The sequence below is a fragment of the Ignavibacteria bacterium genome (genome assembly GCA_016707005.1).
Taxonomy (GTDB): domain Bacteria; phylum Bacteroidota; class Ignavibacteria; order Kapaibacteriales; family Kapaibacteriaceae; genus UBA10438.
On record JADJIQ010000001.1, the window covers coordinates 348,358 to 463,700 of the forward strand.

At 52.8% G+C, this 115,343-nt stretch carries 100 protein-coding genes, 5 tRNA genes and 2 pseudogenes (2 of these 107 only partly in view); 59 read left to right on the plus strand and 48 right to left on the minus strand.

Annotated elements, in window-relative coordinates; genetic code table 11:
- Together IPI29_01545 and IPI29_01550 are read right to left on the minus strand one after the other, a co-directional pair.
- Positions 1 to 1,330 carry the 5' portion of a bifunctional (p)ppGpp synthetase/guanosine-3',5'-bis(diphosphate) 3'-pyrophosphohydrolase gene (locus IPI29_01545; GenBank protein ID MBK7411224.1) on the minus strand. 863 nt of this gene lie to the left of the window's left edge, so 1,330 of the gene's 2,193 nt are visible here — the first part of the coding sequence; the start codon lies at positions 1,328 to 1,330; the stop codon falls past the left edge of the window.
- A gap of 70 nt (positions 1,331 to 1,400) precedes the next feature.
- Entirely contained in the window at positions 1,401 to 4,253 is a 2,853-nt protein-coding gene (locus IPI29_01550; protein ID MBK7411225.1) for a T9SS type A sorting domain-containing protein, read from the minus strand.
- Positions 4,254 to 4,374: 121 nt separating this feature from the next.
- Between IPI29_01550 and IPI29_01555 the strand changes: the two genes are divergently transcribed.
- Entirely contained in the window at positions 4,375 to 5,013 is a 639-nt protein-coding gene (locus tag IPI29_01555) for a hypothetical protein (GenBank protein MBK7411226.1), read from the plus strand.
- 65 nt (positions 5,014 to 5,078) lie between these two features.
- Here IPI29_01555 and IPI29_01560 read toward each other — a convergent pair.
- A tRNA-Pro gene (locus IPI29_01560) sits at positions 5,079 to 5,153 on the minus strand.
- Between the two features lie 190 nt (positions 5,154 to 5,343).
- Here IPI29_01560 and IPI29_01565 point away from each other — a divergent pair.
- Genes IPI29_01565 through pdxH form a run of 4 tightly spaced genes read left to right on the plus strand, consistent with a single transcriptional unit; the run spans position 5,344 to position 10,279 of the window.
- On the plus strand, positions 5,344 to 6,639 hold the full coding sequence (locus tag IPI29_01565) for an amidohydrolase family protein (protein MBK7411227.1): 1,296 nt from the start codon (positions 5,344 to 5,346) through the stop codon (positions 6,637 to 6,639).
- Positions 6,640 to 6,644: 5 nt separating this feature from the next.
- Positions 6,645 to 7,541 (plus strand): prolyl oligopeptidase family serine peptidase, encoded by an 897-nt coding sequence (locus IPI29_01570; GenBank protein ID MBK7411228.1) that lies wholly within the window; start codon positions 6,645 to 6,647, stop codon positions 7,539 to 7,541.
- A gap of 31 nt (positions 7,542 to 7,572) precedes the next feature.
- Positions 7,573 to 9,630: a M1 family metallopeptidase gene (locus IPI29_01575; protein MBK7411229.1), complete on the plus strand. Its 2,058-nt coding sequence runs from the start codon at positions 7,573 to 7,575 to the stop codon at positions 9,628 to 9,630.
- Between the two features lie 7 nt (positions 9,631 to 9,637).
- The gene (pdxH, locus tag IPI29_01580) at positions 9,638 to 10,279 is read left to right on the plus strand and encodes a pyridoxamine 5'-phosphate oxidase (GenBank protein ID MBK7411230.1); all 642 of its coding nucleotides are present in this window, start codon (positions 9,638 to 9,640) and stop codon (positions 10,277 to 10,279) included.
- 113 nt (positions 10,280 to 10,392) lie between these two features.
- Here pdxH and IPI29_01585 read toward each other — a convergent pair whose 3' ends face one another.
- The 3 genes from IPI29_01585 to IPI29_01595 form a co-directional block, all read right to left on the minus strand.
- Entirely contained in the window at positions 10,393 to 11,346 is a 954-nt protein-coding gene (locus tag IPI29_01585; GenBank protein MBK7411231.1) for an ABC transporter permease, read from the minus strand.
- A gap of 83 nt (positions 11,347 to 11,429) precedes the next feature.
- Positions 11,430 to 12,512, minus strand: coding sequence for an ABC transporter permease (locus tag IPI29_01590; protein ID MBK7411232.1), 1,083 nt, complete (start codon positions 12,510 to 12,512; stop codon positions 11,430 to 11,432).
- Between the two features lie 124 nt (positions 12,513 to 12,636).
- A complete protein-coding gene (locus tag IPI29_01595) occupies positions 12,637 to 12,990 on the minus strand; it encodes a YraN family protein (protein MBK7411233.1) in 354 nt (117 codons plus the stop codon).
- Positions 12,991 to 13,015: 25 nt separating this feature from the next.
- On the opposite strand from IPI29_01595, the gene ruvA reads away from it, so the two are divergent.
- A complete protein-coding gene (gene ruvA / locus IPI29_01600) occupies positions 13,016 to 13,612 on the plus strand; it encodes a Holliday junction branch migration protein RuvA (protein ID MBK7411234.1) in 597 nt (198 codons plus the stop codon).
- A gap of 22 nt (positions 13,613 to 13,634) precedes the next feature.
- Positions 13,635 to 14,450, plus strand: a complete 816-nt coding sequence (locus tag IPI29_01605) for a hypothetical protein (GenBank protein MBK7411235.1) — start codon at positions 13,635 to 13,637, stop codon at positions 14,448 to 14,450.
- Here IPI29_01605 and IPI29_01610 read toward each other — a convergent pair.
- Positions 14,427 to 15,221, minus strand: a complete 795-nt coding sequence (locus IPI29_01610; protein ID MBK7411236.1) for a hypothetical protein — start codon at positions 15,219 to 15,221, stop codon at positions 14,427 to 14,429. The two genes, IPI29_01605 and IPI29_01610, sit on opposite strands and share 24 nt — an antisense overlap.
- A complete protein-coding gene (locus IPI29_01615; GenBank protein ID MBK7411237.1) occupies positions 15,218 to 15,793 on the minus strand; it encodes an outer membrane beta-barrel protein in 576 nt (191 codons plus the stop codon). The genes IPI29_01610 and IPI29_01615 overlap by 4 nt, the downstream gene beginning before the upstream one ends.
- 133 nt (positions 15,794 to 15,926) lie before the next feature.
- On the opposite strand from IPI29_01615, the gene IPI29_01620 reads away from it, so the two are divergent.
- Genes IPI29_01620 through IPI29_01630 form a run of 3 tightly spaced genes read left to right on the plus strand, consistent with a single transcriptional unit; the run spans position 15,927 to position 19,297 of the window.
- Positions 15,927 to 17,702 carry a molybdopterin-dependent oxidoreductase gene (locus tag IPI29_01620; protein ID MBK7411238.1) on the plus strand — a complete coding sequence of 592 codons (1,776 nt, stop codon included), beginning with the start codon at positions 15,927 to 15,929 and terminating at the stop codon, positions 17,700 to 17,702.
- Positions 17,703 to 17,707: 5 nt separating this feature from the next.
- On the plus strand, positions 17,708 to 18,757 hold the full coding sequence (gene nuoH, locus IPI29_01625) for an NADH-quinone oxidoreductase subunit NuoH (GenBank protein MBK7411239.1): 1,050 nt from the start codon (positions 17,708 to 17,710) through the stop codon (positions 18,755 to 18,757).
- A 39-nt stretch (positions 18,758 to 18,796) separates the two neighbouring features.
- Complete coding sequence (locus tag IPI29_01630; GenBank protein MBK7411240.1) at positions 18,797 to 19,297, plus strand: NADH-quinone oxidoreductase subunit I; 501 nt, start codon at positions 18,797 to 18,799, stop codon at positions 19,295 to 19,297.
- 10 nt (positions 19,298 to 19,307) lie between these two features.
- Here IPI29_01630 and IPI29_01635 read toward each other — a convergent pair whose 3' ends face one another.
- The 7 genes from IPI29_01635 to IPI29_01665 form a co-directional block, all read right to left on the minus strand.
- Positions 19,308 to 19,697, minus strand: a complete 390-nt coding sequence (locus IPI29_01635; GenBank protein MBK7411241.1) for a type II toxin-antitoxin system VapC family toxin — start codon at positions 19,695 to 19,697, stop codon at positions 19,308 to 19,310.
- Complete coding sequence (locus tag IPI29_01640; protein MBK7411242.1) at positions 19,697 to 19,960, minus strand: type II toxin-antitoxin system prevent-host-death family antitoxin; 264 nt, start codon at positions 19,958 to 19,960, stop codon at positions 19,697 to 19,699. Before IPI29_01640 ends, IPI29_01635 begins: the two co-directional genes overlap by 1 nt.
- A 90-nt stretch (positions 19,961 to 20,050) precedes the next feature.
- Positions 20,051 to 21,352 (minus strand): AAA family ATPase, encoded by a 1,302-nt coding sequence (locus IPI29_01645; protein ID MBK7411243.1) that lies wholly within the window; start codon positions 21,350 to 21,352, stop codon positions 20,051 to 20,053.
- A gap of 51 nt (positions 21,353 to 21,403) precedes the next feature.
- Entirely contained in the window at positions 21,404 to 22,171 is a 768-nt protein-coding gene (locus IPI29_01650) for a DUF4239 domain-containing protein (GenBank protein ID MBK7411244.1), read from the minus strand.
- 1 nt (position 22,172) lies between these two features.
- The gene (locus tag IPI29_01655) at positions 22,173 to 27,227 is read right to left on the minus strand and encodes an AAA family ATPase (GenBank protein ID MBK7411245.1); all 5,055 of its coding nucleotides are present in this window, start codon (positions 27,225 to 27,227) and stop codon (positions 22,173 to 22,175) included.
- Between the two features lies 1 nt (position 27,228).
- On the minus strand, positions 27,229 to 27,966 hold the full coding sequence (locus tag IPI29_01660) for a hypothetical protein (GenBank protein ID MBK7411246.1): 738 nt from the start codon (positions 27,964 to 27,966) through the stop codon (positions 27,229 to 27,231).
- On the minus strand, positions 27,959 to 29,155 hold the full coding sequence (locus tag IPI29_01665) for a DUF2236 domain-containing protein (GenBank protein MBK7411247.1): 1,197 nt from the start codon (positions 29,153 to 29,155) through the stop codon (positions 27,959 to 27,961). The genes IPI29_01660 and IPI29_01665 overlap by 8 nt, the downstream gene beginning before the upstream one ends.
- Before the next feature lie 80 nt (positions 29,156 to 29,235).
- Here IPI29_01665 and IPI29_01670 point away from each other — a divergent pair, with 80 nt between their 5' ends.
- The 5 genes from IPI29_01670 (at position 29,236) to IPI29_01690 (ending at position 33,818) form a co-directional block, all read left to right on the plus strand.
- Positions 29,236 to 29,691 carry a PaaI family thioesterase gene (locus IPI29_01670; GenBank protein ID MBK7411248.1) on the plus strand — a complete coding sequence of 152 codons (456 nt, stop codon included), beginning with the start codon at positions 29,236 to 29,238 and terminating at the stop codon, positions 29,689 to 29,691.
- A 120-nt stretch (positions 29,692 to 29,811) separates the two neighbouring features.
- On the plus strand, positions 29,812 to 31,383 hold the full coding sequence (locus tag IPI29_01675; protein MBK7411249.1) for a bifunctional response regulator/alkaline phosphatase family protein: 1,572 nt from the start codon (positions 29,812 to 29,814) through the stop codon (positions 31,381 to 31,383).
- Between the two features lie 55 nt (positions 31,384 to 31,438).
- Positions 31,439 to 31,906, plus strand: a complete 468-nt coding sequence (tsaE, locus tag IPI29_01680; GenBank protein MBK7411250.1) for a tRNA (adenosine(37)-N6)-threonylcarbamoyltransferase complex ATPase subunit type 1 TsaE — start codon at positions 31,439 to 31,441, stop codon at positions 31,904 to 31,906.
- Positions 31,907 to 31,969: 63 nt separating this feature from the next.
- Entirely contained in the window at positions 31,970 to 33,145 is a 1,176-nt protein-coding gene (locus IPI29_01685) for a pyridoxal phosphate-dependent aminotransferase (GenBank protein MBK7411251.1), read from the plus strand.
- A 61-nt stretch (positions 33,146 to 33,206) separates the two neighbouring features.
- Complete coding sequence (locus IPI29_01690) at positions 33,207 to 33,818, plus strand: DNA alkylation repair protein (GenBank protein MBK7411252.1); 612 nt, start codon at positions 33,207 to 33,209, stop codon at positions 33,816 to 33,818.
- A gap of 153 nt (positions 33,819 to 33,971) precedes the next feature.
- Here the strand turns inward: IPI29_01690 and IPI29_01695 are convergent, their stop codons facing one another.
- Positions 33,972 to 34,865, minus strand: a complete 894-nt coding sequence (locus IPI29_01695) for a cation transporter (GenBank protein MBK7411253.1) — start codon at positions 34,863 to 34,865, stop codon at positions 33,972 to 33,974.
- 4 nt (positions 34,866 to 34,869) lie between these two features.
- Entirely contained in the window at positions 34,870 to 36,849 is a 1,980-nt protein-coding gene (rho, locus tag IPI29_01700; GenBank protein ID MBK7411254.1) for a transcription termination factor Rho, read from the minus strand.
- Between the two features lie 167 nt (positions 36,850 to 37,016).
- On the opposite strand from rho, the gene IPI29_01705 reads away from it, so the two are divergent.
- The 6 genes from IPI29_01705 (at position 37,017) to IPI29_01730 (ending at position 44,107) form a co-directional block, all read left to right on the plus strand.
- Positions 37,017 to 39,266: a TonB-dependent receptor gene (locus tag IPI29_01705; GenBank protein MBK7411255.1), complete on the plus strand. Its 2,250-nt coding sequence runs from the start codon at positions 37,017 to 37,019 to the stop codon at positions 39,264 to 39,266.
- 30 nt (positions 39,267 to 39,296) lie between these two features.
- Positions 39,297 to 39,372, plus strand: a tRNA-His gene (locus tag IPI29_01710).
- Positions 39,373 to 39,440: 68 nt separating this feature from the next.
- Entirely contained in the window at positions 39,441 to 41,144 is a 1,704-nt protein-coding gene (locus tag IPI29_01715; GenBank protein ID MBK7411256.1) for a DUF1957 domain-containing protein, read from the plus strand.
- Complete coding sequence (locus IPI29_01720; protein ID MBK7411257.1) at positions 41,134 to 42,030, plus strand: UbiA family prenyltransferase; 897 nt, start codon at positions 41,134 to 41,136, stop codon at positions 42,028 to 42,030. The genes IPI29_01715 and IPI29_01720 overlap by 11 nt, the downstream gene beginning before the upstream one ends.
- Positions 42,030 to 43,352, plus strand: a complete 1,323-nt coding sequence (locus tag IPI29_01725) for an FAD-binding oxidoreductase (protein MBK7411258.1) — start codon at positions 42,030 to 42,032, stop codon at positions 43,350 to 43,352. The genes IPI29_01720 and IPI29_01725 overlap by 1 nt, the downstream gene beginning before the upstream one ends.
- Before the next feature lie 8 nt (positions 43,353 to 43,360).
- Positions 43,361 to 44,107 carry an SDR family NAD(P)-dependent oxidoreductase gene (locus IPI29_01730; GenBank protein ID MBK7411259.1) on the plus strand — a complete coding sequence of 249 codons (747 nt, stop codon included), beginning with the start codon at positions 43,361 to 43,363 and terminating at the stop codon, positions 44,105 to 44,107.
- Between the two features lie 80 nt (positions 44,108 to 44,187).
- Here IPI29_01730 and IPI29_01735 read toward each other — a convergent pair whose 3' ends face one another.
- The 5 genes and pseudogenes from IPI29_01735 to dusB all read right to left on the minus strand — a co-directional run bounded on the left by IPI29_01735 (position 44,188) and on the right by dusB (position 49,865).
- Positions 44,188 to 44,781, minus strand: coding sequence for a hypothetical protein (locus IPI29_01735; protein ID MBK7411260.1), 594 nt, complete (start codon positions 44,779 to 44,781; stop codon positions 44,188 to 44,190).
- Between the two features lie 95 nt (positions 44,782 to 44,876).
- Entirely contained in the window at positions 44,877 to 46,793 is a 1,917-nt protein-coding gene (gene ftsH / locus IPI29_01740) for an ATP-dependent zinc metalloprotease FtsH (GenBank protein MBK7411261.1), read from the minus strand.
- Between the two features lie 151 nt (positions 46,794 to 46,944).
- Positions 46,945 to 47,520: a hypoxanthine phosphoribosyltransferase gene (hpt, locus tag IPI29_01745; GenBank protein ID MBK7411262.1), complete on the minus strand. Its 576-nt coding sequence runs from the start codon at positions 47,518 to 47,520 to the stop codon at positions 46,945 to 46,947.
- Positions 47,517 to 48,884 (minus strand): tRNA lysidine(34) synthetase TilS, encoded by a 1,368-nt coding sequence (gene tilS, locus IPI29_01750; GenBank protein ID MBK7411263.1) that lies wholly within the window; start codon positions 48,882 to 48,884, stop codon positions 47,517 to 47,519. Before tilS ends, hpt begins: the two co-directional genes overlap by 4 nt.
- A pseudogene (dusB, locus tag IPI29_01755) lies at positions 48,881 to 49,865 on the minus strand (tRNA dihydrouridine synthase DusB). The gene tilS and the pseudogene dusB overlap by 4 nt, the downstream one beginning before the upstream one ends.
- Positions 49,866 to 50,160: 295 nt before the next feature.
- On the opposite strand from dusB, the gene IPI29_01760 reads away from it, so the two are divergent.
- The 6 genes from IPI29_01760 (at position 50,161) to IPI29_01785 (ending at position 58,382) form a co-directional block, all read left to right on the plus strand.
- The gene (locus tag IPI29_01760) at positions 50,161 to 51,492 is read left to right on the plus strand and encodes a hypothetical protein (GenBank protein ID MBK7411264.1); all 1,332 of its coding nucleotides are present in this window, start codon (positions 50,161 to 50,163) and stop codon (positions 51,490 to 51,492) included.
- A 263-nt stretch (positions 51,493 to 51,755) separates the two neighbouring features.
- On the plus strand, positions 51,756 to 52,781 hold the full coding sequence (locus IPI29_01765; GenBank protein ID MBK7411265.1) for a rod shape-determining protein: 1,026 nt from the start codon (positions 51,756 to 51,758) through the stop codon (positions 52,779 to 52,781).
- Positions 52,781 to 53,632: a rod shape-determining protein MreC gene (mreC, locus tag IPI29_01770; protein ID MBK7411266.1), complete on the plus strand. Its 852-nt coding sequence runs from the start codon at positions 52,781 to 52,783 to the stop codon at positions 53,630 to 53,632. The genes IPI29_01765 and mreC overlap by 1 nt, the downstream gene beginning before the upstream one ends.
- A gap of 6 nt (positions 53,633 to 53,638) precedes the next feature.
- Complete coding sequence (mreD, locus tag IPI29_01775) at positions 53,639 to 54,172, plus strand: rod shape-determining protein MreD (protein MBK7411267.1); 534 nt, start codon at positions 53,639 to 53,641, stop codon at positions 54,170 to 54,172.
- 108 nt (positions 54,173 to 54,280) lie between these two features.
- Complete coding sequence (smc, locus tag IPI29_01780; GenBank protein MBK7411268.1) at positions 54,281 to 57,823, plus strand: chromosome segregation protein SMC; 3,543 nt, start codon at positions 54,281 to 54,283, stop codon at positions 57,821 to 57,823.
- A 28-nt stretch (positions 57,824 to 57,851) separates the two neighbouring features.
- A complete protein-coding gene (locus IPI29_01785) occupies positions 57,852 to 58,382 on the plus strand; it encodes a hypothetical protein (protein MBK7411269.1) in 531 nt (176 codons plus the stop codon).
- Between the two features lie 75 nt (positions 58,383 to 58,457).
- Here IPI29_01785 and IPI29_01790 read toward each other — a convergent pair whose 3' ends face one another.
- Positions 58,458 to 58,688, minus strand: coding sequence for a hypothetical protein (locus tag IPI29_01790; GenBank protein MBK7411270.1), 231 nt, complete (start codon positions 58,686 to 58,688; stop codon positions 58,458 to 58,460).
- Entirely contained in the window at positions 58,685 to 59,839 is a 1,155-nt protein-coding gene (locus tag IPI29_01795; GenBank protein ID MBK7411271.1) for a hypothetical protein, read from the minus strand. Before IPI29_01795 ends, IPI29_01790 begins: the two co-directional genes overlap by 4 nt.
- A gap of 121 nt (positions 59,840 to 59,960) precedes the next feature.
- Between IPI29_01795 and IPI29_01800 the strand changes: the two genes are divergently transcribed.
- Genes IPI29_01800 through IPI29_01810 form a run of 3 tightly spaced genes read left to right on the plus strand, consistent with a single transcriptional unit; the run spans position 59,961 to position 60,673 of the window.
- Positions 59,961 to 60,134 carry a hypothetical protein gene (locus IPI29_01800; protein ID MBK7411272.1) on the plus strand — a complete coding sequence of 58 codons (174 nt, stop codon included), beginning with the start codon at positions 59,961 to 59,963 and terminating at the stop codon, positions 60,132 to 60,134.
- A 5-nt stretch (positions 60,135 to 60,139) separates the two neighbouring features.
- Positions 60,140 to 60,382: a 50S ribosomal protein L31 gene (gene rpmE / locus IPI29_01805; protein MBK7411273.1), complete on the plus strand. Its 243-nt coding sequence runs from the start codon at positions 60,140 to 60,142 to the stop codon at positions 60,380 to 60,382.
- Positions 60,383 to 60,403: 21 nt separating this feature from the next.
- Complete coding sequence (locus IPI29_01810) at positions 60,404 to 60,673, plus strand: 30S ribosomal protein S18 (GenBank protein ID MBK7411274.1); 270 nt, start codon at positions 60,404 to 60,406, stop codon at positions 60,671 to 60,673.
- A 144-nt stretch (positions 60,674 to 60,817) separates the two neighbouring features.
- On the opposite strand, the gene IPI29_01815 is transcribed toward IPI29_01810, so the two are convergent.
- From IPI29_01815 to IPI29_01825, 3 genes are all read right to left on the minus strand, one after another.
- Positions 60,818 to 61,864: a hypothetical protein gene (locus tag IPI29_01815; protein ID MBK7411275.1), complete on the minus strand. Its 1,047-nt coding sequence runs from the start codon at positions 61,862 to 61,864 to the stop codon at positions 60,818 to 60,820.
- Positions 61,819 to 62,913, minus strand: coding sequence for a DUF3179 domain-containing protein (locus IPI29_01820; GenBank protein MBK7411276.1), 1,095 nt, complete (start codon positions 62,911 to 62,913; stop codon positions 61,819 to 61,821). Before IPI29_01820 ends, IPI29_01815 begins: the two co-directional genes overlap by 46 nt.
- A gap of 89 nt (positions 62,914 to 63,002) precedes the next feature.
- On the minus strand, positions 63,003 to 64,094 hold the full coding sequence (locus IPI29_01825; GenBank protein MBK7411277.1) for a VWA domain-containing protein: 1,092 nt from the start codon (positions 64,092 to 64,094) through the stop codon (positions 63,003 to 63,005).
- A gap of 89 nt (positions 64,095 to 64,183) precedes the next feature.
- Between IPI29_01825 and IPI29_01830 the strand changes: the two genes are divergently transcribed.
- The 6 genes from IPI29_01830 (at position 64,184) to IPI29_01855 (ending at position 68,785) form a co-directional block, all read left to right on the plus strand.
- Positions 64,184 to 64,256, plus strand: a tRNA-Gln gene (locus IPI29_01830).
- Positions 64,257 to 64,283: 27 nt separating this feature from the next.
- Entirely contained in the window at positions 64,284 to 65,231 is a 948-nt protein-coding gene (locus IPI29_01835) for a ribose-phosphate pyrophosphokinase (GenBank protein MBK7411278.1), read from the plus strand.
- 34 nt (positions 65,232 to 65,265) lie between these two features.
- Positions 65,266 to 65,850, plus strand: coding sequence for a 50S ribosomal protein L25 (locus IPI29_01840; GenBank protein MBK7411279.1), 585 nt, complete (start codon positions 65,266 to 65,268; stop codon positions 65,848 to 65,850).
- 199 nt (positions 65,851 to 66,049) lie between these two features.
- Entirely contained in the window at positions 66,050 to 66,628 is a 579-nt protein-coding gene (locus IPI29_01845) for a YceI family protein (GenBank protein ID MBK7411280.1), read from the plus strand.
- A gap of 114 nt (positions 66,629 to 66,742) precedes the next feature.
- Entirely contained in the window at positions 66,743 to 68,083 is a 1,341-nt protein-coding gene (locus tag IPI29_01850) for a hypothetical protein (protein ID MBK7411281.1), read from the plus strand.
- A 105-nt stretch (positions 68,084 to 68,188) separates the two neighbouring features.
- Complete coding sequence (locus IPI29_01855) at positions 68,189 to 68,785, plus strand: YceI family protein (GenBank protein MBK7411282.1); 597 nt, start codon at positions 68,189 to 68,191, stop codon at positions 68,783 to 68,785.
- 14 nt (positions 68,786 to 68,799) lie between these two features.
- Here IPI29_01855 and ispG read toward each other — a convergent pair.
- The 9 genes and pseudogenes from ispG to recJ all read right to left on the minus strand — a co-directional run bounded on the left by ispG (position 68,800) and on the right by recJ (position 81,207).
- Positions 68,800 to 70,712 (minus strand): annotated as a pseudogene (gene ispG, locus IPI29_01860) ((E)-4-hydroxy-3-methylbut-2-enyl-diphosphate synthase).
- Between the two features lie 2 nt (positions 70,713 to 70,714).
- Positions 70,715 to 71,644 (minus strand): rhomboid family intramembrane serine protease, encoded by a 930-nt coding sequence (locus IPI29_01865; protein ID MBK7411283.1) that lies wholly within the window; start codon positions 71,642 to 71,644, stop codon positions 70,715 to 70,717.
- Positions 71,645 to 71,647: 3 nt separating this feature from the next.
- On the minus strand, positions 71,648 to 72,895 hold the full coding sequence (locus IPI29_01870) for a phosphoglycerate kinase (protein MBK7411284.1): 1,248 nt from the start codon (positions 72,893 to 72,895) through the stop codon (positions 71,648 to 71,650).
- Positions 72,844 to 73,833, minus strand: a complete 990-nt coding sequence (gene gap / locus IPI29_01875) for a type I glyceraldehyde-3-phosphate dehydrogenase (GenBank protein ID MBK7411285.1) — start codon at positions 73,831 to 73,833, stop codon at positions 72,844 to 72,846. The genes IPI29_01870 and gap overlap by 52 nt, the downstream gene beginning before the upstream one ends.
- Before the next feature lie 79 nt (positions 73,834 to 73,912).
- A complete protein-coding gene (gene ruvC, locus IPI29_01880; GenBank protein ID MBK7411286.1) occupies positions 73,913 to 74,482 on the minus strand; it encodes a crossover junction endodeoxyribonuclease RuvC in 570 nt (189 codons plus the stop codon).
- Entirely contained in the window at positions 74,479 to 75,210 is a 732-nt protein-coding gene (locus IPI29_01885) for a YebC/PmpR family DNA-binding transcriptional regulator (protein MBK7411287.1), read from the minus strand. The genes ruvC and IPI29_01885 overlap by 4 nt, the downstream gene beginning before the upstream one ends.
- 43 nt (positions 75,211 to 75,253) lie before the next feature.
- A complete protein-coding gene (locus IPI29_01890) occupies positions 75,254 to 76,711 on the minus strand; it encodes a PQQ-dependent sugar dehydrogenase (protein MBK7411288.1) in 1,458 nt (485 codons plus the stop codon).
- Positions 76,712 to 76,777: 66 nt separating this feature from the next.
- Positions 76,778 to 79,552 carry an ATP-dependent helicase gene (locus IPI29_01895; protein ID MBK7411289.1) on the minus strand — a complete coding sequence of 925 codons (2,775 nt, stop codon included), beginning with the start codon at positions 79,550 to 79,552 and terminating at the stop codon, positions 76,778 to 76,780.
- Between the two features lie 23 nt (positions 79,553 to 79,575).
- Entirely contained in the window at positions 79,576 to 81,207 is a 1,632-nt protein-coding gene (recJ, locus tag IPI29_01900) for a single-stranded-DNA-specific exonuclease RecJ (GenBank protein ID MBK7411290.1), read from the minus strand.
- A gap of 152 nt (positions 81,208 to 81,359) precedes the next feature.
- Between recJ and rsgA the strand changes: the two genes are divergently transcribed.
- From rsgA to IPI29_01935, 7 genes are all read left to right on the plus strand, one after another.
- Positions 81,360 to 82,415: a ribosome small subunit-dependent GTPase A gene (gene rsgA / locus IPI29_01905; protein ID MBK7411291.1), complete on the plus strand. Its 1,056-nt coding sequence runs from the start codon at positions 81,360 to 81,362 to the stop codon at positions 82,413 to 82,415.
- A 45-nt stretch (positions 82,416 to 82,460) separates the two neighbouring features.
- Positions 82,461 to 82,547 (plus strand) — tRNA-Ser (locus IPI29_01910).
- Between the two features lie 9 nt (positions 82,548 to 82,556).
- Positions 82,557 to 82,640: transfer RNA gene (locus IPI29_01915), tRNA-Leu, on the plus strand.
- 104 nt (positions 82,641 to 82,744) lie between these two features.
- Positions 82,745 to 83,680, plus strand: a complete 936-nt coding sequence (locus tag IPI29_01920) for a polyphosphate kinase 2 family protein (protein MBK7411292.1) — start codon at positions 82,745 to 82,747, stop codon at positions 83,678 to 83,680.
- Positions 83,677 to 84,642: a hypothetical protein gene (locus IPI29_01925; protein ID MBK7411293.1), complete on the plus strand. Its 966-nt coding sequence runs from the start codon at positions 83,677 to 83,679 to the stop codon at positions 84,640 to 84,642. Before IPI29_01920 ends, IPI29_01925 begins: the two co-directional genes overlap by 4 nt.
- 93 nt (positions 84,643 to 84,735) lie before the next feature.
- Positions 84,736 to 86,028 (plus strand): NADH dehydrogenase (quinone) subunit D, encoded by a 1,293-nt coding sequence (gene nuoD / locus IPI29_01930; protein ID MBK7411294.1) that lies wholly within the window; start codon positions 84,736 to 84,738, stop codon positions 86,026 to 86,028.
- Between the two features lie 141 nt (positions 86,029 to 86,169).
- Positions 86,170 to 86,751, plus strand: coding sequence for an RNA methyltransferase (locus IPI29_01935; protein ID MBK7411295.1), 582 nt, complete (start codon positions 86,170 to 86,172; stop codon positions 86,749 to 86,751).
- 1 nt (position 86,752) lies between these two features.
- Here IPI29_01935 and IPI29_01940 read toward each other — a convergent pair whose 3' ends face one another.
- On the minus strand, positions 86,753 to 88,579 hold the full coding sequence (locus IPI29_01940; GenBank protein ID MBK7411296.1) for a hypothetical protein: 1,827 nt from the start codon (positions 88,577 to 88,579) through the stop codon (positions 86,753 to 86,755).
- Between the two features lie 103 nt (positions 88,580 to 88,682).
- Between IPI29_01940 and IPI29_01945 the strand changes: the two genes are divergently transcribed.
- The 3 genes from IPI29_01945 (at position 88,683) to IPI29_01955 (ending at position 95,107) form a co-directional block, all read left to right on the plus strand.
- Positions 88,683 to 90,257 carry a hypothetical protein gene (locus IPI29_01945; GenBank protein ID MBK7411297.1) on the plus strand — a complete coding sequence of 525 codons (1,575 nt, stop codon included), beginning with the start codon at positions 88,683 to 88,685 and terminating at the stop codon, positions 90,255 to 90,257.
- A 161-nt stretch (positions 90,258 to 90,418) separates the two neighbouring features.
- Positions 90,419 to 94,642 (plus strand): RHS repeat protein, encoded by a 4,224-nt coding sequence (locus IPI29_01950; protein ID MBK7411298.1) that lies wholly within the window; start codon positions 90,419 to 90,421, stop codon positions 94,640 to 94,642.
- A 9-nt stretch (positions 94,643 to 94,651) separates the two neighbouring features.
- Positions 94,652 to 95,107, plus strand: coding sequence for a T9SS type A sorting domain-containing protein (locus IPI29_01955; protein ID MBK7411299.1), 456 nt, complete (start codon positions 94,652 to 94,654; stop codon positions 95,105 to 95,107).
- Here the strand turns inward: IPI29_01955 and IPI29_01960 are convergent.
- Complete coding sequence (locus IPI29_01960) at positions 95,097 to 96,272, minus strand: SAM-dependent methyltransferase (GenBank protein ID MBK7411300.1); 1,176 nt, start codon at positions 96,270 to 96,272, stop codon at positions 95,097 to 95,099. The two genes, IPI29_01955 and IPI29_01960, sit on opposite strands and share 11 nt — an antisense overlap.
- 287 nt (positions 96,273 to 96,559) lie before the next feature.
- On the opposite strand from IPI29_01960, the gene alaS reads away from it, so the two are divergent.
- The 4 genes from alaS (at position 96,560) to IPI29_01980 (ending at position 100,253) form a co-directional block, all read left to right on the plus strand.
- The gene (alaS, locus tag IPI29_01965; GenBank protein MBK7411301.1) at positions 96,560 to 99,079 is read left to right on the plus strand and encodes an alanine--tRNA ligase; all 2,520 of its coding nucleotides are present in this window, start codon (positions 96,560 to 96,562) and stop codon (positions 99,077 to 99,079) included.
- Between the two features lie 69 nt (positions 99,080 to 99,148).
- A complete protein-coding gene (locus tag IPI29_01970) occupies positions 99,149 to 99,526 on the plus strand; it encodes a DUF3127 domain-containing protein (GenBank protein MBK7411302.1) in 378 nt (125 codons plus the stop codon).
- A gap of 164 nt (positions 99,527 to 99,690) precedes the next feature.
- A complete protein-coding gene (locus IPI29_01975) occupies positions 99,691 to 99,963 on the plus strand; it encodes a ribbon-helix-helix protein, CopG family (protein MBK7411303.1) in 273 nt (90 codons plus the stop codon).
- On the plus strand, positions 99,960 to 100,253 hold the full coding sequence (locus tag IPI29_01980) for a type II toxin-antitoxin system RelE/ParE family toxin (protein MBK7411304.1): 294 nt from the start codon (positions 99,960 to 99,962) through the stop codon (positions 100,251 to 100,253). The genes IPI29_01975 and IPI29_01980 overlap by 4 nt, the downstream gene beginning before the upstream one ends.
- Here the strand turns inward: IPI29_01980 and IPI29_01985 are convergent.
- Positions 100,250 to 100,711, minus strand: coding sequence for a GyrI-like domain-containing protein (locus IPI29_01985; protein ID MBK7411305.1), 462 nt, complete (start codon positions 100,709 to 100,711; stop codon positions 100,250 to 100,252). The two genes, IPI29_01980 and IPI29_01985, sit on opposite strands and share 4 nt — an antisense overlap.
- A gap of 20 nt (positions 100,712 to 100,731) precedes the next feature.
- Between IPI29_01985 and IPI29_01990 the strand changes: the two genes are divergently transcribed.
- Together IPI29_01990 and IPI29_01995 are read left to right on the plus strand one after the other, a co-directional pair.
- The gene (locus IPI29_01990; GenBank protein ID MBK7411306.1) at positions 100,732 to 101,091 is read left to right on the plus strand and encodes a DUF1801 domain-containing protein; all 360 of its coding nucleotides are present in this window, start codon (positions 100,732 to 100,734) and stop codon (positions 101,089 to 101,091) included.
- 67 nt (positions 101,092 to 101,158) lie between these two features.
- Positions 101,159 to 101,548, plus strand: coding sequence for a hypothetical protein (locus IPI29_01995; GenBank protein MBK7411307.1), 390 nt, complete (start codon positions 101,159 to 101,161; stop codon positions 101,546 to 101,548).
- 6 nt (positions 101,549 to 101,554) lie between these two features.
- Here IPI29_01995 and IPI29_02000 read toward each other — a convergent pair whose 3' ends face one another.
- The gene (locus IPI29_02000) at positions 101,555 to 103,396 is read right to left on the minus strand and encodes a tetratricopeptide repeat protein (GenBank protein ID MBK7411308.1); all 1,842 of its coding nucleotides are present in this window, start codon (positions 103,394 to 103,396) and stop codon (positions 101,555 to 101,557) included.
- A gap of 55 nt (positions 103,397 to 103,451) precedes the next feature.
- Between IPI29_02000 and IPI29_02005 the strand changes: the two genes are divergently transcribed.
- The 4 genes from IPI29_02005 to IPI29_02020 all read left to right on the plus strand — a co-directional run bounded on the left by IPI29_02005 (position 103,452) and on the right by IPI29_02020 (position 105,717).
- Positions 103,452 to 104,408 (plus strand): hypothetical protein, encoded by a 957-nt coding sequence (locus IPI29_02005; protein MBK7411309.1) that lies wholly within the window; start codon positions 103,452 to 103,454, stop codon positions 104,406 to 104,408.
- Positions 104,409 to 104,419: 11 nt separating this feature from the next.
- Positions 104,420 to 104,824 (plus strand): VOC family protein, encoded by a 405-nt coding sequence (locus tag IPI29_02010; GenBank protein ID MBK7411310.1) that lies wholly within the window; start codon positions 104,420 to 104,422, stop codon positions 104,822 to 104,824.
- On the plus strand, positions 104,821 to 105,204 hold the full coding sequence (locus tag IPI29_02015) for a DUF1801 domain-containing protein (GenBank protein ID MBK7411311.1): 384 nt from the start codon (positions 104,821 to 104,823) through the stop codon (positions 105,202 to 105,204). The genes IPI29_02010 and IPI29_02015 overlap by 4 nt, the downstream gene beginning before the upstream one ends.
- Positions 105,205 to 105,354: 150 nt before the next feature.
- Positions 105,355 to 105,717 (plus strand): hypothetical protein, encoded by a 363-nt coding sequence (locus tag IPI29_02020; protein MBK7411312.1) that lies wholly within the window; start codon positions 105,355 to 105,357, stop codon positions 105,715 to 105,717.
- A 22-nt stretch (positions 105,718 to 105,739) separates the two neighbouring features.
- Here the strand turns inward: IPI29_02020 and IPI29_02025 are convergent, their stop codons facing one another.
- Entirely contained in the window at positions 105,740 to 106,093 is a 354-nt protein-coding gene (locus tag IPI29_02025; GenBank protein MBK7411313.1) for a helix-turn-helix domain-containing protein, read from the minus strand.
- Positions 106,094 to 106,095: 2 nt separating this feature from the next.
- The gene (locus IPI29_02030) at positions 106,096 to 106,434 is read right to left on the minus strand and encodes a type II toxin-antitoxin system RelE/ParE family toxin (GenBank protein MBK7411314.1); all 339 of its coding nucleotides are present in this window, start codon (positions 106,432 to 106,434) and stop codon (positions 106,096 to 106,098) included.
- A gap of 489 nt (positions 106,435 to 106,923) precedes the next feature.
- Between IPI29_02030 and IPI29_02035 the strand changes: the two genes are divergently transcribed.
- The 3 genes from IPI29_02035 (at position 106,924) to IPI29_02045 (ending at position 110,077) form a co-directional block, all read left to right on the plus strand.
- Positions 106,924 to 107,406, plus strand: a complete 483-nt coding sequence (locus tag IPI29_02035; GenBank protein ID MBK7411315.1) for a hypothetical protein — start codon at positions 106,924 to 106,926, stop codon at positions 107,404 to 107,406.
- 382 nt (positions 107,407 to 107,788) lie between these two features.
- The gene (locus tag IPI29_02040; protein MBK7411316.1) at positions 107,789 to 109,078 is read left to right on the plus strand and encodes a T9SS type A sorting domain-containing protein; all 1,290 of its coding nucleotides are present in this window, start codon (positions 107,789 to 107,791) and stop codon (positions 109,076 to 109,078) included.
- 168 nt (positions 109,079 to 109,246) lie between these two features.
- Positions 109,247 to 110,077 carry a hypothetical protein gene (locus IPI29_02045; GenBank protein ID MBK7411317.1) on the plus strand — a complete coding sequence of 277 codons (831 nt, stop codon included), beginning with the start codon at positions 109,247 to 109,249 and terminating at the stop codon, positions 110,075 to 110,077.
- A gap of 191 nt (positions 110,078 to 110,268) precedes the next feature.
- On the opposite strand, the gene IPI29_02050 is transcribed toward IPI29_02045, so the two are convergent.
- From IPI29_02050 to IPI29_02075, 6 genes are all read right to left on the minus strand, one after another.
- Entirely contained in the window at positions 110,269 to 112,248 is a 1,980-nt protein-coding gene (locus IPI29_02050; protein MBK7411318.1) for a DUF2075 domain-containing protein, read from the minus strand.
- A gap of 106 nt (positions 112,249 to 112,354) precedes the next feature.
- Positions 112,355 to 113,284, minus strand: coding sequence for an alpha/beta hydrolase (locus IPI29_02055; protein ID MBK7411319.1), 930 nt, complete (start codon positions 113,282 to 113,284; stop codon positions 112,355 to 112,357).
- A gap of 100 nt (positions 113,285 to 113,384) precedes the next feature.
- Entirely contained in the window at positions 113,385 to 113,651 is a 267-nt protein-coding gene (locus IPI29_02060; GenBank protein MBK7411320.1) for a hypothetical protein, read from the minus strand.
- A 270-nt stretch (positions 113,652 to 113,921) separates the two neighbouring features.
- Positions 113,922 to 114,248 (minus strand): hypothetical protein, encoded by a 327-nt coding sequence (locus tag IPI29_02065; protein MBK7411321.1) that lies wholly within the window; start codon positions 114,246 to 114,248, stop codon positions 113,922 to 113,924.
- A 71-nt stretch (positions 114,249 to 114,319) separates the two neighbouring features.
- Positions 114,320 to 114,769, minus strand: coding sequence for a hypothetical protein (locus tag IPI29_02070; GenBank protein MBK7411322.1), 450 nt, complete (start codon positions 114,767 to 114,769; stop codon positions 114,320 to 114,322).
- A gap of 16 nt (positions 114,770 to 114,785) precedes the next feature.
- A protein-coding gene (locus IPI29_02075; protein MBK7411323.1) for a right-handed parallel beta-helix repeat-containing protein crosses the window boundary here: on the minus strand, positions 114,786 to 115,343 show its 3' end. The gene runs 888 nt beyond the window's last position; the window shows 558 of its 1,446 coding nt (coding positions 889-1,446); its start codon lies off the right edge, out of view — the gene reads right to left on this strand; its stop codon occupies positions 114,786 to 114,788.

A 115,343-nucleotide genomic window follows, 5' to 3' on the forward strand; every position in this document is an offset into this window, starting at 1 on the left:
GATCGAGCGGAACGATCCTTCCATTGACCTTTGCACCGATGCACTTTGCACCAACTTGTGAGTGGATGTCGAAGGCGAAATCGATCGGGGTAGCCCCCTTCGGAAGGATCCTGAGATCCCCCTTGGGCGTAAAGACGTAGATCTCGTCTTGATAAAGGTTGAGCTTGAAGCTTTCGAGAAGTTCCTTGGCAGCCTCCTCACCGGCATTTTCAAAGACATCACGAACCCAATTGGCCCATTCTTCGAGATCCGATGAATCTACCCACGATGCTGTTCCACCGGTCTCGGCCTTGTACCGGAAGTGAGCCGCAACACCGCGCTCAGCAAAATCGTGCATGGCGCGCGTGCGGATCTGGATCTCTACGCGTTTCCCGTCGGCACTGATAACAGTAGTGTGGAGCGACTGATAGCCGTTCTTCTTTGGCACACTGATGTAGTTCTTGAAGCGTTCAGGAACGGGGCGATAGATCTCACTCACGATCCCGTACGCGAGGAAACAATCGTTGTTCTCGTCGGTGTCCAGGATCAACCGCACGGCAAAAAGGTCATAGAGTTCGTCAAGGGACTTCCCCTGCGTTACCATCTTCTTATAGATGGAATACAGATGCTTCGGCCTTCCGTTGATCTCAAACTTCACGCTGTGTTCTGTGAGGCGCTCGGCTATCGGCTTGCTGAATCGCTCGATGAACTCTTCGCGTTCTTCGCGCGAGGTATTGAGCTGTCTCTTGATATCGTCATAAGCGTCGCGATGCAAGACCTTGAATGACAGATCCTCGAGCTCCCATTTGATATTGCCCAGACCAAATCTGTGTGCGAATGGGGCATAGATCTCCATCGTCTCTCGCGCCATTCTCTCCTGACGTTCTCGAGAGAGTGAGTCGATGGTGCGCATGTTATGGAGTCTGTCCGCGAACTTCACAAGGATCACTCGCACGTCGTTTACGAGCGACAAGAGGAGCTTCCGATAGTTCTCGGCCTGTGTGATCTCTCGGCTGTTGAACACATCGGAGATCTTCGTGGCTCCATCGACGATCTCTGCTACCTCCGCACCGAACTCCGCGCGGAGATCCTTAAGCGAGAACGTAGTGTCCTCAACAACATCATGAAGCAAGGCTGCTACCACGCTCACATCGTCGAGAGGGATCTCTCGCATCACGATGAGAGCAACATTCGCCGGATGTGTATAGTATGGCTCGCCTGAGACACGAAGATCCTTCTTGTGTGCCTCTACACAGAATCGGAATGCACGAGAGACCAAATCCACGTTAAAACGCTGGAGATGGAGTTTGCCTTCTTCAATAAGAAAGGCAAGATCCTTCTCCACGTCCAGTCCGAATACGTGTTCTGGTTCGTCCGCTGCCGACCTACGTTGTTTACTAGCTGCCTTTGCCACTGTCCCCTTACTTCACGATGATGGTCTTGTGAGCCACATTGTCATTGGCACGTACCACCAGAAAGTAACTACCAGAAGGCAAGTACGAAACATCAAGGGTTCCAGCACCATCTGCAAGTGGTCCGGTATAGACCGTGGCCATGCGTTGGCCTGACAGTGAATAGAGCTCCAGGATGGCTATTGCGTCGGGTTGACCCACCAGTCGATATGACGTGGTGGACACCACAGGATTCGCTCCAACGACGATCGCGATCTGGTTCATTTGGGACGGTACATCTTCGGATACATCGGTTGGATCAGGCGGAAGTGTATCCGGTTCAGCTGCGGCCTCGAGCCATACAAGCCCCTTATCGAGAATTGTTGTGCGTTGCACACCGTCGAGGAAACGAGATGCATTCACACCGAGAATGATGCTGCGATAGGTGGAGTGCTGGTAGCGAACACTACCGATGATGGTGGCATTTGAACGAAGCATCATTGCAACAGAACCAGGTTGGGAGAGACGGAACACGACATTCGGTACGTAGTCTCCGCCACGATGATGATCAAGACGGGGGAGCTGGAGATCGATGTCCACCATACCGGCAGTTACGGGATCTCCAACCACTCCTTGGAAGACGCGTTGGCCAAGGTCATTCGTCACCTGGTCTGCTCCGCGCAGTGAACATCCGAATGCATTGAAGAAGCCAATGCTGTTCGGCAGATCGGTTCTGAGAAGCAGGGGGTCATCGGCGATCAAGAACACTTCGATCTTTCGCATCAACAACGAGAGTGTGATGGCGTTGTCCACCATGTCGATCTCACCGAAACTTCCGCTGTTCCAGAGGACGGTCTTAAGTACATGAAGACTGTCAGCAACAACGTTGAACACATCAGACGTGAATGCTACGTAACCGGTGCGTGATGTTTGACTGATGGCTTCCGCTATGTTGTAGGTGCCCACTCGTTCGTCCTGCACGATGGCTCTGCGGACGTTGAACGGGACAAGGATCGTGGAGGCTTTGAGACCGGTTGGTTCACCAGAGATCAGCTCGGCGCACTCAATACTCCAGAGTGAGAGGCTGTCTTCGATCGAGATCGAGAATGTTGCAGGGACGGTGGTGTTCGCTGCAATGTCTTCCAGAGTGACTGGGGTTGACCAATCTGTGGTTGACCCGTCTGCATGACGTTTGATTCGATAAACGAGCTGGACATCCCTTCCACCAGCGGATCCGTTGGTGTACAAGAACGTCACACTGTCTTGCTTGCGGATGATGCGAGTTGCTGCATCGGCGGCGAGAGAATTATCGACGGAGAGGTCCAAACGACCAACCATCGCCTTTGCTTTGTCAACGAACCAAATGCGTCCATCGGGGCCAACTACAATGCCGAGAAGTTGTGAAGCTCCGGTGGTGATTGTTCCAAGCTTACGTACGGTATCGCCATCAATGGCATACATGTGGATCAGTCCGGTGGCCCGATCTCCTACGAGAAGTCGATCACCTACAACGTCGATGCCAACCGGTTCCTGAAGTCCGCTCGAGATCACTTGCTTCACATCAGCGCCAACAACGGCCGTGTACTCTGCATAATTCTCATCACTTTCCGGAGGAGCTTTGAGGGGGCGATCTACAACTCCACTTCTCGTATTGAGAGTGCTGACGGTGGCAGTGCCGGGATCGATGTAGTACAACAGTCCGGTTGCACGGTTGAGAGCAACATGCGACGGTCTGCCACGCTCCACGGGAGTGATCTTGACGTCTGAATAACGACGAATGATCCCGTCACGATGGTCCGTGCCTCCAACTTCATGCGGATCTCGGAAATCATATCGGCAAATGTCCGAGTAGCGAGCATCTAGGACCCAGAAGATGTTTGCACTATCGTGTGCGATTCCCAGGCCCCACGGGCTCTGGTGAAGCATGTCGAGATGTGACGCTAGTTTCGTGTTGTCGTCTTGATATCGAGAGGCGAATACAGCGGTGTCGCTCGACCAAAGAGTTGGCCCCATGAACATGTAATTGGCATCACCACTTCCTGGTTCACCGTTCTGGGCAGTTCCAAAAGCGCCGTTCGTGCCCATGGCAATACCCATCGTCCGCCACATGAAGTGATTGGCGCGCGAGTCCTTCTTTTGACGCACTGCTTGTTGATTTGTGCCTGCATTGTGAATGATCGTCATGGCATGGCCACGACTCTCTGCCGTTACCACCCAGAGGTCGTTCGGGTGCAATGCCGTTCTGTTGAAATCAAGATCAAGCGGATCTCTGATGCCGTCAGCTGAGGAAGCGATCACGGTAACGGTCGGAGTCGACGTCAAATACCGATCCAGCAGGTGTACTGACGCTTCCACTCGAACCGGCTCCGGTGCAGCATAGGAGACAATGCGGTCTATCTCCATAAATGGTTCAGTGGAGTAGACACTGAAGGCAACAACACTGTTCTTTACAACAAGTGCCGCATGCAGATCGCGCAGGGTATCGTCGATCATTCTGAGTGCCCCAAGGCTGCGTGCTATGCTTCCGTCCGTATCTGGTACATAACGAAAGACCTCACGATCGATCCCGGTTTTCTCGACCATTTGCGACCAACGTTCTTGCGGGTCTTCGCTCGTGGCGATAACAGTGATGCCCAGTCTCTTCAGATCTGCACGATGCTCGTTGAGATAGATAAGTTGCCGAACACAATGTGTGCACTCATACCCAAGGTATCGTATAACGATGGTCGTAGCAGAATGCCCAGTGATGGAGGCAGGGACCTGCTGACCCACGGCGATCCCACTTGGGAAAACCCTCATCCCATGATCGTTAATAGCAGCCAGAGAGGCAGCAACGGAGCCAACGAGCAGTGTCAGGGAAAGAAGAGTACGGATTAGGAGCATATTGAAACCCGGAGTAGACGATTGCCGTATGTCGCTTTTTCGTGTTGAAAGTTACCGACTTCCCGAGGAAGTCCGATATTGCATGTGATAGACGTGCGTTTCACTTTTTGAAGGTACTGTCATGAAGTTGTTGAAACCGATCATGGGGATCAGCGCTGCCGCCTTGATACTTGTTGCGTGTGGAGAGAAGGTGGACGAGGCCGCAGAAGCGATGAGTAATATGAAGTCCATCGCAGAGTCGGCTGATGATGCCCAAAAGACACAGGACGTTCTCGCAAAACGTCAAGCAGAACGTCGAGCCAAGGGAGACACCCTTGCATTAGCTCCTGACGAGATCAAAAAGTTCCTTCCCGGTGATATCGATGGGTATAAGGCTGAAGAACCCGAGACCCAGTCCATGGATATGCAGGGCATGTCGTGGAGCGTAGCTTCAAAGGAATACCGCAAGGATGATGGTTCATCGATCAAGGTGACCATCACGGACTACAACGCAACAACCGACATGTGGGCAGGAGCCACGATGATGTTCGCCATCAAGTGGAGTGTGGACAACGCAACAGAGTCGTCGAAGACGATCCAGACCGACGATCCATACGTTAACGGCCACGAGCGTTTCGGCAAGCAGGATAAGAACGCAACCATTACATATGGTCTCGGCGGACGGTTCCTTCTTCAAATCGAAGGTTCGAACCAATCGAACACGGAGTTCTTGAAGTCGATCGCATCCCGCATGGATCTCAAGAAAATGGCCGGTATGTAAGTCAACATGGCTGAACGAACAAGCCCCCTCCGATACAAGATCGAAGGGGGCTTTTACTGTCGTCGTCGGGGTGGCAGGATTCGAACCTGCGACCTTCTGCTCCCAAAGCAGACGCGATAACCGGGCTACGCTACACCCCGAGAGCGACAAATATCGGGAGAATACTTGTATTTACAAAGAGAAAAAGACCGTATATCGCATTCAGTGAAGTCATTGTGTTCAAGAAGATCACTCCCTATATTACCTCTGTGTGATAGGTGAGATGAAGAGTACCCCTAGACGAGTGGTGACGTCTGGGGGTTACTCGTTTTTAGACCGTAGATTTGTGATATGCATCGTTACCTCCTTCTCGCCAGCATCATTCTGATCTTCTCCACGTCCGCATTCTGCGGTGATGAGATCCCCGGTGCGCCGCAACGACAGACCATCGCTCTAATCAATGCTGTAGTTCATACAGCAACAGGGCCAACGATCAAGAATGCCACGGTCATCTTTGACAAAGGCATCATCACATCGGTCTCCTCCGCTGCGCCGGCTCCACCAAATGCACGTGTGGTTGATTGCAAGGGGTCTCATGTGTACCCGGGCTTTATCGCTCCCATGACCACCCTGGGATTGACAGAGATCGATGCAGTTCGCTCAACACGAGACATGAGTGAAGTAGGGTCATTCAACCCCAATGCGCGTGCAGAGACCGCCTATAACCCTGACAGTGAACTCATCCCAACTGTTCGCTCCAACGGCATCCTCCTTGTGAACTCAAGTCCGCAGGGCGGAACGATCTCGGGCCAATCCTCAATGATGCGTCTCGATGGCTGGACACGTGAGGATCTTGCTGTGAAGCGTGTGTCCGGACTTCTCCTAAACTGGCCATCAATGGAGATATCCAATGCTTGGTGGATGCGCAAGACAGCAGATGAGCAACGCAAGGATATCGAGAAGAATGTACGATCCATCTATGATCTGTTCGAAAGTGCGCGAGCCTATAGTGCAACAGCAAGGGCGGGCGTAGATACATCGCTGCGTGATATCCGTTACGAGGCCATGCGTGTTGTTTTCGAAGACACCGTACCGGTGATGGTGGAGGCAAACACGCGCAGACAGATCGAGGCCGTAATTGATTTTCAACGGGCCTTCAATGTACGTGTGATCCTTGTCGGTGCAGAAGATGCCCCTCGTATGATCCCGCAGTTGCAGCGTTCAGGCATGGGCATCATCATCCCTCGCGTTCATTCGTTGCCTCGAAGAGAAGAAGATGGATATGACAGTCCATTTGTCCTCGCAAAGACCCTTGCTGAAGCCGGCATCATGTTCGCCTTCTCAGAGAGTGGCGCATGGCAACAACGCAATCTTCCGTTCCATGCAGGCACGGCACGTGCCTTTGGACTATCAGAAGAAGATGCTGTGAAGGGGCTCACCATCTACCCTGCAAAGATGTTCGGTATCGATGCTCAGTATGGTTCGATCGAGGTTGGCAAGAGTGCGACCTTGTTCATCAGCAGGGGTGATGCGCTCGACAGCAAGAGCAATTCCGTTGTTGCCGCGTTCATTGATGGCCGTGAGATCGACCTCGACAACAGACACAAGCGACTCGCGAAGAAGTATCGCGCGCGCGGCACTCGGTAGATCGAATGGTAGACGGTACGTTACTTCATTCGGAACCGATAGCTGTTCCGCCAAGTGCTCTTTCAATGGCTCGCAGAGCCTTGCACGGTGAGGACCTCGCCCGGTATGAGGCTGTAACGCTTCATGATATCACCTATGCGAGTGATGGTCTGAAGATTCGAGGATTCCTTGCGCTTCCGCCTGGCGGCCAAAGCACGTATCCTGCCATCATCTTCAATCGAGGTGGAAGCGGACCGCGCGGAGCGCTAACCCCGGAAACAGCCATGCCCCTTATCGGACTCTACGCCTCATGGGGCTATGTGGTGGTTGCCTCCAACTACCGTGCTCTCGGTGGGTCAGAGGGACTGCAGGAAGAATGGGGAGCCGGTGATGTTCGTGATGCACTGAACCTCTTGCCGTTGCTTGATTCACTATCCTATGTGGACCGCGACCGGTTAGGTCTCATCGGTGGCAGTCGTGGTGGTATGATGGCCTACATGATGCTTGCCCAGACCGAACGATTTCGGGCGGCGGTCACGTTCGGAGCGCCGGCACGGATCAATGCCGTAGAACACTCGGCCTACATTCGTAAGACGATGCTGAAACATCTGCCGCCCGGAAGTGTCGAGCAGTATGAAGCTGAACTTCGTAGTGCAGTGGTGTGGGCAGAACGAATGTCACCTACCACTCCGTTGCTCATGATGCATGGAACGGGGGATAGGCGGGTAGACGCCGAACATTCCCTGTATCTTGCTCTCGAACTGCAAAAGCTTCATAGGCCGTATAAGCTGATCATGTACGATAATGCAGATCATGTGTTGGCAGGCAGAAGGAACGAATCAAATGCCGACATGCGTTGGTGGATAGACAGGTATGTGAGGGACAAGGCGCCCCTTCCTCGTACTGGCCCACACGGAGCATGACGGAACAACTGTTGGATCGAAAGGAAATGTGATGATCGCTCGTTTACTCAGTGCTGTATTGATACTCGTTGCTGGCGGGAGCTTGTCTCTTGTGATGGCACAGGAGAATAAGTCAAGCTTCATCGATTGGCTTATCACCGATGATGTCCTGCAGGAGACGATGCAGCCACGCCACCATATGCGTCTTATGGCTGAGTCCTTTCCACAGAAGACGATCGATACGACCATCGATGTGATCTCCTATGATCTTGTCTTGGACTGGTATTCGGCACTTCTGACACCAAAGGCACAACGTCCGGAACGCAAGGCCAACGGCCGAATGACGGCAGTTGTGCGCTCGCGAGTAAATGACCTGGCACAGATCGATTTCGATGCAGTCTCACTTATCATCGACTCCATCACCAGTGGTGGTACTTCGGTAGTATTCACCAAGAATGTGCGTTCGATCTCCATGACCTTGCCGTCTCCGTTGCAACGAGGCCAGGACGTGGAGCTCGTGATCCATTATGCTATTACTCGCGATGACCGTGCGATCTTCTTCTACAGCAAGTCCGATGCAGCAACGGAGAACTCGCCATATGCGAGCGCCTACACGATCTCTGAGCCCGAAGATTCCCGTCGGTGGTACCCATGTAATGACCAACCCGATGACAAGGCATTGTTCAGTGTACAGGTTCGTGTTCCAAAGGGTTTTACCGTTGTATCCAATGGTGTGAGAACCGACTCTGTTTTGGTTGGTGATACAGCATCTATACAAACATGGAAACACGACGTTCCGATGCCAACCTATCTCTTTGCAGTGTCAGCCTCGGAATACATCCTGTATCCGCAGGTCTACACCCGCACGGACAATTCGTCTGTTCCTATCTCGAACTATCATTTCGACGTCGATCAAGATGGACCGTTTTACAATGCCACTCGTGCGTTGCAGAACATTCCACTCATGTTCGAAGCGTTTGAAGAGAGGTTCGGTCTCTATCCGTTCCAAACGTACGGTCACGTCACGGTGAGCCCCTTCCAATATGGCGGTATGGAGCACCAGACGATGAGTACCATCAACCGTCGCTGGCTAGCCGGAGATGTTGAAGGGGGCTATGCACACGAGCTTGCCCACCACTGGTTTGGCGATCAGGTCACATGCGCTACCTGGGCCGATATCTGGCTCAATGAAGGCGGTGCATCGTGGGGCGAAGCAGTCTATCAAGAACATCGCAGTGGGTTCACGGGATACATGCAGGTGCTTTGGGAAAAACGTGCGCGATACATGCTGACGGGTCTGAACGAACCACCTGTCTACAACATTCCGATCGGGATTCTGTTCAACGAGGCAACCACATATAACAAGAGTTCGTGGATCTATCACATGATGAGACGGAACGTGGGTGACGCGATATTTTTCCCGGCCATCAGAGGATATCTGGCGAAATACAATATCGGTTCGGCTCAGACCTATCAACTGCTCGATCATATGAAGGAAGCTGCGCCCAACCCACTTGTTGCCTGGGATACGTTCTTTGACCAGTGGCTCGTGAAGGCAGGCCACCCGGTACTTGAAGTGATCGTCAGCACCACAACCCGACCGACTCCGTTCGTGTATAGAGTGACCATAGCGCAGACCCAAGAACATGAAGGGGTCCCAGATGCCTTTGTTGTACCGGTTCATCTGCGCTTCATTGGATTTGGAGAGGTCTTAGACACAACGGTGATCGTTCGTGAACGCAGCGTCACAATGGAGTTCGCTGTAGGTTTCGATGCGGATGAAGTACTCGTGGATCCTGATAACGACATTCTGTGTGTCAAAGGGGAAACACTCGTGGGAGTTGATGAGCAAGTTCAGTCTGACTCATGGTGCGGGATCCTTGGTCCTCATCCAATCACTGCCGGTTCACCGCTGCGGATCTACCTTGATGAAACATCGAAGGCATCCGTTGAGGTACGGTCGATCACAGGTTCGCTCGTTGCATCCGCTTCCGTTTCCTCAGGGGTTTCGCTCCTCGATACATCATCCCTCGCACCCGGATCGTATGCGGTTAGCATCATAAGCGGTACACGCGTGTATCATCGCACGGTCATCATCACAGCACAGTAGAAACATCATGGACATCGACGTTGCTTCAATGCGCAAGGAGTATGCTCGCGAAGAACTGACTGAAGACTCAGTGCAGCGAGATCCCCTTGGTCAATTCGCAAGTTGGTTCGATGAAGCGATCGCAGCCGCTCTGCCTGAACCAACAGCCATGGCTCTATCTACCGTAGGCGCAGACCGACGTCCATCTTCACGTATGGTCTTGCTTAAGGGCGTGGACGAACACGGACTTGTGTGGTTCACGAACTATGCGAGCCGTAAAGGCAAGGAACTCGATTCCAATCCGTTTGCGGCTATCCTTTTCTTCTGGCCTGAACTAGAACGCCAGGTCCGTATTGAGGGCAAGGTTGTTAGAGTATCGCAAGCAGAGTCGTTGAGGTACTTCCTGTCGCGTCCAGTAGATAGCAAACTCGGCGCATGGGCATCGCTTCAAAGCATCGTTGTTGCTTCCAAAGATGTCCTCCGACACCAGTTCGAGAGCGCAAAGGCTCGCTTCGCAGATGGTGAAGTTCCTCTCCCGCCCCACTGGGGTGGATACCGTCTCATCCCGGATTCCTACGAATTCTGGCAGGGTAGACCTTCACGCATGCATGATCGTATCCACTATCGTAAGGAAAACGAGACGTGGATCATTGAGCGCTTGTCGCCGTAGCTAGGACATGGTTACGAGGTTACTTGGTTACGAGGTTACTTGGTTACGTAACCCCGTAACCACGTAACCTCGTAATCCCGTAACCTCGTAATCCCGTAACTAGGCATTACTCTCTACGACCGCAGCCGCGGATCCGTAGCATCGCGCAGGGCATCGCCGATAAGGTTGAAAGCGCTCACCGTGATGAAGATCATCAGTCCGGGGAACACTGCAAGCCACCATGAGTACGTGCTTGCACGTGCCTTGTGCAACACGCTTCCCCACGTTACAACGGTAGGGGGCACACCAAATCCAAGGAATGACAATGCGCTTTCGAAGAGAATAGCGCTTACAATGCCAAAGGCAGCGTAGATAAGGACCGGTGCGATGGCATTGGGCATTACGTGACGGAAGATGATCCGTGTGGTGGAATAACCAAGTGCCGTTGCTGCACTCACGTAGTCAAGGTTGCGAACGCGCAGCACTTCGCCACGCATGAACCGCGCAATGGATGTCCAGCCTGTGAGACCGATAAGCCCCATGATCAACCAAAGAGTTCCTTGCTCAACCAGAGCGACAATGGTAATGATGAGGAAGAATCGAGGGAAGGTGATTACCACTTCGATCAGGCGCGAGATCAGCAGGTCCGTGAGACCGCCAAAGAACCCTGCTATCGCTCCGAGGATGATGCCGATGGTAAGGGCGATGGACATCGCAACAAAGCCGATACTCAGGGCGTACCGAGAGCCGTGAATGAGTCCAGATAGCACGTCGCGGCCAATATCATCTGTACCGAGCCAGTGGAGTGCGGACGGCGATCGATCCTTGAGCGTCACGAGTCGCTTATCCGTACTGCCCGGTGCATAGGGAATAGGCGGGTAGACCGCCCAATCGTACGGTAGTGCTTTCCAGTCGGCCGTTGCAAACTCTGCTCCCCATTGTGACACACCGAACGTGACGCCGATCTCTCGAGCCACGGGGAAATACACATCTCCCCGAAGAGAGCACACGATCGGTTTGTCATTAGCCAAAACGTCGGCGAAGATGGCGATCACTGCAATGATGCCAACGATCCAGACGCTGATCATTCCAAAGGCATTTTTCTTGAACTGACGTCGGACGAATTGTCCGTAGCTCTCGCCTTCGTTGGGATTGACAGTTGTACTCATGTTCACGCTGCCTTCTTACCGTACGAAATGCGAGGATCGGCAAAGCTGTAGAGGATGTCGGCTACAAGCATCCCGGCAAGGGTCAATACCGCTGAGACCGTGAACACGGCCATGATCATCGGATAATCACGAGCCACGAGCCCCCTAAACGAAAGCTCTCCCATTCCCGGGATCGAGAAGATCGATTCAATGATGACCGAACCGCCGATGAGATTGGGAATGAGTGCGGCAACGAGCGTAATGAGGGGGATAAGAGCGTTTCGCAGTGCGTGGCGATACACCACGGCACGTTCGCCTAAGCCCTTTGCACGTGCTGTGCGGACGTAGTCTTGACGGATCACCTCGAGCATGGACGAACGCATTTGACGAGAAATGAAGGCGAAGTCTGCATAGACATATACGATCATCGGAAGAGCCAGGTGCCACGAATAGTCCGCGAGCTTCTTCCATAGACTCCAATTGACGGAAAAACTCGGTGAGCGAAGTCCGCTCGACGGAAAGATCGAAATGAACTCCGGATTTGCGAGGAACGTGATGGCAAGCGTTCCGATCCAAAACACCGGTAACGAGTACAATGCGAACAGGACGAAGGTCGATATTCTGTCGGCCACAGTTCCCGGATGCGTTGCACTGTAGATACCTAGCGGCACGGCAATAAGGTAAGCCAGAATGATGGCGATCAGGTTCATCGTAAGTGTAACAGGGACTCGTTCCACCATCTTGTCAAAGACAGGTCGGTTGTCTTGGAAGGACTTACCGAAGTCCGGCTTCCCCGTAAAGGATGCGGCAGACCAATGCGTGCCTTGCGGTGTGAACACGCCCGACATATCGAAACACATCAGACCACCGGTCCAGATCGCATACTGCTGCCAGATCGGCTTATCGAGGTGCCATTGCTGTCGGATCAGCTCTATGGTCTTTTCATTGAGGGTGCTGCGTCCGCTTACGCCGCCCTCAGCCCCCTGACCAACCTTTGCGGCTGCCGGATCACCCGGTGCCAGCCTACTCACTGCGAACGAGATCACCGTTATGATGAATAACGTTGGAATGAACAGGAGTACGCGCTTAACGAGATATCGCCACATAGGGGGCGAAGTTACGGAGATACGGAGTTACGGAGATACGGAGATACGGAGATACGGAGATACGGAGATACAGAGTTACAGAGATACGGAGATACGGAGATACGGAGTTACGAGATTACGGAGTTTAGAAGGCGTTGATATAGTGGCGAATCTCTTCCTTACCTGCGATGAACTCAACGGCTACTACGTCGAAGCGGCAGGGGACTCGATGGTAGTTGTTACGAGCCATCCATGCTTCGGCGGTTCGACGTACGGTTTGGAGTTTTTTGGGAGTGAGGGACCCCTCCGGAGTGCCATAGCTCCGTGATCGACGGTAGCGCACTTCAACAAAGACCAGCGTATCGCCATCTCGGGCCACGATATCCAGTTCTCCCAGATGCTTGAACTTGAAGTTCCGCGCGAGGATGAAGTACCCCTTTTCTTGGAGGTGTTCCGAGGCTCGTTGCTCGGCATCTCGTCCAACATGAACCTTATTCACGGTATCCTCCCGATATTCGCGCCCTATGATCGCTCAGCTCACGGGCCTGGTGGCTCAAAAACATGGAATGGACATCGTGATAGACTGTCACGGTGTTGGGTATGCTGTGAGCGTTCCGTTGTCCACTGCAGACAATGTGCCTGCGATCGGTCAAAACGTGACATTGCTCACCATCATGGTAGTGCGCGAGGATGCAATGTTGCTCTTTGGATTCAGCACCGCCGCCGAGCGTGATGCGTTCAAACTCCTCACATCCATTCAAGGAATAGGGGGCAGGATAGCGCTCGGTATCCTTTCTTCATCGTCGCTCTCCGACCTACGCAAGGCACTCGTCAACGGAAACCTTGCTGCCTTGCAGCGTCTACCGGGTATCGGGAAGAAGACCGCAGAACGTCTCGTAGTTGAACTCAGGGAAAAATTCATCGGCGTGGTACCGGATGGCCAATCGTCGGCACCTTCCGATCTGTCACTTTCTGCCGATGTTGCGATCAGTGCACTACAAGCCCTCGGCTACGCTCGCCCCGCCGCCGAAAAAGCCGTCAAAGCTGCCCTCGCCTCAAATCCGGATGCCGCCTCTTCCCCTGAAAAACTCATTCGTCTCTCCCTCCAATTAGCACATTAGCACATTAGCACACTAACGAACCATGCTTCTCATCATCCCCGCCATCGACCTCTCCAAGGGTCACGCACTGCGTTGCGTGAAGGGTGTGCCCGGAACTGAGACCTTGTATTCGGAGATCAGTGAGCATCCGGTGGAGTTGGCTCAGCTATGGAGACGAGAGAACGCGAAGTGTCTACACGTAACGGATGTTGATTCGTTGTCAGGGGATACCTCTGGCGTGAACCTCGCTGCTGTGATCGAGATCCAAAAGGCCGTGGATATCCCCGTGCAGATCGTTACGTGGCAGTCAACGGTGAAGGCCTATCGTACGTTACTTGAGGCCGGCGTCTATCGTGTTGCGATCAGCAGTGTTGCGTGGACGGATCCTGAGGGCGTTCGAGACCTGATCGATGAATACGGATCGAGTCGGGTGATCTTCGGTGTTCGTGCGCATCACAGTGATGTGGATCTCGGTGAATCCGTTGGAATGGTGGCCGATGAGGAGTTCATTCGACATGTGTTTGAACTCGGCGGCAGACGTATCATCTATACTGAGGTTGACTGGGAAGGCAAGCTCACGGGAGAAGATGTAGAGACCATTATTCGCATTGCAGCGGCCGCCCCGGTGCGCATTACAATGGCAGGTGGAATCGCGTCGCCCCAACACCTTTGGGCTCTGCAAAACAGTGTTCCGCGGAATGTGGACTCTGTGGTGATCGGAAGAGCGATGTATGAGAATAGATTCCCGTGTCAGAACATCTGGCGCAGCGCTGAGGCAAAACTCGAACCCGAAATCCACGCGCATGCGAATGAGATCGCCCAGCAATCATCGATCTCAAAGCTTGATCGCGATCGGTAATGCAAGTGTTAGCTCAATGAGGAGCCGCTTGTACGGCATTGAAAGTTGAGAGCGAAGTACTAGTGGCAGCGATAGTATGCATGCAACCCATGCAAGTGACACTGGCCAGAGCATCGTAGTGCGGAGCAACCACGTGCACAAGACAAGGGTGACGATCGAAATGAAGAGGAACCATCGTGTCCCGGCTTCTCCGAGCAATCGTGCAATGCTTGGTTGATCAAGTGATTCATCGATCACCTTGTCCGGTAAACTCTCTAGAACGATCGTTGCAGCAACCATTGTGATGTGTGCAGTAATCGCGCCGATCGCTATCGTCGGGATACCATCGGCCAAGATCAAAGGCACGGACCACACTGCTACGATATAGGCGAGTGCCACGTTCACGTCTTTGATGGCGCCTAACCACCGAGATCCTATCATCCTTTGGAAGACGTGATGTAGGCCAAAGAGGATCGAGACCAGAGCCGCAACAAAGAGACTCTCCCAAGGAAGCGTAAACACCCCCACAATTGCACTAGCAGCTCCTACGGCAACCACCCCGAACGTCAACGATGTCCGATAACGGCTGTGGAATTGGTGCCGAAGTGTTGGATAGCCGTTATTGGAACGACGTGTGTCTATCAACCTGTCAGCCGTGTACAGGCACCAGGTTGCTCCGGGCACCACAAACCACCAAGAGAAGGGAAGGGGCGTACCAAGTGCCACAGAAGAGTAGATTCCTCCACCGAGGATACCAAGTAGGATGTCAAGATTAAGGAAATGGACGATCACTGAGTCAGCTGATACACCACTCCCACACTCGCACCGGCAACGGAGTAACCATTCTCGCTGAACGCATAGTTGTATCTCCCGGCCACATCTACGTCGAGCTTATCCGAAAGAGGGATCAGAACCCCAACAAGTCCGCCCGCGGATCCACGGACGGCGCTTGCACCATCAATGGCCACCGGCACATTGCCCACCATCACGTCTAGGGTGAGGAACCCTAAGCCCCCTTCAACCGTGACATACGGCGTCCAGCCGTGCTTGATAGCGCGCCAAGTGACAGTTGCGAGGATCTGGTAGTACGTAGCGGAGTATTCGGAGAAGTCGCCGTTCTCATTTTCGCTCATGGGCGACCACATCCAGGTTCCCTTTGCTCCAACCCTCCAGTTACGGTCGAGGGCGAATTGATATCCCAGATTGAACCCAAGTCCCGGCTTTATACCGAACGTATCGGCCAGATGTCCGCCCGGGGCAAGGTATGTAAGCGAGATCGGCAGATAACTCCTGGCCGACTGTGCTTCTGAGTTGGCGGAAGCTGCTAAGAAGAGCAGGAAAACGAGTGTAGTGAATCGCATCATAGTCGCTGGGGATAATATTGGTGGACGTTCCAAGATAGTCAAACCCCATCGGTGGCGTATGAAGACGTTGATTTCTCGTATGTTTGCGCGATTGACGGACGTACGCGTTCGATTGGAAACACGAAGGACGGACATGCCCCAGATCATCATCGATGGACGCATCATAGAGGCCTCGCCTGGTCAAACGATCATTGAGGCGGCTCTCGAGAACGGCATCACCATACCGCACTTCTGCTGGCACCCCGCACTGACGGTGGCCGGCAATTGCAGGATGTGCCTTGTGAATGTAGGTTCCCATAAGAAGGACACCGACGGATCGCTGATGTATGGCGACGACGGCGCTCCGGTTGTGAACTGGATCCCCAAGATGCAGATCGCTTGCTCCACGCCCGTGGCGGATGGGATGATCGTAGACACCTCAAGTGAGAAGGCCGAAACGGCTCAGAATTCTGTGATGGAATTCCTCCTCATCAACCATCCTCTCGACTGTCCTATCTGCGATGAAGCCGGACAGTGTAAGCTCCAGGAGTATGCCTTTACGCATTCGAAGGGGCAGAGCAGGTTCAGCGAAGAAAAGGTTCACAAAGAAAAGCGCATAGAGTTTGGTCCGAACGTGATGTTCGACGGAGAACGCTGTATCTCGTGTTCACGCTGCATTCGATTTGCCGATGAAGTAGCAAAGCAACCGGTGCTCACATTTGTGCAGCGTGGAGACAAGGTCACGATCCGCACATTCCCGGGAACAACATTCGACAGTCAATATTCGATGAACGTCATCGATATCTGTCCGGTTGGCGCGCTCACAAGCATCGACTTCCGCTTCAAGGCTCGTGTGTGGGAGATGTCTTTCACAGACTCTGTGTGTCCGGGCTGCGCTCGTGGTTGTAACATCAAGATCGGTGTGATGAATAACGAGGTTCTGCGAACGGAACCACGCACCAACATGCATGTGAATACCTACTGGATGTGTGACCATGGCAGGCTTGCAGCTCCGGGTCTTGTGAACGACAACCGCTTGAGCGGGCCAAAGGTCCGCCGTCAAGGCGTTCTTGTCGACGCCACATGGGACGAAGCGATCAATGCGGCTTCGGCTGCTCTGAAAGATCTCAAGGCTTCGCAAGTGGCTGTCATCGGCTCCGCTCATGCCTCAAACGAAGACAACTATGTGTTGGGTCGTCTTGCGCACGATGTCCTCAAAACAACAACGATCGATTACGTAAAGCACAACGACCACTCCTTTGGCGATGACATCCTTCGAGTGAATGACGTAAGCCCGAATGCGATCGGCGCTCACAGTGTTGGCATCGCACCAAAGGGAGACGGACATGGGATCGATTCCATGGCTGATCGTATCCGTCGTGGTGACGTGAAGGCACTCATCGTGATGAACGAGGATCTGGCGTCGCATTCACCAGCTCTTGCTGAAGCGGCAGCATCGGTGGAAACGCTCATCGTTCTCGCATCGCATAATTCCGTGACTGCTAAGCAAGCCAACATCCTGCTTCCAACAGCAACATGGGCAGAGGCCGACGGTACGTTCACGAACATGATGCACCGCGTGCAGCGCTTCCAACCAGCAGTTGTTACAACAGAGAATCAGCGGACGATGGGCCTCAAGATGAGCCGGTGGGATAAGTTCGGTGCTCCAAATGATCGTTGGTCCAATGGCGAACGTCGCGACTGCAAGCCAGCGTGGAACATCGTTAAGCAGATCGCCGCAGCACTCGGAACCAATTGGTCGTATACGTCCGGTTCGGATGTCTTTGCAGACATCACAAAACACGTAAGCCCCTTTGCAGGGATGTCCTATGAACTTCTCGATGCTCATCAAGGTCTCGTCCTTGGGAAGGCCTCGAATCCAGAGCCAGTTGGCGTTGTTTACGAATCACATGTGATGAAACCGCAATAACCGCCATGTCCCTAATACAACTCATCATCATCGTTATTCAGGCCACGATCCTGCTCACCCTTATGTTGGTGTGTGCGGCATATATGGTTCTGGCAGAACGAAAGATCGCAGCCTGGATCCAGAATCGCGTTGGACCGAACCGTGTTGGTCCGTGGGGTTTGTTCCAGTCTTTTGCAGACGTGATCAAGCTGAATCTGAAGGAAGACATCGTTCCTGCAGCAGCTGATTACAAATTCCACGCATTAGCACCGGTGATCGCCATTGGTGTTGCCATTACGGTCTATGCGATCATTCCATTTAGCGCTCCGCTAGTTGAGATCGATGGTATTCAGTACGGTCTCTCAATGGCACCGAACATGAACATCGGTATCCTTGCGATGCTGGCCATGACGTCTGTTGGCGTCTACGGGATCGCATTGGCAGGGTGGAGCTCGAATAACAAGTACTCGCTCATGGGCGGCCTCCGCTCTGCAGCACAGATGATCAGCTACGAACTCTCGATGGGACTTGCCATCATCGGTGTAGTGTTGATCGCCGGATCATTGAATCTTGTGGAGATCATTCAGGCGCAGACCAACGGGATCTGGTATGTCTTCCTCCAGCCCGTGGGTTTCATCCTGTTCTTCATCACGGCACTTGCTGAAACCAATCGTGCACCGTTTGACCTTCCTGAGGCAGAGCCGGAGCTTGTTGGCGGTTATCACACAGAATATTCCGGCATGAAATTCGGACTGTTGTACCTGGCTGAGTACGCAAATATCTTGGCCTCAAGTGCGATCATGGCAGCATTGTTCTTGGGCGGATGGGATGCGATCCCATTCCTCGATGATAGCGCCATCCTTGGTCTTGCGCCGAATTCCATTCCGCTTGTTCTCCTCGGACACATTGCGTTCTTAACCAAGGCCCTTGCCCTCGTCTTTGTCTTCATTTGGGTTCGTTGGTCGCTCCCACGCTTCCGTTACGACCAGCTGATGAACCTCGGGTGGAAGGTTCTCCTTCCGATCTCTCTAGTCAACGTCATCCTCACAGGACTTGGCGTCCTCTTCTTCGATTAACACGTACCTCCGTACCTCCGTAACTCCGTATCTTCTTCAATGGCAAACATCACCTCAAATACTGAATCACAGCGACTGACCTTCTGGGAACGCATCTACCTGCCCGAGATCGCTAAGGGGCTTGGGTTGACGTTCAAGCAGATGTTCAAGCCATCGTTCACACGTCAGTACCCTGAAGAACGCTGGATCCCCGAAGGTTCGTATCGCGGCCGTCCCGTCCTCGTTCTTGAAGAAGATGGCGAACGCTGTGTTGCATGCGGTCTTTGTTCACGCGTCTGCCCGGCATTGGCCATTGAGGTCCGCGCCGCGGAGACGGACAAGGACAAGGAACGTTATCCGGAGAAGTTCGAGATCAACATGCTTCGCTGCATCTATTGCGGCTTCTGCGAAGAAGTATGTCCGGAAGAAGCCATTGTCATGAGCAAGGACTACGAACTCGTGTTCAGCTCCCAAGAAGAAGGCATCTTCGGCAAGGACAAACTCCTCGTGGCGGTAGCACAACTGCAGGAACGGCTTGAGTTCTTACGCCAATGGCGTTAAGCTGACAAAGTCACCACATGACGTGTATTCCGGCCTGACTGAAACGTTGATCAGCGGAAACGATAGTACAGTTCTCTTCCGTGGCTTGGGCAACGAGAAGGCGATCGAATGGGTCTCGATGATCCCAGTCGAGTCGGGCAGCAACAATCGCGTGCCGTGCAGTGATAGGTAAGAATCGAAAGTCATAGTCGACCATTCGACGGTCAATGTTCTCGAGCAGCCTCGCAGCTTGAGGCAGTTTACCGATCTCGAGTTTTCGCTGTAGCTCATAGAGGCTAACAGGTGAAACAAAGATCGTAGCCGACTTCCTACAAAGTGCCTTCTTGACCCTTGGTGAGAATCGTTCCGGTTCCTGATCGAACCACAAGAGTGCGTGCGTATCCAGCAGAATGTTCTGCATTACCAGTTCAACGGATCGTTGGGATCGTGTTCATCAGCGAATTCATCAGCTACTGAGTACGTAGTGCTATTAGCGCCCGCAGGAGTATCTCCTGCAACCACCCCGAGGCCCATCGGTCGAAGATTCTCATCTGATCGATCATCTAGAGGGACTATCTGAACCGCTGGCTTCCCTCGGCGTGAAATGATGACCTCTTCTCCGGCCAGCGCGGCCTCTACCAGCTGAGAGAGTGTCGACTTTGCCTTATGCATGTTGACCATGATCATCGTAGTGCCTGTTGACGTTTGAATCGTGACAGACAACATGCGAAATAGCTAGATATTTCGCAATCTAGCTAGATAGATGCAACACGTTTAGGCTATCTCTCTCAGAAGTGCTTGTCGCTCGATCTCGAGCTGGCGGATCCTGCGCTCAAGTGAGTCCAGTTCCTCCGGCATAGAATCGATCTCGATCCGAAGCTTTGATGCGGCCTCATCAACGAGGTCGATTGCCTTATCCGGCAGGAATCGGTCGGTAATGTAGCGGTGGGAGAGTTGAGCGGCTGCTACGATTGCGCCGTCAGTGATACGCACGCCGTGGTGGACCTCATAGCGCTCCTTGAGACCTCGGAGAATGCTGATGGCATCATCAACCGTGGGTTCGGCAACGTAGACCTTTTGGAACCGATGTTCAAGTGCCGGGTCCTTTTCGATGTGTTTCTGAAACTCATCAAGCGTTGTAGCGCCGATGGCACGCAGGTCTCCGCGCGCAAGAGCAGGCTTGAGAATATTTGCAGCGTCCATAGCGCCCCCTGTGGCACCTGCGCCCACAAGGGTGTGAAGTTCGTCGATGAAGAGGATGAACTCGCCATTCGACTCGCTGACTTCTTTGACCACGGCCTTGAGACGTTCCTCAAACTGACCGCGGAATTGTGTTCCGGCAATGAGCGCACCCATGTCGAGAGAATAGATGGTCTTTGACTGCAGCGTCTCGGGCACATCCTGAGAAACGATCCGCTGGGCAAGCCCTTCAACGATGGCGGTCTTGCCAACACCGGGCTCGCCGATGAGGACTGGATTATTCTTGGTCCGGCGCGAGAGCACCTGAAGCACACGCCGGATCTCTTCTTCACGTCCGATCACTGGATCGATCTTGCCCTTACGAGCCTCTTCGTTTAGGTTCCGTGCATACTTCTGCAGCGATTGATATTTGTCTTCGGGATTCTGATCGGTGATGCGACGATTTCCGCGTAGCTCCTTCAACACCTTTAACACTGCGTCTCGAGTGAGTCCTTGGTCCTTGAGCAATTGTCCGGCGGAGTTCTTCGAGGCGATCATCGCCAACAAGAGATGTTCTGTTGAAATGTACTCATCGCTCAAACCGGAAGCCTCTTTGAAGGCATCCTGCAACACGCGTTGGGTGTCGTTCGAAAGATGGGTGCCACCAAAACCTTGAACCTTTGGCAACGCACGGACAAGATCATCGGACTTCTGACGGATGAACTCGGCGTTGACACCGACCTTTGTGAGAACGGGCACTACCACGCCATCAGAGTCCTGAAGCATTGCGACCAGAACATGGACGGGTTCGATAGCCTGGTTCTCGTTGTCTGCCCCGATCTGCTGGGCGTTTTGAACGGCCTCTTGGGCCTTGAGGGTAAGCTTATTGAAGTTCACGTTCTACCTCCTGTGCGTTAGAGCAGAGGCTAAGACGAACGAGGACCCGGCTTAGTCCGTTGGAAGTGACCGTAGGTCTTCGGCCGCCCTGAGGTAGGCATCGGGTTTCACCCCAACACCCAATTGCATTGGGTTGTCAAGCGCAAAGATCAGCACCAGTACAAGAGCCAGCATCAATGATACGAGCCATGTATACATCAAGTGGATCCTCCGGTCGAGCATACCGAAGAACCACAGAAACACCACTGTTACTCCGGCCCCAATAAGAAGCACGATCTTGAGAAAGGGGCTCATATGGTCGCCGGTAGCCGAGATACGTTGATACCGCTCTTCCGACATTGCACCGAGGATGTCGAGCATCGACAGGTAGACGGATTCTTGACGTGGTCCAACGGGTTCGATCGATCGTACGATTTCCCAGATACGACCAAAGTGATGGTGATGTGTTTTGAGTCGGTTATGTTCAAGGTCAACATTCCATTCCTGCGTGGCCACATGTTCAGTGTAACGCAGGCAAGCCATCCGAAGTGAATCTGAAATGTCAGGGCTAAAGGTTCGAGCGGCTTGAGCAACATCAACCAGCATAGCCGCTTCACGTACAGAAGACTCAGCCACCAGATCGCGTCGTGTTTGGCCATGGCTGACTAAAAGCCCCAAGATCACTGCATACAACACACCGAACGTTGCATAGACTGCAGCCGTCACTTCGTTGTGTGGTTGCAGCAAAGCCCCCTTCACTCTACGATGAATGAGGACGTGGATCAATGTTGTGATCGTTGCCGCCAGAAAGCAGAGTGCTATGATGAGGATAAGGGTCACGTCAGAACCTAACGTCGAAAATGTGAATAGGTTGGGAACGACCGCGGATGTGTTCTTCGCCCTCGTCAATAAAGGAAATGTTGTCCAACGTTACGTTCCTGCGAACATCATCGCTGATCAAGATCCCGATCCCACGTTCCTTTGTTAGAGCTTCAAGACGAGCGGCCACATTCACGGTATCGCCAATGGCCGTGGTATCCATCCGTCGGTCTGAACCAACGGTTCCAAGTACGATATCACCGGTATGGATGCCGATTCCGATCGCGAGAGGGGGCATGCCCTCACCTTCAAGCTCTGTGTTTACCGCTTTCACTGCATGGGCTATATCAATGGCCGCTCTTACAGCATCGGCCGGTTCACGTGGGAACAGACCCATCACTGCATCACCGATAAATTTGTCAATGAATCCATGATTGTTACGGATCACCGGCACAACGCCGGCAAGGTATCGGTTGAGGAGTTTGAATACGTCTTCGGCCGTGGACCGTTCTGCAATGCTGGTGAAGCCGCGGATGTCTGCAAAGAGTACGGTCATTGTTGTACGAACAGCATCGCCGAGGATTACGTCTCGAATGCTGTCCCGTCCCAGCGACTCAAGAAACTCCGTTGGTACGAAGCGAGCCGAGGCCGCCCGAAGCTTCTCTTGCACGTCGTAGAGTCGGGCATTCTCGATCGAAACGGCGATCTGACTGCTGAGCAGCTGTAGTACACGCGTGCGCGATGGTGTGAACGCATGTGTTGTGTTCGTGTTCTCGAAGTATAGCAGACCTATGAGCCTCCCTTGATGGGCGATTGGAAGTGCCATCACGGACCGTGGTCCATTGGCGACGATATAGGAATCGGTGGAAAGTTCATCGTCGATAGAAGCATCATCGATCACGATCGTATTTCCAATTCGAAGTGCTTGAAGCACGAGCGGACGGCAAAGGAGATTCGTGTTCTCAGCCCGCTCCTTCTCCTTCAGCATGGTTGTGCCCTGCAGCGTTGTGCTGGCAACAACATGGAAGTGTGTGCCGTCCTGAAGCACCAGAACGGACCTGTCTGCGCCGGCATTCTCCATCACGATACGCATCATGTCTTGGATGAGATCTTCGAACACAATGGTACCACTGATCGCACTGGAGGCCTTCAGGACTGTATCGATATCAATGGTTTCTTGTCGGAGCCCAACACTACCGGCAAGGGTCGTCTGTGTAACGGTAGGACGGTCATACCGCGCTTCCCGCTGGGAACCTGCTGCAGGAAGGGTAAGCCGGTCTGCAAGGATAGGGGAGCCCCATGCCCTCCATGCAGCAGACGCACGCTGGCGGTAGAATTTGGAGGCATCACGCATCGCAGTGCGATCGATAGCATGCACACACCACTCTGCAGCGAGGGCCGACATCAAGAGGTCGCCAAGATCGTTAGCATGAGACACAGCTGCGCTGAACAATTCCAATGCCGCCTCTGCTCGACCCATAACGAGGTGTTGTGCTCCGAGTAGGATATTGAGTCGTGACTCAAAATTCTCGGCATTGTGCTTTCGCCATTTCTTAAAGAGCCCCACACCGCGCGCGAGTTGGCGTTGATGCACTTTTGAAAGGGGCTTCTCATTCTTCAGGAGGTGTTGAGCATGTGCCAAGGCAGCATAGAACTCGCGGTCAACTTGAAGCGACTGTCCGCTGAGTGCATGTTTCCACGGATCGAACTGTGCACTTACACGAAGCGCTTTGTCGGTCTCCCACAGGAGCGTGGCTATCTGCAGATCTGTTACCAGCCACGAACACATTGCCGTTGCATCCTTACTATCTCGCATGTTCTGGAGCAGAGTCTGCTCATCGTCGATCAGCTCAGTGAGATCATCAACACGTGGCAGGTCAGGTGCAACTGCGGTGATCACCTTTTGAACAGCAGCTTCGAAATATCGCGCAGTCCATGGGAGCCCAGTTGTCCGCTGATATACACGGTGGAGTAACTGTACGGCCTCTGCATTGTATTCGGCTATCTCTAGCAGTGGATATCCGGCAAAGAGGCGTTGCTCCGATTGCACTCCCAAGCTCCACAACGTGCCATGTTGCTCACCTGTTTGAACAGAGATCTCGGCACCGCGTTGAAACTCAGCAATGCAATCCGCGATAGGTCGCGTCCACAAGAGTACATTGCCGGCACTGATATTGTGAGCTCGGATCCGCGCTCCGGCATCCATCGTTCGTGGTACGAGATCGATCGATAACTGCGCGAAAGTTGCAGCGCGTTTTGGCAAGGACATTCCGCCGAGAACCAGACCAAACATCGCGTAGGCATCGATCGATACATCGCTGTGTCCATGGTGCATAACGAGGTAGGTACGCACTAAGACAATGGAGGACAGCAAGTCGATGCTGAAGTTGAAGCCTGGGGAGGTTAGAAGGAAGAGGATCTCGGAGGCAAGCTTGAGGCGTTCGTCATTGTTGAACGGACGCTGACCAAGGACTGTTGGAGTTCTGCCCCGAACGGCACGCCATGTCTTTGCCAGCATTGTTACGATGTCGAGTTTCGATGGATCCGGCTTCACCTTGATCCCAAGTTCGGCAAGTGCTTCAATGCCTCCGCTGAGTGTTTCGTCAAAGCGTGCCTGAACCACGAGGATGGAGATATGCAGATACTTGATCTTGGCTCGCTCAAGCGGTGTTCGGGCGCGTGGCAATAATTCGGCGATGATGCTATCTGCCAAATGATATTCTCCAACCGCTCCAACGCAATCAGCAAGCTCAAGTGAGGCCTGCAGGAGTGCATCGCGGTGAGAGTTCCACAGAGATTCATGCTCAAGGCTTCGGCCCATGTCGATATGAAGCCGAGCCGTGCGTAGGACGCCTCCCGATCGGGCGCGATGTCCGGCACGGTAGAGTAACAGGCATGCCTGGTCACGTTCTTTGGAGTCTGTGAGGGCACCCAGCGCACTCTCAATGTGACTTGCAACGGTGAGGAGGTCTTCTTCCTCTACATCGCGTTCGCCGTTCAGATACGATCGGGCGATGGATGCATGAACCTGTTGCCTGTCTTCGTCGGACAGCGATTGGTGGGCGATCTGCTGGATACGATCGTGTACGAACTCAAAGACGTTCGTCATCGTGGCATCACCCCAGGTGATGAGTCCGGCAGCCATCGCCTTGTCTACGCTGGCAACGACCTCTGCAAGAGGAATGCCGGCCACATTCGAAACACGATCAACAGAGAATGACGTCCCGATGCATGCCGCAACAGCGATAAGTCGCATGGAAGCTGTATCGAGCTGTTCGAACCGCGAAGCGATGAGATCCTGAACATCGAACTGCATCGGCATCTTGCGGAGTCGTTCAATGTCCCACATCCACTGCCGACGTCCTCTGTCGTAGAGAACGATGCCTTCGTTGACCATGTAGTTCATCAACTGCACGTTGAACAGAGGATTCCCGCCCGTGCGTTGATGCATTGCCTCTACCAGCGGAACCGCTTGTGCATGCTCTAACTGAAATGTTTCGCAAACGAGCTCAGACATTGCCTCCGTGCCGAGCGGATGTACATCAACGATCTGGATCGGCAGAGGTGGCGGTGCGATCTGTTGCGTCCATAGTGAAAGGGGATGATCTGCAGCGAGTTTCTCTTCAGCTCGTATCGTGGCAACGATCAGAATGCGGGCATCAGGGATCTTATTGCCAAGCATGGCAAGGAGTTCAAATGTTGCCTGATCCGCCCATTGAAGATCATCAAGCAGTACGATCAGATCTCTGCCTTGTTCGGCTATGCAGGAGAGCATTGCGGCAAGGGCTGTATAGAGCCGCACCTGCATTTCCTGAGCTGTGGACGAGATCGCATCTTGTTCATCACGTATCAGAAAACGCATGTCAGGAACGGCCTTTACCACCACGGACATGTTATTTCCGATCGAGGCCCCAAGACGATCTCGCCAAACATCAACAACGTCCTGCGGTTCACGAAGGACCTGACGAACGAATGCCGACACTGCCTGGATGACGCTCGACATTGGAAGACCCTGAGCGAACTGATCCTGCTTACCGGAAATCACCAAGGATCCCTCGGCTCTTGCCTCCCGCTCAAACGTGCGAAGGATCGTTGTCTTTCCACTGCCCGCCATGCCTCGCACGATCACGGCCTGCAAATTTCCCGAACGGGTTTGACCAAGCGCGGTTCGCATCGTTTGCAGCTCGCGCGTCCGTCCATGGAGCTTCTGCGATATCACGAATCGTTCGCTTCGATCATTTGCCTTCAATGTGACAACAACGCCCGTGGACAGCGACCGTTGGATCTGACTCAGATCATGTCGAACCCCATACGCTGATTGATATCGTTGTTCCGGATCTTTTTGAAGCAGGATCGATACAAGATCGGATAGCGAACGCGGACAATCACTTCGGCGTTCATGCAGGGGCAGCGGTGTTCGAGCGATCTGCGCATGGATCAATTCCAACGTGTCGTCGCTCGAGAATGGAGGCACACCCGCAACCATGTCATAGATCACACAGCCCAAGGCATAAAGATCACTTCGCACATCGATCGGACGACGTACGCGCCCTGTCTGCTCAGGAGCCATATACGACAGCGTCCCCTCCATTGTCTCCGTAACGAGATAGGGGGCTGATGGCGATAACCGAACTGCAAGTCCAAGGTCTGCTATCGAGATCGAAGGTAGGTCATCTCCAACGATGATGTTCGTTGGGTTCAGATCACGGTGAATGATATGGTGGGCATGCAACGTCTCGAGAGATGAGGCAAGACCTTCAGCATACAGCAGGACGTCTGCGATCGAGATCTGTCCGGCCGTTATCACATCACGCAGATTCCTCGACCCGGCATCTTCCATCACAAGGTGCAGATGCGTGGTTGTCTGCAAGAGATCAAGCGTTCGGATCACGCCACGCATTGACAGCGTGGAGGTTAGCTCATATTGATGTCTGCACCGATAGACCGCCGTATCATCCCGTACGGATACACTCTTCACAACCACAGCACGTTGGTCGCGTTGGCGAATACCGCGCTGCACAAGCGCTTGAGGCGACTCGTGGATCTTGGCTGTGAATTCGAATCCGGATAGGGTCATATCACTTTACGGCTAAGCCATGGGCAGCTGCGAATTGCTTCGGTGATGGGGCTTTCCCGGTCATACGATCTCGCGTCATCACGATCGCATACCAGATGTCGAAGACGAAGATCACTACACCAACAAAGAAGAGGTAGGAGTTGCCTTGGAAGTGGATTACCATAAAGGCCGTGTTCATCGCCGTGCCGATCATTTTCAACCACGCCGCATTGATCGAATACAGTACTTGACCGCTGCGGCCAAGCCTCATGTAATTCACGATGTACTGGATGGAGATCGCTGCGTTGAGCGTGTATGCTGTGTAGGCCCCGATCGGTGTTTCCATACCGGAAGCACAGAACGTATACATCCCGCCGAAGAAGATCAATGTTAGAATGATCACATACTTCTTGTAGTGATCCTTCAGCCATGGAGTCTGGGTGTCCACCTTGCCGAGTGTTAGGAGCTTGTACCAAATGAAGATGTCGAGGAGGAACCAGGCCTGGTAAGCCCCCTGAGCCAAATGACCCATGTCGGATTTGAAGAACCAAGAGAAATTGGCTTCCCATGCAAAGTTGCCCGCAGCCACGAACGTAGGCATCTCTAAGGATTTGTACTTGCGAATGTCATGGATGATGAATCCATAGACGATCACCCACATCCAACATCCACCGGCGAAGAGAATAGCTTCCAACCCCGAGTACTTCGACCAATTGAAGAACTCGTCCGTTTGCATCCACGCAATAATGCTATCAACCACGTGCGTACTCCTCTAATTCGTTTTCGATCGTGATAACGGGTTTGCGACCATTTGCCCATCGCTCAATGGTAGTTTCAATAAGCCCCATACCGAGCCGGCGGATCGTACTGCGACGTGTGAATGGCAGGGACAACAGAATCTTGTGGAGTGTCTTCAGCAAGTAGGCAACGAGTCTCTCGAACGTGTGTGCATCATTGCGGGCAAATGCTCCAGTCAAGACTACCTTCTGTGCACGGGGCTCCATGAGATCCTCCATCAGGAGGGATGATACATGAAGGAACTGCACATCAGTAAAGACATGGCGCTCAATGAAGTTCTGCAACGCATTTACAAGAGTGAGTCCCGACTTCAAAGGTGTAAGACCGAACTCTAACTCTGCGATATCGTCCCAGACGTCGGAAGGCCGAGTATGGATAGCTCGCAATACTTCTTCATTGATCCCGAGGTGATGACCGATCACGATCCAATGCAGGATGAAATCCCGTTCTTGTTGCTCCGAAACATCAACTCCCAAGGCCCGAGCGCCCCTGCACGACTGTTGAGAGAACGTGAGAAGTGTGCCGGCCATATCCATTTGATTGATCGGCTGCCCCAGCTCGGCAAAATCCCACGGCTTGCTATGGGCAGCGTTGCGCTTGTCGATCATCACGCGGATACCGCAATGGAACATGCGGATCTTTTGGATCGTGCGAATGGCCACGAGGGAATTGGTCCAGTTCTCATGGATCATCACGTTGCGTACAAAGACCGCTGTTTCCATCACCCGTCGGACCATGGCATCATCCGCCCCTGGATGTCCGCGGACGGGTTCGCCTAGTTGACCGGTATAGACCAATACGTCTGACCCACGTCCGGCAGCATAACACTCCGGAAGTGACTTACATAGGAGTGCAAGAATAAACTCGGTAGCATACTCTTGAAAGAGATCGCAAGACCGTTCCATTGCGCCGGGGAGGTCGGGGATCGAGGCGATCCATTCCGGCAGGGAAGTGTCCTGTAACAACGTGACAACTGCTTCCGGCATGTCTGCCGAGGGCTCAGAGCCCGGAGTGTCCCAATCGTCGATCTTATGCAGGTACGTCCAATGCGCTGATGAGGTCATAACCTCATTGGCTGCCGACATACCCTCTCTATCTGTGGTTTGACGCAGAACGCGCCATTCTTCCCTCGAAAACGCCTTCGGTTCCATCAATTGACCCCCAAGTCAGTTACCAACCCAACGACAAATGTAGATAGTCAGTATGGATTACCGACCATTATCTTCGCCGTATGAACCCAACGACCTTTACCGTCCGCAACCCTGATTTTCGAAAGACCATCCTAGGCCATCTAGAACGTCAGGAATTCATGAAACATATCGGTTGCACCCTCACCTTGATCGAACCCGGCCATGTTGAAGCTGAGATACTCCTTACTAAGGAGCACCAGCAGCAGATAGGCTTGGTTCACGGCGGGGTAACGGCAACCATCGCCGATGTTGCTGCTGGCTTCGCCGGTTTCACCCTCGTTGGTCCCGACGAACACACAGTGACCGCCGAGATCAAGATCTCCTACCTTCGAAAGGGAAGGGGCAATCGCCTCCGGGCCGTTGGGCGGGTGCTGAAGGCGGGATCGTCGTTCCATTTCTGCGAGGCAGATGTCTTCTGCGAGGATGAGAACGGAGTGGAGGTGCTGATCGCACGGGCAACAACGACGATGGCAGTCATACAAGTTACTAGGTACTAGTTACTCAGTTACGGAGGTACTCAGTTACTCCGTTGTCAATAACAGTGTTGAGCAAAAAGACTAAAGGCTGCGTTCGGTCGTACCTAGTAACTCGTAACTCGTAACCAGTAACTTGCAACTATGAATAACATCCTCTGGGTAGACGACGAGATCGAACTTCTCCGACCGCACATCATCCTTCTCGAGCAGAGGGGGTATTCGGTCGATACTGCCACGAATGGTGAGGATGCGATCGAGTTGGCGCAGAACAAGCGATTCGACCTCATCTTCCTTGATGAATCGATGGTTGGGATCTCTGGGTTGGAGACGTTAGCCGTTCTGAAGGACATCGATCGGTCTGTACCGGTGGTGATGGTCACCAAGAACGAGCAAGAGTCGCTGATGGAAGAGGCCATTGGGCGGAAGATCAATGACTATCTCACCAAGCCGGTGAACCCCACGCAGATCCTTGCGGCTTGTAAGAAGTTCCTCGAAACACAGCGCATCACGGAGGAGAAGATCACGCAGGATTTCCATCAGGAATATTCAGTGATCTCGCGACGGCTTATGGACCGCATGGACTGGTCCGAGTGGTTGGATGTCTATCTCAAGCTCACCGAGCGGTCCGTTGAGATGGACCGTCACCCGGACGTAGGCCTGGAACAGTCACTGCGCGACCAGTGGAAGGTCTGCAATGCTGAGTTTTCCAAGTTCATTGAGAATGACTATCGCGACTGGTTGGTGGACAAGGATAAGCGTCCGGATGGAGCCCCCTTACTCTCACCACACGTTGCCGATTCGTTCCTCATCCCGAAGCTTGCGAGCGGCAGACCCACCTTCTTTATCGTAGTTGACTGCATGCGTCTCGATCAGTGGATGATGATGGAGGAGTTCATCCGTCCGCTCTTCAATATCCAGAAGGACTACTACTGCTCCATTCTCCCAACAGCCACCCCATATGCTCGGAACAGCATTTTCGGTGGACTGTTCCCAACGGATATCAACAAGCACTACCCGCAGTTCTCGATCGACGAGCGAGGGAGCGATGAGCATACCTTGAATCGTCACGAAAAGGAGCTGCTCGCTCTGTTGCTGCAGCGGCGTCGGGTGAAACTCAAGAACGACCTTCAGTACGTGAAGATCATCGATACAGATTTCGGTAAGCGTATTGAGGCCGATATCATGCGCTACGCCAAACATCATCTAACGGCCATTGTGATCAATGCCGTTGACATGATCGCCCACTCACGTTCAGACTATCCGATCCTGAAGGAGATAGCCCCGGATGAATCTGCCTATCGCTCACTTACCCGGTCTTGGTTCCTCCATAGTTCCTTTTACGGCATTCTTCGCACGCTCTCTACAGTACCAGACATCCAGATCGTGATCACCACGGATCATGGCAGCGTACGGTGTATGAGGGGGTCTAAGGTGATCGGGGATAGGGAAACGACCACCAACCTGCGGTATAAGATCGGCCGGAACGTAAAGGCTGAGTCGAGGGATGCAATGATCATCCGAGACCCGGAAGCCTATAAGATCCCTGCAGGGGGCGGTTCTGCCACCAGTGTGGTCATCGCAAAGGAAGATCACTACTTTATCTACCCTACAGATTACCACCATTACCTCCAGAAATACCGGGATTCCTTCCAGCACGGTGGGATTTCTCTCGAGGAGATGGTACTTCCGGTGGTAACTTTGGAGCCCCGGTAGACGAAGGTCGTTTTGACCCGTCCCGGGATCTGTGTTCAGTACGGGACGGAACTCCATGGAGGCATTGACCCTCCGGTCAGAAAGCGAAAGCCAGACCATTCTTCAGGGCGAACAATTCGCAGCTGATCTCCAGCATGGCGATATAGTTGCGCTCGAAGGTGAACTCGGCGCCGGGAAAACGGAATTCGTGAAAGGGATCTGCCGCTTCTTTGCGGTGGAGGATCTCGTGACGAGCCCGACCTTTACGATCATCAACCAATACGACGGCATCACACCGGACGGCACTCCGGTGAAGATCTATCACGTTGATCTGTATCGAATCGATTCTCCGGCTGATTTAGCCGAAGTAGGGTTTGATGATATGGTCTTTGCGCACGATGCGATCAAGCTCATCGAATGGCCGGAGAAAGCAGCACATCTCATGCCGCAGAAGCGCTGGACGGTTGCCATCAATACCGACGAGACCAACGATGATGTGCGATCGATCGTGATCACACCTCCGCAGATTCCTGATCGGGTCTGATATCACCGCACGTATCTTTGTGGGTTCGGAACAGAAGATTTCTCCATTTCTCTCCCTATGTCCATGCACGTTGCAGAACGCATCTCTCGCCTCGGTACCGAAACCGCATTCGAAGTCCTCGTTAAGGCCCGTGCTTTAGAAGCACAAGGCAAGAACATCGTGCATTTGGAGATAGGTGAGCCCGACTTCGATACACCGCCGAATATCATTCAGGCAGCGAAGGATGCGTTGGACAATGGATTCACGCATTATGGTCCGGCCGCAGGCCTTCCTGAAGCACGTCAGGCCATCGCCGATTACACGAACAAGACGCGAGGCTATAATATCTGGGATGCAGATCACGTTGTGATCACACCGGGCGCCAAGCCGATCATGTTCTATGGCATGATGGCTGTGATCGATCCGGGTGATGAAGTGATCTACCCGAATCCCGGATTCCCGATCTACGAATCCGTGATCAACTTCCTCGGTGCTGTGCCGGTTCCGCTTCCATTGCGCGAGGAGAAGGAGTTTCGTTTCGACGTAGCAGATCTCGAAGCTCGTATCACCCCAAAGACACGAATGGTGATCCTCAATACACCGCAGAATCCGACAGGGGGCATTCTCACTCGCGAAGATCTGGAACAGATCGCCGCGCTGGCGATCAAACATGATCTGATCGTGTTGAGTGATGAGATCTATTCGCAAGTGACCTACGGCGACTTCAAGCACACGTCGATCACAGAATTCGACGGTATGCAAGAACGAACGATCATCCTTGACGGATTCTCAAAGACCTTTGCAATGACGGGCTGGCGTCTTGGATATGGCTTGTTCCCGAAGGACATCGCCAAGGTCGTTGCCAAACTCCAAACGAACTGTACTTCGTGCACAAGCTCGTTCTCCCAAATGGCAGCCATCGAGGCACTCAATGATAGGACCTTGCCATTTGTGAACGACTTCCTCAAGGAATTCGAGCACCGTCGCAATGTGATCGTTGATGGACTGAATGAGATCCCCGGATTCCGTTGCCTCAAGCCTCATGGCGCCTTCTACGTCTTCCCCAATATCACGGGCACGGGAATGACGTCACAGCAAGCAGCGGACTATCTCCTCAATGAGGCTGGCGTAGCTTGTCTGTCCGGTACTGCCTTTGGCGCACATGGCGAAGGATTCATCCGCTTCTCGTATGCCAATAGCATTGAGAACATCAATGAAGCACTCAAGCGCATCCGTGAAGGCATCGAACGTCGCGGTTGACCCCGTACGAGAACTCGTTCGTGTCCTAAAACCCTTGGCCAACCCGGAACGGGCTGTGCCAATGAAAGCCTATCTCCGGAATCAATTTGCGTTCCTTGGTATCGGCACCGAGGAACGTCGACGATTGTGCTTTGCGGTCGACCATCCTTCAGATCCGCTCGCACTGTTCGATGAAGCTGATGCGTTGTTCGCAAAGAGAGAACGCGAATACCACTATTGTGCGTGTGATGTTCTAGCCAAACATTTTCGCAGCAAGAAGAATGTAGCTGACCTTGAGAAGATCCAACAGATCCTTCTTAAGCGATGTGAGCATCTCATCACCACCAATTCGTGGTGGGATACGGTAGACACTCTTGCACCAAAGACGGCAGGTGCCATCCTGCGAGGTCATCCTAATGAGTTGGACAAATGGACTCGCCGTTGGATATCCAGCAACAATATCTGGCTCCAACGCTCAGCCATCATCATCCAGCTACACTATAAAGCAGATACCGTGGCAGAAGTTCTCTTCGATCGCATCCTTCAACGGGCTAACAGTAAAGAGTTCTTCGTTCAAAAGGGGGCAGGTTGGGCACTCAGAGAATACGCAAAGACGGATCCGTCTGCGGTTGTATCATTTGTTGCAGCAAATCCGCAACTGAGTGCACTTACAAAACGCGAAGCCATGAAATGACTAATGACTAATGACTAATGACAAATGACTAATGACTAATGACTAATGACTAATGACTAATGACAAATGACAAATGACAAATGACAAATGACAAATGACTCTTGCAATCTAGCACTCTAACAATCTAGCACTCTAACAATCTTTATTAGCACATTAAACATGCCCCTCCGGCTGACTGAAGCTCTCTAAGTGTGTGAACACTTCAGTATCCTGACCGAGAGAGGAGCGGATGAGTTCTTCGAGATTAGTAGCGAGTTCATGTGCGTCTTGCATACGCATATCATCGGGGACAAGCAGGTGATAATCAACGTGCACGGTGTGACCAGACGTTCGGAGGCGTAGCCTGTGCGAGGTACTTCCATTCTCTCGACAATAGTCGTCGATGATCCGTTGAGTAGAGGCCAGCATAACCGGGTCTGCGGTATCCATGAGCCCCCTTACAGAGATCATCACCAGATTGCCACCTTCGCGCACGATATTCGCACCAAAGAGGATGGCGATGACGGGGTCCAGCCATAACAGTCCAGACCACTGTGCTATGAAGAGTCCTACTACTGCTCCGGCACTGGTCCACACGTCGGTCATGACGTGCCTACCGTTGGCCTCGATCACAAGAGACCGATTACGTTTCCCCGTTCGAAGGAGGTAGAGCCCAAGTACTAGGTTAACGATGGCTGCACCGGCAGTGATGCTCATGCCGATCTCAAGCTTTTGTAGCTCAACACCCACGACGAGTTTCTGCACTGCACTAATGATGATAACGATAGCGGCAATGCAGATCAATCCACCTTCTATCCCGGCAGAGAGGAAGCTTACCTTATCATGACCGTACGGATGATCTTCATCAGGGGGCTTGGCACCAACTCGCAATGCATACCACGCGAACCACACGGCAACGATATGCACAACGCTCTCTGCAGCGTCGGAGAAGATCACCGATGATCCTGTAAGACCAAAGGCGATCCACTTTGCGACGAGCATCAGGACACCCGTTGCGAGCGAGAAATTCATCGCTCGGATGTTCTGGGCGTTCATGACCGTTGCCATGATCTTAACTGTTCAGAGTCTTAAGAAACTCTTCGTTTGATCGTGTAGCACGCATACGTTCGAGGAGCGTCTCCATCGATTCGATGGGAGGATCGTCTCCGAGAACCTTCCGAAGCACCCAGATCTTTGCAAGCTCATCAGGGGTAAGGAGAAGTTCTTCTCGACGGGTTCCTGAGCGATTCACGTCGATGGCAGGGAAGATGCGGCGCTCGTACAACTTTCTGTCGAGCACAAGTTCCATGTTCCCCGTTCCTTTGAACTCTTCGAAGATCACTTCATCCATGCGCGAGTTGGTTTCCACAAGGGCTGTTGCAATGATCGTGAGGGAGCCCCCTTCTTCAACGTTGCGTGCAGCTCCGAAGAACTTCTTTGGGCGTTGCATAGCATTTGCATCCACACCGCCAGAAAGGATCTTGCCGGATTGTGGCACCACGGTGTTATGTGCGCGTGCGAGACGAGTGATGGAGTCGAGAAGGATCACAACATCTTGTTTTGCTTCTACGAGACGTTTGGCCTTTTCGATCACCATGTCGCTGACCTGAACGTGACGTTCCGGTGACTCATCGAAAGTTGAGGCGATCACTTCGGCTTTTACACTTCGCATCATATCCGTCACTTCTTCCGGACGCTCGTCGATCAATAGAACGATAAGCTTCACTTCCGGGTGATTGCGAGTGATGGCATTGGCGAGCTTTTGAAGGAGTACTGTTTTCCCGGCCTTTGGCGGAGAAACGATAAGTCCACGCTGCCCCTTACCGATCGGCGAAACAAGATCGATGATACGTGTGCTGAACTCACTCTGAAGCGTTTCGAGAATGAGTCGCTTGGTAGGGTAATACGGAGTAAGGTTTTCGAAGAGGGGGCGAGGTGTATTCTCAATGAACGGGATGTAGTTGATCGAGTCCACCTTGATCAGGGCAAAGAATCGTTCGCCTTGTTTTGGGGCACGAATGTAGGCCTTGATCGTATCGCCTGTTCGAAGACCATATCGTTTCACTTGAGAAGGGGCTACGTACACATCGTCTTGCGACGGCAGGTAGTTGAAGTCGGCAGAGCGCATGAATCCGTACCCGTCCGGAAGAAGCTCGATAACACCCGTTGTAACCGAGATGCCTTCACGATGCGACTCCTTCATCTGGCGCGCATTCTCGGCTTCAACGATACGGTTGATCAGATCCTGCTTCTTGAGATCGGCAAAATCTTCGATGCCAAGTTTCTGAGCCGTTTCTACCAGCTCGGCAACTTTTTTCGTCTTGAGTTCATTGATATCGATGACTGGGCCGGTCGGCATGAACTCACGTTCCTCGCGTTCCAGCTCCAATTCGTAGGCACGTTCTCTGTCGCGACTGGAGAATTGCTCCGGGCCACGATCACGCCCCCGATTGTTGTTATTTCTGCGACGATTTCTGTCACGTCCGCCAAAACGATCCCGTCCACCATCACGGAAATCTCCGCGGTCATTTCTACCGCCTTGAAAATCGCGCTGCTCACGAGGTTGATCATGACGTTGTTCTCGTTGATCCTGACGTGGTTCACGTGGCTGATCCTGACGTGGTTCACGCGGTTGATCCTGACGTGGTTCACGTGGCTGATCCTGACGAGGTTCGCCTCGTCTGTCTCGCTGATCTCGTGGCTGTCTATTGTCACGGTAATCACCACGACCTTCACCACGTTGCTCACGAGGCTCGCGACGTTGATCGCGCTGCTCGCGCGGTTCACGGAAATCACGTTGCTCACGTGGTTCACGTTGCTCACGTGGTTCACGTTGCTCACGCGATTCACTCTGCTCTACCGGAGATTCTTGCGGTTCATCGCGAGGATCACGACGAATGCGACGTGGAGCACGAACAGGTGCTTCTTCTGCCGGTTGTTGCGGTGCGGCTGCTTCGGCTGCCGGTTTTGTCTTTGCTGTTGTCTTGCGGGCGCGAGGGGCACGAGGTGCGCGCTCAGGTGCTCCGTCTGGGGAGGTTTGTTCGTCTGCCATTCGTAGGGGATGGGTTGCTGGTGAAAATCACACTGCTGTGTACGTGGCTATGCCAACGTTGTATCGGACAATTTCTGCGTAGGGGAGGTGTGTCCCGTATCGTTTTGGGCAAGCTGACGGAGGTCATTGCTGCGCGGGGACACCATCAATATACGCGGAAATCTGTGATGGACAACTTCCTACTTGCCGAAACGTTCAATGATCGCTTCGTAACATTGTTGACCATGGAATATGTTCGATCTCGCATGTCAAAGAGTGTCTTGGTCGCATTTTGGGCAAACTTTCTACTAGCGACGACCCTTTCAGGTCAGTCACTAACGGAACAGGATTCGCTGGTTCACTTGTATCCCGTGATCACTGTTGTTTCCAACAGGCTTACTCTTGATTCTATCCGCTCAACAATTCCTGTCGTTACACGGGCCCGTAGGGTGGATGTTGTGTTGGCAGGAGATAGACCACTCGCAGCCCCCCTGAATGTCTCCCGAGATCTCTTTCAGAATGTTGCAGGACTCACCGTTTGGGAATTCAATGGTACGGGGATTCAAGCGAACATCGCCGCGCGTGGACTGTCTCCGCACCGATCAAGCGAATTCAATGTTCGGCAGGATGGCTATGACATAGCTTCTGATCCGTACGGATATCCTGAAGCCCATTACACACCACCAACCTTGGCACTTGATCGCATTAATATCATACGGGGAGGAGGAGGGATCCAGTATGGTACACAATTCGGTGGGGTTGTGGACTACATACTTGCAACACCTTCCCCAAAGCCCCTTGAGATGTCGATCTCTCTTACAGGGGGCTCGTATGGACTTGTTGATGTTTTTACGATGGCAACAGGTACCATAGACAGTTCTGTCTCATACCGATCTTGGCTTACATACCGTAAAGCGGACGGATGGAGGCAATATGGGTCGTACCGCGTGGGTAGTGCACATGCAGCAGTCTACGTACCTCTTGGAAGAGGTGTTCTCAGCATAGAGGTCACAGGTCTATGGTTTGAAGAACGGATGCCAAATGGATCTACTCAGGCCCAATACAATGAAGATCCGTCTCGTGCATATCGTCCGCGAGATTGGTTCTCAGGTCCGCGTGTGATGCCAGCATTGCGTTATGAAACAACATTTGGGCCCACTACGAAACTGTCCACAACGTTGAGTGGACTCGTTGGTGATAGAAATAGTATCTCGCTCACAACCTCAACAGCCATAGCAGATAGTGGTACCAATCCTCGGCGCGTGAACGTTGACGAGTTTGCGAATGTGATCATGGAATCAAGACTCGAGACCACTCTAGGCCCACATCGGTTAACAGGTGGTGTGCGTGCGGGCTGGACGCAAACCCGTCGAATGCAAGGCAAGGGGCCCCAAGGAACAGACTATTCAGCCGATTTCGTTGCTCCAAAGACCATAGATCTATGTTTGCAAACGTTTGTTGCGTCTCTCTTTACTGAGTGCGACTTTGAACTCACATCCGATCTACACCTAACAGCGGGGTTCCGATTGGAAAATCTGTGGTCGCTTGCTGATGGCACATACGGTAAACAATTTCCTGCGAGCTCCCCGCAAGCGTTTGAGCAAGCAGAACCGCCCACAATGATTAATGAAACGACATTTGCGTCTATTCCGCTTTTCACTGTTGGTGTAGGATATGACCTGGAAACGGACCTTAAACTTTATGCTTCGATCGGGCAGGCATACCGACCACTTTTCTACGCACAACAGTTTCCCTACGATGGGATTCCGGTTGACTCATCAATTCGACCGTCACACGGATATGTTGCGGAACTTGGGATCGTTGGTCCGCTGATACACAGTGAATCAACGGAACGAATTCTTGTCGACGCTTCGTTCTCTGGATTTGCGATGTACTACGGCGATCGCGTAGGGATAGTCAAAACAGATAGTGTGGCGTATCCGCAGGGAATCCGCACGAATGCCGGAGCTTCGTTTCACTATGGGGCTGAACTTTCGCTTGGATTGTATCCTGTTATTCATGATCAGGTTTCGCTCTCATTCCGACTCACAGGTGCATACATCCATGCCGACTACGTTTATGGATCGGCGACCGGCAACCGTGTGGAGTTTGCGCCTCGAGTAGTTGCGCGTCCAACAATGGTGGCTACTGCTGGACCGGTTTCTGTCTCATTTGGAGTGAGTTACACCAGTGGAGTGTTTTCAAACGCGGCCAACACAGAGACTGACCCAAGTGGACAGTTTGGATGGATCCCGGAGTATACCGTCTTGGACGCAACAGTATCATATAAACTGCTTACTTCAACAACGATCACTGCTTCTGTGCTGAATATGGCCAATACAACCTATCACACTGTTCGAGCAAACGTTTACCCTGGCCCAGGGATACTTCCTGGAGATGGAAGAACCTTCATGGCAACCATTACACAAGGCCTCTGAACCTCAGATTCCGTATATTCGTGGTTCATGGCGGGCGTAGCTCAGTTGGTAGAGCCCCAGATTGTGACTCTGGTTGTCGCGGGTTCAAGCCCCGTCGCTCGCCCCATAAAAACGCCACGGTAGTACTCTATCGTGGCGTTCTCCGTTTCCGGCAGTGGTATCTTGCAGCCTTCCATGGTAACCTTCATCCTGCACACACACTTGCCCTACGTCCTGCATCATGGGACGTGGCCCCACGGCAGTGACTGGCTTTGCGAAGCGGTGTCCGAATGTTATCTGCCTATGATCCGGATGTGTGATCGGCTCCTAGAAGATGGGATCCGTCCGGGTATCACCTTCGACATTTCACCCGTGCTCTGCGAACAGCTGTCTCATCCGGATTTCATCCCGGTCTTTGAGCGCTATTGTGAAGAGCATGCCGAGTTGGCTCGCGTGGACAGAACACACATGGAGCAGGAAGGGGCACCCGAAGAGATCTTACGCCTCACAGAGATGTGGGAGAAATGGTATCGCACATGTTGGGTTGATTTCACCGGTACGTATGGAAGTGACATCGTTGGTCAACTCAAGCGTCTGCAGGATGTCGGTGCGATAGAAGTGATGACATGCGGTGTTACCCACGGCTATCTGCCGCTTCTCGCAGAAGATGCCAGTGTCGACCTTCAGGTTGAGTTGGCAGTGAGTTCATATATCCATCGCTTTGGACGCAGGCCGCGAGGCATTTGGCTTCCTGAGTGCGCCTATCGTCCGTCCTATCCTTGGCGAACGTTACTCTCAGTACCGGCATATAGTGTAGCCAAGAAACGACTCGGTGTGGAGCAGGTGCTCTCGCGTCATGGCTTGGAGTATTTCGTAACGGACGAAGAAGCACTTCAAACAGCAAGACCGATCGGCGTTCGCGGACCCAACGGTGAGCGAACGCCCTATGCCGGAACGTATGGAACAGCCCGTGAGATGCTGGATGAGCGGAGCGTCTTCGATCTCTTTCGTGTGACTGGCGACGATCACAATGAAGGAGCTACTGTCTTTACGCGTCACATGCAGATCGCGCTCCAGGTATGGAGCGGAGAGTCGGGCTATCCCGGCGATCCGGACTATCTGGACTTCCACAAGAAATACTTCCGGTCTGCTCACCGCTACTGGCGTGTGACAGACGTCAAGGGAGATATGGGGCTCAAACAACCATATGTTCCTGAATGGGCCGAAGCCAAGGTCATCTCTCACGCTCAACACTTCGTCAATATTCTCGATGTAGCGGTCAAGCATCGCATGGCATCCACCGATCGTGTTCCAACGTTATGCCTGCCGTTTGATACAGAGCTCTTCGGACATTGGTGGTTCGAAGGTCCGGTGTTCCTTGAACATGTGATCCGCGGCATTCACGCGTCGTCCATCCTCTCCACGTCAACTGCCTCGGAACGTCTTGATGCCGTCAACCCTACATGTGAGATCGGGTTGCCCGAATCATCATGGGGCAAGAATGGCAATGACACTGTATGGATGAATCCCGAGACACAGTGGACGTGGGAAAAGGAGTATCAACTTGAGCGCCGTATGCGATTGCTGTTTGAGAAACATCCGATGCGCACATGGGATGCCGTAATGAGACGCATCGCGAAAAACGCCATCAGACAACTGCTTCTCCTCCAAGCATCCGATTGGCAGTTTCTTATCTCAACGTTCTCCGCAAAAGAGTACGCTGAAATGCGGTTCCATAATCACTTGGAAGATGCCCGAAAACTTTGCGATCTAGCCGAACGGTATGGTGTGTCGCGCAAGATCACTCCCACAGATGAGGAACATCTTGATGCGTGTGAAATTCGTGATGGACTTTTCGACCCCGAATTAGAGGAGTATTTCGATCGTCATGGCAGCTAGTCCCTCGTTCTTCTCTGTCGTCGTCCGACAGTTGCGCGTATACCAGTGGGTGAAGAACCTCCTCCTCTTCGTTCCAGTTGCCCTCGCACATCGCATCTCAGATGTGAATGCACTGCTCTTGTGCTGTCTTGGCTTCCTTGCGTTTTCGTGCACGGCATCAGCGGTGTATATCCTCAACGACATTGTTGATCTCGAACACGACCGTTCGCATCCGCGAAAGAAAAATCGTCCACTGGCAGCCGGACATCTCTCCGTCCGCACAGCATCGATCATCCTTGTGGTCCTCCTCTCGATCTCTGCCTATGTGACCTTCGCACATATGCCGGTTGCGTTCGCAATGTGGCTTGGACTGTATGCCATTGTGACCACAGCGTATTCGTTTGGATTGAAGCGATTGGTTCTGGTTGACGTGATCGCACTTGCCGGACTCTACTCACTCCGTATGGCAGCTGGTGGCGCCGCTGGTGAAGTTCCGGTTTCAACATGGCTGCTCGGTTTCTCTCTCTTCCTGTTCATGAGCCTCGCCTTTCTCAAACGGTACACGGAGTTGCTTGATACCATCGAACGAGACGGCAGAGTTGTATCCGGACGGGGCTATCACGCCGGTGATGCGAACTTCGTCCTCGTGGCCGGAGCCTCCCTTGGATTTGTTGCCGTTTTGGTCTTCACGCTGTATGTGAATGGACCACAAGTGCAGTCCCTCTATACCAGGCCGTACATGATGTGGCTCATCGCCCCCTGTCTCGTGTATTGGCTCAGTCATCTCTGGCTCACTGCAACACGTGGTGGTATGCATGATGACCCGATCGTCTTTGCTGCTCGCGACCCGGCATCATGGGTGGTTGGCGCCACCATTGCATCTATAGCGGTGGCTGCCTCTCTCTGATGAACTCTGCGGTACCAGAATCATGGGGACGTTTCCCTCGTGCTACGCCACGATCTGTGGAAGATGTAGCATGGCTGTCTGATATCAACCTTGATCCGAACAAGTGTCCGATCCTTGCCTATGGACTGGGCAGATCATATGGCGACGTCTGTTTGAATGATGGCGGCAATGTCCTTTCGATGGATCATTGCGATCGCATTTTAACATTCGATCGAGAAAAGGGGCTTATCAGAGCCGAAGCTGGACTTTCCATCGCTGAGCTTCTGAAGATCACCGTGCCCCATGGGTGGTTCGTGCCCGTAACGCCCGGCACAAAGTATGTCACGCTTGGTGGTGCACTTGCCAATGACGTTCACGGCAAGAACCACCATCGTGTTGGAACATTCGGATGTCACGTCTCACAGTTTGAACTGCTGCGATCTGACGGAACAAGATCGATCTGTTCGCCCAACGTGAACACTGATCTGTTCAATGCTACGATCGGTGGTCTGGGACTCACAGGCGTTATCACATGGGTTGAGCTGCAACTGACGCGTATCGTGTCTCGCATGATCGATGAGGAAAGCCTGAAAGTGTCGTCTCTTCACGACGTCGTCCGTGTGACCGAAGAGTCTGACGAGGACTGGGACTATACTGTGAGCTGGATAGACGTTACAACGCGTGGTGCAAATCTCGGTAAGGGGCTTGTCCTGCGCGGAAGATTCTCTACAAAAACAGATGAGTCGTTGAAGTCCCGATCTGCAGAGCCCCGTATCACCATTCCGTTTCAGGCACCGTCCTGGTTATTGAGTAGGCCAACGATCAAGGTCTTCAATACGTTGTGGTATGCAAAGCAGTTCACATCCGTTCACAGACGTCATGTAGATCTCGAACCCTTCTTCTATCCGCTTGATGCCATCGGAAGGTGGAATCTGCTCTATGGTAAACGGGGTATGCTTCAGTACCAGTGCGTGGTTCCAAGTGATGGAGGGGTGGATACGATGAAGGCCATCCTCACTGAGCTTCAACGCGGACGTGTCTCTTCATTCTTGGCGGTGGTGAAGAAGTTTGGGACGATCGTCTCGCCGGGTATGCTCTCGTTCCCGCGACCGGGATTGACCCTCACACTCGACATGCCCAACACTGGACGGCGATTGTTCGATGCACTTGATCGGTGCGACGAGATCGTTCATTCCGTTGGCGGTAGAGTGTATGCCGCAAAGGATGCACGCGTATCGGGACGGATGTTCCGGGCTATGTATCCTGAACTTGAAACGTTTCTTCCCTTCGTCGATCCGGCCTTCTCAAGCTCGTTCTGGCGCAGGATCAATTCTGAATTGTAGGCTCTACTGTGAAATCCAACATCTCAACCATGGTCATCATCGGTGCCACTTCAGCCATTGCTCAAAGTGTTGCCAGACGATATGCTGAACACGGTGTCCGCTTCTTTCTTGTTGCACGATCAGAAGAAAAGGTACGTGCCGTTGCCTCTGATCTGTTGGCGCGCGGTGCAGCTAGTGCCAGTATCTACCTTGCCGATCTACGCCAGCGAGACCTCCACGCCGATATCATCGCTCGATCCATCGCGGATCTTGGTCGGATCGATTGCGTTCTAGTGGCCCATGGCGTGATGCCAGATCAAAAGGTCCTGGATGGTGACGTTGACGCCACGATCGATTCCTTCATGACCAATGCCGTAAGCGTGATCTCCATCTCCCACAGATATGCTAACGTCTTGGAAGGTCAGGGAGGGGGCTCGCTTGTTGGACTATCTTCTGTAGCCGGCGAACGTGGCCGACGCAGCAATTACGCATATGGGGCGGCCAAGTCCGCAATGACGGCGTTCTACTCCGGACTCCGTGCCCGTCTCGCTCCCATGGGAGTGCATGTGATGACGGTAAAGCCAGGCCCCGTCGATACGCCACTCACGAGAGGAGTAAAACTCCCGCTTATGGCCAATGTTGACGTAGTGGCCTATGATATTGAACGGGCCATCACCAAAAACGTCAAGGTACTCTATACTCCCGGCATTTGGAGACTCATCATGGCAGTGGTTCGCGCCATCCCCGAGAGTCTCTTCATGAAGTCCAAGTTCTAAAAAGAAAAACGGTCAGACACGCTAAACGCATCTGACCGTTGGAATCGCCTACACAGGTCACCTACACAGGTCACCTAAGCCTAAAGAGCGCTCGCCTCAAAGTCGATCGTTACATCCAATTTGCCTTGAATGTGTGCTGCCGAAGCAGGACCGGTATTGAAGGAACCGTACACCGCATTGAAGCAGAACTTCGGACGGCGTGGGATAAGCTTGATGGCTTCTTCAAAATCTGCACTAACCGGCACGGCCATCTTACCGGCTATGAGGTCAGAAAGCTTCACGTTCGTAAACGTGCCAAGGTTATACACCTTCACGTCGCCATACGAGGCATCGAACGTGAGTGTGAAGCTGCACGACGTGAAGATCTGATCGTTGATCGTGCCGGAAGCAAAGACCGGATCGGTAAGATCGATGATCTGGAAGAAGGCTTCCTTGACCTTACCACCCGAGATCTTGTCCTTGTTATCCATGAAGCTGGTTTCTGTAGACATGTCTTTACATGCTTGGTCCGTCTTCGGGATCGATGGGTTGTTCGACTCAGGTCTAACAGTGATCGTGATCGGCACGGTGAATGTTGTTGCGTTTGCAAGTTCCTCGCAGCCGGAGAAGCCGATCGAGGCTACGGCCATTGCAAGAACGAAGGCAAATGTGCCAAAGCGCGTAATTGATCTCATAGAAAAAACCCTCTGGATGATGGAACGTTTGTCCCAAACTACCCAGAGGGTTTGGTAATAGCAATGATAAATGTCAGTAAATCAGGTCTGTGTCCTTAAGATGGACTGAGCGCCAGACCTTCTGTACCCGGGTCAGGACCCTTTGAGGGTTCGGGGGAGGGGGCTTGAGCAGACGTACGCATCTTCTCTCGGAACGACGCAACATCCTTGATCATTGGGGCAAGTTCTTCGCCTCGGATCAGTACGTCAAGTTCTTCACTGTCAAGGATCTCGCGCTCGATCAGAGCCTTAGAGCAACGATGTAGTAAGTCGATGTTGTCCCGCATAAGCTGGATCGCCTTTGCCTCAGAATCAACGATGATCCTTCGGACCTCGCCATCAATCGCTCTGGCGGTTTCTTCCGAGTGGTCGCGCGGCTGAGAGATCTCACGTCCAAGGAACACTTCGTCATGCTGGCTCGCATACCGAACCGGACCGATCACGTCGCTCATGCCGAATTCGCACACCATCTTCTTCGTGATGGTTGTTGCCCGTTCTAGGTCATTCGAGGCACCCGTGTTGAGCTGGTCGAAGACAACACGTTCCGCTGCACGTCCGGCAAGGAGTGTTACAAGACGTGTCTCGAGCTGCTCGCGACTCATCGTATGCATCTCTTCGTTCGGCAGGTATGACGTAACACCTAATGCGCGACCGCGCGGGATGATCGTGACCTTGTGGACCGCATCGCCGTGCTTCAGAAGCTTGCCAGCCAGTGCGTGGCCGATCTCATGATAGGCTGTTGTTTCCTTCTCTTTATCGCTCATTACCATGCTCTTCCGTTCAACGCCCATGAGGACCTTGTCCTTCGCGTTCTCAAAGTCGAACATTGTAACGTCCATGCTGTTTCGGCGTGCTGCCAAAAGGGCTGCCTCATTGACGAGGTTCGCCAGATCAGCACCGCTCATTCCCGGAGTTCCTTTTGCGATGATCTCAAGATTGACATCCTTGGAGATCGGAACCTTACGCGTGTGAACTCGCAGGATACCAAGTCTGCCAAGCATATCTGGACGGTCCACAACCACTTGCCGGTCAAAACGACCCGGACGGAGAAGAGCAGGATCCAGCACATCCGGGCGATTTGTTGCCGCAATGATGATGATGCCGGAATTCTGTTCGAATCCATCCATCTCAACAAGAAGCTGATTCAATGTCTGTTCACGTTCATCGTGTCCGCCCCCGAGGCCCGCGCCACGGTGACGGCCAACGGCATCGATCTCGTCAATGAAGACGATACACGGAGCCTGCTTCTTGGCATTCTCAAAGAGGTCGCGCACTCGGCTCGCGCCCACACCAACGAACATTTCAACGAAGTCCGCACCAGATATCGTGAAGAACGGCACACCCGCCTCCCCGGCAACTGCACGCGCAAGAAGCGTCTTTCCTGTTCCTGGAGGGCCTAGCAGCAGCACCCCACGCGGGATCTTCCCACCAAGCCGTGTGAACCGGCTAGGATCTCGAAGGAATTCCACGATCTCCCGAAGTTCTTCCTTGGCCTCATCAGCTCCGGCAACATCCGTGAAGTTGATCTGCATGTTGCCTTCGGTAAGAAGGCGAGCCTTGCTACGTCCGAACGAAAAGATGTTCTTTCCACCGCCGGCACCCATCTGCATACGACGGCTCACAAAAAAGAATGCGATCAACAGCAACGCCCATGGGAGCAGCTGAACGATCGAGACCCACCAAGGGGAGTCTCCACTTTCGTAGGACCATCCAATGCCATGTTCACGCCACAGGGCTTCTGTCTGCGAGTCTACCACGCCGAGTTTCGTGCGGAAGTTCTTCACTTCGATCGTTCGATTATCTCGTTGGATTGTGATCGCCTCTTTCAGCGTCCCGTGAAACTCGAAGTCGTTGAGTTGTGTCTTCGTGATCGTGGCGTATTGCACGCGATCTGACTTGACAACCTCCATGTACTCGTTGAACGTCAGAGGGAATTCCTGACGTTGTCCGTTGGACATGAGCATGCCAACCATGACGAGTGAAACGAGGATGCCGACCCAGATAAGGACGTTCCTGAGAACGCGGGATACCGTGAGATCGTTATCGTCTTCTGGGTCGCGCTTGGGGCGCTGCGGGCGTTGTTGATTTCCGTTCATGGGCGCATTGACGTGTGGCGAGGGTTTTTCATGCCGTGGGTTCTTCTGTGACCACCCAGATAGCATCGAGTTGTCGGCCATGGCCGGCATAGTCCATGCCGTACCCCACAACAAAGTCCGGCGCTATCTCGCGTCCGACATAGTCGATCGTAAGGGTATCCTTGTGGACAGAAGGTTTGCTGAGTAGGGCAGCAATAGTAATGCTCCTCGGCTGAAGTCCGCCAAGGTGTTTGATAAGGTCTCGGATCGTGGTTCCAGTATCGACGATGTCCTCAATGATGATCACATTGCGGTCCGTGACGTCAGCCAACAGGCCTTCGATGGCAGTGGTTCCCGCGCTGGTCATCGAATTGCCATAACTGGAGGCACGCGTAAACTCCACGATCACCGGCATGGAGAGCTGACGAATGAGGTCAGCGGCGAACACCATTGCTCCTTTGAGGATAACAAGGGCCGTCACTTCCTGACCTGCGAAATCATGATTGATCCGTTTGGCGATATCATGAACAAGTTCTTGGATCTCGTCTCTACGGATGTAGGGGCGAAATGTCCGGTCGTGCACGCGGATCTGATGGTCCGGGGAGATGATGGCGTTGTCGGTCATAGGGGAACAGATAGGATCAAAATGTCTGTCGTTGTGGACGTAATTCGTGTTCGTTCAGCTACGCGGATCCCGCAGACCCAAACGATGCCAGCATCATCACAGATCACCCGAATATGTCGGCGTTCAGCATGAGGAATACGGCTATTGGTTAACAGATCAGAAACCAATACTGTTCCGTTGAGCCCGAAGGGTTGGAACCTATCGCCGTTGCGCCATTCCCGCCAGATGAGTGGCCCTTGAAGCGACGACACGTCAATGTAGGCTACCGAACCATCCGCGCGAGGGTGCAGATCGCCGAGTGGACATCTCTGTACCGACAACATATACGTGCCTGCAACATACGTCCCGTCGCCGTCGATGGCAACTTCATGTGCGCCATTATCGTGTTCGAGAACGGATACTACGATCTGATCTCGTTCACGCAACGCCGTTCGATTCTCTGATAGGGAGGCCTCAGACCCTGCCTCTGCATTGAGCAGGGCTGTGAGTCTCGCAACATCTTCATGTGTACATGAGAGTGCCGATCGAAAGATCTCATGAACCAAACCGCGAGGGAGCCCCTTCATTGCCTCAACAACAAAGGAGGGGGCTTCTGCATGTTCGGTTATCATCACAGCAGGGCTGATCTCACGAACAACGCTGCGAACAACTACATCCGCATCACGAACAAGCTCGCTTGACCTGAGGATCCGTTCCGAAACTGATGGGCCAAAAACCTCGCGCAGTGCGGGCATGATCACCGATCGTACACGGTTTCGCAGGAAGCGCTGGTCGGCATTACTTTGATCTTCTCGCCATGCAAGCCCGGCCGATAACGCGGCATCGCGTACTTGTGCTCGAGAGATCGTAAGGAAGGGTCTGATAACGCGAACACCCGGGCCCAATGCCCGTTCCGGCGGGATCCCGCTCAGCCCCTGTGTGCCACTGGCTCGCGCCAGATTCATGAGCATCGTCTCGGCATTGTCATCCATCGTGTGGGCCGTAAGCACCACTGATGCGCTGCTCTCGTGTGCTACGCGAGTGAGGAACTGGTAGCGGAGCTCACGAGCGGCCCCTTCTATTCCAAGTCCCGATGAGCGGGCGTAGGATTCTACATCTAGACGTTGCGTGATGCAAGGAAGACCAAGGGAATCGGCGATGGAGACAACAAGACGTTCATCATCATCGCTCTCCACGCCTCGTAATCCATGATTGGCATGGGCAACAAGGCACGACAGGTTGTGGATCGAACGTGCTGTATTGATAGTGTGGAGTAGTGTTACGCTATCAATGCCGCCACTTACGGCAATGACCAGTTGTTCGCCAAGTGCCCCATGCCGTGCCAGTGCGGAGACCGCTTCGTTCAAAAGGACGTCAGGGATCATGGAGTGGCGTCTACCATCTCATCGAGCTCATCTGCATAGCGCAGCATACGTTCTTCCACCTCTGCATAGGTCTCGTACCGGACCACATCTTGTCGGCAAAGAGAGTTATTGCGGAGCCCCCTTAAGATATCCGCCATAGTGTTTGCGAAACTCATGCACGGCACGTCGGGGAGACTTGTAGGTGAGTTCCAGACGCAGGTGTTCCAAACATGTGAGGATGCGTTCTCGCGACGACACAGGTGTATACGAACCCGTGGCCATGAATTCCTTGGCATGAGCGAACACGAAGGGATTTCCGATGGCTGCACGCCCGATCATCACCGCATCAGCTCCTGTTTCATCAAAGGCCCGCTTGACGTCTTCAGGTGTTTTGATATCCCCATTGACGATCACAGGAATGTTCACCACCTGTTTGATCTTCGGGATCCATGACCAATCGGCATCGCCATCATGACCCATATCACGGGTCCGACAGTGCACGGTGAGGGCAGCAGCTCCGGCATCTTCGATCATTTTTGCTACCTCAAGGATCACGATCGAATCCCGCGACCACCCAAGACGTGTCTTTACCGTCACGGGCATCTTTACGGCATCTACGATAGAACGCGTGAGTTTCTGCATCCCCGCGGGGTCCTTGAGAAGTGCGGCTCCGGCATTGCGAACCACAACATTCTTTACCCAGCAGCCAAAGTTGATGTCAATGAAATCCGGGCCGGACTCTTCCGCCCTGCGAGCGGCTTCAACCATGATATCCTCGTCACCTCCAAAGATCTGGATGGCTACCGGACGTTCTTCTTCGGCCAGACGCAACTTTTCCATCGATCTCCGGGCATCGCGCACCAGTCCGTCGCTCGAAATGAACTCGGTATAGACAATATCTGCCCCATACCGCTTACAGATCATGCGGAACGGAAGGTCTGTGACATCCTCCATGGGGGCAAGGACTATGCCCTTATCGACGGTAACGTGGCCTATTTGCATTGGGCAAAACTACGATAGGGAGGGGGCTGGGCAGTGCGCAGGGGGACAGAAAAACCACGTAATCGCACTCAACCCCTTGGAAACGCTGAAACTTCTGGGCATGTTAGCGGTCGGGATCATATACGGCAGACAGCATTGGGGATAGAAAAAAAATCCCTTGTTTTGTGTAAACAGCTTCTGTTCGTATACTCGCAGGTAACGCAAAACGAACATCAGCATTTGGTAATGCAAATGCGGGTATCGTTTGCGGACTTCAAACGGGGATATCTACTCTTACTCATCTAGGGATTTGGTCATGCGAAAACTGTGCCTTCTTGCGGCATTCGCCGTGTTTGCTGTGCAGGTGATGACAGCAGGTGGCGATAATACTCAGGCCGTTGAGCCCGGTATTGACACCATGCCACCTGTGTTGACCATGCAGTCGCTGCCTTGTGGCGTCCGCGAATTTACGGCAACGGAAACCCGGAACATTCCGGATCCTCCCCGCGCTACACCGAATGAACGCGATCAGGTTGAACGCGGGATCCAGTCGATCCGTCTTGCTCTCGACCCGCAAGCACAGAACATCAAGCTGACGCTCATCAACCCAACAACGTTCCCAAAAGATCCAAAGGTCACAAGCGCAACGTTCCAAGTTGCTCTGATCGATGCATCAAAGGGCGGTAGCTGCGTTGTTGAAGTCCGCGACTGGAACAACAACCTCACAACCCGTCAGATCACCATTGGTGCTGCTACTCCGACACTGTCGGCCGCTGCTATCAACGTTGGTCTTATCAATGTCGGTCAGAATGGTCAAGGAACGCTTACGGTTACAAACAACACCGGCGCTCCACTGGTCATCACATCGATCACACTCGCTAATGGCACACGTTTCGCAGTCACCGCTGGTGGTGGTTCCGTGACCATTCCTGCCGGCGGCACACACACGATCGCCTTCAGCTACACACCGATCATCGGTTCTGAAGCCGGCGATTCCGACGTACTCACAGTAGCAACGGCTTGCGGCGACGTAACCTGCGCTCTCTCCGGTACCGGTGGTGTTTCGCGTATCTCCACAACGCCGGCACTCACGTTCGATGAAACACGTGCTGACTATGAGGATTGCACTCCAACAGGTCCTACAGAGATCACGATCTCGAACACTGGTAATGTTGCAATGAGCGTCATTGATTGGACCTTTAACAACACTGACTTCTATGCCGCAGCTGGAGCACCAGCAAAACCAGTAGCTGTAGCGGCTGGTGCATCGGTAACTATTAGTGTCTGTATGAAGAAGTCAACCTTGGGCGTCGCAACCGGAACAGTAACGTTCACAAACGATGCAACTGACGGTGCAAACAACGTAACCCAGCTGAATGGCAACATCACAACCAGTGTTGAAGATGAAATGGGCAAGACAGCTCGCGTGTGGTTCGATGCTGCTAACGAGCAGATCGTCTTCACAACGGTTCGCGTGAATTCGCCGGTCTTCGTTCACGACATCAACGGTCGCGTTCTTGCTTCGTCCACGGTATCTGATGCTGGTTCTTTCTGCATCAATACTTCGGCATGGAACAACGGCGTAGTAGTGATCACGTATTCTGACGAAAACGGTCAGCGCACACGTACACTCTCGATCGTTCGCTAAGCGTTCATCAGAATCTCGACATTCCCAAAGGGGCTGGCTTACGCCAGCCCCTTTTTCGTTTGTACTCGACCCTCAAAGCGCCCGATTTTGGCAGAATTCGTCTTAAATGACGCCTGGCTGCCGGATACTACGGGAGGCCGGACACGGTCACCGTTTGACAGAAAAATCCAGTGGTGGCCAGATGGTGGAAACTTGATACGTAAAAAGGAGATGGTCCCTTCGTAACTTCGTCCGATTCGCATTTCCTTACGCAATTCCACCCCATGGCCCGTTTTCGGATTTTCTCCAACGACGTCGGTATCGATCTCGGTACCGCGAACACCCTCATCTGGCAAAAAGGAAAGGGGATCGTCCTCAACGAGCCATCGATCGTTGCGTTCGATCGCACTTCTAAGAATATCATCGCCATCGGCCATGAAGCCGAAAAGATGGTGGGAAAAACACACCGCGATATCAAGACCATCCGTCCGTTGAAGGATGGAGTGATCGCAGACTTTGAGATCGCAGAAGGAATGCTTCGTGCATTCATTCAAAAGACATCCACATCGATCGCTCATGCAAAGCGCATGGTTATCTGTGTACCGTCGGGTATCACAGAGGTTGAGAAGCGCGCCGTGCGTGACTCTGCAGAACATGCCGGCGCGAAACAGGTACACCTTATCGCTGAACCAATGGCCGCTGCCATCGGTGTAGGCTTGGATGTGCACGAACCGATGGGTAACATGGTTGTTGATATTGGTGGCGGTACAACCGAGATCGCCGTTATCGCTCTATCGGGCATCGTTGTTGATGAATCCATTCGCATCGCTGGTGATGAGCTCACCAATGCCATCGTCAATTGGTTCAAGAGACAACACAACATCCTCATCGGCGATCGTACTGCAGAGATCATCAAGGTGAATGTTGGTTCTGCATGGCCCCTTCCCGAAGAACTTGAGATCGAAGTAAAGGGTCGAGACATGGTGGCCGGGACTCCAAAGAGTATCATCGTCTCCAGTGAAGAGATCCGTGAAGCACTCAATGAGAATATCTCTACGATCATCGAAGCTGTATTGACGTTGCTTGAGAAGACGCCGCCTGAATTGTCGGCCGATATCTTCGACCGTGGCATCATCCTCTCCGGTGGCGGAGCATTGTTGAAGGGGCTTGACGAACGCCTCCGACGTGAAACATCGTTGCCCGTTCATGTGGCCGATGATCCACTCACTGCCGTTGTACGTGGCACCGGAAAGGTCCTTGAGGATCTCGACGCGTATTCGTCTGTCTTGATCAAGTCGAAGCGATACTAATGCGTCGATTTATCGACTTTGTTGTTCGATTCAAGAACTACATCACCCTTGGAACACTTGTGGTGATGTCGTTCGCATTCATGAGCGTTGGGAGTCTCTCACAGCTTGGCGGATTCCGTGCAGTGATCGTTGGATCCATCGGATGGATGCAATCATTGTTTGCATGGATCCCGAACCCGGTAGCACTTAAGAGTGAGAACCTTGCGCTTCGTGAGCTGAATCTCCAGCTTGCCGTTGAGTCGGCACGGTCGCGCCAATCAATGGTCGAGAATACCACGCTCCGCAAGATGCTTGAATTGCCGGCGTATACAGATTATCATCTGATCGCTGCCGATGTGATAGGGAAGACAACAACGCAGTCCCGGAATTACGCAACGATCAACAAGGGTATAGAGGACGGCGTTCAAGAGGGGATGTGCTGCATCACTGATGCGGGACTCGTTGGCATCGTCATCGGAACATCGCCGCACTTCGCAGTGCTGCAGCTCTTGCTCAATCGTGATACGCGTGTGAGTGCAAAGGTTCAACGTACACGTGTTGATGGGATCATTCAATGGGAAGGTGAGACCTTCCTCGTCCTGAAGAACGTGCCTCGCTCGCTCGATGTACAAGCAGGAGATGTGATCCTCACGTCATCCTACAGTCAAAAATATCCGGCCAACATCGTCATCGGAAGAGCAACGCAAGTTGACGAAGAGGCGAACTCTCTTTTCCGTCGAGTAGTGGTTGAGCCCGCCGTGAACTTCGCAACACTTGAACAGCTCTTCATTGTTGATACGAGACCGAACAGTGAACGTGTTGCTTTGGAGAAACGCACTGATGAACGACTTCCGCAACGATCAACGCCGTAATCGATCATGGCACTGAACTTCGATCTGCAACGCTCACAATTCGTGACCAATCCGGCACTACGGTTCATCGTGTATGCGGTGGTGGCGCTCTTGCTGAATGTGGTCCATGTGGTGTTTCTGCGATTTGTTGCTGTGAGTTCGGTTACGCCGGACTTATTGCTGATCCTCACGGTTTGGATCGCGATCGTTGAGGGTCAGTTCACAGGCATGATCGCCGGGTTCTTGGCCGGATTGCTGTTCGATGTGGTCTCGGCAGACGTCTTAGGCTCAAATGCGCTGGCAAAAACCGCAGCAGGATTCGTTGCCGGCTACTTCTGGCGCGAAGGGTATGCAATGCAGACCATTGGCAGTTATCGATTCCTGCTCATTGTTGCGCTTGCCGGGGGTGTGCATAACCTCCTGTATTACTTCTTCTACGTTCGCCCGATGCAGATCTCTTTTGGGATGTTTTTCTTGAAGTACGGGGTTGCCACCACCCTCTATACCACCGTGGCCGCCGTCTTCCCGATGCTGTATGTGAATAGGCGCAAGGATCAATAGGTCTGCGACGTTGATGTGAATAGTGTGGATAACTCCAACGGTTGGGGTCACGCCCGGCTGTCGCAATTTGGGCGGTTATAGAACGACTCATTACCGGAATTCAACGAAATGTATCTGTCGAAACTCGAGATGGTGGGCTTTAAGAGTTTTGGTCTCAAGACCGATCTCGAGTTCACCGATGGTGTAACAGCGATCGTCGGACCGAACGGATGTGGCAAGACGAACGTTGTGGATGCCATACGTTGGGTGCTTGGAGAACAGAAGACGTCGATGCTTCGCGCAGACTCAATGGACCAAGTGATCTTCAATGGTTCACGAGCCAGGAAGCCCCTTGGCATGGCAGAGGTATCGTTGACGATCGAGAACAACAAGCAGATCTTGCCTACGGAATATTCGCAGGTGGTGATCACTCGTCGCCTCTTCCGCAATGGTGAGAGTCAGTACCTCCTGAATAAGACGCAGTGCAGGCTTCGAGACATCGTGGATCTCTTCATGGATACCGGTATGCGCTCAGATGCCTATTCGGTGATCGAATTGAAGATGATCGAAACGATCCTCAGCGATAAGGCTGATGAGCGCAGACACCTCTTTGAGGAGGCTGCCGGTGTTACGAAGTACAAGGCGCGCAGGAAAGAGGCACAACGCAAGCTTGATGCAGCACAACGTGATATTGCTCGCGTGCAGGATATCGTTCGTGAAGTGCAGAAGACCGTGAATTCGCTGGCACGTCAGGCAGAGAAGGCACGTCAGCATCAGGATCTGTCCACACGACTGCGCGACCTCGACCGAATTCTGTTTGCGTTTGAATATGCCGAAGAGTTCATTGCTCTAACGCAACTCCTGGAACGTATCACTGGGATACGGCAGAAGCGCGAGGCTGCAGAGGCTGCCTTGACGTCTGCCGAGCAACAGGTGATCGTGGCGGAAAAGACGCACGAGCAGATGGAACAGGAACTCCGCACTGCCATCACCTTCGAGAATGATGTTCGCACGGCATTGAGTGAAGTGCAGCAACGGATCTCCTTGGTCGACGAACGAAAGGCTTCGGCACAACGCGCGCTCGAACGTCTCGATCGTGAACAGAACGAGTCGCAGTCCCAACAGTCATCCACATCGCAAGAGCTTCAGCAAGTACGAGACCGTATGGTAAGCGGGAAGCTGGAGCATGAAGAAGCGGTAAAGGAACTTGAGGCCCAACGAGCACTTGTGGAAGAAGCTCAGGCCACCCTCGTGCAAATGCGTGAGGAAATGCATGGTCAGCGAGAAGGTCTCACGGCCGCACGTCAGATCCTCAATGAGCAGCGCAATCAGGCAGACAGATATCGCATTCAAGGCGAAGGTCAGCAACGCAGACTCGCAGAGAACGAAGCACAACAACGTCAGGCATCGGAACGACTGGCACAGGTAGAGGACCAGATAGCGCGCGAGAGTGCGGATCTGCCTGCCTTGGATCAGCAGCTTGCGGAGTCGGAGCAACGTTTGCATACCGCCGAGGCTCGCCAACGCGATCTCCAGACCGAACAAGAAGGACTTCAAAAGGACTCTGAAGATCTGCGCTCGAAACTCGGGCACAGCTCTGCCTCGCTCGAGTTTCTTGTTGGTCTGGTGGACACTACGGAGAGCAGCAAGTTCCTGCTCAACACGCCGGAGTGGACGCCATCGGGTGAGAAGCTCACGCTTGCAGAGGTGATCAACACCGGTGAGGAGCTCCGTGTGGCAATCGAAGCCGCGCTTGGTGATGCAGCCCGTTACTTTGTTGTGGCACATCGCACCGAGGCACAGCAGGCCATCAGCGCACTTTCGAAGAACAGCGTCGGCAAGGCCACATTCTTGTGTCGCGATGCGATCCCTGCGATCGAACAGCCCCCTTCACTTGGGAACATCGACGGAGTGATCGGTTGGGCATCTGAGCTTGTGCAGGCAGACGAACAATTGCGCGGCGCGGTACGAGGCATCCTTGGCCATACCGTGGTTGTGCGGTCGATGGATGATGCATGGAAGGCCATGAGCCAAACTCCTGCAACATCCGCAGTTACGCTCTCGGGAGAGATCGTTCATCGTGCCGGGGCAGTACGCGGCGGCTCTACATCGAAGACGGAAGGCGTACGTGTTGGACGCCGTGAGCGGATCGATCAGCTCAGAGGAGAGATCGCCACACTTGAACAGCGTATCGCAGATGTTGATGGACGACTTCGGGCAGTGAAGCAGGAGTTGGGGACGATCGACTTGCGCAGGCTTGGCGACGAGGTTCGTAAGGTAGCGATCATCCGCAATGACCGTCAGCAACGTTTGGATTCGCTGCGCGGCAGAGTGGATGATGTACATGCCCAGCAGCAACACCTTCATGAAGAAGCGCAGCGCATCGCCGGGGAGCTTGAGTCTCTCCGTGTGGACGCTTCTGCGGCTGAGCATGCGATCACGGAGGCCAGTGAAGGAGTAGCAAAACTTGAGTCGGAACTAGCTTCGGCTACAGAAGCACTTCAGAATGTTGAGCAGCTCGTGAATCAGCGTATCGGTGAGATGCGCGGAGTTGAGATTCGCGTGGTGCGTTTGAGCGGTGAGCTCCAGACGCTTGTTAGCAACGAAGGTCGACTCACGAACCAAAGTCTTACGATCGATCAACGTCGTGAACAGCGCGATACAGAACGCAACGATCTTCAACAGCAGATCGCAACGTTTGAAACAGAGCGTACGGAGTCTGATACGAGCGCCTCAACGATCGTTGCCCGATTGGCCGAAGCGAGGTCCAAGAGAGAAGGTTTGGAGCTTTCCGTGCGCGAGCATTCGGCTGCCTTCCATCAGGCCGGAGAGGATGTTCGACGTCAGCGGAAGGAACTCGATGGGATCGTCAATGAGCAGCACGAGGCCGATCTCAAGCACAATGAAGTACGCCTCCGCATGGAATCACTGGCGCGTAGGGCAAGTGAAGAGCTCGACCTAGAAGTGCCGGAAAATCCGCAAATGCCGGAGTCGGAGGTTGCGCCCGAGGAGCTTCGCACACAGGTGCAGGATCTCCGACGTAAACTCACATCGATGGGCAACGTGAACTTCCTCGCCCTCGAAGAACATGAACGGGAGAACGAACGATTCCTCTTCCTCACGCAACAACTCTCCGATCTCACGGAAAGTGAGCGAGCACTCAACGAGACCATCGCCGAGATCAATCTCACGGCGCGTGAGAAGTTCACGTCCACATTTGTGCGAATCCGTGAGAACTTCTCAACGCTCTTCAAGATGCTCTTCAGTGAGGATGACGAAGCCGATCTTCAGATGATCGAATCGGCAGATAATGATCCGCTCGAATGCACGATCGAGATCACAGCGAAGCCTCGCGGGAAACGACCGCACAGCATTGAAATGTTGTCCGGGGGTGAAAAGACCCTTACCGCCATTGCTCTGCTGTTTGCGATCTACTTGGTGAAGCCGAGCCCCTTCTGTATCCTTGATGAAGTGGATGCACCGCTCGACGATGCCAATATTGACCGCTATTTGAAGATCATTCGGAAATTTGCAGAGAACACACAATTTTTGATGATCACGCACAATAAGAAGACGATGGAAGCGGCTGATACACTATACGGCGTCACGATGGAAGAACCGGCAGTGTCAAAGGTTGTCTCTGTTCATCTTGCAGGCAAATCCGCTGCCTGATCCACGTTCCCCACAAATAACGTTGACCATGAAGATCCTCCTCTCTGCTATCGCTCTCTTCGTTCTTGCATCATCTACGGCAGCAGTTGCCCAGGATGAAACACAGCAAACTGTACTCACCGAGTCCATCAAGGGTTCATTCGGCAAGGTCTGGCGCTCTGTGAAGAGAGCAATGGAGCAATCCGGCTGCCCTAAGCCCCAGACAGAAAAGATCATCGAACCTGCAGAAGAGGGTGGTCTGTATAAAGGGCAATACATTTCCGACTACTGTCTTCTCGCTGAAGGTGAAGACAGCACGAAGGACGTGATCGAACGGTATTCAAAGGTTCCGCGCATTCGTGGCGGTATATGGGTCACCTGCCGCGTGCAGTACAAGATCAACGTCAAGGAGGAAGAAGGCGGTCAGACCAAGATCATCCTCCGCGCCGAAATGTCGGGCTTCGAAGAATTCATCACTGCTGCAAACCACTTCTGGGTCTCCAATGGAGACCTCGAACGCAAGATGATGGCCGCGATCATGGCGTTTACGAATGAAGAATTGCAGAAGGCAGGGGAATAGTTACTCAGTTACGGAGTTACCCAGTTACCCAGTTACAGAGCTATAGAATAACTGCGTAACTCTGTAACTGCGTAACTAGGTAATTAGCAAATCATACTCCGCTACCTTGATATCAAACTCTGCCCCAGGTGAATACATCTGTGCGGTTTCATCGCTAAGAGGCTTGGTGACGCGCACAGTAGCCCAGCAGCCGCCGTGGAATTTTACGACCTCTGCCGCGTATAGAGGTTTGCCGCGCAGAGAGACATTGTAGGTGTTGCCAACAACGAAAGCTTCCTTAGCGACCTTATCGTGGACTGGTTTCATGATGTTGGGTCCTGTGAACTGAGTTGAAGGTGAAGTCTACGCACCACATCCGATGCAACGTGTGCAGGTACGCGCAGTACGGCAGTGCGATCTGCATGCGACGTATGAACGTCACATGGCGTGTCGGAGTGTAGTTCAAGTACAACGGACGTAACGGCCGGAAGCCATTGCGGGCAATCGATGAAGACCGTAGTGATCTCCACATCTGACCCGGCATGATCGGCGATCACGATCGGCAGGCATTGTCCGGGCGCACCATCAATGATCGTGGATTCACCGTTCGGATGTTCAGCACTGGCAATACGGATGGGGAGTCCCGAGACCGCAGCCGGATCGATCATCGTAGGATAAAGAAGCTTGAGCCCGTGATGAGCAGCCACCCGAGCCTGATCATAGGTTAAATGTGGACGTATCGATGTGTTCTCCGTTGTGTGCGGATCGGCACTGCGGATACCTTCCACGTCGGTGAAGATCACCACTTCTTGTGCCTCGAGCAGGGAGCCAAGGAGCGTTGCTGTGAGGTTGGAAGACTCTTTGCCCATCGTGGTTGTGGCTCCATCCTCAGAACGCCCTACAAAGCCCTGCACCAGTACGATCCGATGTTTGGAAAGGGCCGGGAGAAGTTCATGCTGGACCCGGATCGCCGTTTTTTCCGGTATGGGGCTAGCTTTTCCGTGGTCTGCTGTCGTTACGATAACCGTCTGGGCGTCTACGCCAACCACATCCAGACCAGCCTCCTGCAAGACGTGACGCGCAATGTGGAGGGCAAAGAACTCCCCATGGGCCAAGATCCTGTCCAACGTCTTTGGGGTTAGCTGTCGCGTGGTGGACACCCCGTCCAAAACAGCCGTAAGAGCCGTGCGTGCTTCGTCTAGCAACGCCTCCATTCCCTCGCGGGTGGTTGCCGATGGCAACAGCGCCCTCACAAGCGTTCGATGGTCTGCCACCACCTGGTCCAGACGCTCGCGCGCCTCGGCAGCCAAACCCTTCTGGGCAAGGCGGGAGGCAAACTCAAGGTCTCGGGTTGCCGTGGCAAATGCTGACACCACTACCAGGGTACCATGACCAGGCTGAGCTTGAAGGATGCGAACCATACGCCGGAACCCGTCCGGCTCGCGGAGCACGGCTCCGCCGAATTTCATGACGATCATGCGGCAAATCTAGCACCTGCCAAGTGACCATTCAGCAAGTACTTGCATAGAATTGTGAACTGCCGTATGTTTGTTGTTCCCACGGAAACGAACTACTCAACCTCAGGCTATTGAGGACGACATGGCTAAGCAGCAAACATTCGGCGACAAGACAAAGAAAAAAGCCGGCGATTCGAAGATCAGCGTCAAGGTCATCAAGGCCTTCCGCTCAGAGAAGGGCACCGTTAAGTACATGGAGCGCTTCGTAAAGGTCGACGACGTTGGACAAATCGACAAGATGGATTTCACGAGGTAATTTCGATGAAGAAGGGCATTCACCCCGCATACAAGACCATCGACATCGTAATGACCGATGGTACCACCTACAAGACCCGTTCGTGCTTCAAGGGCGATCGCATGGTTCTTGAAATCGATTCAAAGTCACATCCGTTCTACACGGGCAAGCAAATGCTCATAGACACGGCTGGTCGCGTTGACCGATTCAAGAAGCGTCTCGAAAAGACCCAGGCCGTGCGCGACGCGAAGGCCGCACAAGGAAAGTAAACAGGAGATTATCACGTGGCAATGCCAACCTCACCAAATCCGAATACGATCAATTCGCCGTTCCGCCAAAAGCGGAACCAACCGAAGAAGCGTACAAATCCACTCAAGAAGTCGCGTTTGATCGATTACCTCGATCCGAAGTTCTTGGGTCGCTTCACGAACGACCAAGGCAAGATCCTGCCCCGTCGTATCACTGGCGTAACGGCTCTTCAGCAACGTCGCCTCTGCAGCGCGATCAAGTATGCACGCCACCTGGCACTGCTGCCGTTCGTAGCGCAAGACACGCGTTAAGAAATGACGTTAAGACAGTTATGACGTTATGACAATTATGACGGTTATGACAGCTGTAACCCCGTAACTGAGTAACTACGTAACTGAGTAACTTCTCAAAAGAGTAATTATCCAAAAAAGCCCCGCACTGCGGGGCTTTTTTCGTTAGCGCTTGCTGGCATCCACGGCGTGATGCGGAGTGGGACGTCGGCCTCGCTCTCGATGGACCTGTGGGTATTCGTGTCTATCAAGAAGAGGGACAGAGTCGCAGACAGGAGGGGGATCGTGCATTACAACCGTGGGGAAGATCTTGGTGGGCTCGCCATTGAAATCTTTTGCCCATTCCTTGTGGTTGTAGACGCAGACGGGTAAGCAGGCTGAGCAATAGTTGTGTTTGGCGAAGTAGGGGAAACACTTGCCGGTGTCCACCTTGTATCGATCATTCCCTAGGTGATCCTTGCCAGCCTCGGGGCTGCGTTCATCCGGAATGGCGTCTGCCGGACAATAGATCCTGCATGCCTTGCACGTATCGCAGAAGGCGGCAATGCCTGCGTCGATCGGTGCATCACATGCAAGAGGCATTGAGGTGAGCACACTCCCCATGCGAAACAATGGACCAAGCTCGGGGTTGATGATGCTACCATGTCTTCCAAGTTCACCAAAACCAGCCTTGAGCCCGATCGGGATGTGAAGCACGTTACTGTCGCCCAGCGGGTGTTCTACTCGGCAGGCATAGCCCCGCTTGCGAAGGGCATCTGCCAGACCGATCACCACCTCGCCGAGGTCGTGATAGATCCGCATACATTCGATGGCACTTCGCGTATCCGGCACGCTCTGGAATTCGGCGTATCGCATGCGTTTCCCGACAGCGATTGCGAAGTGTTCGTGAACCTCTCGGCCTCGGTAGATATCAGATGGTTCTATTGCGCAGATACCAACGATGTCGGCACCAAGGTCTCGCGCTACGGACTTTACCCACGTAGCTGCTTCTTGACCACCAGAGAAAGGCTGCTCAACGTCTGCAACGGGTCCGGTGAAACGAGGCGCTTGTTCATCATGAATGAGATGCAGGTATTCCTGTACTTCGGAGATCACGATCGAACGACCGCCAACGCCCGCATACCACTCCGCCCAGGCGAATGCCGGTACTGCATCAGGTGCTGCCCTTATCGGCTCTGATAGGTAGTTGTGGTTGGATGAAAGTGTTTCCATGATTGCCAATACTCTCGATACGATTGAACAACCACACCGGATGTGATGGAGTCGCGAAAGACCGTGACAGGAGAACCGAACGATGTTGGGCGTTGAAACGCTATGACCGTTGCATTAACGGTGTCCCTGATCACAGATACGTTCGATCGCATCACAAGATCGCGCACCGGATAGGCGCGAGCTGCGCCGTTGATCTCTACACCGATGACCAAGGATCGTTTCCCGTACGACTGCGTTGTATCGCCGGTGCGGACTGCAAAGCCCCTTGACCAATCATAACGATCACCTGTTGCTTCATCAGGAACAAAGGTGGAGACGGACGAGACATTTGTAAGGGCTAACATTTCTGACACGGTGCCCTGTGTGAACGGAACATCCGAAAAGACCTTTCCCTTCTGGGGTCCTACAACACATTCTCCTGTGGCCTGATACCACCAGCTGCCCGTTGTTCGGTCCTCGAAGATCGCATTGAAGTGATTGGCTCCAACAAGACGAAACGTCTCATGTTTGCCATCGATCATCGGTGAATAAACACGTCCGGTATGACACATCGTGCAATAGGTCACAAGAACCGGGACGCCCCCTACAGTGTCGTGGATCTTATGATGATGGGCTACGAGGTCAAGTGGATAGCCGGCTGCTTGACCATTGAGATACACCCACATGTAGACCGTTGTATCGGACGAAGCCTGCGAAGGATCTATCTGTGTTCTCTTGACCGAAGAGGGTTCGTTGAACATCTCTTCTGCAGATGCTTCGGTACGCGACAAATAGTGAAGGCCTCCGGCAAGGACGACGAGAAGAACGATCAGCGTTCTCCACCACCATCGCGTTGATGGCCATGTGTTGATGATGCCGATCAACATTAGACCGATACCGATCCCGATGGAGAGATACTGTACTTGATAGACCACATAGGAGAACGTGATGCTATCCCACTCTTGCATGGCCGGCACAATGGGCATGAGCGTTAAGCCCAGGGCCAGAGCAGGAACGATGACAAAGAGCCATCCGATGAGAATGAAGGACCAACGATACTGCTGTAGCATGAACACACTCCAGATAAGGCCTTCAATATCGGTCGTATGAACGTTCAGTTCACAGGTCGGATAGGCGCTTCGAACATTAGTAGCTTAGGTCAAATGGGGCGTCGTCTATTGCGGACATAATCCACAAACATGTCCTTGCCCAAACCATCGAGAGCCGTGTAGAATGCTCTTCCCCGATTTGCCTTGGTGAGATCTTCCACGAATTGGACGAGGTACGGATCCTGTGCGATCATGAATGTTGCAATGGTAATGCCGTCCCGTCGGCAGGCCACTGCTTCGTCGAGAGTCTTGTTGACGATCATTTGATCCAGCCCCCAGGAGTTCTTGTAGATCGTGCCGTTCTCCATCGTGAGGGCGGATGGTTTACCATCGGTGATCATGAAGATCTGTTTGTTCACTGAGCGAGATCGACGAAGTAGCTGACGGGCAAGTCGAAGTCCATCACGTGTGTTTGTATGAAAGGGGCCAACAGTGAGGTAGGGGAGGTCTTTCACCGATACCCGACGGGCCTCGTCACCAAAGACCACAACTTCAAGAGAGTCCTTGGGGAACTTGGTTTGGATCAACTCAGACAGTGCGATAGCAACTTGCTTCGCAGGTGTGATCCTATCCTCGCCATAGAGGATCATCGAGTGTGAAATGTCGATCATCACTACTGTAGAGCAACGAGTCTGGAGCTCCGTTTCATAAACCCGGATATCGTCCTCGCGGAGGTCCGAGCCCTCGATGTCACCGGTGCGCTTGAAGAGGTTGGACATCGTTTCCGTGACGTCGATATTCGCCGCCTGGTCGCCGAATGCATATGAGCGTGTGTCGGGGGTTCTTTCAACTCCAGAACCCGAGAAGGGGGCGTCATGGTTGCCGGGATCTGCCTTTTTCAGTGAGCTGAAGATCTCGTTCAGGGCATCGGTGCGCATTTTTCGGTCCGCCTTGGGGGTAGGCCGGAGATTCCCGTTCTCATCGGTATCAAGGAACCCTTGCGTTTGGAGGAGTCGAACAAAGTCATCCATGGACATCGACCGAAGCAGGCCGTGTTTTTCGTCGAGATCCCGAAGGATGTCGAGCGCCTGTTCTGCATCTCCGCTCACGTGTAAGAGGACGTAGGAAAAGATGTTGAGCATCCGCTCCAGCTCTTGTTCAGCTGTAGAAGACGTCTCGGTCCAGCGCGAATAGATGATCATGACCCAATTTACTTCGATATGTGGGCAATTTCTCGCCCCCTACCTTTTGTCATTATTTGGGAAGGCGCTATATTTGCGGCTCTCCCAATTGGGGCGTCGCCAAGTGGTAAGGCAGCGGTTTTTGGTTCCGCCATTCCGTAGGTTCGATCCCTGCCGCCCCAGCAAGAAAGATCACAAGCCGGAAAACCCGTGGACTCAGAGATAACCATCGTCGCCGGCAGGTCTAACTTTGACATCGCGCAGAAGATCGCACGGGCGACACATCGCGAGCTGTCAGAAGTTACGATCCGCAATTTCAGTGATGGTGAGATCTGGGTCAAGTACGAAGAGAATGTACGCGGTGTTGATCTCTACATCGTTCAATCGACATTTGCTCCGGCGGACAACCTGTTGGAGCTTTTGATGTTGATCGATGCTGCCAAGCGTGCTTCGGCTCGCCGCATCACGGCTGTGATCCCGTACTTTGGATATGCGCGTCAGGATCGGAAAGATCAACCTCGGGTGGCGATCACGGCGAAGCTGGTGGCCAATCTCCTTGTTGAGGCTGGTGCCAATCGTGTTGTGACCATGGATCTTCATACGCCGCAGCTGCAGGGGTTCTTCGATATTCCTCTCGATCACCTTTACGCTTCAACGGTAACAGTGCGGATGCTGAAGTCACTTGGACTTCAGAATTTGGCAGTAGCCGCGCCGGACGTCGGAGGTGTGAAAACAGCTCGGGCCTATGCAAAGATGCTTGGTGATGCAGACCTCGTGGTTGTTGATAAGCGTCGGCCAAAGCACAATGTTGCTGAGGTGATGAATATCATCGGTGAAGTGCAAGGGAAGAACATCATCATCATTGATGATCTGATCGACACAGGCAGCACGTTCGTTCAGTGTGCAGAATCATTGAAAAAAGCGGGAGCAGAGACCATCATCGGGGTCTGCACCCATCCGGTGTTCTCCGGCGAGGCGGTGGAACGGATCTCGAAAAGTGAAGCGCTTACCCGCCTTTACGTTACCGATACCATCCCACTTCGTGTAGAGAACCCAAAGATCGAAGTTATCAGTGTGGCCGGGCTATTCGCCGAGGCGATCATCCGTACGCACGAGAATCAATCCATCAGCTCGTTGTTCGATAAGGCAGAGAGCTGATCCACCTCGACAACATTCATCGACAGGTACTACCATGAGTCAGATCGTCCTTCAAGCCGAGCCACGTGAGCCGGGCCAGACCGGAGCCAAGCAGCTTCGCCGCAATGACCGCGTCCCAGGCGTGTATTATGCAAAGGGTCAAGATCCTGTGCACTTCTCCGTTCAGAAGCTTGCTCTTCGTCCGGTGGTCTATACAGCCGAAGCCAAGACCGTTCGCCTCGAAGTTGATGGCAAGGGGCTCCTTTGCGTCCTCAAGGATGTGATGTTTGACCCGGTAACGGACAAGATCCTTCACGTTGACCTGCTCGGCGTAGCAGCCGGTGAGAAGATCGCCGTAGAGATCCCGCTTCACATCGTGGGCCTCTCGATCGGTGTTCGTGACGGTGGTAGCTTGGAGCACGTGATGCACAAGGCCCATGTCCGCGTAGACCCAACGATCATGCCTGAGCACATTGACATTGATGTGTCGGATCTTGTAAAGGGTGCTGCGATCCATATCAGCGATCTCAACATTCCTGGTGTGGAATTCACAGACCGTCCGGATGCAGTGATCGTGGCCTGCCATGCACCTAAGGTTGCAACTGCTGAAGAAACAGCTGAAGCCGCCAAGAAGGGCTGATCGAGCCTCACGATCAATAATGAACTTCAAGAAGGCCTCCCGAACGGGAGGCCTTTTTTCGTTGTGGGAGGTCGGTGTGGATGAAATGACGATGAATTAATACGTACCCTGACAAAAGTCATAGTTGGGGAGTTGACTCTCCCCGAGATTCGTACCCAAGAGTAAGACATCACAGTTCAAACACGCTGGGAGGCGAACAATGAAAACGGTTCTAATGGTTGTATCCTTATTCCTTGCGATAGGGGCCTTTGCTGAAGCAAAGGCAGATAAATACAGTGATAAGACAGTTTCGATGAAGATCGATGGAACGTCCACATTGCATGACTGGACCACTCCAGTTGGTAAGGTGAAGGCAAATGGTGACCTCACTGTTGCAAATGGCGAACTTCAGGCCGTTAATGCCATGTGGGTTCAAGCAGACGTCCTGTCCATTAAGTCCGAAAAAGGCGAGGACATGGACGAGAAGATCTACGAAGCTCTCAAGTCTGAAGAACATCCGAAGATCACGTACAACATGACGTCCATGAAGTCGATCAAGAAGGTCGGCGCGGAATACGTTGTCGAAACGAATGGCGATATGACGATCGCCGGTGCTACGAAGAAGATCGACATGACAGTTAAGGGGACAGTTCAGCCCAATGGTGATGTTGTCTTCACGGGTTCTGTGAAGATGATGATGACCCATTATGGCATGGACCGCCCAACGGCCATGCTAGGCATGATCAAGTGCGGGGACGCGATCACCGTGTCCTTTACGCTGACGATGAAGAAGTCCTAAACTCGAATCACCCAACACTCATTCACATCTCTGGGGACTGAAATGAAAATGACGCGACTACTCGCAATCTCGCTCGTGCTGCTGTCATCGATATCGATGGCAACGGCACAATGGATGGCGCCTATCCAATATTGGCGTCCGTATGACAAGTCCGGCTTGGGAATCTTTGAAACATCAAAAGACTCAGGTGCTGCATTCACAGGTCTTGCCGTTCGCATCGGTGGCGGTTTCACGCAAGGGTATCAGATGCTGAGCCACGAGAACTATGTAACGAACTCCGATGGCAAGCTCAATGAAGCTCCTGCCGGTGGATGGCTTCGTTCGGACTCGGCCAACGCGCTCTATAAGATCGGTGCCGGCTTCAACAACGCATCTGCGAATTTGAATATCGACGCCCAACTCGCACGTGGTGTTCGCATGAACCTCGTGCTCTATCTCTCGGCACGTCACCACCAAGAAACATGGGTCAAGGGTGGTTACATCCAGATCGATGATCTTGGATTCCTCAATAGCTCCTTCTTGAACGACCTGATGCAGTATTTGACGATCAAGGTCGGTCACATGGAGATCAACTATGGTGATGCCCACTTCCGTCGCTCTGATGGTGGTTCAACGATCTACAATCCGTTCATCGAAAACTACCTTATCGATGCCTTCACAACGGAGATCGGTGCCGACCTCACATTCCAACACAGTGGCTTCCTTGCTGTTCTCGGTCTGACGAATGGTGAGATCAAGGGTAACATCGTTCCTCTTGCAGACACACTTGACAAGTCGCCAGCCATCTATGCAAAGCTTGGCTATGATGGCAAGGTGAACGAAGACTTCCATTATCGCATCACCGGTTCCATGTACACGCAATCTCAGTCACCACGGAACACGCTGTTCTGGGGAGACCGTACTGGATCGAACTACTACATGGTAATGGAAAAGCAGTATTCCACATACAATACTGTTCAATCATCAACCACTGCTCAAGCATGGTCCGGTCGTATCAATCCGAACTTCGGAAACAACGTCACAGCGTTTGAGTTCAACGGCTTCCTCCAATTCGGCGGACTGGAACTCTTCGCAACGTATGACATGGCAACAGGTGCTAACAGCCCTGCAGAGCACAACTCAACACTCGGCGATCGCAGTATGTCCCAGATCGCTGCTGATCTCCTCTATCGCTTCGGCGACAGCCGCAACTTCTACCTTGGTGCACGCTATAACGGTGTAACAGTTGAAGAAGGTGCTTTGAAGGCAGACAAGAGTGATTACCTCCAAACGAACGTTAGCCGCATCAGCTTCGCTGCTGGTTGGTACATTCTTGATCAACTCTTCCTCAAGGCAGAGTACATGATGCAGAACTACAATGACTATCCAGCAACTGCAGATGGCTTCGCTTCGAACGACTATCGCAATGGTGGAAAGATCAGTGGTCTGACCATTCAAGCTGTCGTAGGCTTCTAAAACATCGGCCCCCAATGGCTGTGAACATGACGTCCGGACCTGCGATCAAATGCGATCTCAGGTCCGGCGTTGTTTTGTTCTGATCTTTCATCCGTAGCTTTCACCATGATCTCTTCTACACTTCTCAGCCTCGCTGTCCTGCTTCTCTCTCCATTTGGAGTCCCCCACGACTATCCCTTTGAGATCGAAAAGGGGAGCAAACTCTACATTGAGGGCACGAGCAATGTGAACTCCTTCGAGTGTATGTGTACGGATGAGTTCAATCCTCAGACTGCCAAGATCACCCTCAGCGATGATGAGCGTCAAGTATGGTTCACAGGCACAACGTTGAAATTGAAGACGTCACTACTTGACTGCGATAACAGCAAGATGAACCGGGACCTCTGCGAAGCTCTGAAGTCCGAAGATTACCCATACATCCGTATCGATCTGCACGATGCTCTGATAACGGAAGGTACTTTCGATGATCCCAATGGGGCAAAGATCACGTGTAATGCCTCGATCACGATCACGAACATCGCACGCAAGGTGTCGCTGATCGTAAAGGGCCGAAGACTTAGCAGCGGCCGATATCGCTTCATTAGCACCAAGGAATTGCTCATGACCGATTTTGGTGTTGAGCCCCCTACAGCACTTCTTGGATTGATCAAGGTCCGCAATTCGATACGCATCAATTTTGACCTGATCACAAAAGGGGGCTGACCCGTTCGTTAGCTCTAGCTGCGCTCTACCCAGCGCCCATCGGTCTTGATGATGTCCATCAGCGCATCCACTGCACCGGCAGCCGGGATGTTGCGCTGAACGATGTCTTGGCCTCGATAGAGCGTGATCCGCTCGGGACCCGACCCTACGTAGCCATAGTCCGCATCGGCCATTTCGCCCGGACCGTTGACGATGCATCCCATGATGCCGATCTTCACACCCTTGAGATGATCAGTGTGTGACCGAATGAGCGACGTGGTCTCCTGCAGGTCAAACAGTGTTCTTCCGCAGGACGGACAGCTGATATACTCTGTCTTTGTCATGCGAGTCCGCGCTGCCTGCAAGACATTGTACGCGAGCCGAAGAGAGAGTGCTTCATCGCGGCGCTCAGCGATACCAACGGTTAGCATCACTCCGTCGCCGTATCCGTCCACGAGCAGTCCTCCCAGGTCGGTGGCTGCATAAAGCGCAGCAACATCCGGAGAGTGAGCATCCAATTGCCGTTCAAGGATGATCGGTGTTGTGATGCCGTTCAGAAGGATCGTATCACATGCCATGCGCATGCTGGTGTAGTATGATCGCGACTCACTTCGCAGCATCAACACGGCTGTGGTATCGGCTCCAATTTGCTCCAGGAGCTCATGCGTGATCTCGCGGATCTCACAGCGCACGATGTTCATCACGGAGTGACGATCCGTGGAGCTGAAATACTCGGCCGCTTCGATGAGCGGTACACAATAGAAGCGATCTGAATGTGTGAGCCAACTGCGATGATCAAGGATCTGCCGCGTACCTGATGGAGCCATGAAGGTCAATGGGGAGGTGCCCATGTAGAGCAACTCCGCGGCTTGATCTCTCATCGTCCATTTATCCGTTACGGGGTCATAGACGTGACCAACTGCAGCTAAGTCCTCCATGCTCACGTTCTCGGCTCCTGTAAGGTCTGCTATGACCCTCGGAACGTTGTCGAAGCCAATGCTAGCCACGGCACGGGAACTCCGCCTGTGGTACGAATACGGATCTCTCACGTATACCTCCGTGCAAGAGCCTGTGCCACGGGGATCTCGGCCTCCGGTTCCTCGGTGAGAGAGACGCGGATGGTGTCACCAAGTCCGTCCTCAAGCAGGGTGCCGATTCCTAATGCACTTTTCACACGACCGTCTTCGCCGTCTCCGGCCTCGGTCACACCGAGATGCAATGGATATGGTTTGAGACCTTCATGTTTGAGACGAGCCACAAGCAGTCGGTAGGCTTGGATCATGACGAGGGCATTGCTCGACTTCATCGACAGTACGATGTTGTCATATCCTTCATCGTCTGCAACACGAAGAAACTCCAACGCAGATTCAACCATGCCGTGGGGGTTGTCTCCGTAACGACTCATAATGCGGTCCGATAACGAACCATGATTGGTTCCGATACGCATCGCCGTCCCATATTCCTTGCAGATACGGATAAGGGGCAGGAAACGGTCGCGAATACGTTCCATTTCGGCAGCGTATTCGGCGTCAGTGTATTCGATCACATTGAACTGCTTCTTGTCAACATAGTTCCCCGGATTGATCCGAACTTTCTCTACTACCCGGGCGGCTATCTCCGCAGCATTTGGCGTGTAATGGATGTCGGCTACAAGCGGTGTGGTGTATCCGCGAGCGCGAAGCTCCTTGCGGATCTCTTCGAGATTCTTGGCCTCACGCATGCTTGGTGCTGTGATGCGAACGAGTTCGCACCCTGCATCGATCATCCGTATGGACTGTGCAACAGTGGCCTCGGTATCCATTGTGTTCGTGGTGGTCATGGACTGCACACGAATAGGGAAGGACGAGCCCAACCCCAGGTCACCAATGGCAACGTCGATCGTCTGTCGGCGTTGGTACGTCGTCAGGGATTCGCAATACGACGGGAGAGCAACGTCAGAAAGCTGCATGATCAGAGTTGTCGGCTTACTTCAAAGAGAACACGTTTCTCTGCCTCCGTCAAGCTATGATAACCGGCCTGTGAGATCTTGTCGAGTATCTCATCGATCATCTCTTGCGTGATAGGAGCCCCGTCTACAACAAATCGTGTTGGGGTACTGGTTCTTGGAGGGGGCGGAGCAGTAGGCGTCATCACCTCGCGACGTTCATACCGAGACGGAAGGTCTCGGAAATCGGCCTCGATGATATTGTCTTCATCGCGAAGCCGTGATGGGATGGGGCCGCCCTTACGATCGATCATACGGAACAACGGCTCGCCGAACTTGAGCAACAAGTAGCCGCCAAGTGCACCGCCAAGGTGGGCGAAGTGCGCAACACCGTCACTTGTATTGAAGAGTCCGGAGAGAAGGTCGATACCTGCATAGATCATCACAAAGATGCGTGCAGGGATCGGGAAGAAGATCGGGAACATCATCACCGGACGTGTTGGGAACGTAAGGCCGAATGCCAACAACACTCCCATGATCGATCCCGATGCTCCTACGGTTGGTCCAAGTGTCTCTTTCAGCAGGGGGCTGATGGCGATATGGACAGCGCCAGCTGCGATGCCGGAGAGAAGGTAGTAGGTGGCGAACTTCTTCGTACCCCAGAGGTTCTCCAGCTCCATGCCGAACATCCAGAGAGCGAGCATGTTGAAGAAGAGGTGACCGAACGATCCGTGCATGAACTGGTAGGTGAGCAACTGCCATGGCATGAATCCGGATTCTACGGGCCAGAGGGCAAAGAGCGTCATCACGGTCTCTTCTACCGGACGTCCGGAATACGTGAGCCCCATCAGGAAGACGGACTGAACGAGGAAGATCGCTACGTTGGCAGCGAGGAGGAACTTGATGAACGGCGGGAAGACGGCGTAACCGCGACCCTGACCAAGGTTTGGTGACATGTGTTATCGATCCAGTGCAACAACGCCGGGCAGCGTTTTGCCTTCGAGAAACTCGAGTGAGGCACCGCCGCCGGTGGAAACGTGAGTGACGTGTGTTGCCTGACCGAATTGCGAGATGGCAGCAGCTGAATCTCCACCGCCAACGATCGTGATCGCCCCGTTGGCCGTAGCCTTGGCCATGGCGTCGGATACAGACCGCGTTCCGGAAGCGAAATTCGAGAACTCAAACACGCCCATTGGACCGTTCCATACCACTGTTCCGGCAGCTTCAATGATCCCAGAATAGGTCTTGGACGTCTCGGGACCGATATCAAGCCCCATCCAACCATCTTCGATCTCAGTGACGGAGACCACGGTTTGCTCGGCATCATTGGAAAACGAACGAGCTGCTACTGTGTCGGTTGGCAGGACAAGCTGAACATTGCGAGAAGTCGCGTCCTGCAGTAACTGCCGTGCAAGGTCGATACGGTCCTCCTCTACAAGCGAGGAGCCAACATTATGCCCCTGCGCCTTAAGAAAGGTGAACATCATTCCGCCGCCGATGAGAATGGTGTCGCACTTATCCATGAGTGCGGAGATCACATCGATCTTCCCTGAGATCTTTGATCCACCCATCACACTTACAAGGGGGCGGGCTGGTTCGTCCAGGGCCTTGCCGAGGTAGGCCAGTTCCTTCTGCATGAGAAGTCCGGCACAGACGTTTGGAAAGAGCGCCGCAACTCCAGACGTACTCGCATGTGCTCGGTGTGCTGTACCAAATGCGTCGTTGCAGTAGACATCGCCACTCACGGCCAACGCCGCACAGAAATCGGCATCATTTGCCTCTTCTTGCGGATAGAACCGAAGATTCTCCAAGAGTACAACATCGCCCGGCTTCGCAGCGGCAACGGCCGTTGCCGCTGCCTCACCAATGCAATCTTCTGCGAAGTGGACAGATGCGCCATCGGCTTCAAGAAGTTGTACAAGACGGTCGGCAACAGGTCGCAACGAATACTTGAGTTTGCGTTCTCCCTTTGGGCGACCAAGGTGCGACATCAGAACGGCGATCCCACCGTTCTTGATGATCGTTCTGATGGTAGGGAGCGACTCACGGATGCGGTTATCATCCGTGATCGCTCCGTTTTCATCTTGAGGGACGTTGAAGTCAACACGCGTCAGAACACGTTTGCCGCTGACGTCCACATCTGCAATGCTGGTGATCACGCACTCACCCGGAGGAGGAGATCCACGATGCGATTGGAATAGCCCCATTCATTGTCATACCAGCCAACAACCTTCACCGTATTGCCAAAGGACATCGTGCTGAGTGCATCGAAGATGCATGAATGCGGATTACCAACGATGTCACTGGATACGATCGGATCGGTGCAGTATTCCAGATAGCCCTTGAGTGGACCGTCGGCTGCAGCTTTGAAGGCGGCGTTGATCTCATCCTTTGTTGCCGGCTTGGAGAGGACAGCGGTAAAGTCTGTTACCGAGCCATCAGGAACTGGAACGCGGAATGCAAGTCCGTCAAGTTTCCCCTTCATCGATGGGATCACTTCGCTTACTGCCTTTGCTGCACCGGTAGTTGTTGGGATGATGTTCACAGCGGCAGCACGTGCGCGACGCAGGTCTTTGTGCGGAAGGTCAAGGATATTCTGATCGTTCGTGTAGGCATGAACCGTTGTCATGTAGCCTTGTTCGATACCGAAGGCATCATTGAGGATCTTCACCATTGGAGCAAGACAGTTCGTAGTGCATGATGCATTGGAGAGCACGTTCATGTCTGCCGTGAGCTCATCGTCATTCACGCCGAGCACGATCGTTCCATCCAGCTTGTCCTTCGCCGGTGCTGTAAGAACCACCTTGCGTGCGTGTGCGAGGTGCTTGGTGAGAGCTTCCTTCGATGTGAAGACGCCTGTTGATTCGATCACCACATCAAGCCCCTTCCATGGAAGATTCTCGATCTGCTTTTCTGCGGAGATAGCGATACGTGCACCGTCTACGATGATCGTTGAGCCATCTACTTCTACTGTACCGTTGAAGCGACCATGGGCCGAATCATATTTCAGGAGATGTGCCAGTGTTGCTGCGTCAGTAAGGTCGTTGATGCCCACGATCTCTACATCGAGTCCGCGTTGCTTGATTGCACGAAAAACAAGGCGTCCAATGCGTCCGAAACCGTTGATCGCGATCTTGATGGCCATTTGGGTGTCCGTTCAATGGAATGTGAGAAGGAATCGTGGGCGCAAAAATACCATGAATGCGCCGAATGGCTGTGATCCCCTAGGACTTCTTCACCTTGGACGGGTTCTTCTCAACAAAGTCCTTCCATGCCTGACGTTTGGAGGTGGCTCCTCCGCGTTTAAGGGCAGGGGGCGGGCCACCATTTACAGCGTGGCAGATGGCTACGGCAAGCGCATCCGTTGCATCGAAGAACTCATGTGTCTCCTCGATCGAGAGGATGGCCTTCACCATATGCTGAACTTGGTCCTTTGGAGCGGCTCCTCGACCCGTAACGCTACGCTTTACCTGCATCGGCGTGTATTCGATCGGATCGTGTCCGGCTTGGGCGCAGGCAAGCATTGCAACGCCACGGGCGTGGGCAAGCTGGACGATGGAGAGCACGTTCTTCGCGTAGAAGACCTTCTCCATTGAGCATACATCAGGTGAGGTGCGTTCGATCACGGCGGCAAGCCGGTCATGGATCTCGCGAAGTCGGGCAGGGAACGAGGAGGTTCTCCGTTTTACGGCAACAACGCCGTATTCAACCAGGGTCATCGTAGAGCCTTCTACGTCGATAACGCCGTAGCCACACACAACGGATCCCGGATCGATGCCGAGGATGCGCATCACTCGTCGTCTCTCAATTCGGCATTATGAAAGACGCTTTGTACATCGTCGTTGTCATCAAGTGCATCGAGAAATTTCAACAGCTTGTTCTCGATCTCCGGATCGTCGATCTCTATCGTAGTGTTCGGCTCAAAGACGATGTGTTGTTCCCGAACACTGAGACTCGATGCAACAACGGTGTTGGCGCATGTGCCAAGCATATCAACGGCGCAAATGATCACTGCTCCGTCATCGATCATTACAACATCATCTGCTCCTGCCTCAAGTGAGATCTCAAGAAGCTCTTCCTCTGAGCGATCTGTCTCGATCCGGATCTCGCCCTTGCGCGTGAAATTCCAGTTCACGGAGTTGGTCTCGCCGAGTGCGCCGCCATATTTGGCGAAGGAGGCTCGAAGTTGTTGTGTTGTTCGGTTGCGGTGGTCTGTAGTGCAGACAACGATCACGGCCACGCCGCCAGGCCCATACCCTTCATAGGTAACGTCCTCGTAGGTAAGACCTTCTAGTTCACCCGTGCCCCGCAGGATTGCGCGCTTGATGTTATCCGCAGGCATCGAAATCGCCTTAGCGTTCTCGATCGCCATGCGAAGTCGGGAATTTCCGTCTGGGTCGCCCCCTCCAATACGTGCTGCTACAATGATCTCCTTCGAAGATCTCGTAAAGAGCTTGCCACGTTTTGCATCTACAACAGCCTTACGCCGCTTGATGTTTGCCCACTTGCTGTGTCCTGCCATTGGGCAAAACTACAATGCAAGCGTGAACGACGTCGAAACGATATCAACGACTGAACGTTGCCGTCTTGGTTGAAGATTCGTTCTTGATAACGAGCATGTAAACGCCCGAGGCCAATGAAGCTGTTGGGATCAACACCTCTGTAGCGGAGGAAGCAACTTCCACTGAGTACATCGTTCTACCCTTGATGTCCACAACAGAAACGGTCCATTGTGATGGGGAGGCTTCATCCAGGCGTATCCGGAGTTCGTTTCGTGCAGGGTTCGGTCCGTAGCTGAAGCCAGCTGAAACGGCAAGATCGGACCCTTCAACAGAGGTAGGATTATGAACGGCCGGATTCTCAAGAACAACGATGCGACCGCGTTTTGCATCTCCACTTTCGTACAGAGCTGCGTAAACTCTACCGTCTTGAGCTACAGTTACATCCATGATACGCTCGGTCTCTCCCTCAAGTGAGAGGTCGATCAACTGGCCTTCATCAAGCGTCATTACATCGTCCGATGGACGCGTAGCATCAATATTGGTGACCAAACCGCCTTCATTGAGGTTGGCGACAACCAATCCTCTTCCACGTAACGTGCCGATCAGCAAGGAGTTCGTCCAGTCCGGTATTGCATTTGAGCCATAATAGGCCATTCCACTTGGAGCCTGATTCATAGTAGCAAGGGGGCACTTCATCCCCTGAGGGGCACTTGTGCAATAGCCTGCTATGTTCAACCAACCGTAATTTGAACCGGCTTCGAGGCGATTAACCTCGTCAAAAGAAAGTGGGCCCATTTCCGTAGAGTAGATCACTCCGGCGTTGACAGAAGAGGTAGGCGGGACCTGTACAAGGCCAAGTGGGTTGCGATGCCCTGAAGTATAGATGTATGAACCTGCACTTTTGGGGAACGTTTCAGAGAAGTGGGGATTTGACGGAACGGCTTCTCCTTCAAAAGTCATACGTATGACCTTGCCATTCACGTTCTCCATCTTGTTAGGGTCGAGATTGTCGTAGGACCCAACACTCACGAGAAGCGTATTGTCAGCCAGCGTTTCCAAGGTAAGGCCCTGCGACAAAGGGACGCCTCCTGTTGCAAAGATTCGCCGTGGTTCAATAAGCTTTTCACCATCGAAACGGTACCGCTCAACAACCAACGTGTCTCCTACCCGTGTTGACGTGACAAAGACTATAGGGGTGCCTGTGGTGAAGGATGGGTGCAGGGCAATGCCATAAAGACCACCGCGCACATTGGGATCACTCGGGCTCACTGAGATGTCAACCGTAAGAACTGTTGTGGTAACCCCTGTAATAGGGTGGACACGAAGCACGTTCCCACTCACCCGGTCTGTAAGCCAAAGGTAGCCATCGTTCCCTTGAGTCATGCTGGCAGGATACCCAACGTTGTCAGCCAACAATCGCAAATTCAATTCAGTACCCTTGGGCAGGGTGATTGTGCGCTGAGCATACGAAGAGACTGCTACGCAGATCAACGATATGAGAATAAGGATCGGACGAGCCATGGTCACTCCCAAAGGGATGGACGAATACATGAGTGACAATCTACAAACAAAAATCCCTCCGTACAACTACGTATTACGTTGTACGTAAATCCTGGGAAGTTGACGGATCGCTTGAGCATAGGCTGGGGAGAATTGGAGAACTGACGGTGACCCTATCAAAATGAACTGATGTCGGGCCCGGGTCATTGCCACATTGAGCTTCCTATCGATCACCACGCCATTCACCTCGGTAGGAGAGACAATACTCTCAAGCTCTGCTGGTTCCCGCACACAGGTCCCGTAGAGGATCACATCGCGTTCGCTGCCTTGGAAGCGCTCAACGGTGTCCACGGACACCACGCCGGTCAGTTCGGTAGGGAGCATCGCAAGGATGGCGTTGTTCTGGACGCGAAATGGGGTGATGATGCCAATGGATGTCTCGTGTCCAGACCTAACAGCGTGGCTGTGAATTGCAGTAGCAAGGTTCACAAGAACACGGGCTTCTGCCTGGGCCTGATCGTCCGAGGATTCTACGGAAAGGAAACCCGTCCTACTCGGCAGGATCTCCGACCAAGGAAGGGGCTCCTTGGAGCATTGCCAACCCGCAAGGGTATTGAGTTTCCCACCGTAGAACGTTCTTGAAACGAAGTCCATAACGTCCTGATGCATCCGCCCTTGTTTCGTGAGCATCGCCGTTGACCTCTCATCGCCCCGCTTGGCAGCACAACGGATGAGGCGTTCAAATGCCGACATTCCAAGAGACGTCATACAGATCTCTTCAAAGGCGGGTCCACGGACGACCAATGCATCCTGACGTTGGGTAACAACGGCAGGCAGTTGACATTGGTCACCGATGAGGATGGCCCGGCCAACTCGGCTTGTGATGCCGATCAACGGTGTCTCCAGGATCTGCGACGCTTCGTCGACCACGGCCGTTGTGAACGCACCGAATTCCCAGATCTCTGCACTGGAGTACAAGGACTGCACGGTAGAAACGATGCACCGCGATTCAGCAATAGCGTCCGATAACTCTTGCGGAGAAAGACGTTGTCCGAGTACGGGAATGGAACGTTCACCCAAAGCCCCTTCACTACTTCCGTGACGGAGGTGGGCAATTCCATGGTGTGCCAGTACAGCTGATATCTCGTTGGCAGCGCGGTTGGTATAGGCCACGGCGAGCACTCGCTCGTTGGGACGGTTCACGAGATCGGCAACGATCGATCTCAGGACGGCGGATGTTTTGCCAGTTCCAGGCGGACCCTGGATCAGGAAGAGTTCGTCGCTGGCCAAGGCACGTTCAATAATGGATTTCTGTTCGGACGTGAGCCCTATTGCGTCGATCTCCTTGATCGGAGAATGATGCGGGTCGCGCCTGCCCAGCAGCACGGATCGCTTCGATTCCGGTGTATCAATGAATGTTCGGATGGCTGCGTAGAAAGATCTCACCGATGTGTCGAGAACGTCCTGTTCTAGGATCCACCGTCGACCAATGAGGTCTTCTACCTCGGCGTATTTGTTCCGCAGAGATACTTCAAGTTCAAGCGGACCGATCGTACGAAGAACGGCCTTGAACAACGGTCCGTCACATGGTCGTGCCTCACCATTACTCTCAGGATGAAGGATCACGGGATCACCGATCCTTAAAGCACAGTCTGTAAGGGGCTCCTGCCTCCGCAAGACAAGGTGCATGCGGTCCATGTTCGATCCTGACTCATCGAGTTCGAGATCCGTGATCACGGTTGAGGCGCGCCTCTTCTCTGTGATGTCCTGTCGCCACAAGTCGGCGGTGGATCGTGAAGAGCCCCCTCCAATTCTCACCATTTCGTGATCGGCCGAGGTAAATCCAAGCCAGGCACGCACAACCAAGGCCTCTGTTGCATCGAGGTAGGTGAGGGCCGCGGCCAGGTCGGCGCGGGCATGTTCGTCATATGAAGAACCGCCCGTGACCGAACCTGACTGCATGATGCGTCGAACAGGACCTATCTGTCGCTTCGTAAGGGCAAGATCATTGGCGATGATCACGTTCCGGGCTGCGATCAAGAGGGAAAGCCATTGGTCGACGTCGTTCACTGGGCGTATCGGGACGTGTTCCGCTTGTACGTACCAGACCTCGGCCGACACCGTTCGACCTGGCTCCGTTGCCTGCACCAAGGCCGTATAACCAGCCACCTGTGCGGCATGATCAGGTCTGACGGAAACTCCGGAAGCCGCCGAACCTGCCTTCATTTCGATTACTCGGGTTGTATCTCCGTTGCGTACACAGATGTCCGCTCTGCCCTGTAACCCGAACGTAGGGGAGATGTAATGGGGCTCCAACGCGATCATACCGTTTGAGAACGTGGTGTATTGGGCTCGCAGAGCCGACATAGCCCGCGTTAGAACGTCGTTGATCTTGCCCAGAGAGTTCTCTCGAGCCGCGGCGGCCAAGGAAAGTGGCCTTGTACGCTCGGCATCAGCCATGATGACCTCGTCAGAGAGGGTTGGCTGACGTGTGAGAATATCAAAGGCAGTATTGACCAAGGTGCCTGTGAGCGCTAGGCTCATCGCTCCTGAACGCCGCATTCGCTTTACAAGGACCTGATCCTCTGCCACTCCGGAGGTGGTGACGAGTTGAGCCGCCTCTGTGATGTCTACCACAACGTCTGGGTCGAGTACGATCCAAGTTCTACCTGAGCCCCCTGATCGAGTCACTACTCCGATCTCACGTCCGATCAAGATCTCCCGTGTGGATAACCATGTGGACAGACCAAGTGATCGAGGTGGTAGATGAACGGTGTGGATAACCCCAGAAGCATCTTCAATAACAACGTGTTGCTCAGATTCGCGAACCTCAGTGATGCGTCCGCGTACCGAGGAAAACACCTGTGGAAAGTCGAAGGCGCTCACTACTCCGGTCGGAGATCTTTGATACGAAGCTGGGGTGTTGTGGACCCGTTGAAGAGGTTCTCTTCGAGAGTATAGACAACCGAGAACGGTCTGCCGTGACTACAGTCATTGATCTTATGCCCAAGGTTGAAGCCTATTGCATCAATAGCAAAGTTCTTCTGTAAGGCGCGCAGCTTTAAGTGGTTGTTTCCTACGATCTTAACGCCATTGGCTGACACCACATGTTCTGTGTGGAAAACCGGGCGATGATTCTTATATCCGTATGGAGCAAACTGCGCCAAGAACTTGAAAAAGCTTGGAGTTAGTTCGTTGAGCTGTAAGTCCGCATCGATCACAATCTCAGGTTTCAGCATATCGGCCGTGAGTGCATCAGCGGCGATCTTATCGAAGCGTTCGCGGAGTTCCGGGATACGGTCCACCATCAAGGAGAGTCCGGCAGCGTGTTTATGTCCACCGAATTCAATGAGAAGGTCTTCGCATTGTTTCAGGGCACCGTGGATATCAAAATCCTTCACCGAGCGAGCCGATCCCTTGGCCATTCCGTCGATCGTAGTGAGCATAACCGACGGCACGTGGTATTTCTCCACGAGCCTTGAGGCCACGATGCCGATCACCCCGGCATGCCAGTCATTGGAGTGGAGGATCAGGGCTCGTCCGCTACCTGAGATCAACTGGGCTTCTGCCTGACGGGACGCTTCTTCGAACGTGTGTTCGTCGATGGTTCTGCGTTGGCGGTTATCGTGTTCTAGTTCCTGAGCGATCCGGAAGGCCTTAAGCTCATCCGGTTGGATCATCATCTCCACGGCGCGGCGCGGATCGCCGAGACGTCCGGCAGCATTGATCCGCGGAGCCAGTCCAAAGATCACGCTGGCGTTTGTGAGCTGTCCAAGATGCAGGCCGGCACAATCCACCAGCCCCTTAAAGCCCGGACGCGGGTAGGAGTTGAGGAGTTCCAGACCAAAATGACTCAGGATGCGGTTCTCTTCGATCAAGGGGGCGATATCAGCCGCCGAGGCGATCGCCACAAAATCGAGGTATTCGTAGGCCAACTCCGGATGTCCGTGACGTTCCGAGAGGGCTTGCAGGAGTTTGAACGCTACTCCGCAGGCGGCAAGTCCCTTGAACGGATAGTTGCAGCCGGGTTTGATCGGATCGAGGATGGCATGGGCATTGGGGATCTCTTCGGCTGCCTGGTGGTGATCGCAGATTATCACGTCGATACCAAGCTCGTTGGCGCGGTCAACTGCGCGCGAGGCCGTAACACCCACGTCTACCGTTACCACAACAGTGGCACCGGCTTCGCGTGCGCGCTCAACGGATAGCGGCGTGAAGCCGAATCCCTCTTCTAGGCGACTGGGAATGTGGTAATTGGCGTTTGCCCCGATCTTCCGGAGGAAGTGCAGGACCATCGCCGCGCTTGCTGTGCCGTCCACGTCATAATCACCGTGGATCCAGATCATCTCATGTGCTTCGATCGCCTTGTCGATACGGTCAACCGCCAACTCCATCCCATCCATGAGCCATGGAGAATGGAGTTTATCCAGTGATGGTTCAAAGAACCGCTGGACAGCGTCGATCGTATCAATCCCTCGTCCAACGAGCACTCTGGCTATTGGAGAGGGGACATTCAATTCTGAAATTATCTGTTTGACGGCAAGTTCATCTTTACATTCCCGGTTGATCCACCGATAGTTCAACTTGATCCTGTTAATTTGAATTCAATCAGCCTTAAGATACGACCGTAAGCCCCCTACTGTCAACTTTCATTCACACTGAAATTCACGTGTCCCAACGAAAACCTCTGCAACCGGCAGTATCCGACGAAGAAGGCATAGGCTACCAGGCTCGCACTCGGGAACGTGCGAAGCGTGCTGAGCGAACAAAGACACGGATCAAGCAGGGGAAGGTGATAGATCATAAGGGGTTACGCGGAATTGTGGCAACGCCGATCGGTCCAAATTGGATCGTTGCCGTTGACCATGAGTTTTGGATCTGCGGCGTGTCGGGCGTAGTGGATGTGCCCCATACGTCCACGATGATCGTTGTTGGAGATGTGGTATGGATTGAGCCCGAGCAGGACCGAACGGAGCTTGGCGATCTTTCGGCCAACATCGTCAAGGTGGAGCCCCGTATCACCGTGTTATCGAGAAAGGCTGCCGGCAAGGCCCAGAAGGAACAGGTGCTGGTGGCCAATGTTGAGCAGCTTGGGATCGTGATGTCGGCAACGTTGCCGGACTACAACAAGCGCCTTATCGACCGATATCTCATCGCTGCCGACAAGGGAGATCTTGAGCCCTTTATCGTGATCAACAAGATGGACCTGATCGATCCGCAGTATTATCCCGATTTCGAAGACGACCTGCATGTCTACATCGAGCAGTTGGCATTGCCGGTGATCTTCCTGAGTGCCAAGTCCGGTACGGGTATGCAGCAACTTCAAGACATCCTAGCCGGGCGTTCCACCCTGCTCACCGGTCCGTCGGGCGTGGGGAAGTCCTCCATGATCAATCGTTTCACTGATGCACGTCAGCGTGTAGGGGCGATCTCCGAAAAGTATGAGAAGGGGCGCCATACAACCACCGCATCGTTGGTGATCCCGCTACCGGGCGGGGGGATCGTGGTTGATTCACCGGGCATCCGTGAATTTGGGATCTTCGAACTCGAAGCAGGCGAGCTCCCGTTCTACTTTGAGGAGTTCACCCCATATGCGGCTCATTGCAAATTCGCGCCGTGTTCGCACACACATGAACCGAATTGTGCTGTAAAGGCTGCCGTAAAAGCAGGTGAGATCGATGAGGAGCGATACGTATCGTATTTGAATCTGAAAGAAACGTTGTAAACAACCTTCTTCCTATCTTTGCGGCCCCATGAAGCGCTGAGAAATGGAGAGGTGCGAGAGTGGTTGAATCGGGCGGTCTCGAAAACCGCTAAGGCAGCAATGCCTTCGAGGGTTCGAATCCCTCCCTCTCCTCTGCGGTTCGGGCGAGTGCTGAAATTGGCAGACAGGCGGGTCTCAGAAGCCCGTGTTCGCAAGGACGTGTGGGTTCAAGTCCCACCTCGCCCACAAGATGAAGGACTAGGTGCTAGTTACAAGTTACTAGTTACTAGTTACTGGTTACTGGTTACGACGTACAGAGAGAGGGTCGATAGTTGTAACTAATCCCGGCAATGGTGCAAAAAGAACCTACTTCGGCTGAAGCTCACATTGCCACTATTGCGGGGTCATTTGAACGTGAGCTGCACAAGCTCAAGGTAGCAGAAGGCAAGGCCGCAAATCTGCGAAAGCGAGCTACCGCATATCGTGGCAAGCTCTTTACCAAGGACACGGCAAGTGGGCTACTCGACCTCAGTGTTGAGCGACTTTCAGCATTGCAGGACAAACTATACGCTCACAATCAATACGGCATGCTCATCTGTCTTCAGGCGATGGACGCTGCCGGAAAAGATGGGGCTGTCAAACACATCCTTTCTGGACTCAATCCGCAGGGTGTCCGTGTTACGTCGTTCAAGCAACCGTCGAGTGAGGAACTCGATCACGACTTTCTGTGGAGGCATTACCGAGCACTACCTGCAAGGGGAGAGATCGGGATCTTCAATCGCTCGCACTATGAAAACGTGCTGATATCTCGGGTTCATCCAGAGATCGTTCTTGGTGAAAACCTTCCGAGCATCAACCCGATCGCGGACATCACAAAGGAGTTCTGGGCTGAACGACTCCACATGATTCGCCAGTTTGAAAACATCGTAGTAGGAAGTGGCACCCTCGTTGTAAAGTTCTTTCTGCACGTTTCCAAGGAAGAACAGTGTAAGCGATTGATAAGTCGGATTGATGATCCAACCAAGAACTGGAAATTCTCCGTTGGAGATGTTCTAGAGCGTGCATATTGGGATGATTATCTTGACGCTTACGAGGAAGCAATTTCGGCAACCTCTACAGCTGATAGCCCGTGGTACGTTATTCCCGCTGACGACAAGTGGTATGCTCGTGTTGCCATGGCAACGATCATTCATTCGCATATGGACTCGTTGAACTTGTCATACCCAACACTTTCACCACAACAAAAAAGCGCGCTGAGAAAGGCGCGAAAGGAGCTCCTCCGTTGAGAATCATCCATGTACTTCTTCTCACCGTTTTTCTCGGCGCAAGTCTCCAAGCAACGGCCGATGGAACACCGAGGAAGAGCAAGAAGCCGGCTTCCAAGGCAACTCTCAATGTACCAGAGCCACCCGCAGAGTTGGTGATACAAGAACAACAACCGAGTCAGGTACAGAAGTCTGCTTCACGTTCTGCATCAACAGCGCCAGTTTCCGTGTCGATACCGCCTGTGCAACTACCGTCGGATCCGCAAGACACCTATCGTGAGCAATGGAGATTTGTTGCGCAGAGACGGATTGGAAGGTACCGGGTTATGCTGCCCGCAGGCATGCAACCAGGTCGACGGTATCCACTCGTGATTCTCTTTCATGGCAATGGAAATTCTCCCTCCGTGATGCTCAATTGGGCCCGTGAACTGAAGCTCGACAGTACGATGTTTATCTGCCCAGAAGCCCCATACGTAAAGCTTCCGGAGACGATGTCCTCCGGAGCGCCTCGATACACCGCCATGGCTGATGCCATGGGAATGAGTGATACCGTTTCACCAGAGGCCGTGTCTCTATCTGCCGACTGGTATTACGATGTGATCCGGGATGCTCAGCGAACCTTACCAGTAGATACCTTACAGAAGCCATCGCTGATAGGATTCTCTCAAGGTGGATTTTATAGTCACGTTGTGATGACCCGTCACCCCGATGCCTTCTCCTCCGTTGTCTCCATTTGTGCAAGCATGTATCCTGAGGGTAAGGTCTTTGAGCGCTATGCCGGACTTCAGTCATTTGATCTCGGCATCATGGTTGCTCATGGTCGACAAGACACGGTGGTGCCGTTCCAAACGGGCGAGAGCATCAAGAACGCTCTCGAAGCTGCCGGCATGCAGCCATTGTTTGTCCCATTCGATGGGGGGCATTGGCCGTCGCCGGTAGCCACAGAACGCATCCGCCAGTGGCTTCTTTCTCGGAGAAAGTAGCCTCCTTCCCCATGTTTCGTAAATTTGAGCATGTGTGGAATAACAGTATTCTAGCACTCGATTTCTAGCATTCTACCACTCTAGCATTCTAACATGAGCCTTCCCGTCTCGAACTCCGCCACGATCGAACGTGTTGAAAAGCTGCGTCAGAACAAGATCCTCCGCGAGGTACAGGACAAAGACACTGTTGCGATGTTCGAGGATCCGCTTGAGAACGATATGGTTCTCAACATGGGTCCGCAGCATCCGGCAACACACGGTGTGCTGCGCGTTTTGCTTCGTCTTGACGGAGAGACGGTTGTGAAGTGTGTTCCTGAGCTGGGATATCTGCACCGTGGATTTGAAAAGATCGCCGAGAACTGTACGTATCACGAGTTCATTCCACATACGGACCGACTCGACTACATCTCGCCGATGTCGAACAACGTTGCGATCTGTATGGCCATTGAAAAGGCTGCGGGTATTCATGTGCCGGACCGTGCGGTATGGATCCGTATGCTGGTGAGTGAGCTTGCTCGTATCTCGTCACACCTTTTGGCTATGGGCGCTACGTCCATGGACGTGGGCGCTATGACGGTCTTCCTTTGGACGTTCACCGAACGTGAAAAGCAGTACGACCTCTTCGAACGGATGTGCGGCGCTCGCTTCACAACGAGTTTTGCTCGCATCGGCGGCGTAGCCAATGACATCCCGGACGACGTCCTGCGCGACACGCGTGCATGGCTGAATCAATTGCCGGAGCGTATGTCGGAAGTAGAACGCCTCGTTAACAGAAATCGCATCTTCGTTGATCGTATGGCCGGCACTGGCTACATCTCGGCAGAGAAGGCCATTGAACTTGGACTCTCCGGCGCAACGTTACGCGGATCCGGTGTGAACCGCGACCTCCGCCGCGACGAGCCATACATGTTCTACGATCAGGTGGACTTTGACGTCATCACCCGTAATGATGGCGACTGCTATTCGCGCTACATGGTCCGCGATCTCGAGATCTGGGAATCAATGAAGATCTGTCACCAGTGCATCGATAAACTCGAGTCAATGCCACGTACCCCGGTTCTTGCAGACGATCAGCCACAAACAGTTCTCTCCCGCAAGGCCAACATCTACACCAAGATGGAAGAGCTGATCAACGACTTCATGATCATCAACTTCGGAACGATGCCGCCCGTAGGCGAAACCTACACGGCCATTGAATCTCCAAAGGGCGAACTCGGCTTCTTCATCGTGAGCGATGGCACCGGTCACCCATGGAAACTCAAGATCCGCTCCCCGTCATCCTCCAACCTTCAGGCCCTGAAATTCATGGCCGAAGGCGCCATGGTCTCCGACGTGGTTGCGATCATCGGTAGCATCGATCCGGTGATGGGTGAAGCAGACAAGTGAGTTCAGAATAGCGAATAGCGAATAGCGAATAGCGAATTCCAAAGTTCGCACATTAGCACACTAGCACACTAGCACACTAGCACACTAGCACACTAGCACACTAGCACATTAGCACACTAACGATTGCCCAACCCATCCATCATCACACCGGAGCGCAAGGCGCGCATTGAGCATGTTTTGCGGAGGCGCCAGCCGACGTTAACTGTGGTGTTTGAGAATGTGCATGATCTCCATAACGTGAGTGCTGTGTTGCGATCGTGTGATGCAGTGGGTGTGTTAGAGGCTTTTGCCATCTATAATGGTGGGCAGGTGTTTCCCGGACTCGGCCAGAAGTCTTCCGGCGGTGCGTTCAAATGGATCCCGATCCATCTCTTCGAAACGGTTGAAGAGTGTTACGCAGCGATCAGAGCAAAGGGGTTTGCGATCTACACCACGCACCTTGCTGCGGACTCCGTTTCCTTGCACAACATGGATCTTACGAAGCCCGTTGCCCTCGTGTTTGGAAACGAACATGAAGGGGTAACGGAAGAAGCGCGCACGGCTGCGGATGGCAACTTCCTTGTGCCACAGATGGGCATGGTGCAGTCGCTCAACATCTCCGTCGCGTGCGCAGTATCGCTTTACGAGGCTATGCGACAACGTATGGTTGCCGGCATGTACGATACGCCCCAGATCGCCCCTGCTGAGTTAGAGGCGATGATCACCGAGTGGTCGAGCAGATAGTCTATTCGTAGTACACAGCGCGTTTGAGCGCAGTTTGTGCTGGCGTTGGTGTTGGACTGATCTCAATGAAGTGTCGTTCAACCTTGTTGACCATCTCCGCAGCACCTTTGAGTTCCACTTCCTGTCCGTCACGGAGCACAACCATGGACAGTGTGTCTCCCACCTTGGAGGTTCGGAACTTCTCCAAAGTGGCACGACCGGTCTCTGATTGGAATGCCTCTTGCAACGTCATTCCCTCTACAGTAACAATGCGATCGCCATCTACGATCTTCATCGGGTTTACTGGATCAGTTACGCTGAGTACGAGCCCAGGCTTTCCGTCAAACATTTTGAAGTCGCCCTTAAATCCAAAGCCCGGAGCTTTGGAGACTTTTTCTGCCGTATAGTCCCATCCGATGAGTGCAAGGATATCCTTGATCGGTGGACGTTCCGTGCCCTTGATGTATCTGTCGCAGTACTCGCGAACCTTGGCGTTTGTAACACGTTCGATGAGTGTAAAGAGAGAGTCATCTTGGAAGGGGCGAGCCGGACCGTAATCCTGCATGAGACGATAGATCACGTCCAAGAGGCCCATGGAGCCCCCTGACGATTCTCTGATCACGATATCGAGCAAGAAGGCATTTACGGCACCGTACGTATAGACGATAGGGTAGAGCTGTTGTCCCTTTGTTGAGAGCACATCGCGAGAGAATTCTGTGAAGGAGAAGTCCTTACCAAGTCTGTCCATGTCCTTGAGTTTGCCTTCAATATCCTTGCGGAATGCATTCTCCTTGATTGTAGAATCATGCAAGGGGGCGAGGGTGGAGAAGTACTCAGTTGTGCCTTCATAGAGCCAGAGATGCTGCGACATCTTAGGAGCGCGGAAGTCAAAGTAGTCGATCTCTTCGCTGTGAAGGTTGAGCGGCACGAGGATATGGAGGAACTCGTGGACAGCAACTTCTCCAAGCCCGATTGGTCGCTTTTGGAAACCAAGGAAGTAGAACGAGCTATAGCCGTGTTCCAGAGCGCCCATGCCGCCCGGGTTGGCAACCTTGGTACGATCACCTTTCCACAGATAGAGCAAGAACGCATAATGATTCACCGGCATCGTTGGAAGAAGCTTGCCGATGGTCTTGGTCAGGCGAGCAAGTTCCTTTGCATAGGCGGGAGCTACGGTGTCACGTCCGGCATGAGCACAATGGACAAGCACGCGAACTCCCTCCACCATGAACGTTGCGGTGTCTGGCAGGGAGTACATCACTGGACTATCCACCAGCTGATCATACGTGTCGGCCAGATACGTATCGAGCGTATCAGAGATCCGAGCGATGTTGATCGCAGAGCCACCAAAGAGATGTTTCGGATGTTTGATGTTCACTTGAAACGGCACGTGTTGTTTGCCATCAACGAAGCAGACGATGCCGCCGTGATTCAAAACAAAGATGCTGTCGGCCTCAAAGTCTGTTCCTGCGGGCGCGAACACATCAATGCCACTGGTGGTATCATCGAACGAATCATCCAGTTCATACGAGATGAATCGCAAGTTGCGAGCGTTCTCCACAACGAATTGAGAGTCGACCGAACGTCGAACCGTAAGATCCTTGAGTGATGAATCCAGAGCGCGGAAGTTCCGCACGAGCTTCCACCACTTGTGCTCTTCGTAGGTGCCAGGCACCGTGACAGGGAAGATCACAAGGGCCGTATCGGCATTAACACGCGGCGGCCACATGGAGATCCGAATGCGATCTTCAAAGACGTTCGCGAGGTCCACGTCAACGCGATACCGTGGTTCTTGGGCTTGTACGGCTACACCGACAAGGAGGAGAAAGGCGAGGAGGGTTGTGCGCATAAGTAACAAAACTATGGACAAAGAAGAAAACCTATGCGTGTTAGCGAGGTAGAAGTTGCGCTTCACTGATACATTTTTTTCGGATGAGGCGTAGTTTACTGATATGCCCTCCAGAACCACCGATTCAGAGCGGTTTACAGAACTCCTTTCCCGGGCCGAAGTGCACGAGGAAACGGCCATTCAGAGCCTTGCAGCAGCTGTGGCTCTGGCCAGAGATAGAATGAAGGGGGCTCAGCGCGATCGATCACTCTGGCGGACACATTGGATACGTGCTGCTCTCCGGCTTGCAGAACTACTGGAACGCAAAGAGTCGGCACGTGAAGCACTTGAGGTGTTGCAACCGCTCATCCATGAACTGGATGCCTGCGATGATGCCGACCTGGTTATGCGGACCAAACAAGAATTGGGTCGATATCTGATGATCCGGGGAGATCTCGATATTGCCATGGATCTTCTCCAACAGGCATTGCGAGATGCCGAGGTACTAAATAATACAGCTGTAGCCTCCGCTGCTTCGGGCAACATCGGCATGGTGTTCTTCAACCACGGCGAGTTCGATGACGCGCTGGTATGGTTCAATAAGACCGTTGTGTTGATGCGTCAACGCGGAGACAAGGCTCGGACCGCCCTTGCCCTGCGCAGTGTTGGAATGACGCATAGCAAGAAGAAAAGCTATTCCAAGGCATTGAAGTCCTACGCAGACGCATTGAAGGAACTCAACTCGAGTACCGAGGATAACATCGACTCGCGGATAGAAATCCAGATCCGGGAGTCCATTGGCGTTGATCAACTGAACCTTGCTGATGCAACGCAGAAAGCCACGCACTATCAAGCGGCGATAGAGGCATTTTTAGAGTGCCTTGAGCTTGCCAGACGCAATGGGCTTGACGTTTCACGTGCGGTGGCATTACGAAATCTCGGCCAGGTCTATGCAGAGACTGACTATGCCGAACATGACATCCACAAAGCCATCGCGTTGTTTGAAGAGGCACGGCAGATCATTGAACCAAAGTCGATCCATACACTTCACTATCAGATCAACAGAGAGCTTGCATTCGCCTATGAGGCGGTAGGAGACGCCGCCCAAGCACTTGAAGCCTACAAGCGCTACCACTCTTCTGAAAGGGCCGTCATTGACCTCGACTCTGCCTCAAAGTTGCGCTCGATCGAAGAACGTCACCGTTTTGAACGATCGCAGGAAGAGTTGCGAAGAGAACAAGAGCGCTCACTTGAGCTCGAGGCTGAAGCCCGCAAGCGCACCGCGGAACTCTCTCACCTTACTCTAGCCATTGGTGAGACTAATGCTCGTTTGCGCGATCTCTCAAGCAGGATTCGGGTACAAGCACGTATCGCCGATCAACCAACAAAGCAACTCTTCCTAAATATCATTCAGGACATCGACGCTTCACTCGGCACTGAGATCTTCTGGAGTGGAATCGAAGAACAACTATCCAACCTCCATGGTGAGTCGCTTCAGTACCTGTCTAAACATTTTCCTTCCCTTACCCCTACCGAACGCAAGGTCTGCGCCCTCATTCGGATAGACCTTTCCTCCAAGGAGATCGCCAGACTGCTCAATACGGAACCACGTTCAATAGAAAAGTACCGCCAACGCATCCGCAAGAAACTCGGCCTCACCGCATCCGACTCGCTGTCCACATTCATTTCGTCTTTATAGTCATACCGTCATACCGTCATACCGTCATTTAGTCAGTTAGTCACTTAGTCATTTCTTTGTCCGGCTTTTGTCCGGGTGCGCCGCATTACTGCAAGTGCAAGATTCGCCTCCGAAATCACAAACACCCGGAGGGGACGATGAGTATCATTGGGAGAATTTGTTTGACACTCCTGCTTGCTACGTCAGTAATGGCCGGCACAGCACAAGCGGGAGAACTTGCAGTGCCATCGAAAAGATGGAGTTCGCAGGCTATCGTGGGGCGCCAGATGGTCCTGCGGTTTCTACTCACGAACAGGAATTCGGTATATGCACTTGGTCCGGTCCAGTGGACCATCACTGTGCGGTATCTGCTCACACAGGCCATCATGTTCCAATTGGCCGGGTCAACCTTTGTTGGGGCGGGCCAGAGTTTAGAGGCAATCCCTGAACTAGCATGGACTCCAACAATGGAGGGGGCTCACCAGGTCACGATTGAGGCAAACAGCGAGGCGAACATCACTGGTCCACAAACGCTCATGGTCAATGAAACCGTGCTCGCTTCTACGGATTGCACCACTCGCCCGGCTCTCTCACCTGGTAACTTGCTTATTGCAACCTCTAGTGGAAGTATCACTTACACAGCTCCAAAAGGATGTTGCTACAAGGTCATGCCGTTCATGAACTCCGAGACATTCTGGGACATGACGCCGGATACGGAGCAGACCATCTCAGACGGCCAGTCTGTAACATTCACCATGACGGTCAAAGGCAATCAGCCGATGGCCACTGCTGTTGGCTTTGCGTGGCGAGAATGTGAAAAGGGAACGCCAAAGGGTCATGACTACATTGTTGTTTCACCGCGCATGCCCCCTTCAAACGGCGATACGGTGAACGGAACAGACGGACCACATATCTGGACGTCGACCTTTGGGGACCCTGTATCGCCCCGTACCGGGACCTTTGTTTTGCGAGAAGATCCAGATCTAGATTTTGGAGTTGGTCCTTTGCGCTTTGAGCGTTTGTATGATGGAATGGGCATCACCTCTGGTTTTATCTCAAACCTCGGCTTCAACTGGACTCATACCTACGATGCTTCTGTGGTCGTTACGCCCACGGAACACTTGGTCCAGCTGCCTGGGTTTGAAAGAGCGGCGTTCACAAAGGTCGGCAGTACCTACACACTGCGATCCATGAGTACCAATGTTCTCACACTACAAGACCATCAGGGCGGATGGCTCCTTACAGATGCCACACGTTTAACGCAGTACACGTTCAACGCCCAAGGGATGTTAACAAAGATCGACGATGGTGCTATGCCCGTGTATGTCGTATGGAATGGCTCGTCACTTGCTCGTGTAACAGATTCGCTTGGCCATGTGATCACGTTCACAACAAACGACCAAGGTCGCATTATCACGGCATCGAATGGAACGCTGACATGTACCTATGCGTATTCAACCGCCCAGGAACTCGCTTCCGTAACGAGTAGCAATGGTTTTGCTACAACGTATGCGTATGGAGCAATACCCGGACAGATCACGTCCGTGGATCGCGGTGCAGGTGTTGTTGAAGTAAGCAACACGTATGATGCTAGCGGACGTATCACAGCACAGACCGATGCAGAAGGTCGTGCCTCCACGTACACCTACAGCAGCTCTTCATCACGCTACGTGGATGGAGCAGGTGTTGCGGAAGATCATACATGGAATATGCGTGGGCAGGTAACATCCATTGGCACGGGCACAACTGCGATGCGTTTTACCTACAACGTCAACAATAGACCATCAATGATCATATCAGCAGGGGGCGATACAACACTCTTTACGTGGCACGAAAGCGGTAGACCAGCCAGTATCAGACATGGAGCTGGCGGAGTGGAGCGGTGGGAGTACCGTCAGCGACAATGGAACGGTGCCACTGTCTGGGACTGCACAACACATATCGATGAAGTAGGACGACGGATTACCTTCGAACGTGATGGCCGAGGCTGGTTAACCGGTATTGGTGGAGCTACTCGCCCCTTTACCTATACGCGAGACACACAAACCGGACTCATCACTGAGGCTCGTTCTATGTCGGCAACTACCATGTACACGTACGATGCGAGCGGCCACATCACCTCAATGCGCAATGCACTTGGAGCCACAACAACGTTTATCACCAATGGTAGAGGCGATGTCACAAAGATCTCGTACCCCGATACCTCCAGTGTTTCATTTGAGTACGATGCTCACGGGAAGGTCACAAAGTACACCGATGAGATGGGCGCTTCAACATCATGGACGTATGACCGCTGGGGGAGGGTATCGAGTGAAACCGGTCCCGGTAGTGTAACCACAACCTACGGGATAGACCGCACGGGCCGGATGACGAGGATGAGCAGGGCCGGTCGTGATGCCGTCACGTTTGACTACGATGATGCCGGACGTCTTACTACAACACACGTTGGTTCGAGCATTGTTACGTCGCGCGAATATGACAATGCCGGATGGTTGTCTGCCATTGCCGATGCGGAGAGTCGCAAAGAACTCTATACAAACAACGCTGACGGATACATTACGAAACATGTTGCCCGCGCCGGAGGAATGACGGAATTCCAACACGATGGACGTGGACTGATCACTGATGTTACCACTCCAACGGGCGGTGCTGAAGCGTTTCGATTTGATGCATCGGGCGATGTGATTGACTATCGTGATGCTTCTCAACGTTTCTCGGCGTTCACATATGGTAGAACAGGCCAGATATCTCGCTGGCAGCATGGTCCGGTCAACACCGTGATGACATATGATACGCTGGGCAGGATCACCTCATGCAGAGATACGGATGGTGGTACTTGGAACTATGCATATAACGCAATGGACTTGGTCACCAAACGAACAGATCCATCGGGTTCTTCAACAACATATGATTACGACCTCCGAGGCAGAGTTCGTTCGATCACCGATGCTCAGGGCGTGGTAACTCTGCTTCGACGCGATAAGCGGGGGAACATCATTGAACAACGTAGGGCTTCAGACCTGCGTCACACATACACATATGATGTGGCTGGACGCCCAACGTCCACTACGCGGTCAACGAGCGCGTATGATGCAACTGGCACGCTCACGCAGACCAATGGTGTTGCGATAACATGGAACACAAATGGTACTATAGCCAGCATCGGCGTAGCACCCGGAAAGAACATCACGTACACCTATGATGCAATGTTCCGTGTTAAGACCATATCAGATTGGACTGGGGCAACGATCACACTTCAGCGCGATGCAAACGGGTCGATCATCGAAACACAACGCTCCGGAGCATTGACCACGCGCTATACGCGCGATGCGTCAGGAGCCTTGACGATGATCGAAGAGAGTCCAACAGTTTCGATGACGATCGCTCGTTTTGCAGATGGTAGGATCTCCTCAATTCAATCGCAAGGATATCTCGATGGACCACCGTTGGATGACGATCGTACACTGACGTATTCCTCGGCAAATACACTCATGTCGCCGATGCATCCTTCAGTAGGTCAGCTCATAACGGATGGATACGATCGAGTTGTTGGTGTCCGCAGCGGGGCCGACTCCACGATTGTTGTTCACAACGACGCACTAGGTGGTCTGACACAGTCGGTTCTGGTGAACGGACAATTGTGGGTAGTACTCTCAACTGCTCAAGACGGATTGTTTGGAATGGTGAATGTTGCCAACGGTGAGCATCGATATTTCCACTATGATGCCAGCGGCAATGTTGTCGCAGTGAGTGATGATAACGGTACCATTGTTTCGCGATTTGCCTATGGTGCGTATGGAGAGCCCCTTGCATCGGATGGTGAGACACAGATCCCGTTTCAGTTTGGAGGTCAGCGTGGCACGTGGACGCCGGGAGCTTCACAATACGTGATGGGTACACGTGTTTACGATGCCACAACAGGAAGATTCACCACTGAAGACCCTGTGGAACAGCTAGACCCACGTGCATTCAACGCTTATGCCTATGCATGGGGCGACCCAGTCAACGCTCATGATGCATCGGGTGCAACGCCCGAAGCAAACCTGCCGGCACCAGACTGGCTCGAGGAGTCACGACGCAACAGTGATCGTGCAATAGCAAAGGCTGCAGCGATCAATGACATCATCCAGGCCGATGAGGCACAACGCGAGTTGGATCGTCAGGCAGAGCGTCGGGCGCGTGAAGTTCGTACTCGGACACGTCCAAGCGCAACACCTAAGCCATCAAAGCCAACAAAAACCAACAACCCACCCCCTCCAACTCCTGCACCGGTACCCACACCACCACCGGCACCTGCGCCCGCACCTGTTCCTGGTGGGAAACGAGCTCCAGCTGGCGGATCCAATCGTGGCAGCTACCTGCCCGATTGGGCGCGAGACATCCTCGAATATTTCATCGTTTTTTAAGGGGCAACCATGAAAACCTTCATCATTCTCATCGCAGTATTCGCCACAACACTAAGTGTTTGGTCTCAGACCTACACCTACGATGCTGCTGGCCGCATTGCCAGTGTTCGATATGCTGGTGGCAAACAAACAACCTATACCTATGACGGTAGAGGCAACATCACCAAGCGTACTACTGCAACGGTGAACAGTGTTAGTGATGAATACGAGGTGGCATCAAAAATCACACTGGCGCCCAATCCCACATCATCAACGATCATGGTACAGCTCGGCAACGTCGTCAGCGGCAACATTCCTCGACTCATCATTACTGATGTTGCCGGGCGCACGGTTGCCGAGCAGGCCATGGCACGAGGTCAGTCATCGTCTACGCTGGATGTTCAACACCTATCATCCGGAATGTACATTGTGACATTCGTTGATGGTATCAATGAACAGAGGAGCCCCTTGCTTATCATGCGATAGGGGGCTTGTTTGAGGGCAGCTCAACCATGGACATCAACCGTGGTGCTGCGCCCCATGCATCGATCATGATCCGAACGCGATCGGCCCATTGGTGTCGGTCGCGTTCGTTCGTATCAACAACATCCGCTCGAAGCAGAATGTTCTTTTGTGTGTGCTCCAGGGAGATGAATTCTTCCAGGCGGGCATCGTAGCCAAGAGCGCGAAGAATGTCACGTCGCACAGAGTCCGTGAGCAGATCACCCAGACGTTCCTTGGTGATCCCGTCATCAAGGAGGGGGCGGGCATAGTCCGGAACCGACTCTTTCCGGAGTTGTTTCTGCACTTCATGGTGACAGCACGGAGCAACGAGCATCCTCTTGGCCTTCATCGCAAGGCCCAGTGCAATTGCTTCATCGGTTGCCGTATCGCATGCATGCAGGGCGATCAGCAGATCACATTCCTGCGTTGGAATAACATCGCCGATGCGAGCACAGGTGAACGTGGCATTTGTCAGACCAAGCTTCTGCGCAACCATTGTACAGTGGTCAACCACGTGTTGATTTGCATCAACGCCAAGCAGATGCACATCGATACCCTCGCGTTGCAGCACATACATCAGCGAGAGCGAGAGGTAGGCCTTGCCACAACCCGCATCAACGATACGGTACGACGTCGTTTCAGAGGTGGTTGGTCGCGCCCGCTTCAAGAGGTGGTTCACCTGACGAAATTTATCGGCCATGGCCGCCTTGATCTTCCCATCCGGTGTTGCCAGATCCAGCGCCACAAGGAGTGCTGCATCATGTTCCGGAGTGAGGATCTTTGGCTTTGTGCGGTCTGCAGCAACACCTTCCCATCGTGAGCGTGAAGGGGGCAGATGTTTCGTAGAGGTTTTTACATCGCCCCCTTTATAGGTCCTAAGGATCTGCAGATCCGCTTCCGGTGTTTGCACCAGGACCTGACGAAAGGTCTTCTCCATCCACGGCATCAGCGCCGACGATGGGTCGCCCACGATCTTCAGCGCCGGATCCGTGAACGCCTGCTTTTCCGTGAATCGTTCAATGCGGATGTTCCACCCCTCTGCCGAATTCACCCCCGACACCACTACCTTCTGCACCTCCGATCCCTTGGGAGGCTTGGAGAAGGTGGCCACAAAGGCCGAGGCAGAGGAGAGGAAAGGAGCGATCATAGGAGCAAAAGTACCTCATGAAATGACTTCACTCGCTACGCTCGTAGTGACAAATGACTGATGACGAATGACCAATGACTGATGACACGAAACGGCACCCCTTCTCAGGATGAGAAGGGGTCGGGGGATGAGCCAAGGAGAAAGCCAACGAGGGGCCTAAGGGGCGAGGCCCCACCTCGCCCGTCCCGTCCTGTGCCTACCCGGAGGTAGGTTGATAACAAGCCCCTTACAAAGAACTTTCTCTGCCGTACTTTCGTGGTTTCGTTCTTCCGTATCACACCGGCATCATGACTTCACGACAGATCAGACAGGCGTTCCTCGACTTCTTTGCAGCACGTGGACATCGCATCGTTCCATCGGCACCGGTGGTTCCGCACGGCGATCCTACGTTGCTCTTTACCAACGCCGGGATGAATCAGTTCAAGGATGTGTTCCTCGGAACGGGGAAACGGGAGTACACACGAGCTGTTGATACGCAGAAATGCATCCGCGTTTCGGGGAAGCACAACGACCTCGAAGAAGTGGGATACGATACGTATCACCACACGCTCTTCGAAATGCTCGGTAACTGGAGCTTCGGAGATTATTTCAAGGAAGAAGCCATCGGGTGGTCGTGGGAGTTTCTTACAAGCGAGCTTCAACTACCTAAGGACCGACTCCACGCTACGGTCTATCGCACTGATGATGAGTCCTACGAGATCTGGAAGAAGTATCTGCCGGAATCGCACATACATCGCTTTGATGAAAAGGACAATTTCTGGGAGATGGGTGATACGGGGCCTTGTGGTCCGTGTACAGAGATCCATTTCGACCGGACGCCGGACCTGAGTGGTGGACCTCTCGTGAACGCCGGTGTGCCGGAAGTGATCGAGATCTGGAACAACGTCTTCATTCAGTACAACCGCACCAGCGATGGTACGCTGGAAGACCTGCCGTCACGTCACGTCGATACAGGCATGGGCTTTGAACGACTCTGCGCCGTGATGCAGAAGAAGGACTCCAACTACGACACGGATGTCTTCCAACCGATCATCGCCTTCACCGAAGACCTTTGTGGCAAGAGCTATCGCACCGAACTCGATCATCCGGATGGCGTAGCAATGCGCGTGATCGCCGATCACATTCGCACACTCTCCTTTGCCATCGCCGACGGAGCCCATCCCGGTAATGAGGGAAGGGGCTATGTACTGCGCCGCATCCTTCGCAGAGCAGCTCGCTACGCCCGCAACCTCGGTCTGACAGAGCCCGTGCTCTGGAAACACGTTGCCATCCTCTGCGAAACAATGGGCGATGTGTTCCCGGAACTCATTGCACGTCGCAGCGTTATCGAACGCATCATCAAGGCCGAAGAAGAGTCCTTCCTCGCAACACTCGATAGGGGGCTCCTACGCTTCGATGCCGTTGATACAACCTCCGGTGTTGTCGGTGGTGCTGATGCGTTTGAGCTATACGACACGTTTGGCTTCCCGTTAGACCTCACGCAACTGATCGCACGTGAGCGTGGACTCACGGTTGACGAAGCCGGATATCTGAAACATCTTGAGGAACAGCGCACACGTTCTCGGGCAGCGCGCAAGAGTCACGCCCAGGAAGCGTCAAAACTTTCTATCGATGCGATGTCACGTTTTGTTGGGTATAACGCCACTGAGACTTCATCAGCGGTTGTTCACGCAGAAGGAAATCTCATCGTGTTGGCAGAAACTCCGTTCTATGTAGAGATGGGCGGTCAGGTAGCAGATACCGGACAGATTGTGATAGGGGGCATTCCCTTCCGCGTGGAAGACGTGCGTAAGCACGGCGACGCTATCGTGCATATCTGCGAGACGGATGTTGATGCAACAATTGGTGATGTTGCTCTAGCTCAGGTTGATGCACCACGTCGTAAAGACATCGAACGCGAACATTCCGTAACGCACTTGCTTCACGAAGCATTGCGCAGAGTGCTCGGATCGCATGTGCAACAAGCGGGGTCGCTGGTTGCGCCGGAGCATCTTCGGTTCGACTTCGCCCACTTCGAACGTATGCGTCCCGATGAGATCCAAGCCGTTGAAGACATGGTCAACGAAAAGATCTTTGAGTCCATTGCAATCCATACAGAAGACATGCCAATTGAAAAGGCACGCACAGTGCCTGGCGTAAAAATGTTCTTTGGTGACAAGTATGGCGATAACGTACGCGTGGTATTCATCGATGAAAAGTTTTCCGTTGAGTTCTGCGGAGGCACACACGTGCAGAACACCAGTGAGATCGGACTCTTCAAGATCCTTGGAGAGAGCAGTGTGGCAAGCGGTGTACGTCGTCTCGAAGCAATTGCCGGACGAAGTATTCCAACATGGCTCAAGGAGCTCGATGCCAAGCGTGACATCATGTCCGATGACATGGCACGTCAGGCAGAACGCATCAAGCAGCTCGAAAAAGAACTCGCCTCTCTCAAGACTGACGAACTCAAGACCCTCATCCCATCGATCGTTTCTTCTGCCGTTTCCGTTGGCGATGTACGTGTAGCATCAGCGCGCGTAACAGTCTCCGATGCAGAACAACTTAAGGACCTCGGAGATGAACTTCGTTCATCGCTCAAGAGCGGTGGCATTGGCCTTCTCGGCTGCGTTCTCGATGACAAGGTCCAGCTCGTCTGTGTTGTTACCGATGACCTCACCAAGACCCACAGCGCCGGCAAACTGATTGGCATCGTTGCCAAGGAACTCGGTGGCGGTGGCGGCGGTAAACCCCACATGGCCACGGCAGGGGGCAGGGACATCGCCAAACTCGACGAAGTCCTCGCAAGCTTCCCTCGTGTAATACAGTAACCCCGTAACCCCGTAACCCCGTAACCCCGTAACTCCGTAACCCCGTAACTCCGTAACTAAGGAACAGACATGGCAAACTCATTCGAAGCAGTCGGCACGATGCACGTCGTGATGGACACGCAGCAGGTGAAGGACACCTTCAAGAAGCGTGAATTTGTGATCGAGATGCAGGATGGCAATTATCCGCAGCACATCAAGTTTCAGGTGACGCAGGATCGTTGTGCCTTGCTCGACAACTTCAAGGTTGGTCAGCAAGTAAAGGTCCTCTTCAACTTGCGGGGTCGCCCCTTCCAAAACCGTGAAGGCCAGACCGTCTACTTCACAAACCTCGAAGCATGGCGCATTGAGCCTGCAACAGGCACAGCCACACCTACAGGTGCAGATTACAGTCAGATCACGCCGGCAAGCGCTGGTGCGAAGGATGACTTTGATGATGTTCCGTTTTAAGGCTTTTTAAGCGGCTTCTTAAAGCGCCTTTGTAAGCGCCTTTGTAAGCGCCTTTGTAAGCGATTTCTACAAGCGCCTTCTACAAGCGTCTTCTCGATAGGGATACATTTGACTACATTGTATTACATTGTATTCAGTTGTAGTCATTTTTCCAAGGAATCATCATGCCATCAACGAGCGTCCGTCTTGATTCTGATCTTGATGCAAAATTGGCTCTTCTTGCGAGCGAGTTGGATCGAAGCAAGAGCTGGATCATTATTCAGGCACTTCGCGAGTATCTGGGCCACGCTGCGGCCGAAAGACATCGATGGGAGCAAACGCGCGAAGCTTTGGAATCCGTTTCTAAGGGTCGAGTGGTGCCAGCTGAAGATGTACACACATGGCTTCGAAGTGGCGCTAGTGATTCAGGGACGCTCTTGCCTCGAGATTCCAGGTGAAGTGCGTCTACACCCACGAGGCGGTCGTTGATTTAGAGCGTATCCGGATATTTCTCATCGAGCACTATTCCGAGAGTTACAGCAGTATCATCGAAGAATTGATCGAGCGAGTTGCGAAGCTCGAGGAATTTCCACGACTAGGGTCCCGACTTGTTTCATCACCTATAGCGTTAGAGTTACGAGAGATCGTCATTGGCTCATACGTTGTTCGATATCTCATACTCGATCAAACTGTAAGTATTCTTCGAGTATGGTATGGTAAGGAAGATCGATCGGGTATTGAGAGTTAACACAGAACTCGATTGAGTTCAGTCTGAAACTGGCTCGGGTCTTGCGTGTCTGCCGGACCAACCACATATCGTTCCCAGAACGTTGAGCCGAACTCATAGCTCGCTTCATCAACCGCTGTCATGAATTCTTGCCAGGCATCGCCAAGACCTTCATATGGTCCATGGTAGATGGTTCGAACAACGCGGCAGGCAGGGAGTTTGCTTACCTTGACACGTCCGGTCTCTTGTAAAGCGCCATCAATGGGCACGCCGATCTCAAAGTCAAACGTATCCGTTGGCATACGATGATGATATGAGAAGAGGGGGCCTGTTGGTCCGATCCCCTGAGCACCTAATGTTGAATACAGTTCAACGATAGCAGGATCCATTTCTTCCTGCATTTCCGTTCTTGGGATAACAAGATGGATGGACGCTGTGACTTGTTCATCCATGGTTGCAAGCGTTGGAGTTGTATTCATGTTGTTGTTATTATCGTGAGATGGAAACCAAAACTACTACCATTGACCAGTACCTCAAAACGGTTGACGCAGATAAGCGGCGTGTTCTTGAGGACATACGTTCATCCATCCGCGCTCTCGTACCTGATGCAGTTGAGTGCATCAACTACGGTGTTCCAACCTTTAAACTCAACGGCAAGAACCTCATCCATTTTGCAGCAGCAAAGAACCATTGCTCGCTTTTTCCAGGTCCCGGCGCAATAGCGGCTTTCTCTGAGGAACTTACTGCCTTTGCTACGAGTAAAGGAACCATTCGATTTACGGTGGAGAGCCCCTTACCGAAGAGTTTGGTGAGGAAGATCGTAAAACACCTTGTCGAAAAGACGTCATCCCGAGCGTAGTCGAGGGATATGACATTATGACGTTATGACATTTTTGAATCGTACATCATTCGGTTACGGAGTATACATGTCGAACATCGTTGAAATGGCTGCCGGTACCTTTACACTACTTTCCGTTCTTACCATTGGCTTTCAGATCGCGCTTGGCCTAGGTGCTCCGTGGGGGAGATTCACACTTGGGGGAAAATATCCTGATGTCCTTCCAATGAAGGCACGGTTGATTCCCGTTTTCTCAACAGTGGTCCTTGCGTTCTTTATTGCGATCGTCCTTACCCGTGCTGGACTCATACGTCCGGACCTTCTAGAACCGTCTCGTATTGCTATCTGGTTGCCCGTTACCTACATGGCGCTTGGACTCGGTTTGAATTCCGTCTCCAAGAGCAAGCCCGAGAGAAGACTGTGGGTACCGGTGATCTTGGTGATGCTTGTGTGTACGTTGATCGTGGCTCTTGTTTGAGTGGCCTCACAATCGCTCCAACCAGTAGGTTGTCATCATACCCTTACCCTTGACCTCTATAGTTCCGCGCTCCGTAACCCCGAAACCCTGCAGCTCTTCTGCAAACGCTTGGCTGATGTGAATACGTCCGGGTTCGCTGTGTTGCTCCATGCGTGCTGCAATATTGACAGCGTCACCCCAGATGTCGTACATGGGTCGCGTAGCGCCGATAACGCCGGCAACTACGGTGCCGATGTGCATACCAATGCGCACGCGAACTCCATAGGTTCCATCGGTTATTGCCTTCATCATGTCCATAGCACAATGGGCTGCTCGATGCGCAGGTTGTGATACCATGTCTGGCAAATTGGCCACAGCCATGTAGGCATCGCCGATGGTTTTGATCCGAACGAGGCCGTGATGTTCGATGATCGTATCGAATTGCGTGAAGATTCGCTCGATGAAGTCCAACACTTCCTTGGGTTCCATGTTTTCCGAGATCGTGGTAAAGCCAACGAGGTCGGCAAAGAGAATCGCGACGTCAGTGTGGACATCTGCAATGCGGCGTTCGCCGGAGAGAATTCTTTCTGCAACCGTACCAGGCATCACTGAATGAAGAAGATCTCGCTCGCGTTGAGCGGTGCGACGTTCTTCTTCTCGCTCACGTTCTACTGTGAACAGTGCTAGTCGTTGTTGAGCTGTCGTATTCGTGACCGATGTCTCCAATTGAGTGCGCTCGAGCAAGCACTGGTAAGCACGGCTGGACGCTTGCGTGGCGGCATAGGCAACGTGGAGTTCTGCCAGCGAACGAAGCAGAGCCGACACATCTGCGCGTTGACGTGCCGCATCAGCAATTGGCTCTAGAATGTCGATCGCTTTCTGGTGATCACCTTCGCACATCAACAACCGAGCCTCTTCGATGACATGAGTTATCCGCTGCGGTTCGTTTGAAGCCATAGCAAGAGCATCTTCTGCTCTCTGAAGCCACAACCGTGCCTGTTCGATGTTACCCAACACCCGATGTGCTGCGGACAGCCCACGTCGTGCGCCGGTTGCCATTGACCATTTGCTCTTGTCTGTGCTCAAGCGTTCAGCTACCAGCAGTTCGTGAATGGCCTGCGTCGCATCGTTGTCCTCAAGGTGCAATAGGCCAATGTTCAGCGCAGCATACGTAGCAAATCTCTCTGCATCGGCGCCGGTGTCGATCGTGCGTACCTGTTCGAAGTATGTGCGTGCCTTCTCGCGATTACCCGTTTCGCCATACAGCACACCAAGATTTAACATGGCGATCGCTAGCGCTATAGGATTATCCAACGTCGTGAACGTTTCATAGGCCCTGAACTGCATGCGTACCGCATCGGCTAGGAGCCCCTTTCGACTATAGATCGTAGCTAACTCGGTAAGGGCATTGCCCAAGGCTGCAGGGTAGGGAAGTGCGCCAAGAAGAGCAACGGCGTGTTCACCGTGTGTTTGGGCATCGTCATATCGACCTTGTTGCGTTGCGCAGAGTGCCAGTGTGCGAAGTGCGCGTGCCTGATAGCCAACATCCGTCATGGTATCTACATCGAGGTCTTGCATCAAATCGAGTGCCTCGTCTACCTCCGTGGATTCCGCCAAGAACTGCGTCCAACCCGTCACCATTCGGTAGTGTAGATCGTACGGTCTTTTGGAAGGGGGCAGTGCAGTGAACGAAGCAAACGCTGACCGTGCACCTTGCAGATTCCGTTGAGAACACTGCAGTTCCAAATTGAGCCATAGTTGCAACCACCATGGCTCAGGGTCGGCGGGCATTTCCGCTACCAGTCTATCCAGCATAGGCTTGCGGATACCGAGGATAGCATCGTCGATCTGTTGGAGCATAGTTGACATGGTGCGAATGTACGCAGGAGGAAGTCATGAGGTCGTTTCGTAATTAGCATGTACAATGAGATCAAGACTTCTTCTGCTCACGTTGCTTTTGTGCCCGAACCTTCAAGCACAGGACAATTCAACAACTACGTCCGCTATCCATCAACTCGTAGGCAGATGGAGTGTGACCGTTGACGGTCAGGAAGCGTCGATCATGAATGCTCAGGTCGAAGCCTGGCGATCTATGCCTGATGGGTCGCTGGTTGGCTGGAGTGGGACATCTCATGGTACGGGCATTCACAAGAGCGAAGATCTCGCGCTCTCAAAACGTTCGGGCACGTGGACCTATGAGGCTAGGGTTGTTAAACAGAACAACGGCAAGGCCGTGGCGTTTGCTTGTACGAAGATGACAAAGGACATCATCGTCTTTGAGAATCCGATGCATGACTTCCGGCAGAAGATCGAGTATCAGTTCAGATCGCGCAATGAGATCGTTGTGACGGTCAGTGGCTCGGCGCGGAAGTTTGTTCTCAGGTTCCGGCGTATTCCCGAGGGAGTCATCTCCTACTCGCCCCTGCAACTCGACACCTCGGCGACGAACACCCCTAAGATCCCGTCACCGACACAACCCACAGCTCGAATCAAGGGACTGATCGGTAGCTGGGAAAGCAGTGATCACAACAAGACTATGAAGATCGCCGAGGTAGGTCCTGGGCGATATGCAGGGACGATCATGACCCTTGCATCAGATCTGAAAACATTGATCGAGTTCAAGATCGAAGTCTTCAAAAGGAAGAACCAATGGATGTTGTCCTTGCAGCGCCCGGTTTGGAACAACAGTGAGCAAATGATGTATCGTTTGATCCACAGCTCGATCAAAACACTCATCTTTCAGAACCATTGTGGTGAGTCACCAAATCAGCTGCATTTTGAGTTCGCTGACAAGGACTCCATACTCCTTTCGTGTGACGATGTTGTTGGCATGGAAGGCGAATCAAGCGGTCGCGTGATCGATCTCAAACGAAGTCACTGAACAACCTTCATATGCCGCACAAACCATTCACGATCAAGAGCCTGAGTTTTGTTTCGCTCTACATGCGAGACATTGAAGCTGCCGTGGCATTTTATACCTCAGTGTTCGGTCCGCACGAGTACACAGAAGAGAATGAGATCCTCTACGGTTGGAGAATGGGATCCACGTGGTTGACGATGTTCCCAAGCACCGCCGGAACCGCCACAGATCGTAATCCGTGTAATACGGAGTTTGCCATTGAAGTGTCGTCTCCAGCTGAGGTTGATGTGCTCTACGCTGCTCTTGTCTCAGCAGGGGCAACTATAGGAATGACTCCTCGAGATACAACCATGTATGTGCCGATGCGATTCTGCTGTGTTGACGATCCCTTTGGCGTCAGGATCGATGTCTATTGTCCGCTTGGAACAGACCTATGACTGAACAAACCGATGTTGAAGAATATCTCCGCACGTTTGAGCACCCTAACAAGGAAGTTCTGTTGCGCGTGCGTGAGATCATACTCGGCGTTGATCCCAAGATTCAAGAAGGCATCAAGTGGAAGGTGCCCAGCTTCCGCACCACCGAATTCTTCGCAACGTTTCATGTCAGGTCGAAGAAGGGTATGGGGCTTGTCCTTCATTTTGGTGCGAAGAAACGCCAAGATCTGCCCGAACGGTCAACGATCTCAGATCCCACGAACCTGCTCGAGTGGCTATCTGATGACCGGGCGATGATCACATTTGGATCGATCCAAGAGGTTGACAAGAGCGAGCATGAGTTCGCAAACATCATACGTCAGTGGAGTAAACTTGTCTGATTCGCTCAGTACGCTCGAGCGAAAGCTGTAGGTGCCGGTGATCGCGATCATGCTAGCATGTTCATTAGTTGTAGCGCTTGAAGTGTCTTTTCTCAACTATTTTGAGAGAGGCTAAATGAGCAATTCACGAATGATAATCGGGGGGCTACTATGGAAACAGATCCTACAGTTCATGACAGAGATTCAGAAGAGGCCTTTGCCTATGCCATAGAACAGATGCATGGCGGAATTCCACTTTTTAAGATCGAGGAGCAGCTAGTTCAACGCGGATTGAGCGAGGAATCTGCTTCGGCCGTCATCGCACGAGTTTCGGACTACCGTACATCCTCTGAAGCAAAGGAAGCTCGCAGCAGCATGAATCAAGGTGCCGTCTGGTTCTTAGGCGGGATTGTCGTTACCGTAGCAACCTATGTGCTTGCAACCGGAGGTGGAACCTATGTTGTTGCATGGGGTGCCGTCGTTTTCGGTGGAATCCAATTCGTACGTGGCTACATGAAACTGCAGAACTATTGAGAAGATGTGATCGGTGTTCTTTCTATGCCCGTGAGCCAGACCTCTTACTCGAAGCAGGGGATCTTTTACCCACGACCGTTGCAACGATGGCCTTCTCCGGCATGTCGAGGGCTATAAGAACACGGATCAAGAGGTCGAAAGACACGGACGGATCGCCGGCTTCGAGTTTCGCGATCCTAGATTGGCTTGTACCGACTCGTTCTGCAAGCTCCGTTTGTGTGAGATGACACTTTTTCCGTCGGGTATACACTTCCATTACAAGAGAAGCCTTGATGTTGACATACTTTTCCTCACTTGGTGTGAGGGTAAGGAACTCAGCAACAGAGCCCACTCTAAACCCCGCAGACTCTAGTCGTCTTTTTCGAACATCATTCATGATCAATCCTCCTGTAGGTCATACCATCGAAAACTTGCGATGCATGTTTTGATAACTGACGTAGGAAGTGTTTCTGTCTTCTTCTTGAACACATCGACGACAAGTATGACTTCCGTATCGATTCTGTAGATGATTCTCCATGTCACATTTCCGTCATTGATTCGTAGCTCATGGCAGTTTCGACCGATCATCGGTAAAGGCCGCGAAAATGGCATTGAGATCAAGCCACCTAGCTGCAGAACCCGCAAGAGTAAGCCTGTCTTTTTCCTTGCCTCCGCCGAAAACGGTGGAGTTCTTACTGAACCATGAATCCAAACGATGACCTTTTCTTTGAAGTACATGCTCGCCTCACAAAATATGTCAAAAGTGACATATCGTCAAAACGTGATGATTGTATTCTCCAGTAAGTGTCTTCATCGTCGAAGAACGTGACGAATGTCATTGAGACTCTCCTGATGGATAGATAGGTTTGAGAATCGGTCATAGAGGTCGACCTACGACCTCACTGAAACAGAGGCACCTATGCTAAGGGTCATACTCATCATCTTTGTCGCAGCTGCTCTCATCATCGGCATCGCCTTTGTTTGGGGCTAGATGAACAGCGAACACAGAACAGCGAACAGCGAACAGCGAACACAGAACAGCGAACACAGAACAGCGAACGTCATCCCGAGCGAAGTCGAGGGACAACGAGAGAGGGCGTAGAGACGAAGGGATAATGGGGCTGGAGACGCAACGCCATCTATGTTCGCCAACCTCGGGCAGAACATTCCATATATTCGAATTGATACTTTGAATAACTGATACATACATCCCTCCGGCAGGTCGACATGAAACGTGTTGTTGTTTCTATTGTGCTCCTTGCCTTCGCACTGCTTCTACCTTCTCGCATGTTGGCACAGTGGGTGTCAGTAGACGGACCATACGTAGACGCTGGTGGTGTCTTTGCGCAAGTTGGTTCGAATCTTTTCGTAGCTACAGAAAATTATGTTTTCCGCTCCACGAACAATGGTGATAGCTGGACACCCGTTAATAACGGTCTGCCAGAAGATGGGATTTATTCACTTTTAGGTGTTGGGACAAAACTTTATGCAGGCGCGGATGCTAGTTCGGGTTCACTCTATGTTTCCTCCGATAGTGGAGCAAGTTGGAAGATGTTAGATATGATGTATTTCAAAAGCGGAATCAAGCAACCTGTTGGGGACGTCATGTCTTTGGCTTCGCTGGGTGAAAATCTGTTCGTTGGTACATCATATGGCCTAGTGTTACGCTCGGATAACGAAGGCGACAGCTGGACCTTGGTAAAAAGGTAATATGTCATACTCCGTAACTCTTATGGCGCATGAGTCTACTCTCTATGCCGGTACTCATCGTGTTTGCTCATCAACAAATCAGGGGAATGATTGGACAGATAGTGGAAGTCTCCTCTCAAGAACTAGAGTTGTATCCTTTGCGAAAATTGCAACGCATCTGTTTGCGGCAACAAATGGGGTGGGGGTGATACATTCGCCCGACGATGGCATTACATGGGATACGGTAGACAATGGCTTACCTGATACTACAGTCAACACTCTCCTCGCAAGTGGTAATGCTCTGTTTGCGGGTACACGGTCAAGGGGAGTGTATGTCTCTTCAAACTATGGGGCGAGCTGGAGTCCTTCCAATAATGGTTTGACAGACACCACAGTTGCGTCGTTGATCGAGCATGGCAAGTATCTTTTTGCCTCAACGCCTAACCAGGGAATCCTCCGCTCATCTGATCAAGGTGCTTCATGGACAGAAGCCAATATTGGATTTTCAGGCACATCTTTAGTTCGCTCCATACTGAGCAGGGGAGAATATCTTTTTGCTGGAACCGACAAGGGGGGTGCATACCGACATAATGGGGTGAATTGGCGTTCAACAAAGGTTGGTCTTCAAACTGAGTATGCCAGCTCTTTGGCGGTTCAAGACTCAGTCTTGTTTGTTGGAGTCTTTCGCGTGCAGGCTGCGAATCAACGAGGTGGCGTATTCCGTTCCTCCGACGATGGTGATTCGTGGCGTCCATACAACACTGGCCCTAGCAGTGATGTTTGGAGCCTAGCCGTCAACGATGCAAATGTGTTCGCCGGAACGCAGATTGGTGTGTATCGTTCCACTGATTATGGAGATAATTGGAACGCTGCCAATGGCCCAATTAAAGGCGGAATGGGGATAGAAATGAGATATCAGTACATCTTATCTCTCGCTTCTATAGGGACAACGATATTTGCGGGGGGAAATAGAGATGTCTTTGTATCTACAAACTACGGATCGACTTGGAGTTTTGTGAGATTCAATGTACCCACGGACAGAATTAGGTCTCTGGCTGCTATTGGAACAAATATGTTTGCTACAACCGTTAACGGGGGAGTGTTTCGTATCTCAGGAAGCGGTGATACCTACACCGCGGAATCGGCTGGTCTATCTGGGAAGACCGTAAACTCTCTTGCAGTTAGTGGCACGAATCTCTTTGCAGGAACGGTTGATGGGGGAGTCTTTCTGACAACTGACATGGGTAAAACGTGGACGTCTATTAATGATGGCCTCCCTTATTCGTCGGTTACTGCATTAGCAATACATAAAGGAAATCTATATGCGGGTGCAGCATCAATCGTCGAGTTCTGGCATGGCGCGGGTGTCTTTGTTCGCCCCCTTTCTGAGATTGTAACAACGGTAAATGAAACATCCGCAAGCGAGTTGACTCCATTGCTTCAATCTCAGAACTTTCCGAATCCCTTCACTAATGTGACAGACATTGAATTCACGTTGAGAGAATCTGCACACGTTACCATTACGATCTACAATGCACTCGGTGCAATTGTGCAGACAATAGCGTCCAAGGAATTTCCGGCAGGTCACAACACTGCAACATGGGATGCATCCTCCCATGAAGTCGGTCTGTATTTCTATCGCATAATTGTTGGGTCGCAAAGTGAGACCAAGAGTCTCTTGATCATGCGTTAGCGGGTGGCCTCCACGGTTATTCCACTCGTACCTACCTCTCCACTTCGTGTCGTGGTTCCTTTAAAACGTGACAGATGTCATGGGCTATTGCTCCGGGTCGACGTAGATTTCACCACCAGTTGAACGTGATGAGTCATCACACCCGTGCGTGTTTATGCAGGAGGAGCTATGCTGAAGATCATAATCTCAATTGTCGTTGTAGCTGCTCTCATCATCGGCATTGTCTACGCATGGGGATACTATCGATGGGCAACGCGTACAGAATCGTTGCGCTCAAAGCTCTATGGAACAATGCAGAGCCCCATTCCCGCAACGTATGACCCACACGAGCTTGACAGTCTTCCGTCATGTGTGCAGCGATACCTGCGTTTGGTGCTTGTGCCTGGTCAGCCCATCATACGCGAGGTCTACCTCGAGCATGAGGGAGAGATGGACATGTCGCAAGACAAGTGGGTACCATTCACCTCAAAGCAATACATCTCCACACGTGAGCCCGGTTTTATCTGGGACGCGCGCATTGCTATGTTCCCCGGCATCAAGGCACACGTCCACGATGCCTTTGTAGATGGCAAGGGGCTCCTTCACGCCTCAGTGATCGGACTCATCACCATGATGGAACAATCCGGCAGTGCCTTCGACTACGGCGAGTATCTACGGTGGTGTGCGGAGTCCGCGTGGTACCCAACCGCCATGTTGCCGAGTCAGGGGGCGTCATGGCAGCCCCTTACCGACACCTCTGCCCGTGTGACCTTCAAAAACGGATCGTTAACTGCCACCCTCACCGTCACATTCAGTCCAGACGGACTCATGAGTACCATCCGAGCCGAAGACCGCGGCAGGGAAGTGAACAGTCAGACCATCCCCACCCCCTGGGAAGGCCGATGGAGTAACTACATCCGCATGAACGGCATGCTTGTGCCGGGTACCGGTGAAGTAGCGTGGATTCTGGAGGAGGGAAGGAAGGTGTATTGGAAAGGCCGAATAGCGAATAGCGAATAGCGAATAGCGAACAGCGAACAGCGAACAGCGAACAGAGAACAGCGAACAGCGAACAGCGAACAGAGAACGTCATCCCGAGCGGAGTCGAGCGATTGTTTTCGTCTAGAGATACAAGGTCCTTCTGGATGGAACGCACTAAAGCAATCCTTCTGATCCAACAATAACTGAACCTTCCCATTGTACTTGGCCCCCTATACCGCCTTCACCCCAATGTCACGGAGATACTTATATGTGCCATCATAGAACGCGGGCTTGCGGGTAATGTCTTGCTCGGAGCCGTGGGGGACGCAGATTACCATGCCCTGGCGGGCGCGGGTGAGGAGGACGCGGTAGGCATTTAATTGGTAGGCTTGACGATCGGGGTGCTTGACGTTTGTCCACCGGTCGCCTCGGAATGAAAACTGCTGCCAAACATTGCGAGTATTTGCGTGACGGAAGTCTGCATCCCATGCAATACATGTCCAGTCAAGCTCTAATCCCTGCACATCAAACTCTGTTGCAACAGTCTCAAGAAAATATGAGGAACGTACATCTTGCTTGGCGTTCAAGAACCAATGTACGGGGTTGATCTTTGACGTTACATCTATCGCATAGGGACGGAGCCGCTGCGCAGCACTCGATGCGAGTATCCCATACCGCTCACTACCACGAGCACGTTCTTTCACCCACTGCTTGGCAGCAGCAACATCGCGTGTTACGACTATGGGGAAGCTCTTCTGTATTTGAGCAAGTAGCGTCGATGCCTCGGTGTCGAAACGAAGAAGCGCATTTACAAAGCCGGACACAGACTCGGAACGAAACGACCGCACGGATGCAGACAGATGGAGCGCAGGCATGTGTGTAAACACGCCGCGCTGAGTAAGATCTTCAAGGGGCTCGTGTGTTCCACTCTCACTCAATGCGAGATGCGATGACGCATACACCTTCCAGTTATGGAAGCGAGATCTACACGCCTCAAGCCACGCCGCAATGCCGGCCTCCCCACGGTTGATCTCTTGTCCATTGCCAACCAGACAAACTATCACTGCCCACTCGTGGTGACGGTCCATGCAGGAAATGAGAAACTCGGGCTCGGAATGATCAAAGTCTTTTACGCCCTTCTTGCTCGACATAAACCGCTTCGTCATCTCCCTGTTCCACGCACGCTGCGCTTCGTCGAACACCACGATCTGTTCTGCAGGAGGCTCCTCGGAATGCACTCCTTCGTCACGGAAGTGGTGAACATTTTGAATAAAGGACTTAACGCTATGCTCAGCCGACTTCTTTGTCTTCCTCTCACCTCGTTCCTTAGCCTGCCGAACAGCATCACGCGTCAGCGCCTCGCGTAAAACGGCTACGAGTGGGGCATTACCGGAGAGATACACGCAGTGTTGCTTTGTTTCTTTGTCGATGGAAGTTGTTGCAAGATCGAGCCCAATAAGTGTCTTGCCTGCACCGGGTACACCGGTGACAAAACAAATTGCTTTTTCGCCCCGGGACCTCGTCGCATGTATGACATCGATCAGCGACGATGCCGTTTTCGACAGCGCACCCTCTCCTGCGGTACTGTTTGTGATCTCGCTTATGTTGTGTCTACGATACAACGCACGTGCAGCCTCGATGATCGTCGGTGTAGGCTCATACGCCCCTTTCGACCAAGTTTGAGCATCGATGTTGGGGCCAGATGAAGAACCAAGTACGAGGTCAATGAAGGAGCGCAAATGCGAAGCAGATGTAATAGCCACGTTTAGCATTCGCTCATCCACTGGGTCGAAGCGGACCACCGGTTTTGCCTTCCCAGCTTCTGTGACAAGCAATGGAGCCAGCACTACGTCATGCGATGGTCGATGGAAATATCGCAGATCCAACGCGTAGTCGGTTACCTGGTCCATCGCCGCAGAAGATGTTGTGCCCGAACCCGTCTTAAATTCAAGCACAAACACAACGTGTTTGATGACGGCCACCACGTCAATACGTGACGCAAGTCGCGGCACATCAAACTCAAAGAAGAGATGCCCATCGTGGTCTGAACCAGCGAACGTATCACTTAGCGCCTGCACGGTATCATCCCAGGCCGTAAGCTGCTCTCCCGTCTGCTCCGGTGGTGCCACAGAGCGCAATCGTGCCTGCAGTGTCGCCACGGACTCCCTGCGTAACTCCTCGAGCGATACTGACAGCAAGGAACGATTCATGTTTGGAAGATCGGGGATATGGGGCGACTAGCCAAATGGAAGCACCAATAAAGAGTAGCGAATAGCGAATTGTCAGTCCTAGCTGTGGTCTGTTGCGTATTGACTTTCAGTGAAGAAGTCTAATTACCCACTGTATACACTCCACTTCATTCACGATGGACCAGGAGTGGGGATGACGTTGACCGTTAGATCTGTAGCCTGTTTGATATGTCTGCATGAACTCGGCGCGGGTGTTGCCCATTAAGACGAGGCGATTGATGAGCTCAGATGTTACTTCGTAGTTCGAGAGATGCACGGTTTGGTTGCGGTTTATGATACGCCAGGCAATGTCCACGTCGTGATAGGTTCGGACGGCGATGTTTGCGAGGTAACGTTCGTTCTGACTGAGTGAAGGATCCATACTGAAGGCTGTGAGCTTGGCATATGTTCTGATGTTCTCTCTTGGTATGCCGTAGTCACTCTTGATGAAGTTAATCGCACGCTGAGCCTCCTCGACGGCGAGATCGGAGTACTTGTTCTTCAAAGCAAGCTCCAACAAGTCATAGACTGTGAAAATGTCGATGGGGGAGTCAACTGTGAACACTCCAGCCGGACGGATCGGTGACTTCTCCGGGTGCTCGGCACAGAGTTCCGCATACCGCATTGCGATCATTCCACCGGCGGAGAAGCCCCCTAACACAAAATTGTCGGGTGAGACGGAGTATCGCCTTCGGACATCACTGATCACTGACGTTAAGCGACCTTGCGTAACGCTATCTGCGTAGAGCTTGTTGCCACAGGCGAAGAATACCGTCAAGAGCCTGTTGGTATAGGCGACGTTGTGGAGCTTCGTTTCCGGAGGCGTGTCCTCGGCTTGTTGTCCGAAACCAGCCAATAGAATGAGTACACCGGCGATGGAGTCACGCTCCCTTGGCTCTACAACGAGGTAATGTCCGAAGGTGCTATCTCTGTCGTCGAACGAGATCTTCTGGATGGTCTGCGCACTCATCGACAGCGTGAAGAGTGCGATCGCGAATGGAAATGTTATATATCTCATGAGAATTCTACTTCTAGTTCTTAAGAACGGCTACATACGCTGCCTTGCCGATGTCGTTGAGGGTTTGGTCGGGGTGACGTTTGAATTCGTATGGGTGACCCTAGTAGATGACCTTGTCACTTTCGAACACGACGTAGAACTCCGCAGACTTGGATCCGATCACCTGAGGAAACATCATGACACGATAGTCACTAGTGGTATGCCCCGGAACGGTAAATGGCACATCTATCGTTGGGCGAATTGATGTAAAGGGAAGTACCGTTGATGCTGTCATGCCCTTGTTGATCATTTCCGCTTCTGCAAAGGAGTATGTCTTGCATGAGGTAGCAACAACTGCAATGGAGAGGAAGATAGGGAAGGACTTCACCATTTGTTGGATTTTGATATCTGGGTAATACGCACACCGAGAGCGGCTATTCTGTCGTCCTCGCACTTTTTAAAGTCGGGACCAAAGCCCCAATATTGAAGTCTTTCGTACTCATAGAGGACCACCACTGGCGATCGTTCGATCATCTACGACAAACGGATACAGCTCTATTTGTCGATATCCGAATACAACAATTGATTCTGACTGCTACAAGACGCCATCAGAGTGGCGAGCATGATCGTAGAGAACGTGAAAAGGACATTCATACTGTCACTTCGTCATTTCCACGGCGATCCTGCCGATTTCGTTTAGGCGTGGATCTGGATGTCGATTGAACTCATATGGGTGACCCCAATACAAGAGCTTGTCGTTTTCGAAAACAGCGATGTAATCCGACTTCGGCTTACTTACAAACAACGAAGAGAAATCACTGCTCGTACGACCGACTGACATTTCAAACACCATGGCGATGATCGTGTTGTTCGACCCCTGAGGAACTGCAAACGTCACGGTCTGCCTCGGCTCAACTGATAGCACCTCGCTAACGCTGGCAGAAGTCATACCCTTTTGAAGTCTGTTCGCTTCTGAAAGACTCATGGTTGAAGATGCGCACGAAACAAACAACAACGATGTCGCGCTCAGTGCTATCACAATACAGAATATCTTCATTAGGGAGCTTCCTTGAAAAAGAGGTCATGAACGAACGGTGCAACTCGTTGCATCTCATCGTCTTCAGACTTCGAAAAGTCGCCGATCATACCCCAGTATCTAAGCTTATCCTTCTCGAAGAGGCAAACAAAGATGTTTGTGATGTCTGTGGTAGTGGTGATTGGCTCTGTTCTATACGTGCCGGCCGCCACATTTCCCGTACTAGACGGGTAGTACGATGTGGATTGATATTGTAATGTGACGATGGAATACTCGTCGATCACATACGACTGTCCACCAACCAAGATCGTGTCCCTCTTCTTCGGATTCTTGGTGATCTCGCGCGCCACCTGTTCGTGCGTCATGCCTTTCTGCAACGTTCGTAGATTTTGATAGGTTATCATCCCCGGTTCGCACCCGAGAACGACAAAGACCAATGCTACGAAGACCAATGTGTGGTGTTTTTGCATGTCGGAAAGATACGAGTTACTCCACCACCAAGAACTCCTGCAAACCTGCCGGCACGTGATGTTCACCGCCATTAAGCTCGATCCGACGGAGAAGTCGGCCGCGTAGGTCGTAGAGTGCGCATGTTCTGCGTTGTCCATCAATTGGGAGTCGCACGATGAAGCCGGTGGTGGTGCGTGTGATGGATCGATGTTCGTTCGTGACGTTCTCAAACACACTGGTTACGGTAGCCCCCTCATATGCTCCGATGCTAGGGGGCGATACATAACGTTTGTTGCGTTTATCTTGTGCGGGGCCTACGCTGATCTGCCCCTTACCTACTGCCGGACTAATCGAGCTGATCGAGAAGTCAGTTGTCGGGTTGATAAAGAGTGGGTCTTCGCCATAGATAGACGCGCTCTCTACAACTGGCGCGATGTTCTCGTTGGAACGTGATGGCACATCTGAGTTGTACCAGAGGTTGTGCGAAACAAGAAACGTTTCGGGCGCAGTGTTGGGCCCAACATTGAAATGTGCATTGAGTGTGTTTCGAAAAACGATGATATTATTCTGAATGGAGATTTTGCCACATGGCAT

What these genes read in the sequence shown, in the direction of transcription:
- gap (MBK7411285.1), bottom strand. Translation starts at nt 73,833, where the DNA reads ATGGCCATCAAGATCGCGATCAACGGTTTCGGACGCATTGGACGCCTT.
- IPI29_01800 (MBK7411272.1), top strand. Translation starts at nt 59,961, where the DNA reads ATGGCTAAGCAGCAAACATTCGGCGACAAGACAAAGAAAAAAGCCGGC.
- IPI29_02020 (MBK7411312.1), top strand. Translation starts at nt 105,355, where the DNA reads ATGGAAACAGATCCTACAGTTCATGACAGAGATTCAGAAGAGGCCTTT.
- IPI29_02070 (MBK7411322.1), bottom strand. Translation starts at nt 114,769, where the DNA reads ATGCAAAAACACCACACATTGGTCTTCGTAGCATTGGTCTTTGTCGTT.
- IPI29_01635 (MBK7411241.1), bottom strand. Translation starts at nt 19,697, where the DNA reads ATGCAGAACATTCTGCTGGATACGCACGCACTCTTGTGGTTCGATCAG.
- IPI29_01850 (MBK7411281.1), top strand. Translation starts at nt 66,743, where the DNA reads ATGGCGCCTATCCAATATTGGCGTCCGTATGACAAGTCCGGCTTGGGA.
- mreC (MBK7411266.1), top strand. Translation starts at nt 52,781, where the DNA reads ATGCGTCGATTTATCGACTTTGTTGTTCGATTCAAGAACTACATCACC.
- IPI29_02055 (MBK7411319.1), bottom strand. Translation starts at nt 113,284, where the DNA reads ATGAGATATATAACATTTCCATTCGCGATCGCACTCTTCACGCTGTCG.
- IPI29_02065 (MBK7411321.1), bottom strand. Translation starts at nt 114,248, where the DNA reads ATGAGTCTTTCAGAAGCGAACAGACTTCAAAAGGGTATGACTTCTGCC.
- IPI29_01655 (MBK7411245.1), bottom strand. Translation starts at nt 27,227, where the DNA reads ATGACCCTATCCGGATTCGAATTCACAGCCAAGATCCACGAGTCGCCT.
- IPI29_01960 (MBK7411300.1), bottom strand. Translation starts at nt 96,272, where the DNA reads ATGATCGCTCCTTTCCTCTCCTCTGCCTCGGCCTTTGTGGCCACCTTC.
- alaS (MBK7411301.1), top strand. Translation starts at nt 96,560, where the DNA reads ATGACTTCACGACAGATCAGACAGGCGTTCCTCGACTTCTTTGCAGCA.
- IPI29_01855 (MBK7411282.1), top strand. Translation starts at nt 68,189, where the DNA reads ATGATCTCTTCTACACTTCTCAGCCTCGCTGTCCTGCTTCTCTCTCCA.
- IPI29_01990 (MBK7411306.1), top strand. Translation starts at nt 100,732, where the DNA reads ATGGAAACCAAAACTACTACCATTGACCAGTACCTCAAAACGGTTGAC.
- IPI29_01760 (MBK7411264.1), top strand. Translation starts at nt 50,161, where the DNA reads ATGCGAAAACTGTGCCTTCTTGCGGCATTCGCCGTGTTTGCTGTGCAG.
- IPI29_01820 (MBK7411276.1), bottom strand. Translation starts at nt 62,913, where the DNA reads ATGCTACAGCAGTATCGTTGGTCCTTCATTCTCATCGGATGGCTCTTT.
- nuoD (MBK7411294.1), top strand. Translation starts at nt 84,736, where the DNA reads ATGAGCCTTCCCGTCTCGAACTCCGCCACGATCGAACGTGTTGAAAAG.
- IPI29_01615 (MBK7411237.1), bottom strand. Translation starts at nt 15,793, where the DNA reads ATGATGCGATTCACTACACTCGTTTTCCTGCTCTTCTTAGCAGCTTCC.
- nuoH (MBK7411239.1), top strand. Translation starts at nt 17,708, where the DNA reads ATGTCCCTAATACAACTCATCATCATCGTTATTCAGGCCACGATCCTG.
- smc (MBK7411268.1), top strand. Translation starts at nt 54,281, where the DNA reads ATGTATCTGTCGAAACTCGAGATGGTGGGCTTTAAGAGTTTTGGTCTC.
- IPI29_01670 (MBK7411248.1), top strand. Translation starts at nt 29,236, where the DNA reads ATGAACCCAACGACCTTTACCGTCCGCAACCCTGATTTTCGAAAGACC.
- IPI29_02005 (MBK7411309.1), top strand. Translation starts at nt 103,452, where the DNA reads ATGAGATCAAGACTTCTTCTGCTCACGTTGCTTTTGTGCCCGAACCTT.
- ruvA (MBK7411234.1), top strand. Translation starts at nt 13,016, where the DNA reads ATGATCGCTCAGCTCACGGGCCTGGTGGCTCAAAAACATGGAATGGAC.
- IPI29_01705 (MBK7411255.1), top strand. Translation starts at nt 37,017, where the DNA reads ATGGACAACTTCCTACTTGCCGAAACGTTCAATGATCGCTTCGTAACA.
- IPI29_01715 (MBK7411256.1), top strand. Translation starts at nt 39,441, where the DNA reads ATGGTAACCTTCATCCTGCACACACACTTGCCCTACGTCCTGCATCAT.
- IPI29_01765 (MBK7411265.1), top strand. Translation starts at nt 51,756, where the DNA reads ATGGCCCGTTTTCGGATTTTCTCCAACGACGTCGGTATCGATCTCGGT.
- IPI29_01720 (MBK7411257.1), top strand. Translation starts at nt 41,134, where the DNA reads ATGGCAGCTAGTCCCTCGTTCTTCTCTGTCGTCGTCCGACAGTTGCGC.
- IPI29_01985 (MBK7411305.1), bottom strand. Translation starts at nt 100,711, where the DNA reads ATGAATACAACTCCAACGCTTGCAACCATGGATGAACAAGTCACAGCG.
- rho (MBK7411254.1), bottom strand. Translation starts at nt 36,849, where the DNA reads ATGGCAGACGAACAAACCTCCCCAGACGGAGCACCTGAGCGCGCACCT.
- IPI29_01865 (MBK7411283.1), bottom strand. Translation starts at nt 71,644, where the DNA reads ATGTCACCAAACCTTGGTCAGGGTCGCGGTTACGCCGTCTTCCCGCCG.
- IPI29_01955 (MBK7411299.1), top strand. Translation starts at nt 94,652, where the DNA reads ATGAAAACCTTCATCATTCTCATCGCAGTATTCGCCACAACACTAAGT.
- IPI29_01810 (MBK7411274.1), top strand. Translation starts at nt 60,404, where the DNA reads ATGCCAACCTCACCAAATCCGAATACGATCAATTCGCCGTTCCGCCAA.
- IPI29_02050 (MBK7411318.1), bottom strand. Translation starts at nt 112,248, where the DNA reads ATGAATCGTTCCTTGCTGTCAGTATCGCTCGAGGAGTTACGCAGGGAG.
- IPI29_01685 (MBK7411251.1), top strand. Translation starts at nt 31,970, where the DNA reads ATGCACGTTGCAGAACGCATCTCTCGCCTCGGTACCGAAACCGCATTC.
- IPI29_01790 (MBK7411270.1), bottom strand. Translation starts at nt 58,688, where the DNA reads ATGAAACCAGTCCACGATAAGGTCGCTAAGGAAGCTTTCGTTGTTGGC.
- IPI29_01940 (MBK7411296.1), bottom strand. Translation starts at nt 88,579, where the DNA reads ATGCGCACAACCCTCCTCGCCTTTCTCCTCCTTGTCGGTGTAGCCGTA.
- IPI29_01575 (MBK7411229.1), top strand. Translation starts at nt 7,573, where the DNA reads ATGATCGCTCGTTTACTCAGTGCTGTATTGATACTCGTTGCTGGCGGG.
- IPI29_01565 (MBK7411227.1), top strand. Translation starts at nt 5,344, where the DNA reads ATGCATCGTTACCTCCTTCTCGCCAGCATCATTCTGATCTTCTCCACG.
- IPI29_01920 (MBK7411292.1), top strand. Translation starts at nt 82,745, where the DNA reads ATGGTGCAAAAAGAACCTACTTCGGCTGAAGCTCACATTGCCACTATT.
- IPI29_01815 (MBK7411275.1), bottom strand. Translation starts at nt 61,864, where the DNA reads ATGGAAACACTTTCATCCAACCACAACTACCTATCAGAGCCGATAAGG.
- IPI29_02015 (MBK7411311.1), top strand. Translation starts at nt 104,821, where the DNA reads ATGACTGAACAAACCGATGTTGAAGAATATCTCCGCACGTTTGAGCAC.
- IPI29_02000 (MBK7411308.1), bottom strand. Translation starts at nt 103,396, where the DNA reads ATGTCAACTATGCTCCAACAGATCGACGATGCTATCCTCGGTATCCGC.
- IPI29_01665 (MBK7411247.1), bottom strand. Translation starts at nt 29,155, where the DNA reads ATGGAACCGAAGGCGTTTTCGAGGGAAGAATGGCGCGTTCTGCGTCAA.
- IPI29_01995 (MBK7411307.1), top strand. Translation starts at nt 101,159, where the DNA reads ATGTCGAACATCGTTGAAATGGCTGCCGGTACCTTTACACTACTTTCC.
- IPI29_01695 (MBK7411253.1), bottom strand. Translation starts at nt 34,865, where the DNA reads ATGGCAACGGTCATGAACGCCCAGAACATCCGAGCGATGAATTTCTCG.
- ftsH (MBK7411261.1), bottom strand. Translation starts at nt 46,793, where the DNA reads ATGGTTGGCATGCTCATGTCCAACGGACAACGTCAGGAATTCCCTCTG.
- pdxH (MBK7411230.1), top strand. Translation starts at nt 9,638, where the DNA reads ATGGACATCGACGTTGCTTCAATGCGCAAGGAGTATGCTCGCGAAGAA.
- IPI29_01795 (MBK7411271.1), bottom strand. Translation starts at nt 59,839, where the DNA reads ATGATCGTCATGAAATTCGGCGGAGCCGTGCTCCGCGAGCCGGACGGG.
- tilS (MBK7411263.1), bottom strand. Translation starts at nt 48,884, where the DNA reads ATGATCCCTGACGTCCTTTTGAACGAAGCGGTCTCCGCACTGGCACGG.
- IPI29_01735 (MBK7411260.1), bottom strand. Translation starts at nt 44,781, where the DNA reads ATGAGATCAATTACGCGCTTTGGCACATTTGCCTTCGTTCTTGCAATG.
- IPI29_01590 (MBK7411232.1), bottom strand. Translation starts at nt 12,512, where the DNA reads ATGTGGCGATATCTCGTTAAGCGCGTACTCCTGTTCATTCCAACGTTA.
- IPI29_02030 (MBK7411314.1), bottom strand. Translation starts at nt 106,434, where the DNA reads ATGTACTTCAAAGAAAAGGTCATCGTTTGGATTCATGGTTCAGTAAGA.
- IPI29_01675 (MBK7411249.1), top strand. Translation starts at nt 29,812, where the DNA reads ATGAATAACATCCTCTGGGTAGACGACGAGATCGAACTTCTCCGACCG.
- IPI29_02025 (MBK7411313.1), bottom strand. Translation starts at nt 106,093, where the DNA reads ATGAATGATGTTCGAAAAAGACGACTAGAGTCTGCGGGGTTTAGAGTG.
- IPI29_01785 (MBK7411269.1), top strand. Translation starts at nt 57,852, where the DNA reads ATGAAGATCCTCCTCTCTGCTATCGCTCTCTTCGTTCTTGCATCATCT.
- IPI29_01970 (MBK7411302.1), top strand. Translation starts at nt 99,149, where the DNA reads ATGGCAAACTCATTCGAAGCAGTCGGCACGATGCACGTCGTGATGGAC.
- IPI29_02045 (MBK7411317.1), top strand. Translation starts at nt 109,247, where the DNA reads ATGCTGAAGATCATAATCTCAATTGTCGTTGTAGCTGCTCTCATCATC.
- IPI29_01605 (MBK7411235.1), top strand. Translation starts at nt 13,635, where the DNA reads ATGCTTCTCATCATCCCCGCCATCGACCTCTCCAAGGGTCACGCACTG.
- IPI29_01570 (MBK7411228.1), top strand. Translation starts at nt 6,645, where the DNA reads ATGGTAGACGGTACGTTACTTCATTCGGAACCGATAGCTGTTCCGCCA.
- IPI29_01885 (MBK7411287.1), bottom strand. Translation starts at nt 75,210, where the DNA reads ATGGCAGGACACAGCAAGTGGGCAAACATCAAGCGGCGTAAGGCTGTT.
- IPI29_01825 (MBK7411277.1), bottom strand. Translation starts at nt 64,094, where the DNA reads ATGATCATCTATTCGCGCTGGACCGAGACGTCTTCTACAGCTGAACAA.
- IPI29_01620 (MBK7411238.1), top strand. Translation starts at nt 15,927, where the DNA reads ATGCCCCAGATCATCATCGATGGACGCATCATAGAGGCCTCGCCTGGT.
- rpmE (MBK7411273.1), top strand. Translation starts at nt 60,140, where the DNA reads ATGAAGAAGGGCATTCACCCCGCATACAAGACCATCGACATCGTAATG.
- IPI29_01550 (MBK7411225.1), bottom strand. Translation starts at nt 4,253, where the DNA reads ATGCTCCTAATCCGTACTCTTCTTTCCCTGACACTGCTCGTTGGCTCC.
- tsaE (MBK7411250.1), top strand. Translation starts at nt 31,439, where the DNA reads ATGGAGGCATTGACCCTCCGGTCAGAAAGCGAAAGCCAGACCATTCTT.
- IPI29_01630 (MBK7411240.1), top strand. Translation starts at nt 18,797, where the DNA reads ATGGCAAACATCACCTCAAATACTGAATCACAGCGACTGACCTTCTGG.
- IPI29_01945 (MBK7411297.1), top strand. Translation starts at nt 88,683, where the DNA reads ATGCCCTCCAGAACCACCGATTCAGAGCGGTTTACAGAACTCCTTTCC.
- IPI29_01725 (MBK7411258.1), top strand. Translation starts at nt 42,030, where the DNA reads ATGAACTCTGCGGTACCAGAATCATGGGGACGTTTCCCTCGTGCTACG.
- IPI29_01870 (MBK7411284.1), bottom strand. Translation starts at nt 72,895, where the DNA reads ATGGGGCTATTCCAATCGCATCGTGGATCTCCTCCTCCGGGTGAGTGC.
- IPI29_01890 (MBK7411288.1), bottom strand. Translation starts at nt 76,711, where the DNA reads ATGGCTCGTCCGATCCTTATTCTCATATCGTTGATCTGCGTAGCAGTC.
- IPI29_01555 (MBK7411226.1), top strand. Translation starts at nt 4,375, where the DNA reads ATGAAGTTGTTGAAACCGATCATGGGGATCAGCGCTGCCGCCTTGATA.
- IPI29_02010 (MBK7411310.1), top strand. Translation starts at nt 104,420, where the DNA reads ATGCCGCACAAACCATTCACGATCAAGAGCCTGAGTTTTGTTTCGCTC.
- IPI29_01840 (MBK7411279.1), top strand. Translation starts at nt 65,266, where the DNA reads ATGAGTCAGATCGTCCTTCAAGCCGAGCCACGTGAGCCGGGCCAGACC.
- IPI29_01690 (MBK7411252.1), top strand. Translation starts at nt 33,207, where the DNA reads ATGAAAGCCTATCTCCGGAATCAATTTGCGTTCCTTGGTATCGGCACC.
- IPI29_01975 (MBK7411303.1), top strand. Translation starts at nt 99,691, where the DNA reads ATGCCATCAACGAGCGTCCGTCTTGATTCTGATCTTGATGCAAAATTG.
- IPI29_01845 (MBK7411280.1), top strand. Translation starts at nt 66,050, where the DNA reads ATGAAAACGGTTCTAATGGTTGTATCCTTATTCCTTGCGATAGGGGCC.
- mreD (MBK7411267.1), top strand. Translation starts at nt 53,639, where the DNA reads ATGGCACTGAACTTCGATCTGCAACGCTCACAATTCGTGACCAATCCG.
- IPI29_02035 (MBK7411315.1), top strand. Translation starts at nt 106,924, where the DNA reads ATGAAACGTGTTGTTGTTTCTATTGTGCTCCTTGCCTTCGCACTGCTT.
- IPI29_01585 (MBK7411231.1), bottom strand. Translation starts at nt 11,346, where the DNA reads ATGATCAGCGTCTGGATCGTTGGCATCATTGCAGTGATCGCCATCTTC.
- hpt (MBK7411262.1), bottom strand. Translation starts at nt 47,520, where the DNA reads ATGACCGACAACGCCATCATCTCCCCGGACCATCAGATCCGCGTGCAC.